Here is a 113,653-nt window from a genome sequence, read left to right as displayed (position 1 = left end):
CAGCGTATTAGGCTTTGGGGCGTGGATGCGCCGGAGACGCGCCAGCCTTGCATCCGGGGCGGCCAAACCTATCGTTGCGGTCAGTCCGCGGCGAATGCGCTTTCTGACTATGTGGGGCAGCGCACGGTCATCTGCAGCCCGGTCGGGCGGCCGGATCGCTATCGACGGATCGTCGCCCGGTGCTCGGTCGCGGGATCGGACCTGGGGCGCTGGATGGTTCGCCAGGGCTGGGCGCTCGACTATCCACGCTATAGCGGCAAGACCTACGAGGCGGTCCAGGCCGAGGCGAAGGACCGACGCAAGGGCCTGTGGGCTGGCGAGTTTCAGGCGCCATGGGAGTGGCGTCGTTCGCGCTGAGCATGCGTCGGCTTGAACGGAGGCGGCTGAGCCGGTGCTTAGTTGAGCGACATATTCGCCGTGGACGTCGAGGCGACGTCTTTGCCAAATGATAGCGGAATTTCGAGCAGAGTCTGACGGATATCTTGCCAGGGCTGGGTCAGGTCGATGGAGCGCACGAGCACTTCGTGGCCCCTGAGATTGTAGCGTAGTGCAAGCTCGCCGCCGACCGCCGGGTAGATCAAGGCGCCGTCGCACGGCAGGTGAGGCGCGCGCAACGCAGCGTGCTCGAGATAGGCGTAGAGCTGGTAAAGGTGACCAGAGCGCACCTTGCCGGGACCGGCGCGCGACGCCAGCACTTCTTTGTAGAACTTGGCGTCCATTACGATGGTCCGCTCTCTGGAGCGTAGGGTGATGTCCGTCTCCATCGCCGGCAGATAGGCGCCGTCGCCGTCGCCGAGCGGATGGGCGTCCCAAACCATGGTCTCGCGCCCCACGCGGAAGAGGCGTTGTTCGTGAGCGTAGAAGTTTCTCAGGAAGTCCTCGAAGACCGCCGCCATCATCTTCTCGTCCTTGAGGATGTCGGCGAAGCGCGAGCCATCGCCGCCTTCCTCGGGAAGCTGGGCGTGGAAGACCAGCTCGCAGAGCTTCATGAGAGGTCCGTACTGTCGATTGTTCCTCGATAGCTGCACGCGCCTGAACGTGTCGGCGTTCAAACGCACATCGGAAACCTGGGCCATTCTTTGGACGAGCAGGCCAAGTTCATGGGCGTGTTCGTCGTCGAGGCCGCGTCGTCGCGTTAATGCCCGGGCGGAGGCCTTGATGATCTGGTTGTGTAGGACGTCGGTCGTCAGCTCGTCGACGGCGCATATGACGGCGCCGCGGCGCAAGGTCTGCTCCTTGACGATGAGGTCTAAAAGCATCCGCCCGCGAGGCGCGCGGGTCTCCTCAATGAAGCTGCGGTAGCTGCGGTCGAGCCCGCGACGCAGCAAACGATTGGCGTCTGTAACGAGAAGGCGCGCGAATAGGTTTGGAAGATCGGGCGAGGAATCCACGCCGACGTCCACCGATCCCCCGTCCGGAAAGCGTCGCCAGGCGTAGCAGAACAGATAGTAGAGGTTGCGGATCGGGATCGTCATGCGTGGGCGAGCAGGCGTGCGCACCAATCGTCAGCCCGCTCCGGCGCGTCGAACCAATATTCCTCCAGAAGCGGTCGGATCTCCGTGTCCACCACGCGACGGAACCAGTTCGCGCCTACCGACTGACCATCGGCTGGGGTGAAGAAGCTGTGGCCGATCTGGAAGCCAGGGCCGAGATTGACCTTGTCGTCGGCGATCGCCGCATTGAGCTCCTGCATGCCTTGAATGACGGCGCTGATAATCGCGGGCGAAGCGCCTCGAGCGCGCAGGTGTTCGCCGAAACCAGGGCTCGTAAAGCCAGGCTTCAGGGGGACAAAGGCGAAACGGCGTCGAAGAGCGTAGTCGACCAGGGACAGCGATCGGTCCGCTGTGTTCATCATGCCGAGCAGGAAGACGTTCTCGGGGACGTAGAACGGATCAGCCTCTTCGTCGGCGTAGGCGAGGCGCGCGGCCCAATCGCTCGAGCGTTTGTCGTGCTCGATCAGCAGCATCAGTTCCCCAAAGACCTTGGAGAGGTTGCCGCGATTGATCTCGTCGATGATGAAGACGTGGGTGCGCCCAGGGTCGCGGCGCGCCTGTTCGCAGAAGCGGTGGAAGACCCCGTCACGTAGCTCGAAACCGCCGTCGCGGGTCGGGCGATAGCCCTGGATGAAGTCCTCATAGCCATAGGACTGGTGGAACTGCACGACGGCGACGCGATCAGCGTCCTTTTGCGCCATCAAGGCATAGGCCAGTCTGCGCGCGATGAAGGACTTGCCGACGCCGGGCGCGCCCTGCAGCACGAGGTTCTTCTTGTCGCGCCAGATCTCCAAAATCCGCTCGAACTCCGCACGATCGAGGAAGAGGCCGCGCATGGCTTCGTCGATAGTGTAGGGAGCCTCGACGGGCATAGGGTGGTCTTCTTCCTCGATGTCCAAGGGCGCGCCTTCGATGATGCGTTGATAGGCGGCTAGGAGCGGCTCGAGCGTCGCATCGAGGGCCTCGTCCGACGGCAGGTCTTCAACCATCAACGGAAGGTGGGCGATGGTGCTGGCCTTGTAGCTTTGGGCCCGCCAGCCTTCAGCGCCCAAGGTGATGTCGTCGTCTAGGCGGAAGCCGTATTCAACGAGTTCCGGCGCTTGGGCGCGGTAAGCTTCGGAGCGAGCCCGCAAAAGCGGCATGCCGCCGGACCGCTTGTGTTCGTTCATAACATCCGTGGTGCCTTGAAGCAGCACGAGGTGAACCACTTCCATGTCGCGGCTGACGAGAAAGACGACGTAGAGACCCCGCTGCGTGCTTGTGGTTTCGCGCTCGTCCATGAGCGCAATCCAGGGGACGGAAGCCCAAACCCCTTTGCCGAGGCTCCAGTCCACTTGAAGATGAGGACGGGCGGCGACGCTCGGAGTGCGTTCGAGCAGCGCCTTCAGCTTGTCCATGACCGCCCATAGGTCGGGCGTCGTCTTGAAGGGCGTTTGGCGGACGTCGCGATATTGTTCGAGGAAAAGCCGAATGAGGTCGGCGAAGCTCTCAGAGGCGTCGACGTTCTTTTGCATGAGGGCGACCCATAGGAAGCTTTGGACATCGATCAGATCGCGCGGCGCCCATCCTGCGTAGGTGAGGGCTTCGCGCAGCTCTTCGCAGAGCGACAGGGCTAGACGAATGCGCGCCGGTTCATCGGCGGAGGAAGGGTATTTTTCGCGCTTGAGTTGGCTCACAGCCCGCTCGAAGAGATCCGTGCGGATGGCGACGAAGCCTTCGGGATTTTGCAGCATGAGAGCGCAGGAGCCGATAAGGCGGGCGATCCCTAAAGGGCCCGAAGCGCCGGCTTGCCGTAAGCTGTCGCCGATCTCGGCGACGAACCGATCTAGACGGTTGGTGGCCACGTCCTCGTGGCTGAGGAGCGCGTTAAGCGCATGGCCGAACTGGGCGGCCCGGGCAGGATCTGACCTTTTAAGGCGGTCGACCGCCTGCCAGCTCACGAGGTTTTGGGCCTTGCCGGAGCTGACAAGCTTACGGGTCAGGAGGCTATGATAGGCCGCTGTCAGGGCGACGGCCTGATTATCCTGCAAAACCTCCTCGGAGAGCTTGGGAGTGATCTCCTCGTGGAAAATCGAGACGAGCTCGTCCTTATAGCGACGCTCTTCCCCGAGGTAGGTTTCGCCTGGATCCGCGAACGTCGTGAAGCCGGGCATAGCCTCGAGGAAGGCCTGCTTGAGACGTTCAAGCGCCTCCAGGTCAAGGCTTTGCGTCTCAAGGCCCGAATACCAGGCCAATAGGCTTGCGAGCGCGGTCTCCGAAGGAACGACGAGGCGCCAGGCCGTATGCGGCAGAGCTAAGCGTTTGGCGTTGGCGGTGAGATAGGTATGGCGTTCGTCGCCTGCGCCGTAGCGCGTCGCGCTCACGCCGTCGATACGCGGCCCTTGCTCGAGCCAGATGCGGACGGATTCCTGTTCCAGCTGCAAGGCGAGTTCTCGCCCATGCGGGGTCGTCCAGACGGCGATGTGCTTGCCGCCGCGTCCTTCAGGGCCCCAAGCTCGGCGGATAGCTTCCAAAGCTTCGGTTGAGCGGAAGGCCTGAACAGCGTCGCTGCGCCAGATTTTGAAGCCGAGGTTTTCGAGCGTCTTCTGGACTGTGGCTTCGCCGCCTGAAAACTCGTCGGGCTTGAGCGGGCCGCGCTCGGGGTGTTGCTTGCCGACGGCAACGCCGGCGATCGCCTTGGATTCATACATCCGGCCGTCGCGGACGACGAAGTAGGAACGGCTGCGGCCGTATCCGTACCGAGAGAGAAAGGCTTCGCCGCCAATCTCGTCGTACTCGTCGAGCGTGGCGTGAACGGCGGAAGAGTCCGTCAGAAGGTCTAAGCTCAAGGAGAGGCCTCGTTCGCCGGCGGTCATGGATCCGCGAAACACTAGTCCATGATTTGCGACGTTTCCGGTCGTGAACCGGAGAGACTAGCCCAATGATCCACAATTTCCTGCTTTTCGAGGATGCGGTGAGGCTTCGAAGCTCGAGAGGCGGTTTCGCGACCGCTTTTGTCATAAATCTTGGCTAACTCTCAAACCTAGGTGTTGAAGCTCATAACGAGTTCAACTCTTTAGAAAGGCCTGCCGAGTTTGGTGAGCTTTGGTATGTGAGGGTGACGCCAGGACGGCGTCGAGCAGTTGGGGGCCTTGGAGGCATGACGGATACGTCGAGTGGCGACGCCAAGATGAAGCGCGTGATTGAACAGATTGTGGAGCTTCAGCGCGAGTTTTTTTACGAAAATAAGGGCCGCGACGCCGATCGTAGGCGCAAGCTGCGCGAGATTATCGAGCGCGCCACGCCGAGCGGTGAGGCCTGATTATGTGGCTAGTTCAAATCACGCTTAAGGATTTCCGTTGCTTCCATGGCGAGCATTCGATTGAGTTCTCCCAGGACCCTGAGCGCAACGTCACCCTCATCCATGCCGAGAACGGCGTCGGCAAGACGACCCTGCTGAACGCACTGCTGTGGTGTTTCTACGGCGAAACCACTGCGAAGTTCGAAAAAAGCAGTGAGCTGGTCAATTTCGACGCAAAGGCGGCGGGCGTGACCCATGCCTATGTCGAAGTTCTTTTTGAGCATAATAAGAGGCTCTACCGAGCGCGTCGCTTCACCAAGGGCGGGCCTAGCGATCGTGAGTTCACGATCATGCGAAACGACAATGGCAGCTGGCTGCCGCTCTCTACCCCAGACGCCTTCATCAATACGGTCGTGCCGAAAAGCATGGCGGGGCATTTCCTGTTCGACGGTGAACATGCCGAAGTCTTCCTCGGCGAAGACAACCGTCGCAGCATTCGCGCCGCGGTTCAGGATATTCTTGGGTGCTCTTTGATTGAGACCGCGATCAAAGACCTAGAAGCGGCTGCCACCCATTACCGTCAGCAGATCCCGAACACGAAAGCTTCGGCTAACATCGCGCAGGAAAGCGCGCGCATCGATAGCATCGGCGCGCAGATCGAAGCCGCCAAGGAGGCGCGAGACGGTTTTCGCGGCGAGATCGAAATCCTCGAACAGCAGGTGGCGGATATTGAGGATAAGCTGCGCAACTCTGCCGCCGCTAAGAGTTTGCAAGCCCGCCGAGATCGCGCCCAAGCGGATCTTATCCGCGCACGCAATCGCGAAACCGAAGCTCAAACGGAAATCCTGCGCTGGATCGGCGAAAGCGGACGCTTTATCGTTTCGACCCGCATCACAGAGTTGGGCGTCGGTCATCTTGACCTGCAAGAGACCAAGGGACGGTTGCCGTCGCCCTACAACGAGGAGTTCGTGCACGACATCCTCGATATGAAGCGCTGCATCTGCGGCGCGGCGCTTGAGGCCGGCACGGAAGCCCATATCAACGTCTCAAGCCTCCTTCAGAAGGCCGCAAACGCCACCTTGCGCAATCGTATCAGCAAGGTGAAGGCTCGCCTGTCCCAGCTTCGCTCTGAACGGACGAGGGCCCCGGGCCAACTCGACGCCGCCAATAAGCGGCTTGCTGCGGCTCGAGAAGACATTGCGCAGTTGGAGCAAGAGTTGAACGATGTGTCGGCTAAGCTTGTTGGTATCGACATTAAGGACATCGCTGAGCGGGAAACTAAGCGAAACGAACTTCAACGCAAGATCAGGCAGCAGTATGAGAAAATAGGGCAGTTTAATGCCAGTATCCTGAACGCTGAGAAGGACAAGGAGAATGCCGAACGCAATCTCAAAAAGCTTGCTGACGAAGATGCGAGCTCGAAGATATTTGTGACGCGTTCTAATCTCTGCCAGACGCTTAAAGGCCAGCTTGAGAAGGAGCTCAAGGAAGAGGAAATGGCGGCGCAGGGCGTGCTCCGTAAATCCATTTCAGCCATTCTAGCCGACACAAGCCGCAAATCTCTTAATTTTAAGATGAGCAGTGACTACGCCATCAGCCTCGTGAATGACGCGGGCACGCAGCTGCCAAAGTCGAGCGGTGAGAACCAACTGCTTGGCCTAGCCTTTACGGCGGCTCTCGTCGAATTCGCCAAGATCCGCCAAAACGCCGACGACTACCGCCTGCTTAAGGGCACAGTCGCCCCCCTGGTGTTGGATTCCCCCTTCGGCCAGCTTGACGAAGATTATCGTCGGACGACGGCTCAATACGTCCCCAAGATGGCCGGACAGGTCGTGCTGATGGTGTCAAAATCCCAAGGTTCGGGGAGCGTCATGGAAGCGCTGCGCGACAGGATCGGCGAGGAATATGTGCTGGTTCGCCACAACCGGGCTGAACGTGGCGAGCGCAAGCCTGAGATCCGTCAGTTTAACGGCCGCGATGTCGAGACGGCCGTCTTCGGCGCCAAGAGCGATGGCAGCGCCTTTGAGAGAGTGACCCGAAATGGCTGAGCATCTTCCAAACATCAATCGTAGCAAGGTCTATGACGATCTAGTTCAACGACTTGTCCATCAGCACGTACCGGGTTCTGAGCGAAAGCTTTTCGCTACGATTCGTGAGTTGCTATGTTTCGCTGCCCTTCTTGGATTTTCGGAGGAGAGGCGGCTGCCTTTGGATCGATCTCAGGGTACCGACGATATAATGTATTCCATTTTTGAAGCCGATACGGCGGCTGAAGATCTTGTTTGGGCGCTCGCTGTTGCTGAAACTCAAGACGTTGAGGTCCTAAGGGAGGGCAATGAGAAGCGGTGTGGTGAAATTTTTGAAGAATACGCAAATGGCGGTTTGGCCATCATCAAGGATTACTTCTTGAGGAATGGCGGCGAGTATCCGGATAGGGCGCTTCTCGGCCTCATGAAGGAGCGAAAATACCTGCCCTCCACCGCTCCAGAGCCTGACTTGGCGGCGATTACGTTTTGACCATGCTGCGCGATCTGCCTTTCAAGGGCGTCTATAAATCCGACCAGGACGACATCCTGCGGGATTTCTATTTCCCGGCCCTCTCGGTCGCGAAAAGGTATGATCGCGCTGTCGGTTATTTTTCGGCGTCTACGCTGAGCGAGGCGGCCCAAGCCCTGACGGCTTTCATCCAGGGGGAGGGCAAGATCCGCCTGATCGTCGGGGCTTTTACGGCCGCCGAGGATATTGCCGCCGTCAGCGAAGGCTTGAGGCTTAGGGAGGTCTCGCAGCGCCTAGGCGAGGATCTTGTCGCCTCCCTCGGCGAGGTTGATGATGAGTTGTTCGAGCACCGCTTCCAGGCTCTCGCCTGGCTTGTTGCGCACGAACGGCTGGAGATCCGCATCGCGCTGCGGCCTCAAGGAATCTACCACGACAAGGTTGGGATCATCACCGACGAGCATGGCGACGCCGTGGTCTTTTCGGGCTCAGCCAATGAAAGCGCTGCGGCGCTTCTGCCCACTCACAACTACGAGTCGATCAATGTCTTTCCCGCGTGGCGGCCCGAACTCGAGCAGTGGCATGCGCCCCATCGAGAGAGCTTCGAGCGCCTATGGGAAAATCGAAGCAGAGGAACGGCTGTCATCGACATGCCGACGGCCTTGAAGGACAAGCTGCTCGAGGTCGCAGCGCGGATGGATCAGGCGCCGAGCCGGGAACGAGAAGCGGCTATCGCCGCCAAGCTCGGCGATCCGGACGAGGGGGTCGTCGAGGCCCAACTTGGACCGTGTGTGCCGGAAACGATCAACGGCTCGCCGTTCAAGATCAGAGATCATCAGCGCGCCGCGCTAAGAGAATGGCAAACGCGAGGGGACTATCTAGGAATATTCGACCTCGCCACTGGCGCGGGCAAGACCATTACAGCCGTCTATGGCGCGGTTCAGATGGCCAAGGGGATTCCCGACCTCACTGTGGTGATCGCCGCCCCGTATCAAAGCCTGGCGGATCAATGGTGCGAGATCCTCGAAACCTTCAATATCCGGCCGCTCAAATGCTACGTCTCAAAGGCCAACTGGTCTGACGAACTGCAGCGGAAGGTTCAAGATTTGCAGACGGACGTGGCGCGCTTTCAAGCGATCGTCGTCGTCAATCGGACCTTGAAGACGCCAGAGTTTCAGGACGCTCTGGCGCGGATCCCTGGGGAGAAGCTCTTGTGGATCGGAGACGAGTGCCACCACCATGGCTCCCAGGCCATGGCGTCAGCCTTGCCGCAGAACGCACGCTATCGGATCGGCCTTTCCGCCACGCCGATGCACTACCTCGATGAAGAGCGGAATGATCGCCTGAAAGCCTATTACGGGGAGGTCGTCTATACCTACAGCCTGAAACAGGCCATCGATGACGAGGTCCTGACGCGCTACAACTACTATCCTAAGGTGGTGACGTTGACGGCTGAAGAAGCGGACGAGTTCATCGCCCTGTCGGATGAGATCGCCAGGCTGTTTGCGCGCGAAGGGCAGGGCGGCGGCAAGCCAAGCCAGAACCTCACGGCGCTCCTTATGAAGCGGTCGCGGCTCATCGGCTCGGCAGCCAATAAGTTGCCCGCTCTCCAAGCGGTTCTGAATGGACGCCCGCCTGAAAGGCACACGCTCTTTTATTGCGGCGATGGGAGAATGGACGTCGAGGGCGATGATGAAGACGAGGCGGATCTCGACGCCCTGCCTGCGCGGCAGATCGAGGTCGTCAGCAAGTTGCTGAACGATATGAAGTGGCGGGTGTCTCGTTTCACAGCGCGGGAAAGTCGCCGTGATCGCGAAGCGATCCTACGCTCGTTCAGGTTCGGCGACATTGATGGCCTGGTCGCTATCAAATGCCTCGATGAAGGCATCGACGTACCCGCCTGTAGTACTGCCTATATCCTGGCGAGCTCGAGGGATCCGCGCCAGTTTATTCAGCGGCGTGGACGGATCCTCCGTCGCTCTCCCGGCAAGACGATCGCCAATATCCATGACTTCGTCGTGGTGTTGCCGGAAGGCGCGCACGATGAAACGGGTGCAGCCCACAAGCTGATCAGTGCGGAGTTGAAGCGGGTGGCGGAGTTCTCGCAGCTGGCTGAGAACAGCACGGAAGCCTACAGCGTGCTCAGGCCGATACTCGTCGCCTACGACTTGGAACACGTTCTGTAGAGGCGGGCGAGGTCGCGTTCGACCTTGGGCTGCTCATGGAGGTTTCAAGCGGCTCGATTTCACGGTGATCATGAAATCGAGCCGCTTTGGTCTGCGCTATTTGTGGCAGGTCATGCAGAGTTTGGCTGCTGAGCCGTAGATCTCGTCGAACTCGATGGGGGCGTCCTGCAGCGGATTGATGCGTCGCTTGGCTTGAATACGCGCTACGCGGCGCTCGTGATCCTCGCGGATTTGAGCGATCCGTTCTGGGCGCGAAAGATCGTCGAGGGACTCGCCTTGGCTCCAGGTGAAGGGCGAGCCATGTTCCAGGGCATTCTTCTCGTAGCCCTTGGCTTCTTCGAAGGCTTCGGGATGCTCCTCCATGAGGCGAACCCATTCGATCTTCTGCTGATAGAAGCAGAAGGTGCAGCCGCTGCGCGACCGCCAGCGATAATACTCCGGCAGCCCCACGCCGGCGGCTTCGAGAATGTCGATAACGCCGGCCTTGTCGATGCCCGCTTCGCGGAACGGCAAATGGGTCTTCAGTGTCTCTTTTCCTGAGACATAGCCTTCCCGGTAGTCTTCGTCGGCGCGGATGGCGACATAGCTGTGCACCGTCACGCCTTGAGCGACCGACGGGTAGACCCATTCCTCGAAGGGCTTAATCTTGAGTTGGCGCGTGCACCAGCGCGTCTGAGGCGAGGGAAGGAAGTTCTTATATTCTCGCAGCCAGTAGTCGAAATCCCGGTCCGGGTTGAGGCGCTCGATGGGCTTGCCGAGAAACCCTTCTAGTCGGCCTAGAAATTCATAAACCTCTGGCAGTTCCTTGCCGGTGTCGGTGTAGAAGTACTCGATGTCCAGTTCAGGATGATGCTGAGCCATATAAACCGCCAAGGCGGCGCTGTCGCGCCCGCCGGATATCCCGAGCACGTGACGCTCAGCCATGCTGGATCTCCAATTTTTTCTTAGTCTTTTGCTCGGGCTCCGGTTCTTGGCTCAATGTCCAGCCGAGATCGGCAAGGGCCGCGAGAGCCACTTCAGGACTGGCGCCATTGGCCTCAACCAGCGCCCGAAGACGTTGGGCCAAGACGCTGGCTTCGGCGCGCTCTGCGGCGGAGACCGTGATCTCCCGGGCCTTGGGTTCGGGGTGATCAGGGTCGCTGATGTAGACCGCCATAGCCACTCGGCCGCCTTCGCGCCCTTTGAGGCGTTGGAAGATCTCGGCCTTGAGGAACTGCTGGGCCAACGCAGCGAGCTCCACCGAGGCCGCATCGATATCGCGATCGACCCAATCTCGCGGAGGCTTGTTCGCCGCTAGGCTGGAGATGCCTTCGAGCTCTTCGAGGGTGCCCTCGTAGGTCGATAGCCTGGTGGCGAGAGCGTCGAGACGGAAGTTTCCGGTCACGCCCTTAACGCTTGCCGCACGACGACGAAGGGCTGCAAGGCCGTCGCTCTTCACGCGGAGCTCTCGCATGAGGTTGTCGCCGATCGCGGCCAGCATGAGACCATAGGCGTTGCGGAGCTCGTCCACAGCTTCGGTGACTTGCCGGGCGAGTGCGGGACCGGAGAAGTCGCCACTCCAGCCGAAAGCCTTGGGCGTGTCGATTGTCAGGAAGCGGTTCGGATCCTCCGCTGTTTTCGCCCGATCGCGGAAGGCTATCGTAGAGGCGTTCAGTCGGCCGGTGCGCTGGCTCCACATCGGCAAGCCGCGAATGAGGCCAACAAGAGCTCGAGCGACGTCGAAGGTCGTCGGCGGAATAGGGACCTCTTCCGTAGAAAGGCGTTCGCTCAGCGTCGAAATGAAGGCGACGTCCACTTCCGACAACTGGACCGCGCGAATGCTGACGGCGCCGGGCTCCTGGACCATGCGGTCGATCAGGAAGGTGTCGAGCGAAGGACGAAACACCCCGTCAAGATAGAAGGCGCAGGTCTCGACGCGCGTCAGCAAATAGGCGGCGCCAAGTATGTTGCACAGGCCGTTGCGCACGCCGAACGGCGGGGCCTGCCAAGCCTTGAAGACCTCAGCCATGGAGACGCCGTCTTTGCTACGCTTGAGGAGGGCGTCGGTGGCTTGCCAAAGGCCGTGAAGGTGGTGAGGGTCGTTAGCGGCAGGCGCGCTGAAACCCCAGGCTTCAGTCGCCTCGTCGTAGCGATGAAGGCCCGTGGTCTCCAGCAGGCTGACGTAGAGGCCCGCTTCCGGCGGGAAACCAGATATGCCGAGCCGCTCTTGCGACTTGCGGTCGATCATGGCCCGAAGGAGCGTGCGCACGGCGCCAGCGGCGTTCGATGAGGGGCGGCTGCGGTTCACCAGCTCGTTCGGCAGGTGAGGGGCCTTGGGGTAGCGCCAGTCCGCTAGGCGGGACGCCAGAATGCTCAAGCCTGCGGGACCGCTATGGCGCAAGGATATGTCCGCCTTCATGCCGGCGGGACGCTCCCATTTGACCCGATGAATGGCGCTCGCCATGCGGTCCTCAAGGTCGGCGCTCAGGCGCGTGATGCGGGCGTCCACTTCCCGTCTTGCGACCGCGTCCCCCGCCAGCTCGGCTCGGTGGGCCCGAACATGCTCGAGCGCGGCCAAGTCGAAGGCCATTTCGCGGATCATGAAGCTCTCGGGCGTCCAGCCGGGCACAACCAGGCGATCTCCTGCCTGGGCCTTGGCTCGTTTCAAAATCGACTGGGCTTCAGAGGCGCTTTCTTCTTCGCCACTGACCGTAAGGAGAAAAAGGCCTGCCGCGCCGGGGGCGGGGTGATAGGTGCGGATACGCTCTTCGGCGTCGGCGACGGCGCAGAGCTCGATTTCGAACCAACGCAAAGCGCCGGTCGTTTCATAGTGGCGCTTGGCCAGGATCGGCTGCAGCGCCGCATACCGCGAGAGCTGGCGCAAATCCATCGAGACGCCGGCTTCACGCGCTTGATCGACCGCGGCGTCGATGTCGAAATCGCTGCCTGCAAAGATCGCATAGCTTCCGGAGTGCTTGCGGAAGATAACGACCGACCAATTTGTGAGTTCTTCCAGCGCGGCTGTGAAGCGCTTGGCGCTCAAGCCCGCGACGACCTCGCTGAGCAGGTCAGGCGTCGCCTGCAACCCCGATCGATCCTTGAACAGGTCGATGAGAGCGATCGCCTTGAGGAGTTCGAAATGCTCTGGGCCGGCTTCTCGGCTCTCGAGGCGGGCCAAGGCCTCCAAAGCGGTCGACCAGCGGTGGCCGTCGGGGGAAGCGAGAATGGCCGGTTCGAGGTTGGCGTGAAGGTAATCCCACAGTCGTCCCACTTGGTAGGCGCGGGCCCCGCCGAGTTCTGTTTCCTCAAGGTAGGACTGGAAGCCGTAGGGCTCCACAGAGTTTAGGAAGCCAAAGAGGCTGCGTTGGTTCTGACCAAAACGGCGCCGCGAAATGGGACCTAGCAAAGCCGCCACCAAGGGGTGTAGCGGCCAGCAGGCTTCTAGACGCGCTTCCAGCACCGAGACGTTGCCGAAGCGTTGGCTGCTCAGGCTCTTCGCCACGGCGTTTGTCGCGGCGCTTTTGTTCTGAATGGGCTGGTTGACCTCGATGGCGCGTCCAATGAGATCGAGTTGTTCTTCGGCGGCCAGATTGATCGGAACGTCGAGGTAACGGCCCTGGATCTTGATCCATTCGTCGCGCGCCTCGCGAGCGAGACGATGAGCATATTCGTCGAAGGCCTGGTGGAGGATCCCAACCACCATAAGCCGCCCCTCAGAGCGAGAAGCGGTTTCGGCGAGATCTTGGAAGAGGTGGACGTCGCCGTCGGCGCGCGCGGCATGCTCGAGGAACTTGCCCATCTCGTCGACGAGCAGAATGAGGCCGGCATGCGACTTGTCCGCAGCAATCCGAAGGGCCCAGGCCGCTAGGGTCTCACGCTCTCCACGGGCGAGCTTGGGCTGATCCTGAACGGCGGCTGCAATGGCCTCGGCGATCGCAGCTTCAGGAGCGTCCCGACGACCAACCGCAGCGACGACCCGCCAAGCCCGTTCAGTCGGGCGGAAGGCTTCGATGAGTTCGTCCCGATCTGCCGCATTGATGTCGCCGAGCAGGCGCTTGCGGCTCTCCTCGGGGCCGGCCGCGAGCGCGGCGAGCGCAATGGCGAGGCTGGATTTGCCGCTCCCGTAAGGGCCTGTCCAGGTGAAGGCGCCATGACCGGAGGCCTTGTGGTGGCGTCCCATAAGCAGCAGGGCTTCGACGGCCGACTGGGAGCAGACGTAACCGTCAAGCGCTCGAGGATCGGTCAGATCGGCGTCTACGCGAACTGCACGACTGAAGCGGCGAGCGACTTTTACGATGGAAGAGAGGCGCTTACTCATGCCGCCATAATCTCCATGTCCCGGGCGTAGAAGGATTTCAGGATCTCGTTCTTGTCGAGGATCGCGAGGCCAGGCGCATAGAGTTGGCGCATCCCGGAGGATTCATCCCAGCGAAGCGCCCCTTTGGTCAGTTCGTCGAGGCGAACCAAGCGCTCGGCGACGGCCTCCTCATCCATTAAGAAGACCTGTCCTGGAGAGCCGCGCTCGAAGGTGAGGAAGTCCACGGAGAAGGATCGCCTGCTGTCGAACAGCCCGTTCCAGAAATCGACGAGGGCGTAGAGGAAGATCTCGTCCGGCAGTGTCGGCTTAGGCCCGCGGCGAAGGCGGTACTGTTCTCCGACGCCGGCCTTTTGAATGAGGCCGAGCTCGGCGAGAGGAGACTCGATGCTGTCTTCCGGCGCGCGTCGGCCGACGGCCGGAGCTGCATGGTAGGTACGCAGAATGCAGTCCACGTCCCGCTTGATGGTGATCTCCGCCACGGGGCGATCGCGATTAAATCGCCCGGCATCCTTCAGGTCCTCGCAGCGCCGAGAGAGCCGGCGCGCCATGAGATGGCGATCAAAGACGGGCTCATGGAATTCATTGAAAGCCCAGTGCCAGGCAGTAGTCCGGCCGGGTTTAGACGCAAGCAGCCAGTGGATCAGCCAAAGCGATCCGGGATGCTCGAGATAGGGATCGGCCGACTCACCAAAGAGAAGGTCGCCGATCGGGCCGCAAGCAATGGGGCTGATCCGCGCGCCTTCTTTCTCATAGGTTTGCAGAACTTGGGTCGCGAGCGCCCAGTGGCGCATAGAAAGAACCATGTTCTTTCCAACGCCGAAGCGCGCGATCGCAGTCTCGTCTAGGAAAACGGCAGCGCCACTTTCAGCATCTTTTTCAATGTTTTCTTTGACGGCGTCGTATGCCTTCTTGAGCCATCCGTAACGCAGCGGAAAGGTCTCGTGACCGGCGAAGTGAAGACGGTAATCGTCGTTGTCTAGAAGGCTGCGGGTCATTTTGTCCTGGAGAGTTCTTCCAGTTGATGACAGCCGGTAAGCTCCGCTATGTCAACGTCCTGGACGAGGTCACCAGGACGAGATTGGGGATTCGCGATCGTGCTCATCGATGGAACGGTCTACCTTGATTATCAAGCCGCAACGCCGGTCGATCCTCGTGTGATCGAAGTGATGACGGCGTCGATGGCGACGGACTTCGCTAACCCGAGCTCGGATGACCACAGTCTTGGGTGGCGAGCCCGGCGCAGCGTAGAACAGGCGCGGGCGACAATCGCGGACGTATGGGGGGCGCTCGCCGAGGAGATCACCTTCACGAGCGGAGCTACGGAGGCGAATAATATCGCGGTGCTCGGGGGAGCGCTTGCGGCGCCGAGCGAGCGCAGGCGCCTTCTTGTCAGCGCTATCGAGCACAAGGCGGTCCTTGAAGCCGCATACGCCGCCGAGCGGCACGGGTGTGCAGTCGAGATCATTCCGGTTGGCGCCGACGGCATTGTCGACTTGGCAGCCTTGCGGCGCAGCCTCGACGACACGGTCGCCGTGGTGTCGGTGATGGCGGTCAACAATGAGACGGGGATCGTGCAGCCGGTTCGACAGGTGGCCGACCTTGCCGCGCAGTTTGGGGCCTTTTTCCACTGCGACGCCACGCAGGCCCCGCTTGCAGGGGAGATTGATCTTTTCGCCTGGGGCGTCGACGCGGCGAGCTTCTCGAGCCACAAGCTCTATGGGCCTAAGGGCGTGGGGGCCCTCTACCTATCACCCGACCGTCCCTGGACGCCCCGGTCCTTGACCTTTGGCGGCGGGCAGGAGGGCGGCGTTCGGCCTGGCACCTTGCCGACGCCGCTGTGCGGTGGGTTCGCTGCGGCGGTCGATATCATGAGAAGGGAAGGCGAGGCGGAGCGCGCCCGCGTCGCTTCGTTGAGAGATGACTTTGTAGCGGCGCTTCAAGCCCTTGATGCTCGCTTCAAGCTGACGGCCGCTGATGCGCCGCGCCATCCGGGCAACGCCCATATGACGCTTTGCGGCGTTGATGCTGCAGATCTGCTGGTCCGGCTACAGCCGGCTGTGGCCGCCTCTCTAGGCTCTGCCTGCACGTCTGGCGTGATTGGGTCGTCCCATGTCCTGTCCGCCATGGGGCTGTCTGATGAGGAGGCGGGCAGCTGCCTTCGGTTCTGCCTGGGACGTTTTTCCGACGCCTCGCAGGTCGCTCAGGCTGTCGAAGCAATCCAAGCGGCGCTTAAGGGCGCCGGCAATCCGACGAAAGCCTCGGCGGCCTAAGCGAATATCGTCTTTCGCGTCCGAAGCTGTCGTGGTTGGGAGGCATATCCGCACTTCAGATTGAAGGAGCGGGTTATGAGCATAGGCGTCGTCATCAAAGGCGGAAACGCGCGACGGATCGATTTGAAAACCGGCGCGGATAAGGGATCGGTTGGCATGAGCGGAGCGGTCGCCGCCGCTAGCGATGGCGACTGGATTGTCGCGGTCTACAAAGATGGCCGAGCGCGTCGCTATGAGACTAGGAACGGCAGCGATCGGGGATCAGTCGGCATGAGTGGCGTGACCGGATGCGCCATATCCAGCGGTGTAATTTTGTTGAACTATGTTAGCCAAAGGGCGCGGCGCTACGATGCTCGGTCGGGAGCGGATCGCGGCAGCGTCTGAATGCGCGGGGGCGCAAAAGGGGGATGGAATGACCGAGTTTCTTACTCGTCGTGCTCTTAGCGAGCGCATCCAGGAGATCATCCGCGGAGGCAATGCGAGATGCGCTGTGGCGTTCCTCGGCAAGGGGGCTGCCGAATTCTTGAGCGGGGGCGGCGGCGTAGCGACGCCGAAGATCATCTGCGACATCTCGATGGGATGCACTTCGCCGCATGAACTCGAGGCTCTAGGCGCGCCAGACGCTCCCAGTCTGAAGCATGTCAAAGGTCTGCACGCCAAGGTCTACATCTCTGACCGTGGTCTAATCGTGGGTTCCGCGAACGTCTCGGACAACGGGATCGGCTTCGAGATCGAGCATGAGGCGCGCTTCGTTGAAGCAGGGGTGTTTCATTCGCCGGAGACCTCGGTCTGGCGTGAGGCTTCCGATTGGTTTGATGAGCTCTACCGCGGCGCCGAACCTCTGTCGGCTGAAGCTTTGGAAAGCGCGCGGGCGTCTTGGCGTGTCGGGCCGCGGGAAGAGGGGCGAGCGCTGAGAGCGGGATCTCTTCTGGACCTAGTCAGGGCTAAGCCGCAGCATTTCGCCAATATAGGCTTTGTGTTCACTGGCATCGCGAGCACAGAAGAACAGCGCAATGCTGCGCGAGAGGCGGCGACGGAACGGCTAGGGGAGGATGCTGGCGCGCCTTTTGCGTCCTGGCCGGCAGACGATATGTTTTGCGGCTGGGGCGCTGAGGATTTGGCTCAATGGCCTAGCCTCTTCTTTGAGTTTTGGATCCCGAGGAACCGCTTGTCCGTCTATGCGCGCGATATGCGTTTCAAAGAGCTGAAAACGGGTTCGGTTTTTACGACGACCAAGCAGCGAGGCTGGCGTTCCAAGCTCGGTGTACGAATGCCGTCTCTCGAAGAGATCGGGATCAAAGATGCAGCGCTTGCCAGGCGGATCGTTGAGGAGCGGGGCAGCGTGGTGTTCCCCTCGGGCTACGCTCTACGTGAGGAGTTAGAGGGGATGGCGAACTGATCTATCTCGACCTCCTTCGGCGAGGTTTTCGGTAGGGCGGCGGGCCGTCATTCTCAGCCGATGCGTCCGCCGAGTTGGTGTAGCGCGCGCTCTTTTAGTTGTCGTTGGCTGCGTCCGGCCGAAGCAGGACTTCTGCTATGGCGAATGCGCCGAGCAAAACACCCGCAATCATCAGCATGACGGCGAACGACGTCGGGGAAGTGCGAGACATGCCGAGCAGCATGCCGAAAACGGCTATCGTCGCGCCGAGGCAGAAGAGGGCGGCCGGCCGCAGATTGGAGCGGGAGCGGAGGGCTCGGATAATGCGGGCAGCGGTGCTGTTGAGCGAGGCTGTGATCATTGCGCTGCGAGACGCCGTAGTTCTTCGACCCGGGCCTCGCAGGCCTCATGCACGACCTCGCGCAGGACGACGATGCGTTCGGTGAGGAAGGCCAATTCTTCGTCGGTGATGCGGTAGTGGCGTGAGTAGCGGGCTTTGACGTAGGCCGCGCGGAGGAGTTCGAAGCAGCGCTTCTGGAACTTGGTGTCGTGGGGCCAGACGTCGCGGAGCTTCGGCTCCAGCGGCTCCGTCATGTTGCGGAGGCGAATGAGGTTGTGGCTCTTGGGGGAGTAGAAGGTCAGGACCTGCAAGAGGCCCTGATAGATGTTTTCGGTCGTCTGATGCAGAAGGAAGGCGGCCTTTTTCGTAAAGCCTCGCTTGCGCGCAGCATCGGCCAGAAAGAAGAACTCTTCGGCATCCTCCTGCCATTCCTCGAAGTATCCCGAGGCCTCTTCCAGAGCTGTTGCCGGGGGCAGGGGCTGCGGCTCGGAAAAGGTCGCGCCGGGCGTGTCCTTCAGGACCACGCCGTCGCGGGCGATGTCGATGAAGAAGCCGCGCCCGTGCTCCAGCTTCCAGTTCACGTCGTCCAGGCTATGGACGATCAGGCTGACGGGCGTGCGCATGGCGCCCGCCGACAGTTCGGCCAGCAGTCGCTTCTCCACATCTTCCCAGAACTCGAAGTCGGTCAGGTCCTCGTGGTCCACGACGACAAGAAGGTCGAAGTCCGAGAAATACCGCCCGACCGGATCGTGGACCCAGTCGCCGCGCGCATAGCTGCCGAACAGGATGATCTTGAGGATGCGGCCGTTCTTCAGCCGGTCGGCGCGCCGCGTGGAGATGGCCTTGGCGAAGCCGTCCTGAATGATCTCGACGGCGGCGTCGAGTTCACGCTGTTTCGCGAGCGGCAATTTCCTCAGCGGACGTTTCATGCCCGGAGTCTCCGAAATGCGGAGCCGACAAGCAAGAGTCGAAACGCCCCGATCAGCGTATATACCTAGGCTGTCGCGCTCATAATCGCTAGGCTAGCCGCTGCGGGCGCCGGTTCCATAGGGCGTCGTCTGTTCGCCGTAGGGCCGGTTCGCCGGAGAATCGTCGCGGCGTCGCCTGAAAGTCCCGGGCCTCCACACAGAGGTTCCAACGCCCGCACCTTTCCCTTTCCTTCAAGACTGGAAGTGACTCCCAGCTGACCTTGAGCGCGTCCGCTGTCGGGCACCCAGATCACCACGCACAAGGCTAATGGCTCAGCCAGACGGGCATTCTTTAAGACGGGCCAGGGTTGAAGGTCGGCCGAGCTTCAATATGATCTTGCCGAAGGGAAGGGGGGCAGCGTTCCGGGCTAGGACTACTACCAAGGCCACCTGACTGAGCGTTCTTGAGCCATTCCAACAAGGCGTTCTCTACCGGTCAGGCCTCGCGCAGCCCATGCCAGGCTCCAACAATGTCGCTCTGCCGACCAAATGGCAACGCCCAGAAATGAAGGCTGCCCCGGCTCGCTCGCGCGCACGTAGTAAACAAGCTAGACTTAACCATATCTGCGGAGGTCCCTATCCCTTGGATAACCTAATGGCTAAGCTCCCCAATTTCAGCCCGACTAACGAGCGGCGTAATCGCTGGGACTTGGTTAACGACAAGACCGACCGCATCGTGAAGTTTTTTGACACGAAGGACGAAGCGACCAAGGCCGACGCGTTGCGAGGCGCGGTCGGCGCCGACGGCAGTTCCGGGAAAATCAAGAAGGAAAACGCCCGCTTCCAAGAGGGGAGCACCTATCCCCGGAGCGCCGACCCGAAGTCGTAGAAGGGATAGAGGCCATGAACTACCTCGACACCGCCGCTCAGGTTTGGAAGATCGTCCGCGCGATCTCCCCGGCTATCGTCGCCGTGACAACCATCGCGGGCATTTGGCTTTGCGTGTCGGGGTTCATTCCCGTGCTCGTTCGTTTGGGAAACGGTCTGAAACGGCGGAGGATCGCTATCTTCGCCAAGGGCGACATGCGCGACAGCCTCCACGCGCTCTTCGCTGACAGCAAACTTTTCAACACCAAGAACATCATCAGCGTGACCCACGAAGGAGACTTCGGCCGCGCCGAGGACGCCAGCGTGTTTCTCGTTCACTGGCCGGACTGGCCAGACGAGATGGCGCGGATTATCGCCTTGAAAAAGGATGCCGCACCGCTCGTCGTATATGCTCCGCAAGGCAAGGGGGTGGTCCCCGCGCAGACAATTGCTCTGCTTGAACAGCAGCGGAACATCGCTCTGGCCAACCTGCGTGGCCGTCTTCTCAACGACGTCATCGCTAGCCTGATCACAAGCTCTTATGAAAAAAAGTAGGCTGAATGACCTGTTTCGCGCCTATGCGCGCGATCACCTCTCGCCGACACCGGGCGAGCGAGATTTCGTGTCCGACGTGTATGCTTCCGTGCAGAACGTCATCGGCGCCGTAAACTCGCTTCAGATCGGCTCCTACCCTCGCTACACGGCGATTACACCGCTGCACGACCTCGACGTCCTCTACATCCTCGGCAACTGGGACCCAGCAAATCACGATCCCGCGCAAGCGCTCGCGGTCCTTGAGGCTCGCCTTGATGCCGAATATGTCAACCCGACGCACTACCGTGTGGAAATCTCACCACAGACGCACTCCGTAACAATCAAGTTTCTGGAAGGTGACAAGCAGGTCTTTGGTGTCGATATCGTGCCGGCCTACCGCCATGGCACCAACGACCGTGGCCAGGACATGTACGTCGTCCCGGAAATCGTTACGCGCGCTCATAGGGAGCGCGCGCGGTTCCGCGAAGCCGTAGTGAGCGGTGCTCGACAGATGACGTGGATCGCATCGGACCCGCGTGGGTACATCGCTGTAGCTGGTGAACTGAACCAGGTGAACGACGATTTCCGCAAGGCGGTGAAGTTCGCGAAGGGGTGGCGAGCGTCATGCAAAGCGGCTGACGACGCCTTCCCGTTGAAGTCGTTTCATCTTGAACAGGCGATCACCCGGTGGGTCGCTGCGAACCCCAGAGGCGAGATCTTCGACATCGTATTCGCGTTTTTTTGCGCGCTCCCCGATTTCATCCGCTATCCCCAAATTCCGGACCGCGCCGACCCTCGCAAGAACATTGACGAGTATGTCGCTGGCTTGAACGAGATGGATCGGCGCAAGGTGATCGAAGCGCGCGACGGCTTCCTCATCAAGCTTGAGAACTTTGAGGAAGGCCAAGATGTCGGTGAACTGCTTGCCGTGTCGCGCCGCAAGCGGCGGAGCGTGACCGAAGCCTACCTATTCGACGAGAGCATCCCGATGTTGACGGAGAGAAACTTCGACATCATCGGCGAAGTCCAACCGCGCGACGGCGGTTTCCGCGCCTTCATACTCGACAAGCTTGGCATCATCCAGGTCAACAGGGCCATCAAGTTCAGGCTTGGGCGCGATGCCCCTCCGGCCGACCTCTACAAGTGGAAGGTCAAGAATGACGACAGCACGCCCCAACCGCGCGGCGAAATCACCGATCATCGCACCATGCAGGATCCTGAACATACCAAATACGATGGGGAGCACTTCGTTGAGTGCTTCGCGATCCGAGAAAATGCTTGCATCGCGCGCAGCCGGCAGAATGTGGTTTTGAAATCTCTGTGGTAGTAGCCACCCGCACATGGACATACTTCGACAGTGAGCTGGCCCTACGCGACAAGTCAGCCATACAACCGTTGTGACACCTTTCAGACCGACAGTCTCGCTTCGGCCGATTAGGACGCGTCTTGGGCGGCGGCCGGAATCGCCTATTAGGATGCCAGCCTACACGCGTGGAGGTTGCTATGGCTTATGACGCTAAGGTGCTGCCAGTGATGATCGCATCGCCGAGTGACGTGAGTGGTGAGCGAAAGATCGTGCGAGATGCGCTGGCGGAATGGAACGTGATTCATTCGCAGGAACGACAAGCTGTGTTCCTGCCGGTGGGGTGGGAAACCCATTCATCACCGGAGATGTCCGGGCGACCACAGCAAATCATCAACGATCGGCTCTTGAAGCATTGCGACCTTCTAGTTGGCATCTTTTGGACGCGCGTCGGTAGCGACACCGGAAAAGAGATCAGCGGTTCGATCGAGGAAATTCGCGAGCACAAGAACGCCGGTAAACCAGTGCTGTTGTATTTTTCGGAGGTCCCTGTCAGGCCAGGTGGGGTCAACGACGATCAGTGGACCAAGCTCTTGGAGTTCAAGGAATGGGCGAAAGCGGAGGGATTGTTCTCGACATATGAGACGATCGATCAGTTTAGGTCCGACTTTCCGCGCCACCTGGCTCTCACACTGAAAGACAACGAGTACCTCCAATCGTGTTTGGCGGCGCCTGATGACGCTCCAGACTTTGTCAGCATTCTCGAGCGTGGTCTGCGCGAAGTTCACGTTAGCGAGCAAGCCGAAGCTCTCCTAAGAGCGGCTGTGGCCGGTGACGGCGACGTCATGCTCAATGAGTATCTTGGCGGCGCATCTGTTCAGGCGGGAAGTGAGACGTTCCCTGCCAACACTCGGAAAGAGTTAGCAAAATTGAAGGCTGGAATCCAAGATTTGACCAGCGCCGGGTTGATCGAGGATCGCAGTTACAAAGGCGAAATCTTCGAGGTGACCCACGCTGGTTATCAGTACGCCGAGGAACGGGGGGGGGGCCGGTCAGCGACGCCGAAGCTGACTGAGCGTGAGGGCTGTTAGCGAGGGGGATTTAAGGGAAGTCACCCTCATTGGATCCTGAGCACTCCGAGACGACGTTGTTCGCCGAAAGGTTTTGCGGTCTCTTTGCTAGTGGAATGTCCGCTTGTCGGTCGGGGGACAATGTCGGCTGCTGACGCAATTCAGATACGCTGCCCACAGACCGTCACTTTGAAACCGGTCGGGGCAGAGTGCGTCGAGATCGATCTTCCATAGGTCGGCGCTAAACGCTTTATGATTCACATTGCAACGGTCTCCAGAGCGCGTAGATTGAGACTGATCGGGGCGGGGAGGCACCGATTTGCGCGTTGGGACAGCGGGGACCGGGTGAGCAAGACGAAACGGACCAACCCGGTCATCCTGAAGTCAGGGATGTCGATCGGTACAGGCAATGCCGAGTCTGACGATGATCTCCTTTTCGAATGTTTCGTCACCTACCCGCCCGTCGATGAGGCGTTGAAAGTCGGGTCAGCGGGAATGATCCTCGCTGGCAGGACGGGTTCTGGCAAAACCGCCATCATCCGATATGTCCAGCAGCAGCAGACGCACACCTCCGAGATCGACCCCGCCGAGATGTCGATGAGCTATGTCGCCAACTCCGATGCGCTGAGATTCCTTCACGCCATCGGGGCCGATCTCGACCTTCTATTCCAAGTGCTCTGGAAGCACGTTCTCTGCTTGGAATTCATCCGATTGCGATGGGGTGTCGATAACGCCGCTAAGTCGATGACGATATTCGACAAGATTGTTTCCAGGTTTACCAAGGACGACCGGAAGAAGCGGGCGGTAGCCTATCTCCAGGAGTGGGGGAACAAATTCTGGATCACCATGGACCAGAACATCAAGGAGATCACGGAAGCCTACGAAAACCGCCTCAACGCCGAGTTCGGCGCGGAGATTTCGAAATTTAAGGCTGGCGGCCAGTACGAGAAACGGCTGAGCACCGAAAAGAAGAGCGAACTGGTCGCGCGCGCTAGAGACATTGTTAGCGCTGATCAGCTTCGCGATCTGCACGGTGTTGTCGAAATGCTCGCATCGACCTCCAATGAAGATATGCAGCAGTGCTTTATCCTCATCGACAAGCTCGATGAGCGTTGGGTCGACGAGTCTATCCGCTTCAGGCTCATCCGAGCCCTCATCGCCTCGCTCAAGTCGTTTAAGGCGGTGCGCAATCTGAAAGTCCTGGTCGCCCTGAGGACGGACATCCTCGAGAGAGTCGTTCAGGAAACGAGCGACATCACCTTCCAGCGCGAGAAGTTCGAAGACCACTTTATCCATATCCGATGGTCGAAAAGTGATCTAAGGCAGCTAGTCGACAAGCGTCTTTCGACGGTGCTTCGACGGCAGTACACGGGCGTGAATATTGCTTTCAAGGACGTGTTTACCAAGAATATAAATGACGTGACCCCCGTTTCTCATCCAGCCATAACGAGAGTCCGAGGTTGATCTGAGTAGAGGTTGGCTGGGTTGGCAATAGGGCGGCCTGCGCAGCCCTCAACCAGCGCAGCAGACCGCCCGACGTTTCCAGCAAGGGTGTGCGCGTAGGCCTGCGGCGTCAGCCAGCCGAGTTTCGAGTGCGGTCGCCTCTCGTTGTAATCGCGCCGCCAAACCTCCAGCACCGCGCGGGCGTGCGGCAGGGAGCGGAACAGCGTCTCGTTCAGCAACTCGTCACGCAGGCGCCCGTTAAAGCTCTCGTTGAAGCCGTTCTGCTGGGGCTTGCCTGGTGCGATGTAGTGCCAGCCGACGCCGGTGTCGTCGGCCCAGGCCAGGACGGCGTTCGAAGTGTATTCCGTGCCGTTGTCGCTGACGATGGTGTCCGGTCGGCCCCGCTGCCGGATGACGGCGTCCAACTCCCGCACCACTCGCGCGCCCGACAGCGAGGTATCGGCCACCAGCGCCAGGCATTCGCGGGTGCAGTTGTCGATCACCGTCAGGATGCGCAAGCGCCGCCCGTCCGTCATCTGGTCGGCGACGAAGTCCAGCGACCAGCGCTGATTGGCGACCAGCGGCAGGTCCAGCGGTCGCCGCGTGCCCATCGCTCGCTTCCGCCCGCCGCGCCGGCGCACCGTCAGCCGTTCCTCGCGATAGATCCGCTGGACCCGCTTCTTGTTGACCGCATGGCCCTCGCGCCGCAGCAGGACGTGCAGGCGGCGATAGCCGAACCGGCGACGCTCCTGGGCGAGGGCTTTCAACCGGTCGCGCAGGGCGCCGTCGTCCGGCCGCGTCGCCTGATAGCGCACGCTCGTCCGATCGACGCCCAGAGCACGGCACGCCCGCCTTTCGCTCAACTCGTAGGCGGCCTGCAGATGACCAGCCGCCTCGCGCCAACCGGCGGGCGTCACCACTTTTTTCCCAGCAGGTCCTTCAGGGCCACGTTGTCCAGCATCGCGTCCGCCAGCATCCGCTTGAGCCGGGCGTTCTCGTCTTCAAGCGTCTTCAGCCGCCGAGCCTCCGACACGTCGAGCCCGCCGAACTTGGCCTTCCATTTGTAAAAGGTCGCCGAGCTGACCCCGTGACGCCGACACACCTCCGCCGTCGTCACACCGGCCTCCTGCTCCCGCAGAATCCCGATGATCTGCTCTTCTGTGAACCTTGATCGCTTCATTCTGTCCGTCCTTCTTTAGGGCGGACTCTAGTTATTCCTGGAGGAGATTCAGGGGGTCACGTCATAAAGAATAAAGATCCGTTCGAATATTTGGTTGAGCGCTCCCATATGCGCCCCCGAGATTTGATCGCCTTCGTGAACGAATGTCTGACGGCGTCGGATGGACAGTACGAAGTGGCGCCAACGCATATCCAGCGCGCTGAAGGGGAATATTCGCGGAAACGACGGGATGCGCTGGTGCAAGAGTGGAAAAGCACCTTTCCGAGCCTTTCTGAGATGTTGTCTTTCGTCACCAGTGAGAAGTCAGTTTCGATCAGCTACGTGACCCTGCTCGACAGCGCCAAGTTGGAGGAGCTGGCGCTCAACGTCGGCAGCGGTAAAAAGGTCTCGTATGATCCGATCTATGACTTGTGCCAGGCGGTCTGCGACACCAAGCACAGTGCAAAAGAAGTGCTTCTGAAAAATGTGTTGTCCATCCTCTATCGGGTCGGTGCGGTATCGCTGAAGACTCGTGAGGAGGATCGCTTTATCGTCTCGCATCTCGACGAGCCGTTGGTCTCGCCCGAACTAATCGCCTCCTCCACTCACGTCCGGGTGCATCCGATGCTGCATGGCGCATATCGGCTCAACGAATATGGTCAGTGGAAACGCTAACGGCGACTTTCAATCCCGTCGAGGCTGTAGAGGCTCGCCGTGGCTTTGACTATTCTGGTTCGGCCGCCCGCCGCTGGATGTCCGCTTACAGGGGGCATGCCAATGTCCGGTGCTGGCGCATTCCGGAAATCCGCATGGGCAGGTCCAGTCTGGACCGACCGTTTTGACCGGCCTGACACAAGCCGGCGCTTCGCAGTATCCGGTTTGATGGCGGCGCTTGAACCAAGTTCCATGCTTACGCAAAGAAGTGCCGAGTCTTGGGGCTGAGGGTTCGTCCGCCGCGTCGATCGAGGGTGACGCGAATAGTGCGACCGAACCTGACGCAGTAGCCTCTTACGTCCGGCGCACGCATTCGTCGTTCCTGCACGCTTGGAGAGGTCATGGACGCGTGCTTGGACAACCCATGTGAACAAGCGTAACTATAAGTAGGTCGATGAGGTCTGTCTGCCGACTGTGCGGGCGCGGCATCGGTCGCGGGGTCAGGTCGATTTCAGGACAGCGGTCATGGCATTTTTCGACGCGGCGGAACTTGACGCCCTCAAAATCAAGCAGATGGTCTTTCATCTAGTCGGTCCCAGCGACGCCGACTTCGTGACCTTGGACACCGTCGACCCGGGCAAGTTCCAAGATTTCTTCATCCAGCGTATCCGCTCGGTCAATTCCGGCGTGCCCTATCTCTTCACGGATGCATCGTCGACGCGGGAGCGCCTCGCGCGCATCTCTGCCGATCCAAACGTTTTCCAGGAGGAGAGCGAGCGTCTCGCCGAGGATTTTCAAAGCGTGCATGGCGGCGGCACGGCACCCGGCGCCTTTCTCGTCTTTCGGCTGGAGGCGGATGGCAAGGAGGTGTTCGCTCTCCTCAAGTACGACGATGAAACCGTCCTGACCTACGATGTTCAAGAGAGTCCTGACGGTCGGCGCCATGTCCAGCTCGAGGAGATCGAGCGCACCTTCGTGCAGAACCCCGACGCCCTGCAGAAGTCGGCGCTGATCCGGTTGACCAACGATGGTGCTGGCGAGCTGACCGTGCTGGATCGGCGCAACCAGCAGAAAGTCGCCCGCTATTTTGAGGGGTTTCTAGCGGCGCGGCGCGTACATGACGACGCCCGCCTGACCGAAATCTTGGCCAATGTCACGCGCGATGTCATTCGCCGAAACCGGGATCTCGTCGATGAACACGTTTATCGCGAAGCCGGTCAGCGCGCCTACAACGCCGCTTCGGCCGGAGGCGAATTGAAGGGCGACGAACAGAGACGTTTCCTCGAGACCGTCCTCGGCAAAGCGTTACCGGACGACCACCCCCTACTAGCCAAGTTCAGGAACGCGTTGCGCAGCGCCCGGATCGAAGCGGCGCCGGTCACGTTGGACGCCACCAGCCTGCGCAAGCCGTCCGTGATGCGTTATGTGACTAAGAACGGAATCCAGATCCGGACACCCAGCGACATGGTCGAACGTGTCGTGGTCGAGGCAAGCCGGATCATCATCAACGACCCGGTCGATCGTAGCTATGACGACACCGCAAAGGATAGCTGAACTCATCGGACGGACGACGGCGCGCGAGGATCGCGACGAACGTCCCGGCCACCTTGTTCTGCGCGCCAGCCTAGACGATCCCGCGTCACGTGCTGAATGGCTGGCGCTTCGAAAGGAGCCTCCGCCCTTCATCGGCAATGTGGCCATCACCGAGATCGACGACGACATCGAACTTGACGAGCATGCCCCACCGGAGCCGGGAGGCGTCTATCGCATCACGATCAAGACGGCGACAGTCGCCGGCCAGCTCAGGCTATTCCTCTCCGCCTCGCTTGCGGCCTGGATTGACCAGACCGCAGAGGTAGACGTGGTCATGATCGCAGATATGGGGCCAGAGGAAACCTTCGCGACCCGGCGCGCACGGTTTCAACTATGGACGACGGAAGAGCCTGAGGCCTTCGCACCGTCGGAGCCTGCGGCGGACCCTCGCGCCTTCTGCTCGGATTTCACCGGTACCCATCAGACTCCGTCAGACATCAGGCCCTGGCTTATCCGAAGCGCGCCGGCGCGTCAGGGCGAGAGTTGGGCGATATGGACGGAGGCTTCATCGCGCAAGCTAATGGCCGCGATCAGCGACGGGGTTTCCAACAGCACCCACGGTCTCCTTTACCATTTTAGCGGCCCGCCCGCCTGCACCCTGTCCTTAACGGACGCCGAGGTCACCGCCCTGAATCCCGAGTTGCAGGCAGCCGCCAAGTGGATTTTCCTTGAGGGGCGGGACGCGGACACGCGTCATATGTTCATGGCTGCAGAATGGGCGAGAACCCATCGCGCCGGCGCGGCGGGTCAGCTCGGCAAGGGGAGCCTCGCCTCGGCCATGGCAGCCTGGTCCGCTTACGCGAAGTCCGGCAGCAAGGAAACGCTTAAGGCCCTCACGGACCTGCGTAAGGCTGTCGTCGACGAAGGTCAGAAGGCCGCGCAACGCGCCCAGGATATGGCCGGTGCCATGTGGAAGGACATCGCCATCGCCAGCGTGCCCTTCCTGCTTAAAATCCTTCCGGATGTCTCCAAGTTGGCAAGTCAGCGTCTAGCCGGGGCGTTCGCCTTGATCGCCGCCGCCTTTCTGGTTTTCTCCTTTGGGATCCAAGTTTATATCAACAGCCGCTACTTCCGAACCCAGGCCACGGCGCGCGGCGTATGGAAGCGCGCCTTGAATACAGCCCTTACACCCGACGAGGTCGAGGAGTTCAGCGAGGTGCCGATTCAGACCGGCATCGCTGACTATGAAAGGGTGCGGCTTGCGATCGGCATCGTCTATGCGGTTCTTGTAATCGCTTTGCTCGTTTACGCCGTGGCGAACCTCTCGGCACGCGTTCCGACGCCCCCTGCGTCGGCGAGCCCTGCTGTGGCCGAAACGAATGTAGAAAACGCGCCGACAACGAACATCCGCCCCTCAACCGCGTCCAAGGCTCCAAGTTCCACGACCAAACATTTTGCTACTGCACTCGACGGACCATTGGCGGATCCGGGGCGAGCTGATCCCACCCCCCGTTCTGGTGACACGTCCAGTTCTGCGCCCGCCGCGCCTGCCGCATCGACGTAGAGCCCAACCGGATCGCGAGCTCGGGGATACCCATGACATGCGTGCAGACCTCGCCTTCGTGAGGCGCCTTCCTCACCCGCCCGTCCAGTTCCATGAAGGTCTCGAACAACATCTGTCGCGCATGGAGCATCGGTAGGAGCGCGCGGCTCAGCGCCGGATCGCTCTCGATGGTGTCGCGGACCGCCACGTCGAAGGCACGCCGGCTTCAAGACTAGGCGGCCGATCATAAGACACGAGCCCTAGGAACCGTTCGCACGCAACGCTAAGATTAAAGTAAGCGCGAGCGAATCTGATCGTGCCCAAGTGGCGTGATGCTCGTGGGTGGGCGGGCACGGAGCGGTATGGCGAGCGACATTCGTAAACTTCTTTGGGCGGACCTCGCGACGGCGCCCTCCTCGCCGGGAATTTACGCCTGGTATTGCCGGCCTCAGATCACCGATTTTGACCTAAAGGCGACGATAAAGGCGATCCACGACACCCGGACGGAAGATCGCGCGAAGGCCGAGGAGACGGCGCGATCGATGTTGGACGATCGGGTATTCAAGCCGTTCCGGGAGGAGCCCTATCACGCGGTGATCGCAGGGCCGCTCAAGGCCAGCTATAACGGTCCGCTGGAACATGAGTTCAAGGTCTCGGAAAGTCTAGTGACGCGAGTGGTGGATGAGCCGGATCGCCTAAATGTAATCAGAGACGTCCTCGAGCGATCCGCTCCGATGTTCGCTAGTCCGCTCTACATCGGCATGTCGGTGAACCTGCGGTCGCGATTGGGCCAGCATAAACGCCTAATTGAGCGGTATCGACAGATGCGGCTGAGGGAGACGCCTCAGTTGCAGAGCAGCGACGCCGGCTTCGCCTGGCAGATCGCGAAGCGCGAGATTTCTCCGGACCGATTGTTTGTGTTCACGTGCGAGATCGGCGATGCCGACGATGGCACCGCCACCGACATCGAAAACATCCTCAATCGCCTCTACTACCCCATTCTCGGACGGAACTGACATGAGCCTGAATCTGAGCGTCACCTCTGCTCTGAACCTCACCCTTGAGGGCTCGACGGGCAGCTTCAGCGTCGGCCGTGACGCGGGGTCGAATCAGACCGTCGAGGTGAAGTATTTCCTGACCCATGTCGGTCTTAACCTGATGTCGGGTTCGAATGAGGAACTTCTGCGTCACCTCGCCCCGGTCCGCGAGGTGTTCCCATCACGGGACCTGGATTTCAACGAGTTGATGCAGCGCGACATCGACGACGCGCGCGTTTCGTCCGAGCTCGTGCCCTATCTGCTCGATCGGAAGTCCCGCGATCTGGTGAAGCTGTTTCCGCCGATCGTGGTGGTGGTTATGCCGGTCGAGGCCAACGCCAACCGTCCCGCGCCGCGGTATGCGAAGGTGACGCATGACCAGCGCGTGGAGGCGGGCCACCCCTCGGAGATCCTACGGTCCGGCGAGGCCGGCCAAGAGATGTTTGAATTTATCCAGCCGTCGGTCGGCGGAAAGGTCTTTCAGCACGACCTCGTCCGCTTGAAGCTGAACACAAATCGGACACGTCTGGTCATCGTTGACGGCCAACACCGAGCCATGGCCTTGCTCGCGCTTTACCGGAACCTGAAGCAGGATTGGGAAGACAAGAACAAGGCGCCTTACCGCGACTATTATGAAGAGTGGACGCCGAACTACATCCTGGGTTTTGAGCTGGCGAACATAAGTCTGCCTGTGATGTTTTGCACGTTCCCGGCTTTGGATGAGACGTTCGAAGGCGACTATGACGTCATACAGGCGGCGCGATCGATCTTCCTAACACTGAACAAGACTGCTCGCCAGGTTTCCGCGTCGCGGAACCGGCTGCTAGATGACAACGACATCATCGCTCTGTTCCTTAGAGACACGCTGTCCGCAATCAAGATGCGAGACGATGTCCACGCGCCGACGCCGTTGCGGATTCATAATATCGAGCTCGATCAAGCGCATGACCGGGTCCGTTTGGAGAGCTCTATCGCCCTCTCTGGCGTCAATCACATCTACTATTTGATTGAGCACATCATGCTCAATCGCTTGGAAGACGTGAGCGGAGCTAAGCCGCGCGCCGGCAGCTATTATCTTCGCTCTGACCTGGGCAACTTCGGCGCCATGCGGCGACTGGACGGTTACAATTTGTTGGGCGCTGACGTGGCCAGCAGCACTAGCCGCTTCATCTACACTGCCGAGGCTGGCGATGTTCTGGGGGCCGCTTTCCAAGAAAAGTACGGATCGGTCATCGTTTCGACCTTCGATCGGTTCGCGCCCTTCGACGCCCATGCGAGCGCCGCGCTGTGGCTGGATGAGCAGCTTCGAGCTCAGGCCAACACCAAGATCCGCCCGATCCTGTTCGAGGGGCAAGGAATCGGCCGGACTTTCGAAAGCCACCGCGCCTATCTCGCGGGCAAGGTGAGGGACAAAGAGTTCGGCGATGAGGCCCCCAAGCTTGAGGAGATTCTGGCGCGGTTGACCGCCACCCAAAAGCTGGTCGTAGAGTTTGAAGCCAAGTTCAAGGAAGAGCGAGCCCAGCGTTTCATAATGGGAGCGTCGGATCGCAAGGTGTTGCGAACCGATGCGGGCGCGCCTCTCCCCAAGGTCGTGGCCTTCGTGACCTGGCTCTACGAAAACGTCTTCACGACTGTGGCCTTCCAGACGGCTTTGGTCGCGGGCTTCTTCGGCGAGTTGGAGCGGGCGAACATCGAGCGCGAGAAGGATGGGGTGCCCGCTCTCGATACGACCGAGGCGTTCAATGTCTTCATCAAGGACATCAACGCCTTCTTCCAGGTCGAGCGGGCGAACGATTTCCGTCGCCTCGTGGAGTTGTTTCAGGGGGCGCTTGGAGAGAACATCGGCGAGTGGAAGATCACGCCGTCTTCGTCGACTTTCACTCGGGTGGTCTCCCGGCAGGAGATGCAGCCGGCCCAATGGCCCAAGTACAAATATCTGCTGCTGGAACTGTGGCGTGCTGCCGATACGCCGTTGGCGGATACGCTCACCGCGCAACGCGACATCGCGCGCCGACAGATTTTCAGCTCGCTGGAGAAGGAATACCAGAAGGAGTTCCTAGAGCGGCATCTGCGTCGCGAAGAGACCTTGACCGCCGCGGAGCGCGCGGAGATCCGCACCGACGCCTATAACGCCTTCAGCAAGTTCCTTCGCAACCTCGGCTGGAAAGCTTTGGAGGTTCCCTCGAAGAAGTCTCTTGTGGAGACACCCCAAGACGAAGATGCGACCGTCGCGCCGGAGATCCCGGCGGAGGAGTGGGAAGGCGTGGAGACAGTGCCGACCACGCTTGATGAGGACGCTTTAGAGATTTGATCGGTGAGCGGGGGCACGGTTCAACGCGCCCCCCGCGTGACTTGTGGCAGGTCACGCACATCTATCCGGCCGGAGCCGTAGACCATCATCGATCTCGATGGCCTCGTCGTGCAGAGCGTTGACCCGTCGCTTCTTCCAAGCGCGCGTGGGCTCTGGCGTAGATCGGCGTCGAAGGGTGGCGCTTAACGAAGGCCGCCGCGTTTCGCGGCGGCCATATGACTAGTTAGGGCAACTGTTTGGCCGCTTCCGTGTCGCGGCTCGGCCGGAAGGCCAAAGTGGTGCCTGGATCAGAACTCAAGCTGAAGCCGGGAAGGTCCGGATCGCCGAACGAACAGAGCCTCGGAGGCCCAGCATGTCCACGCAGAGATGCCACTGACCCGTACGCGGCACTTTGAGGCTGACAGTGGAGCGGGTCGCCAAGCCGCCCACAAAGCGGTAGCGGCGGCCCCTTCGGTAGTTCTCGAAGTTCGGTGAATCCATCAGGCGCACATTGGCTGCGCTGCCCAAAAGGGTGACCTCGACGATGCTGCCGCTTTCCATTTGGCCGAGCGCATAGTGCGTGAAGTTCATGGTGTTCCTGCCAGCGATTTCGCCAAGCTAGGATCCATTTCTGTCAAAATCGGTCGTTGATCAGTGTGCGACGGATCAGGTGTGCAGCCATCAGTTTCCGGGGAAGGGGCCGCGCCCCCTCCGACCGCTGGTGTGATTGTCTGCGCGTCTAGCTGTTCGCCTCGGGATGATCGGATGTCGCTGCGCTAGGTGCGCTCGGACGTTGGTAGAGCACGGGCGGGCGATGGCGGAGCTTTTCGCCGTTCACGGTGGTGAGGCGTTTGCCGATGATGTGGCGGTTGAGAGTAGGGCGGTCTAGCGACCGGCCTGGATCTCGTGGATCGTGTACGCGCTTGTGAAGGTTGGCGCGATCAATCGGCTCGCCCGTCACTGCTTCAAAGAGGGCGTGATAGTCATCAAAGACGAACTCGTCCGGCGCAAGCGCTAGGATGAAGTCGCAGTCGGCTTTCGCTCGTTCCTTAATGTACGTGAGCGCATCTTTGATGATGCGGTCATGGTCGAAGGCGAGAGGGGCAGGGAGTTGGTCCACCGGAAACCACCTAGCGTCTCTGGCGTCGCTCGCGGCTTTCAGCCGGACGTCTGCATGTCGGACTAGGGCGCAAAAACCGATGGTGACGACTCGCCCCCTCGGGTCGCGGCCTTGGTCGCCATAGGCGCCGAACTGCTCCAGGCGCTCCGGCGCGACCCCAGTTTCCTCCTTGGCTTCTCGCGAGGCGCAAGCGGACAGAGAGGCGTCGATGTCATCGTCTGTCTGCTCTGAGCGTCTGGGATCATTGTTCGGATATTCGACCCTGAGAAAGCCTCCCGGCAAAGCCCAGGAGCCTTCGAAGGGGGCTTCATTCCTTTGAATTAACAGCAGGGACAGCGCCCCCTCCTCGACCGTGAAGGCGGCGATGTCCGTCGTCACGGCAGGATGAGGCTGGGCATATATGACAGGCTTAGAGTTCATGTCTTGACTACATTTAGCCTTTATGTTAAGTTGCAATTAACATAGGGCAGTCGAGGTCCGGGCGCAAATGACGAGAGCTGAGGCGAGAACGAGCAGGACGCATCCGCTGCAGATCGACGAGGTGCTGTGCCTTCCAGGCGTCTTGGGTCTGACTTTCTGTCCGGGAAAGAAGGGGCCAAGCGTGTTCGGCGCTGCTTGGGACCGCGATCTGGAAACGGACGTTGATGCGATCCGATCGTGGGCCGCCTCGACCGTTGTCACCTTGGTCGAAACCCATGAACTCGAAATGCTGCAGGCGTCGGGTCTTGGCCGGGCAGTCACCGAGGCCGGCATGAAGTGGATGCATGCGCCGATCGAGGATCTCGGCGTTCCTGATAAAGCCTTTGAGCGGCGCTGGTTGGCGATCGGCCATCTTGTGCGTGAGGATCTTCGCAATGGACGCCGGGTGGTCATCCATTGTCGGGGTGGACGTGGAAGGGCGGGCCTGGTGGCTGCGCGCATTCTTGTTGAGTGCGGCGTTGAGGCCGAAGAGGCCATCGCGCGCGTCAGGCAGGCGCGGCTTGGCGCCATCGAAACCGCGGCGCAGGAAAACCACGTCCGCGCCTGCCGCCGCATTGAACACGATCCGGCTGTAGTGGATCGCATCCTAGGTTGCCTATTCGGCGGCGCCGTTGGCGACGCTTTCGGATATGCCGTGGAGTTCGATCGACTTGCAGAGATTAAGCGCCGGCATGGGCCAGATGGCTTGACCGCGCCGGTGTCGAAGGGCGGCAAGTTCGTCGTTAGCGACGACACCCAGATGACCTTGTTTACGGCCCAAGCCGCGGCAGAGGGCGGCGATGTGGCCGCGTTGGGCGAAGCCTATCGCGACTGGCATCGCACCCAGACCGAAGGACGCCCGTGCGCGGACGAGCAAGGACTGTTGCGCTGGCCGGAGCTTTGGGCGCATCGCGCGCCAGGCAACACCTGCTTGTCGGCGCTGGCGTCTGGACGCCTTGGCACTCCGCAGGAGCGCATCAACCAATCCAAGGGATGCGGCGGCGTCATGCGGGTGGCGCCCATCGGCTTGAACAAGGAATGGAACGAGGAGACGGTTTTCAATCTCGCCGTCCAAGCGGCAGCCATCACCCATGGTCATCCCCGCGGGTTTTTCAGCGCCGGAGCGCTAGCCGTCATGGTGCGCGTCTTGCTCGAAGGCAGCGCGATCACGGCAGCCTTCGTGCGCGCGACCGGGGCTCTGTCCGGCCAGGCTGAAGCGGATGAAACGCTCGACGCGATGCGCAAAGCGTTTCAGCTCGCTGGACTGAGCGACCGCCACAAACGCGACGTCGCGGAGGGTAGACTAGGGGAGGGATGGGTAGGCGAAGAAGCCTTGGCCGTCGCCCTCTATAGCGTGCTGACGACGAGCGACTTCAAAGACGTGATGAGGATCGCGGCCAACCACGACGGCGATAGCGATTCCACGGCGTCGATCGCTGGGCAGCTGTACGGCGCCCGGCATGGCTTGACGCAGATCCCATGGGCGTGGGTCTCTGGCCTGGATGTGTTTGAAGCCTTGTGCGATGCGGCGGCGCCGCTTGTTTGTCGGGCGGCATGAGATTGGGCTCGGGGGAGCAGATGATGCTTATTCAGCGTGCGCTGGAAATCTGGAATGCGGTGGACGCCGTTGAATACGAATGGTCGATCGGCGTGCGGGCGCGAGAGCGTTTTTCGCAGCTGACGGGCTTGCCGATAGATGCGGGGCAAGGCGAGACCTTAATGGCGCTCAATCGGCGGGTGCGCCACCTCGTACATGCCGTCCTGCGGGACGGACGAACCACGCACGAACACGCCGCCGACCTTTACGATTGGATCGTGGCGGAATGGGGCGGCGTGAAAGCGGGGCGGGACGGGGTGCGAGCCTGGGCGTCGCCGGACGTCGGGTGGCATGGCGGCTATCAAGATCATACGCTTTTGGCGTTCGCCGAAGGCCAGGGCGGGAAGCGGATTTCATCGTGGAGCAAGATCTTCGCTTACGCCGCCCCTGATGACCACGCCATCTACGACAGCCGGGTCGCGGTTGCGCTCAACATCGCCCTGTATCGTTGTGGCGAGACGGCGCGTTTCTTCATGCCGGCATCGAAGATCTATCATCCCAAGGGCGGCGCGCCGCGACCAAACGCTGTGGCGAGGGCGCGCCAGGCGCTCGGCCGCGAGCACCACTTGGGCTATCGCGACTACCTGGTCTGGGCCAAGGCCGTGCGCGAGCAACTACAGGCGGGCCCCGACCCCGCTGATCTTCTGGCGATCGAAGCTCGGCTTTTTGCGGCCGCGCCCGCCATGGCTGAAGATTTTCTTCAAGCTGCATAGTGAGGCGCGCTTTTCGCCTGTCTCGATGAGGAGCGGGGCGTCTGCGCATCGCGAGGCATGAAGGCTGATGCCGAGGAACTGCGCGGCGGGATGTGGCGCCGGGCAAGCTTTGCGCCTGTCGAAGCGCGCGCTTTGGCGTCCTCGCGGGCCTATGTCCTCTGAAGACGGCAAAGGCCTTCTGCGTCGGCGTTTCTTCGCCGCCGTCTTTCAGCCGGATGGACTGGTCGTTTGCGCGGCCGACTTAAAGCGGAGCCCTGATAGTTCGTACCCCGTCAGTGGCTGAGCGGGGGGCCGGGTCTCGACCCCTAGTCGCACCAGCCAGCGCGTTCTCTCGAAAGGCGGATCTGACCGGAAGCCGGTCGGCTAGGCGCAACCGCGCGTTCGACTTTCTTCCCCGGCCTGACGGCCTCCTCGCGAAAACAAGAAAGTCTCTCTTCAGGTCCTCCGCTTCGCTGCGGGGGCTCGACTGAGCTCGCCCTGCGCGCCGACCGGCCCCCGGTCTCCCGATCGCCATCGAGGCCGCGACAGGCGTGGCCCGAAGCAAAGGAGAGACTGACATGGCCGCTATTGGAACCTTCACCGTCCAGGGCGACGGCTACTCCGGGTCGATCAAGACCCTCACCCTCGACGTCAAGGCTGCGACCTTCCGGCCGAATAAGAAGGCCGACGACAAGGCTCCAGACTACCGCATCTTCGTGGGCCCGACCGAGTTCGGCGCCGCCTGGAGGAGGACGTCCCGGGAGGAGCGGCAGTACCTCTCGGTCAAGCTGGACGACCCCAGCTTCCCGGCGCCGATCTACGCCTCCCTAGTCGAGGCCGACGGCGGGCACAGTCTGATCTGGTCGCGCTGACCCGGAACCTGCGGCGGCGCGCTAGGCGCGCCGCCGCCCCTTCATTCGAACATCCAATTCTGAGGAGGCCGCCATGAAGCGCCCCGCCGATCCCGCTCGTCTGGACATCTATGCCCGGATCACCAACCAGATCATTGACCAGCTGGAGGCCGGCGTCCGGCCGTGGACCCAGCCATGGGTCGGAGGTCATCCCGTCACCCGTCCGCTTCGCCACGACGGCACGCCCTACACGGGCGTCAACATCTTGCTGCTGTGGTCGGAGGCCTGTAAACGAGGGTTCGCCTCATCGACCTGGATGACCTTCCGCCAGGCGCTGGCTCTGGGCGCCCGTGTCCGCAAAGGCGAGAAGGGCTCCACTGTGGTCTACGCCAACCAGATCGTGCGCTCGGAAAACGTCGATGAGGGCGAGGAGGTCGAGCAGCGCATTCCTTTCCTGAAGGCCTACACCGTCTTCAACGTAGAACAGATAGACGACCTGCCGGCCGCTTGGCGGCCGACGCAGCCGGAGGCGGTCAATCCCGACGAGCGGCTTGAAGCGGTCGAACGCTTCTTCGCCGGCTTGGGCGCCGACATACGTCACGGCGGATCGGCAGCCTATTATGTCCGCGCCTCGGACCGTGTGCAGATGCCGCCGTTCGAGACGTTCTGCGACGCGGTCGCCTACTACGCCACCCTTGGGCATGAGTGCGTCCACTGGACAGGTCATGAAACACGAATGGCCAGGGACTTCAGCCGCTCCGCCCAAGCCTACGCCCGAGAGGAGCTTGTCGCCGAACTGGGCGCCGCCTTTCTCTGCGCTGACCTGGGACTGGAATTGGAGCCGCGCGAGGACCACGCCGCCTATATCGACTACTGGCTCGAGGTGCTGAAGGCCGATAAGCGCTTCCTGTTCTCCGCGGCGGCGCATGCGCAGCGTGCGGTGGCCTGGCTGCATGAAGCGCATCCCTAACGTGCCGGTTTCCTCGTTTTGAGGTTTGAGCCGCGTCCTGATCGGGCGCGGCTTTTCCTTTGTCTGGGCCGCTGCCGTTGGGGACGGTAGGTTCCGCCTCGGGCCGGCGGGCAGGCGGCCGGGGTGGAACGTCGAGGCGGCGGCTGGGCCCTCCCGTAGGCCTACGGGGCGAAGCGGTTGGAGGTCTAGGGCAGGATAGGCTTTGCGCCGGCAATGTCTGACAGAGCCCTTTCCCCATGGACCGCTTCACTGTTCGCCTTCCGCCCGACCTGGCTTGCCGCTTCGATGCGGCCGCGAGCGCGTGCGGCGGGCGGTCGAGGCTGTTGAGGCGGCTGATCGAGGCCTCGGCCGGAGATGAGGATCCGCGTTCCGGACCGGCGTCGGCGGAACCGCTGACCGGAAAACTGACCCTGAGGCTTGGCGCTGCCGATCTCGCCGCCGTAGAGGCTGAGGCGACGAGGGTCGGCCTGTCGCGCACTCAGTGGGTGGTCGCCCTCGTGCGCCGGCGGCTCCACGGCCAGCCGCAGCTTTCGCCGGGGGAGGCCGTCGCCTTCATCGAGATCCAGCGCGACCTGCGCCGTATCGGCGTGAACCTGAACCAGATCGCCCGGACCGTGAATGCGACGGTCCCGGGTGGGCGGGCGCCTGGTGTTGAGCTGGTTCGCGTCCTCGCCTTTGCAGAGGAGGTCAGAGGCGGCCTGTCGGGCCTGCGGCGGGCGTTCGAGGGCAACCTCGACTACTGGTCGGCCGGCTCATGACGGACTTCCGGCCGCCTTCGGGTTTCGAGGAGGCGCTGCGGCCGCCGGTCCAGCCGGCGCGGGCGCGGATCACGCGGTCGGTGCTTGGGCGGGCGGGAGGGGGACGCGGCGAGGGCGCGCGGGCGACGCTCGCCCGCGTGGCGCGGCGGGCGCCGGAGGCCATGGTCAAGATCACCGGCAAGACGCATGACGCCGGTCATCTCGCCCGGCACCTCGACTATATCTCCCGCAATGGACGCCTGTTCCTGGAAGGCCCGGACGGCGAGCGGCTGAAGGGGCGCGCCGACGTGCGGACGCTTGCGGACGATTGGGCGGGAGAGCTGTCCGCCGAGCCTCTAGGGCGGCGAGGCGCGGTCTCCATGTCGATCGTCCTGAGCATGCCGGCAGGCACGGAGCCGTTTCGTGTGGAGGACGCGTCGCGGGCCTTTGCGGAGCATGTGTTTGGCGAGCGCTTCTCTTACGTCTTCGTCCTGCACGACGAGGACCGGCATCCGCACGTCCACCTGACGGTGAGGATGTCAGGCCGTGACGGCGCGCGGCTGAATCCCAGGAAGGCGGATCTCCAGAGGTGGCGGGAGGTCTTCGCTGAAGCCCTGCGAGAGCGCGGCGTCGAAGCGGAGGCGACGCCGCGACGGACGCGGGGCGTGGTGCGCAAGGCGGAGCGGACCTCTGTTCGCAAGGCGCGAGAGCGGTTTGAAGCGGGAGCAGGGCCCCTGCCCAAGGTGCTGGCGGGCGCCTTTCGCGAGGCAGCGCGCGGGGAGGGCGAGGGGGCGGTCTGGGAGCGTCAGGCGATCGAGCGTCAGCGCCTCATCCGGCGGGCCTATGTGGCAGAGGCTCTGGCGCTCGCCCGTTCCGATGATCCGCAGGACCGTGAACTCGGACGTTCGGTCGAAGCCTTCGTCCGCAGTCTGCCGAAGCCTGAGACCCGGCGGATGCGGCTGCGCGACGAGATCGTGGCGGTCCGGGACCGCGCCAGCGGCGGAGCGACAAGGTCGCCTGATCCCGGTCCTCGGGGCCGGTCGCGTTAAGGCGATGTCAGGCGGGGCGGGCCGCCTTAAGTTCAAGGCGGAGGGCGCGCTGGATGCGCACGGCGTCGGCCTCATAGACGCCGGCGTCGTCGGCGTAGGCGCGCCAGGCCGAGACCGGAGTGCTGACTTCCTCGACCAGGGCGAGGGCTCTTCTGCGGCTGAAGCCGCAGTAGCCTCCGAAGGCGACGAGGTCCTCCAGGTCGAAGTCGTCGCGTTTGCCGTTCAGGCTCATCTGATGCTGCCGGGTCCAGGGGCCGGAGGGGTTGTAGGCGTAGGCCACGTCATAGGCGGGGGAGAGCCGCCAGGCGCCGGTGCGGTCCATCAGGAAGGCGATGTTCTTGACGTGGTCGTCCTGGTTGCGGATCAGGATGTTGAAGACCGCGCGGCGGAACTGCTGCTCGATGTCGACCGCCGGCAGGCCGAGCCTGCGGATCGTCTCGACGGCCTGTTCGTAGGCATAGGCGCCGGCGGCGTTGAAATCGAAATGACGGATGGCCGCCAGGGACTGCATGTGCAGCTTGTCGCCCTTGGCCCTTCGGTCGAAACGGCGGGTCATGAAATGGCTGCGGCCGCCCTCCTGGTGGAGGCGGCATTCGGACATGTCGATGCCGGCGTCGGCCGCCATGCGCGAGAAGGCGTATTCGATCAGGCCGAAGCCCTGGGGATCGGCCAGTTCCTTGTCGCGGTTGTTGCTCACCCCGTCGAACTTGATCAGCCAATAGGTGAAGCCCGCATCCGCCGGGAGTTGACCGGAACGGAATTCGCCTGTGGCCTCATTCCAGGCGAGCACCGCCTTGGCGCGGGCTCCGCCGGCCGAGGTGCCGACGCGCAGGATCTCCTCCAGCGTGTCGCGGTCGTCCTCTCCGGACAGGACGCCGTGCAGGTCGGCGCGGGCGTCGAGGACCTGGTTGGCGAGGTCGACGAGGGCGTGGATCTGTATGGGACGCGAGCGGCGCTCGGTCTTGAGGATGGTCGGGTGGAACTCAAGCGCGCCCATGCCGCGCGTGCCGATGTAGCAGAGGCGTTCCACCGGATTGAAGCTGGCGGCGTCGCGGCCTTCGCGTGCGAGCCAGGCGTCGATCAGGGCGTTGCCGTATTTGTCGGGAAGGGAGTCCGCCAGAAGGCCGGGCAGGCCTTTGAAGGCGTCTCGCGGCAGTTCCGGAAAGGCGTAGGGCGCCGCGTTCAGCGGCATGACGAGGGGCGCCAGCTCCACGCCGCTGCCGAGGAAGTCGGGCATGTACTGGAAGACGGCGTGGCCGCGCGCCTCGACCCAGCTGACGGCGCCGATGTCGGTGCCCCACAGGCGGATGACGGCGTCGGTCATGACTGGTCGCCCCAAGCCCAGCGGGAGGCGGGCGGGGGCGAGGCGGCGGGCGCCGCCCGCTTACGCTCCCGGCCGGCCGGGCGCACCCGTTCGACCGGGCGGATGTCCAGGGCGGGCGTCAGGGCGTCGAGGCGGCCGGCGATCTGCAGGGCGTCCATCACGCGGATGAGGTTGTCGAGGGAGATGTTCTTTCCGTCTTCCAGGCGGCGCAGGGTGCTGAGCGACAGCCCCGCCTCCGTCGCGAGTTGCGCTTGGGTGAGGTTCCGGCTGAGGCGTTCAGCCGCCAGTCCACGACCCAGACGCTCGGCCTGGCGATCGATTTCCGCCTCAGCGATCGGCATGCAATCCTCCATATATGAACGATTGTCACTCATGATATATGGTATCGTCTATATATGAATGATTGTGAGGAGTCCAGATAGGGCGGGCTGTTATCGCTCATATATGATCATTAATGTCATGTAAGTCGCATAATGGTTCATATGTAGATGTTTATGGCTCAGCGATCCCTATCCCATATCCGCGTTTGACCAGCCTCGCGTTCGAACCGCCGGCCGGCGTCGAGGTGACGGATGACGCGGGCGACGGCGCGCCGCATCAGGCGGTCCCGGGCGGCGGGGTCCTTGACGAGGGCGCTGACGGCGATGGCGACCTGGGCCATGCGCGTCGTCGCCTGGGTTTCAGCCCGGATCCGGTCTTCGTCCTTCCGGGCTGTCTTGCGGGGCGGGGTCTTTCGTTCCGCCGCCTGGCGGTCGATCTCCCGGGGACGATAGCCCCGCACCTGGAGGTCAAGAGCCTGGGCCTGGACCCAGACCTCCCTGCGGAAGGCCTGATCGCCGCTGACGACGATCTCGCGCCAGCCGCGGTGGTCGGCGATCCGGAGCATGTCCCTGACCACGTCGGGATAGGGCTCTCGCGCGGTGAGGCGCCGGCCGTGATCCCGGAAAAGCGCCTCGCCGCTCCGGTTGTCCCGGTGGAAGCGTTCGGCCCTGCCTCTCCGGTCGTGCTCGACGAGGTATTTCGCCTCCAGCCCCTCGGGCAGGTCGCCCTTGCGGCGCGAGACCGGGGACTGCTTCCGGGCGCGGCCGGGAACGGGGCTGAGCGCGTTCTCCGTGTCGCGAACGGGGGGCGCTGCGGCTTTGTTTCCGACCATCAGCCTCTCCCCTCGGCGCGGTCTCGCGGCGCGGCCGCATGGTCGATGAGGGCGTCCACCCAGGCCGCGACCTGAGCCTCGTCGGCCCCATGGCCGGGAGGCAGGGGCGCGCCCTCCTGCTTGAGCGACCGGACCAGGCCTTCGAAGCTCCAGTCGTCGTTTTCTGGGGCCGGGCCCGGGGAGGGCGGCGCTGGAGAAAGCCGGGGCGCCGGCGACGCAGGAATGGGCGGCACGTCCGGAGGCGCGACGGGCCGGCGTTTCAGCTCGGGGTGGGAGAAGAAGCGAAGCTTGCGGCCGAGAATGGGCGGCAGGCCGGCCTTGAGGACAATGAGGGCGTCGGCGTTCATCTGCATTAGCTCCTGGGGCAGCATCAGAGAGCGCCTCTGGTCGGACTGGGTGATCGAGCGCCTTCCGGCGCCCAGCAGGACCGGGCGGCTGCGGGACAGGGCGGCGTAGGTATAGGCGCCGAGCCGTTCGCTGAGATCCCGGGCCGTTCTCAGCTCCTTGGGCGCGAAGGCAACCTCGACGGCGCAGTTGGACATGATTTCTTCGGCGACGTCCGGGCCGTAGATGGCCCGGAGCTGGGCAGGGCTCTGCAGGACGGGCAGGAGGCGCAGCCCATAGCCGGCCACATAGGCGAAGGCCCGGGCGAGTACGCCGGCGTGGCCGAGGCGGGCGAACTCGTCGAGCAGGACCAGGACCTCCAGAGGCTCGGCCCGGCGATCCGGCAGGCGGCGGGTGTTCAGGTCCACGAGCTGCTGGAAGAAGAGGCTGTAGAGCGGGGCGCAGCGCGCGACATTGTCGGGGGAGACGCCGAGGTAGATGGAGGTCGGGCGGGTTTTCAGGCTTCTCAGATCCATATCCGAGGACGCGGTCGCGGCGTCGACCAGGGGATTCAGCCAGAGCGCCATGCGCGCCGTGATGGTCTGTTTGATGGAGGCGAAGGTGTTCTCGCCGGCCGTGGCGAAGTCGAGGAGGGCGGCGACGCAATAGGATGACAGGGGGCGTTCGGAGCCAGCGCGCGCCTCGACCAGGGCGGGAAGGCGTCGGCGGGGATCGCCGCCGGTGAGCTGGCGGAAGATCTCGCCCAGGGTGAAGGGCAGGTCGGGCGTTTCGGCCACATAGGCGCCGACGCCGATGAAGCCGGTGCGCGCCGCCTCGTTCCAGAAAGGATCGGCGTGCTCCGGCGCCGGGAAGAGCATAGTCGCGATCTTCTGAAGCTCGTCGAGGGTCTCGACCGGATTGCGCCGGTTGATGTGGCCGAGCGGATTGTAGCGCGCGGTGCGCCCCTGCGGATCGAGCGGATCAAAGCGCCAGACCGTCTGGCCGCAGCCGGCGCGGTAACCGGCGGTGGCTACCCAGTTTTCCTGTTTGACGTCGAGCACCACGACCGAACCGGGCCAGGTCAGGAGATTGGGAATGACCACGCCGACGCCCTTGCCGGTCCGGGTCGGGGCGTGCAGGAGGACGTGTTCGGGACCGTCGAAGATCAGGGGGCGGCCTTTCGCCTGGCCGACGACGATGCCGGATCGCGCCCGAAGCCCGGCCCGGGCGATTTCCGCGCCGTTCGCCCAGCGCGCGGCGCCGTGGAGAGGGCGGCGGCGTGAAAGGACGCTTGCCGCGGCTATGACGACGAGCACGAGGGCGCTCGAGCCGGCACCGACGCCCAGCCAGCGCGACAACTCGGGATCATGACGTGATCGCCAGACCCAGGCGGGAAGTCTGACCCAGTCGAGATCCGGCGCGAGTTGTCCCGTGCCGGCCATGGCGATGATCAGGGTCAGCGTCGCGCCGATCCCGGCCAGGGCGAGGCCGGCGACGGCCCAGGCCGCCGCCCTAGCCGCGGGCGAGGCGTTTGCGAGCGGGATCATGCCAGACCTCCGTCATCCGGAAGCGGCCATCGACCTTCTTCATCTGCACCACCACATCCACCATCAGGTGCAGCAGGCTGCGGATGTCCTCGCGCGGCAGGTCGCGGCCGCCCTCGGACTCGCGCACCAGCAGGGTGAGTTGCTCGAAGGCCAGGGCTGCTGAGTCCGCATGTACGGTGGTGATCGAGCCGGGGTGTCCGGAGTTGACGGTGCGAAGGAAGAAGAAGGCGGCGGCGCCGTCGCGCAGTTCCTGCAGCAGGATCCGGTCGGGACGCATGCGCAGGGCGCTTTCCAGCAGGGCCCTGGGACCGGTCCTGGCCAGACCCTGGCCGTCCTTGGCGTAGAGGAGATGGACGGCGTTGCGATGCGGGACTGTCAGTTCGCGGGCATCCTCGATCGTCAGCAGCCGCTCATGGAGCGGGATCAGCTCCACCAGACCCTTGGCGAAGGTGGTCTTGCCCGAGCCGGTGGCGCCGGAGATGAGAATGTTGCGGCGGCTCTCCACCGCCAGCCGGAAGAAGCCGGGCCAGTCCCCGCCCTGCCTCAGGCCGATCAGGGCGGCGTCTGTTTCGTCGATCTCGTGGCCGCTCACGGCCGTCGCCGTCGCGAACAGGCCAGCGGCTTCGAAGTCCTCAAGCCCCATGCGGCGGCTGAAAGGCTTGCGGATCGTCAGGGAGATCATGTCGGCCGGGACGGCGGGGGGAAGAACGATCTGGCATCGCTCGTTTCCGGGCAGGACGGTGGAGCAGATCGGATGTACGGCGTCGACGTCCTGCCGGGTGAAGGCCGCCGCCGCGACCGCAAGCGTATGCAGCCAGGCTTCGGTCAGGGCCGGAACCTCGTGCCAGCCCCACCGGCCGGAGGATTCGACCCCGACCTCGCCCGGGCGGTTGACCACCACCTCCGTGACCGCCTCCGGTTCAAGGAAGGGGCTGAGCGGAGCGAGGTAATGGTCCAGGACGGCGGTGTCTTCCATCAGCGCGGCCGGAGGCGATAGACGTTCGCGAAATTGAGGTCCTGGGCCACGAAGATGGAGACCTCGGACCCCTGGCCCTTGCGCAGTGTGGGCGGGATGGCGATCGAGTTCTGCAGGGCGATGGCGGCGGCGTCGGACGGGACCCGTGCTGAGGACTGGAGGTCCTGCCCCCGGCCGGCCGCCGCATAGACCCCGTCATCGACGATCGACAACAGAAGGGCGCCGCCGAAGCGGTCCCAGAAACGGGTGTCGATCTCGCCGTCGAAGCCGGAGCGGCCAAGAGCGTCGGCCGCGGGCGAGGCGAGCGTCACCGCCACACCTGTCGGCGTGACAGCCCGGGTCCACAGGACGAAGAGCCTGCGACGACCGGTTTCGAGCCCGCCGCGGTATTCGCCCAAAACCCGCGTTCCGCGCTCCATCAGGACCACAGTCCCATTGTCCGAATAGACGTCGCGGGACACCAGGCAGCTGACATAGCCCGGCGTGGCGCTGTCCATGGCGGTCTGCAGCACGCAGGGCAGGCTGGTCCCGGCGGTGATCAGGAGGCTGCGATCGGGAAGGATACCCGCCCTGGCCTCCCCGATCGGGCTGAGGCGGCGAAGCTCGTCGAGCGAGGTGGGGCTCTCTGGGTCAGTCAGCGGCAGGGGGGAGGCGTGTCCGGGGGCGGGGGAGGCCCGGCCGGAGCGGCTATAGGCCAGAAGGGGCGCCCGCCGGGCGCTCTCGGCCAAGGCGCGCCTTTCATCCGCCGGCGAGGTCGAGGGGCTGGTCCGGTCGTGGGAAGGCTCGATCGCCGGCAGGACTTCAGCCTCGTCAGTCAGCGGCGCCGCATGGGGATCCCCGGCGTCGCTGATGAGCGGCGGGGGCTCGGGGCGACGGGCGGGTTCGAACGGCGCGCCCTGGCGGGCCGGCTGGTCGGCGGCGGGTGGTTTCCGATCCCGGGCGTCGCCCCGGTCCCAGGTCGCGAAGAGGAAGACGCCGCAGCCGGCAGCGAGGGCGGCGAGCGTGATTATCCGCCCCTGGCGTCCGCCGAGCCGTCCGGCGATGGGAGATATCCCCCGGTCCTGACCGGTCGGAGGACTGTCGGGGCGGTCCAAAGCCTCGGGCGGCGGGGTGGGATCGGGGGTCATGACCGGCCTCCCGTGAGATCGCGTACGACCGTCGCAGAGGCCGTGCCGGTCGCCGCAGCGAGGCTGCGAGCATCCCAGGCTTCATTGAAGATGCACAGGACCGAGGCGCCGCGGCGCAGTCGCAGGCCGCGCGCGGTGCCATGGATGACCACGAACTCTCCACGGACGTCATAGGGGATGAGCCGTTCGCCTCCGTCCTCGGCCACTTCGAATATGGCCGGAAGGGCCTGGGCGCCAGGGAAGCGAAGGACGGTGAAGCGGCCGTTGTCGCTGACCTCGCTGGGCTGAATCCGGCTGTCGCCCTGGACCGAATAGGCAAGATTGCGCGGCCCCTGGATCGCGCCCTGCTGAAGTTCGAGGCTGACGAGGCGTTCCTCCGCTAGATTGGCGGCCCGCGCCAGGCTGGCGGCCGCGCGGGCCTCATCGTCGTCGGGGTAGAGGAAGCGGATCTGATAGGCGATCGACGAGCGCGCGCCCGGGTCGCGCGCGACCAGTTCGAAGGCGTAGTGACGGGCCTGTCCAGCGCGGTCAGTGACCACCAGGAGATTGGTGGTCTGGTGGCGTTCGCGCGGTTTGAGGAAAAGGACCGAGCCTTCGGCGGCGACCTCCCAGGCCACGCTGTCGCCTATGGCGGCGTGCCGGATCGTCTCCTCGGGCGAAAAGACGATCTGGGTCGCGGTGCGAAAGGCCCCCGCCACGCGATAGACCTCGCCGGGGGCGTAGACGACCTCGCGCATGCGGGCGTCCGGCGTTTCTTGAGCGAGGACGGGGGCGGCGAGCGTCAGGGCGCCCAGGCTGATGGAAAGTACGAGAGCTTTCATCGGATGACCTCCGGGTCGGCGCGATAGGAGACGACCTGGAATCCGAGGGGATTGCGCAGCCGGTCTGCCTCCGTCATCGGCGCGCGGGTCCAGGTGAAGGCTATGGTGGCGATCCAGTCGCTCTCGGCGACCTGCCGGGCGTGTCGGACCGTGCGGCGGAAACGGACATTGGCGACGTCGTCATTGATGAAGCCGATGGCGCGGATGGCGACGACGGCCTCGCCGTCCGGTCCATAGAGGTTCTGCGGGCTCTGAGGGTTGGAGCCGCGATAGAGGTCGGACCAGCGCGCCTGTTCGCCGGGCGCCGAGAGGACGGACACCAGGCGGAAGGCGTCCTCGGCGGCCGGGTCGAGATAGCCCTCCCGGGCGCGCACATATTGGGCGAGGAAGTATTTGCTAACGGCCTCGTCGTAGCGGACCGGATCCTGGTCCGCTGAAAGGCCCCTGACCACGTCCACCGCCCCGGTCGACTGATCGACGCGGATGACGAAGGGTTCGGTCGTCTTCAGCGGCGTCAGGGCGATGACGGCCAGGCTCGAGGCGGCGGCGAGAAGCGTGGTCGCGCCCGCCGCGGTCCAGGCGAAGCGTCGCGAGCGAAGGGCGGAGGACAGACGGTCCTGATCCCAGCGTCGCGCCTCGGCGAAGTAGCGCTTCAGGTCGTCGGAGGGGACGCCGGTCATGTGCAGCCTCCGGGCGGTGGTGTTTGGGCGCTGACAGCGGCGGCCGCCGTCGGGGGCGGTTCAGGCGAGAGAATGGAGCCATGCGGATTGGCCGGGCGTCGGGCGGTTCCGTCGCACGTCGGCAGGTTCGGGCCGGTCAGGGAGGCGCAGCTGCTGAGGACGCAGGCCTCCAGAAGGCAGAGGAAGGGAAGCGGGATGCGAAATGACATGTCAGGCTCCATTCGGTCGGATGGTCCCGCCGCTCCGGGGCGGCTGGCGGCTGGCCTCCTGAGGCCCGCGGGCGGCGCCGGAGCGTCCGGATCCCAGGGCGGCGGCGTTGGCGAAATCAGCCAGACCCGCGCTGGCGCCGCCGGCGACGCCTGCGGCGATGGCCGGGGTCTGCAGGAAGAAGATCGCGCCGAGCAGGCACAGGGCGATGAAGATGAGGCCGCCGATCATCGGGTCGGCGCCCTGGATCGATCCCCACTGGTCCCGCACAAGGGAGAGGACGAGCTGGAAGATGACGATCATCAGGGCGAAGAGGACGAGATAGTTCACCGCCTGGCTCAGCCAGCCGAAGAAGAAGCGGCGGGTGGCGTCGAACAGGGCGCAGGCGATGAAGATCGGACCAAGGGTCACCAGCAGGGCCAGGGCCAGCTTGGCGACCAGGACCACCCCGAAGCCCAGGGCTGCGGCCAGGGCGCCGATGATGAAGACCGCCGCCGAGATGACGTAGGGACCCGGATTGAAGGCCGAGGCGTCGCGGGCGATGTCCTCGCCCAGCCAGGCCGCATAGGCGAAGAACTGGTCGAAGGCGGCGCCGACGCTCGGCGCCTCTGCTCCGCTGACCGCGCGGGTCAGGACATTGGGCAGGCCGGTGAAGAGCGGTTCGGTGACAAAGCTGGAATAGGCTGCCGTGGTCGCCAGGGCGTAGATCAGGGCGAGTTTGATCGAACGGACGGCGAAATCCATCACCGGCTCGCTGATGGCGCCCCGCAGGATGGCGAAGCCGTAGAGGACGACATAGAGGACAAGGGCGATCCTCAGAGGGCCCTCGACTTCGGCGATCACCGCGGACAGGCGGCTGCCGAGGAATTCGTTCAGGCGGCCGTCGATGAAGTCATAGCTTGGCTCGAAGACCCGGAATTCCATGATCAGGGCTCCCGGACGGTCTGGGCGCAGGCGGCCATACGTTCGCGACGCCGGGCCTCGGCCAGACCCTGGCGGGCGAGGACGCAATCGCGGGTCCTCCGGCCTGCGTCGCAGTCCGCCACAACCTTAGCGGCGCGCCCCGGCGTCCGTGCGAAGCCTTCGGCGTCTCGGGACGGTGGCGAGCAGGCCGGTAGAAGGACGCAGGCGAGAACGACGACAGGGCGGGTCATCGGAAGGCGCGCTCATAGACCGCCTGTCGCGCCGTCCTTGCGGCTTCGGCCTGTTCGCGGGCGCGTTGTTCCTCGAGCCGGGCTTCCGCGGCCTGGGTCAGGGCGAGACCCTGAAGGCGGAGCTGTTCGTTCTGGATCAGGGCCTGTTCAGCCGCGAGGCGGGCCTCGAGATCCATGACGGCGCGGGCGTTGGGGGCGGCGTCCAGGGCGCGGCGCAGGCTTTCCAGGCCCTCGAGTCTCTGATCGGACGCCTGGCTGACGGCCTCGCCGATGGCCAGATCCCGGGCCGTCCGAGCTCCCGACCGTTCGAGGCTGTCGCGATAATAGGTCTCCGCGTCCCCTGAGGGCGGGGTGTAGAGGCGGGTCTCGCGGCGGATGGCGGCGGCGCGGTCCGCCAGATCGCCGAGCGCCGTCAGGTCTCCGTCAGCCGCCGCCCGCAGAGCCCTCAGGTCCGGCAGCGGATTGCGGACTTCGGGAAGACCGAGGACGCTCGCCAGGGCGTTGACGTCGGAGATGGCGTTCAGGCTGTCGAACAGGGCCTGACCCTGTTCGACCTGGGCCTGAAGCGCGCGAAGCTGTTGCAGGGCGGTGCGGGCGTCCTCGACCAGCCTCGCGTAGGCTGCCGGGTCATGGACGATGTGCTGGGCCCGGGCGGAAGCGGCTGAGCACAGGAGGGCGGCGCCGACTAAGGCCGCGAACGAACGGGCTTTCATGAGACTCTCCTTCGAGCATGGAAGACGTCGCGCCATTGCGCGTAGTCATCGCCCGCCTCTGCGCGGATGCGATCGAGCAGGGCAACGGTTTCAGTGCGGCCGGAGAGAACCGCCAGGGCGTCGTCCATGCCGCCGAGGTCGAGCTCCACCACCACGCTGTCATGGCCCTGTTTGACCAGGAAGCGACGGGAGGCAGGCGTCAGCTCGTCCCTGACCAGCCGGAACTCGGTCTCGCTCAGGCCGAAGCCGTCGACATAGTCGCGGGCCTGGCCGTGGGCGTTGGGCAGGAAGATCTTGGTCGCGCACTGTTCCAGGATGGCGTGGGCGATCGGCGATCGCAGGACGTCTGCGGGCGACTGGGTGCCGAACACCATCAGGGCGTTCTGCTTGCGCCAGGTCTTCAGGCCGTCCTGGGCCAGGTCGGCGAAGGCGGGATCGCCTAGGACCTTCCAGAACTCATCAATGTCGAGGACCAGCCGGCGACCGTCCGCCCGTTCGGCGATCCGGTGGAAGAGGTAGAGCATGGCCGGGGCCCGGACCTCGTCATGATCCAGCACCTGGGTCATGTCGAAACCGACAAGAGGGGCCTCCAGGCTCAACAGGTCGGCGTCATTGTCGAGGACCCAGCCGAGCGGACCGCCGCGCTGCCAGCGCTCGAGCCGGGCGCCGACGCCGCCGGCGTCGCCCTGGCCCAGCAGGCTCCTCAGGGCCGCGATGGATCGCTGGCTCCGGGGAAGGGCCTCCAGCGCCACGACGCCGTGATCGATCGCCCGGGCCTGGGCGACCGTCAGGGTTTCGTCCGGACGGCTGACCAGGGCCCGGACCAGCCGGATCAGGAAGGCGCGGTTATGGGGCGACGGAGGCAGGGCCTTGAACGGCGCAAAGCCCGTCGGCTCGCCGTTGGCCAGGGCCAGATAGGTCCCGCCGCAGGCGCGCACGAAGATCTCGGCGCCCCGGTCCTTGTCGATGAAGACTTGCTGGGCGCCGAACCGCTCCATCTGGGCCAGCATGAAGTTCTGGACGACCGTCTTGCCCGCCCCTGAAGGCCCGCAGATGAAGGTGTGGCCCAGGTCGTCGACATGGAAGTTGAAATAGAAGGGCGACCCTGCGGTCGTCCTGAGAGCGGCGACGGCGGGGCCCCAATGGTTCCCCGCGGGCCGGCCCACGGGATGGGAATGGAAGGGCGCCAGCGCAGCGAAATTGCGCGAGGTGATGGCGGCCGGGCGGGTGCGCCGGGCGAATGCGCCCGGAAACTGGGACCAGAAGGCGGCTTCGAGCCCGAGGTCCTCTCGCGCCACCACTAGGCCGGAATCCGCCAGGATCGCGCGCGCCCTGGAAAGATGGTCGGCCAGGAGCCTGGGCGTGTCGCCGTAGACCAGCACCGACGCCTGATGTTCGCCCATGACGAAGCGGTTGCTAGTCAGCTCATCCAGGGCCTCCGACAGTCCTTGAATCTGCGATCCGGCCCGATCCCGCGAGGAAACCATCTGGTTCTGCTTGCGCTCCATCACCGCCCGGGCGGCCGGTTTGGACAGGAAGGCGAAGGACTGGGAGACGACGAAGGGGAAACGGGCGTTGAGCAGACCGTCCCACAGACCCGGCCGGGTGGCGGCCGGATATTCCTTGATCGCCAGGATGGCGGCGAAGCGCGTTTCGGCGACGTCGCGCAGCTCCAGGGTCTCACGGCCGAAGATGACGCGTGAGACGTAGGCGGCGTCGCCGAGATGGCCGCAGGTCAGCGGGACCCGTTCGGCGCGGCCGGTGAGGATCAGGCGGATCAGCTCCAGCGGCTCAGAAAACCATAACCCTCTGCGTTCATAGAGGCCGAGCCGGCGCGGGCCGTACCGGGCCAGGAGCTGGGTCAGGTCACGTGCGGACTCGTCCAGCCGGTGAAGCAGCGCCGCATTGATCTCCGCGCCGGCTTTGCGGGCGGCGCGCAGCCGCCGCATCAGGGCTCCGGCGCGATCGCCGCCCTCTCGGCCCGGGTGCAGCACCAGGGTGAGATAGAGGTCGTTGACGAACAGGCGGCTTTGGGCGAGCTGGGCGTCATAGGCGGCGGAAAGCTCGCGCGCGAAGCTCGAGGCGTGCCCTGCGGCGGGCGTGACGGCGATCGGACGGCGCACCAGATGATGCCACACGGCCAGCCGCTCATCGGCGAGATTGCGCCACGCCTGATTGAGCTTCACATGCAGGTCATTCAACTCGCGGGCGTCGGCCGTCTCGAAACTGACCCCGTCGAGTTTCAGGCAGAGCATCAGGGCGCCGCTGTCCAGGCTGACTATTTCGTCCGTGACATGCCGGGCGTAGGGCAGGGCGGGGCGGACCTCCGGTTCGCGCTTCATCATCCGTCGGGTTGCGCTCGGGGATACGGCGACGTCAGCCATGGCGCAGGCCCCCCGGGTTGAAGCGGCGCACCAGGGGCAGGGGTGACGGTGAAGAGCCGCCCCAGGTCGCGCCGTTGCGGGCCCGGCCCTTGGTGTCGACATAGATGAGCAACAGTCGAAAGGCGTTGTGGTCCGCCTTGCAGATGGCGCGAAACACCAGGTGCAGCGCCGGGGCGACCAGCAGATAGAGCAGGCTTCCGCCGACCAGGAAGACGATCCCCGAGAGGATGACGTTGATCCCCATGGCCTCCATAGGCACGCCCATCATCATCGCGGGCCGGGTGCAGGCCAGGAACAGGGGATCTTCGATGAGCCGTTCGTCGGTCATGGTCGCCCCACCAGGGCCTCGGCTAGACCGATGGCGACGACAAGGCCGAGCGCGAGGCCGCCCAGAGCCTGGGCGAAGCGCGCGGGCGAGATGATCCGACGCAGCACGAGGACCGACAGGCCGAGGCTGAGCAGCCCAACGACCAGTGTACAGGCGGCGACCATCAGCCGCCTCCAGTGATGAGATTGACGATCTCGGCGGCGCCGAACACTACAATGATGCCAAGAACCACGATGGCGGCTCGGCGAAGGTCGAACAGGCCGAACATCCACAGCACGCCGACGACCACAACTGCGAGCACCGCCAGCAGCCGGGCGGTGTTGCCGGTCAGCATATCGACCACATTCTGCAGCAGGCCCTCAACATTGGCCGAGGCGAAGGCGGGGGAGGCGGCCGTCAGGCTGACGACGCCGGCGATCGCCGTCGCCGCCGCCCAATGGCGTCGACGCAGAAGAGAAACGGTCATGGCTGAGAACTCCGGGCAGGTTCGAAGGCGAGCGCCGCTTCGCCGCGCGCGCGGGCGAACACGTCCCAGGCAGGCGGGGGCGTTTCGGCCACGAGGCGGATCGGGCGCTGAGAGGGCGCAGGCGGGGATGGTGCGGCGGAGGTGAGGGAGAGGCGCGCGGCGGCCGCCTCGATGCGCGCAACATAGCCGTTGCGAATGCCCCGCTGCGGATGGCCGCTGTTGTATCGCGACAGCGCCACGCGCAGGGCCTCTTGATGGGCGCGCAGGTCCGGGCCCGTCGGTCGATAGCCGGCGCGCAGTACGGTCGCGGCGGCGGCCAAGCTGAGGCAGGGGTCGAAGGCCTCCTCGATGCTCAAGCCCAGCCAGGCCAGATTGTCGCTGTTGATCTGGGTGAGGCCTAGGTCGAGGTTTGCTCCCCGGGCCAGAAGGCGGCGAGCCATGCGTGAGGCCTCGTCGGCGCTCCGCGCCCGCCGGCCGGGGCCAGGTCCTCGGTTCACGCCGATGGCCAGAGAGTCGAAGCGGCTCTCGACATGGGCGATCGCGGCAAGGGTTTCCGGCGCGACGGAGGGGGCGCAGGCCTGGGCGAGACTGAGAACGGCGAAGAGGTCGAGCATGGCGGGCTCCGTGATTGGCCCCTAGCAAACCGCCGGACGGGCCGGCTTGCGACCCGCAGCGGCCCCACGGGGAATCTACTGAGGGAGGTCGACCCGTCGTCCGACCGGGCGGGCCTTCGCGGCCAGCCGGGCCACGGCCTGGATGCGGGTACGCACGCCAAGGAGATCGCAGGCCCGCATCAGATGCTCATCGACAGTGCGAGACGAGATGCCGAGCCGCTCGCCGATGGCGGCGGATGTCAGCCCGCGGGCGGCGAGTTCCAGACAGGCCGTCTGTCGCGCGGTCAGGCGCGGCGTCGACCGGGTCTGGGAGAAGCGATGGGAAGTCGACATGAGGCGGAGCAGAGGGCGTAAGAGCTATCGCCGCCAGTCCGTAAGTCTTACCGGGCGCCCTTACGATGGCGGAAATGCGGGCGGACTCGCCGATCCCGACCTTTGCAACGAGGCTTTCCGTCTCGGAGATGCACCGACCCGGGGCCTCTGCGCCGATGCCTACGTCCGCACGCGCGCCCTCTACTATCAACACCAGCCTTCGCTCGATGAAATCCTCAAGCGGTTGGAGCCGTGGCTCGGCAGGCTTTGAGGCGTCGTGGCCGCGACAGACGGTCTGCTCTGCAGGTGCGCGCGTCATACACTGAGATCGACGGCATCGCGCTCTGACCCATGATCCTAGATCAAAGCTGGACGGTCCTAGGTCATCCGATCTCTTTCAATCCCATCAATAAGTTGAACGCCGCGGTAGAAGCTCCAGATCCGCTCGACACGTCCTTATTTCGAGCTTGCCTCTGAGGTCGGATCGGGCGGCAGGCCGTCGTCGGCCTTGGAGCCCTCCGGCTTCACCAGCTTGCTGGCGCGGTCCTTCAACCAAGCGTTCGCCGCCGCCTCCCGGCGCACCGACTGCAGCGCCAATTCCTTCATGGCCTTGGTGAAGGTGTTGATCAGGGTGCGCCCGTCCAACTCGGTGATGACGTCGCCGAGCTCCTCGTCGAATTCCTGCAGGGCCACCATCAGGATGGTCATCAGCTTGTTGTCGGCGACGCGCAGGGCGAAGTTGGGCGAGCCGAAGGTGATGGCGGCGAGGATGGCGTAGGGATCGGAATCGGTGACCTCCGCAAAGCGGTGGATGCGCTCCAGGTTGATCCGGCCGCCGCCCGCTTCGAAATGTTCATAGGAGCGAAGCGCCATGCCCATAGCCTCGGCCACGTCAATGGCCCTCATGCGGCGGTGGGCCCGGATGAGGCGCAGCGCGGACGACAGGGTTTCGCTCTGAGACTGACGTTGCGCCTGAATCATGGCTCGTCCCCTTCCGGCGCAGGGGCCGCCTTACCCCAGCAGGTTGAAAAATGGCCTTCCTGCAGCGCAAATGGAAGTCTCAATAGGAAATCAGTCATTTAACTTGCGGAGTTGCGCAAAAAACTTGTGAAGGAAGTATAGGTGTCGTCGATCTTCACGGTCTTGTCGGAGGGTTACGGTCGCAGGCGCGCGGCTGCCGCGACCTGTTGCTTATCGTTGACTTCGGAGGTTGCTGCCCCGTTTCGTCAGAGGAGAGAGCGGTGAGAAGCCGGGACCCGTTCGGTCAGGCGCTCGCCGCCCTACGCCAGTCCCTGGCCCAGGGTCTGGCGCCTGGAGAACGGCTGGCGATCGCCGACGTCGCCGCGGCGCTCAAGCTGAGCACTAGCCCGGTCCGCGAGGCCCTGTCGCGTCTGTGCGGCGAAGGGTTGATCGACGACCGGCGAGGCCTCGGCTATTTCGTGCGGACGCTTCCTGCCGAAGACATCGTCGGCCTCCTTCAGCTTGAACGGGGTCATATCGAACTAGCGCTGAGCCTGGCGGATCAGCCTCCGCCGGGGCCGGCGGAACTCGAGCGGTTCGTGGAATGGTCGACCGCCCTTATGGCGCGCTGCGACAGCGAACCGCTCAAGGAAAGCTTCGATCGGGTGTCCGCCCGGCTCGCTCCGGTGCGTCAGCTTGAGCATCGCTTGCAGGACGATCTCGCCATAGGGTCGGACGGCGAAGGCTATACGCTCGCCCAATATTACGAGGACCGGATGCGCCTTGCCCGCAGCCTGGCGAGCGCGATGCGTCGTCTCCCGACCGTGCCCGGCGAATACCTGATCAATACAGTTTGAATCGACGCACGGGTGGCCGTCTCTGGGACAAGACCGACGTCCGTCGGTTGCAACCCAGGAGACCAGCCATGACGACCAAGACCGTTTTTCGCCCCATCCGCCTCGGCAGCGCCAAGGCCCTGACCCGCGCGGTCACCGAAGGCCCGATCAACGAGCCCAACTCGCAGCGCAAATTCCTTATTGGCGGCGAATGAACCCGAGGGCCGCCGTTTCGAGCGGCGGCCCCGACGTTCGAACCCTCTTCATTCATATCCATTAGGAGGACGCCATGGCGATCCGCCACTACCCCCGAATCCTGTTTCGTCTGGGGAGCGCGCGTGCGCTGACCCGCGCCATGGACCACGGCCTGCTCGCCGAGACCAACAGCAGCCGCCGCTGGACCATGTGATTCCCATCGGCGACGGACGGGGGCTTAAGGCGCCTGTCCGTCGCCATCCTGGAGTTTCATCATGTCGTCCCGGAAAATCCATATCCTTCACTTCGGCAGCGCCCGGCGCACCACCCGGGCCTGCCTTTGCGGCCCGTATCCCGAGGTCAACAGTGTGCGGCGCTACATGCTGGACCTGGCGCCGTGACGACCGCCGTCGCTCATCCGGACGACGCCCTGGCGTCCTGCCGGCTACGGCCGGGGGTACATGGCGTCGTCATTCGTCGCGATCTCGTCCTGCTCGATACGCGGAGCGACAGCTATCTGTGTCTGCCGGACATCGGTCCGGCCACGCTGGAGAACGGCGTCTTGCGTAGTCTGCGCGATGTGGCCGCGGCGCTCCAAAGGGACGGCCTAGCAGGCGACGATGCAGGCGGGACGCCCGATCGCGTCCGTCCTCTGCCGACGCTTCCGTCGCGCGCCTGCCGCATCCGGCATCCGCAGCCGATAGCCGTTCGTGAGGCGCTGTCGTTCACGGCCCTGTGGTGCGCCCTGGCGGGCCGGAGACCCGAGATCGGCGATCTGGCGAGGCGGCTGGCGCATCGACCCGCAGAAAGTCCGGATGAAGTCCTTCTGGCCCGGCGCGTCGATACGTTCCGTCGCCTCATGCCCGCCATGCCCTGGACCGGGGCATGTTTGTTCCAGTCCTGGATGCTGCTCGCCTTTCTTAATCGCGGAGGCCTGGACGCCGACTGGGTGTTCGGCGTGCGCACCTGGCCGTTCGCCGCGCACTGCTGGCTGCAGGTCGGCGACCTCTGCCTGACCGACGCGCCCGAGGCCCTGACGGCCTATCACCCCATCCTGGTGATCTGAGATGGCGCCGACCGATTACATCGTCATAACCAGCACGGACCGGCTCACGCTCGCCGGGGCGTCCGCCTGGCTCGCGCCGCGGGCTTTCGCCGCCGGCTGGCGCTGCGCCGTTTCCCATCCCTTCCTGCGCGTCTATGTCGGTTCAAAAAGCCGTCTGGACGTGATCCCGGCCTTCGACGGCCATGGCGTCTTCCTCGGCGAGGCCTTCGATCGCGACAGCTTCCGCCGGCTCCATCCTGAGGAGCTGCAGAGCCTCGCCAGTCGACGCCTAGACGGGGCGTCGGCCCAGGGTCTGATCGAGCGGATATGGGGCCGTTATGTGGTCGTCCGACGCTCCAGAGAGGGCGCCTCGGCGTTGCGCGACCCCTCCGGCGCCCTGGAGTGCGTCGGTTGGACCCGCGGGCCGTTGCAGGTCTTCGCCAGCACCGCCCAGGCGCCGGCCGATCTGCTGTTTCCGGACGAGACGACTGTCCTGATAGACAGGGTCGCGGATATGACGGCGACGCCTGGCGAGTACAGCCATGCGCTAGGCCTCAGCCATCTGCACCCCACGCCGGCTGGCAGCTTGCTGACCCTCGGGGCAGGACGCGCCTCCGTCGTCGAGGTCTGGCGTCCTGCGGACATCTATCGGCTCCGCGCGCGCCGGCCGTCCGACGACGATGTCCGCGATCAGGTCGTTCAGGCTGTCAGGGCGACGGCCGGCGAGCGACGGCTGATCGCCGAACTGTCAGGCGGGCTGGATTCGGCCATTGTGACGGCGGCCCTGACAGACGCCCAGAGGCGCGCTGTCGTCGAATGGGTCAATCACTACACCGCCGAGACTGAAGGGGACGAGCGGCGTTATGCGCGAGCAGTGGCGGGGCGGTTCGGTCTCGAACTGACGGAGGTGCTGCGCGACGGCCTTCCCGTCGATCTGGCGGCCCTGGCCACCACCGCCGCAGCCTTCCGCCCCGCCATCAACGACCTCGATCCCGGATACAACGCTGACATCGAGGCGCGCATCGCCCGCACGGACGCGGATGGGGTTCTGACGGGGCAGGGCGGAGACGGCGTCTTCTTCCAGATGGCCACGCCCCTGATCGGCCTGGACGAGATCGGGGAACGCGGATGGAGGACGCGACCCTCGGTCCTGTTCAGGATCGCGCGCTGGACCCGGCAGTCCGCCTGGCCCTGGACCTGGACGAAAGCGCTTGTCCGGCACAGATGGGATCGAAGGCGCTGGGACCATCCGTGGGTCGCCGACCTTTCCGGCGTTCCGCCCGCCAAGGCCTTCCAGATCAACGCTCTGGCCTATTGCCAGGTGTTCCAGCAGACCGCCCGCCGAAGCCGGCAGGGCGAATGTCTCAACCCTCTCCTGGCCCAGCCGGTGATGGAACTGGGCCTGTCGCTTTCGATCGTCGACCTGACCTGGGGCGGTCGCGATCGGGCGCTGGCCCGGCGCGCCTTCGCCGCCGACCTGCCGCCCTTCCTCATCGAGCGCCGCTCAAAGGGCGACGTCGGCGCCTTCTATGGCCAGGCCATGGCGCGCCGACTCGACGTCCTGAGGCCTTATCTGCTCGACGGAGCCCTGGCGGAGGCGGGGTGTATCGATCGCGACGCCCTTTCCGCCCTCCTGTCGGCGGAACGCCTCCTGTGGCAGGGAGGCCATGGCGAGATTCTTAGCCTGGCCCTTATCGAGGCGTGGCTGCGTCACTGGCGATCCCGGCTGGCGTCGCGGCCGCGTCTTCCCTCAGATATCGGTCAAACCAGCCGATCGCCTGAGCGTACATCTGCCTGATGTTGCCCGGACTGATGAAGCCATGTTCCTCGCCGAAGAAGGTAATCAGCGCGGCGCGCCGGTCCAGCCGGTTCAAGGCGCCAAATAGCAGTTCGCCCTGCGCGACGCCGAAATCCATATCGCCCGACAGGATCAGCACAGGCGCCTCGATCCGGTCCGCCATCACCACGGCGCTGTTGCGCCGATAGCGTTCCGGGTCCTGCCAATAGCTGGCCCCCATGCCGGCCTGTCCGGTCTCCAGCCAGCGGGCGTTGTCGGTGGCGAAGACCTGCATCTGACCGTCCAGTCGGGCGCGGGCGTTGGTTGTGCCCATGACGCTGAAGCGATCATAGGGACCGTTGAGGGCGACGACCGCGCCGAACCGATCGGACTGAGAGGCCGCCATGGCGACCGCCCAGCCGCCGAAGCTCCACCCCATCAGGCCGACCCGCGCCGGATCAATCGGCGCTTCCGCCGCCGCGGCGTCGACGACAGACAGGATCCGCCCCGCCAGGCCCTCCGCCGGGTCGGGGCGCGCCTCGAGATCCGGATAGAGGACGGCGTAGCCGGCCGCAATCAGCGGGTGACCGGTCCACATGGCGCTGCGGGCGCCCGGGCGCATCTCTTCGGGCGGGGCCGTGCGTACCTTGCCGGGATAGGGGATCGCCACCACGGGGAAAGGGCCTTCACCTTCAGGCAGGTATAGCCAGCCCGAACCGAAGTCTCCCTGGATCCGGTGTGGGGCAGGAAAGGCGAGGTCCGCCAGTCTCGAGTTCAAGGTCAGGAGATCGACTGGATCGCGGGACGACGGCGTGTGCGACAGAAGGCGGCCGATGCCGTCCGGGCTGTCGCCGAGAGTCAGCACCTCGCCGTCTTCGCCGACGGCCAATACGGGTTCAGGCGGAGCCTCCCCGCAGCGCCGTTCCGACGCCCGCAGCCAACAGACCCGGTCGCCGATTTGCACGAGGATCGTTTCGGTCTTCATCGGCCCGAACAGGGCGCGTACGGCGGGCGACGTCGAGGCGGCGGTCGTCCGCGGCGCTTCGCCGAGCCTCTCGAGCGCGCCGCCGGGCCTGAGGAGGAAGAGGTCGGGCCCGTCGCTGATCACCAGACCGTCGCCAAGCCATGCGCGTAGCGCGCCGGGTTGACTCAGCGCCGCGGTCAGGTTGACGGGCCCGGCGTCCCCCAGCAGCCACCAATCGGACCGGTCGGCGTCTGCCCTGCGCCCGAAGATGACCGGGTGATCGCCCAACCAGCCGGCGCGGGGAATGTAGCCGATCCCGTCGACCAGAGGGACGCTCGGCGTGATGTCCGCCGTCTCCACCCTTCGGACCTGGCCGTTCGGCGCAATCCGCAGGAAGCCTGGCGTCTCGCCGCGCGCATAGACCAGAAGGTCATCCCCGGTCGGCGACCAGGTCAGCAGCGTCGGCGCGATGTCGTAGACCGCAGGGCGGCGCTCGCCGCTCTGGAGATCGACGAGCACGAGGGTGCGCCGGCGGCGCGGTTCCTCCACCAGACCCGTTGACGGCGGCCGCTCCGCAGGACCATCGAGAACGACCGCCGCCGTCCGGCCGTCGGCGGACAACTCCAGGTCGATCAGATCGCCTTCGGCCAAGGCGGTCGACTTTCCACTCGCGGCGTCGACCGACCACAGGGTGATCGCGGGCGGCCGGGGGCTGGTCGAGGAGTCCGGGCCAGCCTCGTTGATGACGAAACTGGCCTCGCCAAGGGCCATGGCCGCCCAATGCCGACGAAGGCCCGCCTGCACTCGCTGATCCCCGGCGAGCCGCTGGGGCAGGCCGCCATCCGAGACGCCCAGAACGATCAGGGTGTCGTTCGACGTCCACTCCAGCGCGCGCCCCCATTCGGCCGGTCGCGGCGACACTTCGGTCCAGACTACGTCGCCTGTTTCGATCGTGATGACACCTAGCCGCCAGAGGCCGCCCTGCAGCCGGTAGACAGCCAGTCTCCGTCCGTCCGGAGAGAAGCCGCCCACGGTCAGGCCAGCGTCGGGCCCGGTTGGAAGCAGCGGCGTCAGGGGCGCGGACTGCGAAACCTCGCCAATGTAGAGATCGGCGTAGCGCAGCACGCCCTCGAAACCGAAGTCGTAGCGGGGCAGGCTGGCCAGAGGCCGCTGCCGTTCCACGACCATGCGGCGCCCGTCCGCATCCAGGTGAATGGCGCCGAACGCTTCGAGATCGAGCAGGGCGTCCAGCGTGACCGGTCCGGCGGCGGAGAGGGGCGCCGCCGCCAGGCCCAGGGCCGAAAGGGCCCCGACGAACTGAGCCATGGCGTCACCAGCGCCGGGTCAGTTGAAGCGAGACTTGGCGGCCCAGGACATTCGTGTTGGCGGCGTCGAAGCCGATGCCGCGCGAGGCGTCGTAGAATGGCGGTTCTTCGTTGAAGAGATTGAGAACGTTCAGCACCAGTGACAGATCGCGGTCGCTGCGGCGCCCGGAGGAGAAGTCGAGACGCGCCTGGCCGTCAAAGGTCAGCCAGTCCCCCACGGCCTTGCCCGAGATCGGGTCCCGGCTGCCGCCTACGTGGTTGGCGTGCAGCCCCAGGCTGATCCTGTCCCCGCTCCACTGCGCTCCGGCCCGACCGCGCCACGACGTCGGGAAGTGCGGGGTGTCCACGAGCGCTTCGCTGGCCGAGGTCGGGGTGACGCGCCGGTCATAGCGATCCAGGTATGTGGCCGAGCCCGAGAGATCGAGCGCACCGCTGGCCAGGTTGAAGCGGTAAGCGGCCGAGAGATCGACGCCCTCGACCACCAGCGAGGCGGCGTTGACGTAGCGGGCGTCGATGACCGCCCCATAGCTGGCGGCGGGAAAGATGTCCGGCAGGAGGTTGCCGGGCTCGTCCAGCAGCGACTGGATCAGGGTCAGGTCGGCGGCGTTGGTCGCCGGGGTTACGCGCGTGACGAATGGCGCCAGAGCCGGATCGATCAGGGCGGCGCCGATGTTCTCGCTGGCGGGTTGCGAGATGCGGTTGCTGAAGTCGATGCGGAACCAGTTGGCCTCAAACCGGAGGCCCGGGGTACGAGGCGGCGTCCAGGTGAAGCCGAGCGTCGTCGACCGGGAGGTTTCCGGCGCGAGCGCCGGATTGCCGCCGTACTGGACGATGGCGATCACATCGTTCGTCCCGTCGGAGACCACTGTCGGAGCCAATTGATAGCGGCCGTTCAGCTCGGGCAGGGCCGGGGCCCGAAAGGATTCGCCGTAGCTGGTGCGAAACATCAGACCCTCGACGGGTTCGTAGAGGAGGCCGAACTTGGGATTGGCGGTCGAGCCGACGTCCTCGTAGCGCTCGGCGCGACCAGCCACAGAGAGTTCCAGCCGGCGCGCGCCGAGGCGGGCGTTGTCAGGGCCGATCACGGGAAGGCGCGCCTCGACGAAGGCTGCGGCGATGTCGCGTTCGTAGCGACGCGGCGTCGCCGAGGGCGGAGTTGAGCCATAGAAGAAGTTGACGGTGCTGGGCTGGAACACCTCGCGCCGGCCGTCGACGCCGAAGGCCATCTTCAGCGGGCCGCCCGGCAGGTCGAGGACAACGCCGTCCGCCTTGAGGTTGAACGACGCTACGGTGCTGCGGTTATGGGTCTCGGAATAGCCGCTGCTGATGAATTCCAGGGTCGCCCGACTGTTGGCGGCGGGATCGCCATAGGGGTTGAAAAAGCCGTCGACCGCCGTGCTGAAAGCCGTCGACTGGGCGTCCGGCGCGGTGCCGAGCGCCTCGGACAGGAAAGTCTGGTTTACGCGGTTGGAGCTGCGCAGATCGACCGTCTCGCGCGCGCCGCTGACATAGGCCTCGACATTCCAGTCCCGGATCACTGTGCTGACGCCGAAGGCGCCGCCGAGGCTCCGGGTGCGCCCGTCGTCCAGACCTGGGCCGAGATCGCGGGCGAAGGAATAGGCGATGTCGCTGAAGGACGATCCGTCCGGCGACACGAAATAGGGATTGGCGTCAGTGATGGTCAGCAGTGCGACATCGGCGTAGCTGCGCGTCTCGAACCGACGGTCGCTGAAGCGGAGTTCGCCGTCCAGCTGCAGGTTGGATCCGATCGCCTGCCGACCGGCCGCGAACAGGCTGTGTCGGTCCTGTCGGGGCAGGAACCAGCGTCCTTCGTTCTGGTTGGCCAGGTTGGTCTCGCCGGGGAGAAAATCGGAGGAACTCAGCCCGACGCCCGGCTGTCCGGCTGGAATGGCGAAAGCCGGCTCGATGCCGTTCGGTCCGAAGCGGACGATGTTGCCAGGCACGGAATAGAGTTCACGCCAGTCGGAACCGCCGAAGCGGCGCAGGTCCGCGCTGGCGGTTAGACGACGATCCTCCGCGGCCACCTCGCCGCGGTGATAATACTCATAGGAGAGCACGAAGCCGCCGGATGACCAGTCGCGGCCGAGGGTGTGGGAGAACAGGCGCTCCGCCGCCCCGCCTTCCGTCGCCGCGCCTGCACGCAGACGCGTCTCTTGGCCTTCGAAGCGGTCGCGCAAGACCACGTTCACCACCCCGGCCACCGCGTCGGATCCATAAAGGGCGGAGGCTCCGTCCAGCAGCACGTCGACGCGTTGCACCGCGCTGGCTGGAATGCTGGAGATGTCGGCGAAGTCGCCGGCCACGCCCGTCCCAGACAGGCGGCGGCCATTCACCAGCACAAGGGTGGCGTCCGCCCCTAGCCCGCGCAGGTTCAGACCCGTGGCGTAGGCTATGTTGCTGAAGGATCGGTCTGCGCCGGTTCCAGAGGACCCTTCATGGGCCGCGCCAGCGAAGTTCTGCGGCAGAGCCGCCAGCGCCCCGGCGACCGTTCCCATGCCCCGGCGATCCATGTCGTCGCGGGTCAGCACGGTGACGGGAGAGGGGCTGGAGGCCCCGCGGATATAGCTGCCGGTGACGACGATCGCCTCAAGCTCAGTGATCTGAGCCGCCTCGTCCAAAGGGCCTGCGCTTGCCGCGTCGTGAAGAATGAAGACGTTCGGGCGCGAACGGCGATGGACCAGCCCTGTGTCCCGGAGGAGCGCCGCCAGGGCGCTCTCCGGCCCATAGTCGCCGCTCAGTCCCGGCGAGCGGCGTCCCGCGACGAGCGCCGCGGGATAGAGAATCTGCTGACCGCTCTGGCGGGCGAACTCCCGCAATGCCCGGTCGAGCGGCCCCGCCGGGATTTCGTAATGCCGCGTCGCCTCGACCGACTGAGCCGCCGCGGGCGCGGCGGAGGCGAGCAGCAGAGCCGCCAGTCCTGTTGATCCCAATCCCATCCGCATGATGCTTCCCCCGTCTGATTACCCGCCCAAGTGCGGGACAGGGAAGAGACGCGGGGCTAGGCGGGCGACCCTAAGTCCGAGGACGAATATTTTTCAGGCGCGGGGCGCGGTGAGCACGATGGTCCCGTCGCGTCGCGTGTCGGATGTGACTCCATAAAGATCGACAAGGGCGGTGACGAAGCCGTCCACATCGCCGGCGTCGAACGCGCCGCTGACCGGGATGGCTGCGATGTGAGGGGCGTCCAGCTCGATCTTGCGGGTGCTGTAGCGGTTGACCTCCGCCACGGCGCTCCGGACCGGCATGCCCTCGAACACCAGACGGCCCGTGGTCCAGCTCGTCGCACGTACAGTGTCGACCGTTCTCACGGCGGGAAGGGCCGGCGTGGTGAGCAGCTCCTGACCCGGGGCGAGCACGATATCCGGCCGTTGCGACCGCACGTCACTCACCTGGACGCGGCCCTCGACCAGGACGACGCGGGCGTGGCCGTCCTCCAGCCTGCGTACGTCGAACCGGGTGCCGAGCGCAGTCACCACCGTGTCTCCAGCCGTGACCACGAACGGCCGGCCAGGATCGCCCTGGACGTGGAAATAGGCCTCACCCTTCACCAGGGTTACGGCGCGAAGCGCGTCGTCCAGACGAATTTGGACGCGGGTGTCAGTGTCGAGAGTGAGGCGCGACCCATCGGCTAGCTGGACTGTCCGCTGCTCCCCGACGGCCGTGGCGTAGGTCAGGGGCCGGGTCAGGAACCATGCGCCGGCGAAGACCGCGACCATCAGGACGGCCAGGGCCGCCGTCGCGGCGCCGAGCGGCGGCATGAGCCGGGAGATTTTTGAACGCGCCCGGACCGTCGGCGGGGCGTCGCTCAGCGCCTCGGCGGTGATCCGAGAGATGTCCGGGTCGTCCGCTAGGGTCTTGCTCGCCGCCCAGACGGATTCCACCCGCGCATAAGCCTGCGCATTGGCCGGATCGCGTCGCCATGCGCTGAAGGCCCGGACGTCGTCCGTGGACACCCGCCGTTGGCTCAATCGCGTGAACCAGGCGGCGGCCTCGCGCCGCCGGATGTCTAGGTCGCCGTCGACCGTCATCATGGCCTGCCTAATCGTCAAGTCGCGCCACGCAGTGCTCAAGCGCCTTCGACATCCGCCACTCGACGGTCTTGATGTTGAGCCCGCGCGCTGCGGCGATTTCCGCGTAAGTCATACCGCCAAACCGGCTCAACACGAAGACGTCCCGGTAAAGGGCCGGCATTGAGAGCACGATCTGCTTGAGATGAAGCTCATCGACCTGGGGCGCTGCAATGGGCGCGTCGTCCGCGGGATCGAGGGGAACGGCGTCCTGGCGCCGTCGTCGTCGGCTTTCGTCTCGCACGAGATTCATGGCGATCCGCAACAAGAAGGCCTTCGGGTGGCGGATGTCGCGGCTGCGGTAGGGCGCGACGCGCAGATAGGTGGCCTGCACGACGTCGGCTGCCTGGTCGGCATCGACATGAGCCCGAAGGCGTCGGTCGAGCCAGGACGCATAGCGGCGGTAGAGGCCCTCCAGCCCCTCCGCAGCCTCCTGGTCCAACTCCTTCGTGTTGCTCAACACGCCTCTCCGGTCTGCAGGGCAGACCTGGAATCCTCAGGCGCGATTCCACGCCCCGACATCGCTGACACGCAGGAATGGTCGAGCCGCTGCTGGCGACAGGCGCGCCCAGCGCGCGTCGTTGATTTTGAATTCGCACAGGGGATTCCAAGCCCCTGACGGCGCGAACGCCGACGGCTGAGCATGAATCAAACGGAATCCCGATGCAAGGCGGAGAGAGGGGGAGGGGTCGGGCGTTGGAATCCTCGGCGAAATGAGGCCCGCTACTTCAGCCTGCCGCGCCGCCTTCCGCGCAGGGCGCGCCCTGGCTCCAGAGGCAAGCCTATCTCACGGCACCCGACGCTCAAAGCTACTCCGGCCCAAGCGCCATCTTCAACCGCAGGAAACCCGCAAAAAACCTGCGGGAGAGCCGCAAAAGAACGACGTTGTGTAAATGGGGAGTGCGACTGTAGCCGTAGGTGACTGCAACTCACGGGGGTTCTCATGGACATGCATGTAAATGGAATCGCCTCGCCTACGGCGAAACCCCCGCTCAGCCCTCGCGAGCGGGAGTGTCTTCAATGGGTCTGCTGGGGCAAGAGCTCATCCGATATCGGAACGATCCTGAATCTCTCACCGCGCACCATCGACAGCTACCTCGAGAAAACATGCGCCAAGCTGCGAGTCAGGACCCGGATCGAAGCCGTCGCCCTGGCTGTCAGACTAAATCTCATCGATGTGGAAGTCGTAGATGAGGATTAGGGGCTAGCACACCCCGGCAGGGGCGCTCGGCCGGCGAATCTTGACAGGAAACGTCTTGAAGCGCTGCGCTATCCGGCGCGGCGTCACGCCTGCCTCGGTTCAAGATCCTCCTTAAGGCGCATCATTATGACTGACGAGCAAGGCGCTGTCTTTGCTGAGCGTTTTGTCGTTCGTCCAAAACCTTGCAGGTTCCTCTACACGTCGAGAGGAGTAACTCCCCGTGGAGTTTTGGCGGCGCCTTCCCGCCGCGCTCGGCGCTGGTCGGCATCGTGATGTGGCTGAGGCGCTATGACGTTAGAATCCTGCTCTCTATTCCTGTGTTAGCATCCTCGGTTTATTGTGGGGCCTATTCTTAGAGACTGTACGCGTCACTAGGAGCGCGGGGGGTCTTGCTCATTGGCCCTCATGGTTTTCTCCCACAAAACGAGAAGGGGGGTCGAGAAGACTGCCCCTCCTTCCGATCATTAGGTGCCGGTGCCAAAGCCTTTCGGACCACCCGCGCCAGCGGAGCCCACGCCGCCGGTGGCAGGCGTCGAAGTCCGATCCGCTGGGTTGTTGTTTTCCTGCGAATCTTGGTTCGCAGCGGCCTTGCGAGCGGCGCGACCTTGTTCGATGTCGTCACCTTCTAGGCCGGTCTCGTCGTTGCGTTCAGGGTCGTTCGGTTGGACGTCAGTCATGGCAACTTCTCCCTATTGGCTGAGCTAGACCAATCGTCAGGGAGCGCGAGTGTTCCTACCGCAGCGCTACACAAAGATTTTGGGCGCCGCGCGGGAACCTGCTGCCACCGCGCGCTCACTCTGCGGAGGCTGTCAACCGGCCGAGGATGATGGCGCCAAGAGCTTAGCCCGCACCTTCTCCAAGCGAGATTGAAGCCTTTCGCGCTCCGCTTCATAGCTCGCGTGTTGCTCGTCCCGCCGCGCCCTCAGGGCCTGCAGCTCGTCGTCCAGCCGTCGCGCGGCCTCGTCGTGCGTGGCGTCCAGATCGTCCAACGCGCGTTGGACCTCGTCCACCCGCTTCCGGTCGGCGGCGCTGGGCGGTCTCGCCTTTTTCGCCCCTCCCTTGTTGCGAGCGGCCGCTGGCAGCTTCACTTTGATTTTGCGTGCTACCACTGTGCCCGGCGAGGCCCTTGCGGCGGCGGAGTCAGGGCTGTCGTCGACTTCCTTGGCCAGCGCTGTGGCGAAGAGATCCTGGCTGCTGCCCCAAGCGGCTAGAGCTTTTGGACGGGAGCTGGCCGCCACCGTGAAAACGTGGAAGCCGTCCGACCATTCGAACAGCTTGAGCCGTGGTGCCATCCGCTCCTCCTATCCCCCAAGAGAGAAGGCGAGAGGTGAGGGGGCGTTCCCGCCTACCAAAGCCCCGCCTCACCATGGCGAGGTTTAAGGTCAAGAGCTGCCGTCCCTGAAAACTTGCTTCGGAATGCAGCTGGTCATCAAGGTGCCAAAGGAAACTCGATGTGGAACACGCCGTCTCGGTGGACTTTTGACTGGGGTGTGCCCGGTTTGAGGGTGAGCGGCGACAAAGCCGAGCCAGAGAGCGGCCGTAGTTATCTAGAACGCGGTCTGCAAGAGCGGCGGGCCGCCTGGCATGGAGCGGTGATCGAAAATAGGCGTGTGCAGTATCGGATCTCGCCCCCACAACCTCGTGGCGTGATAGAATTCTGGGATACCGGGCACGTACTTTCACGCCTCAATCCGCGAGTTGACCCTATCGCCGAGTCTGGAGCCCAGAGAGCAACCATAAGCGCTGTAGGTCGGCTTCAAGTGAACTGGCGCAATGCGCAATCCAAGGCGCTATTCCGAGTCGCAGGCCAATGGTGCCTGCATGGTTAGGGATGATCGAACCAGAACCGCAGGGTAAGGGAGCCGCAGCCTTAGGTGGACGCAGGTTGCGCTCGTTTCCCGGCAACTTCCGGACATGTCAGCTCCTGCTCGGCCACAGGAAGCTGGAGAGCACCGTCAGGTAACCCGGCATCGAGGTAGACGACGCCCTGGGAATGTCAGAACAGATAGATCTGTGACTCGCGGTCGGGCCCGAAAGCTGGCCCGGTCATTATCGCCCAAGCGTTGATCTGGTCCTGGCAGGGCCCGAAAGCGGACCCCCCCCGCGAGGATCGGAATATCGCCTGTCGCATAGCTGACCTACGGAAGGTCCGATTTTCGAACAGCAATGCAACCGAAATCCACTGCGTTCCCATTCCACTCTTCTTGGGCGTTCAGACCGGTAGGTTCTGGGCATTGCTCGCTTAGCGACGCCCGAAGGTTGATTGCTGTTGCGCGAGCTCAGACCTACCCGCCATCAACCGTGAGCTTCTGCAAATTTATCAAGTCTCCGCAACGCATCAGCCTGTTGCTGCAGCGTAGCTGCGATCCGCTCAGCCTGCTTTCGGAGTTTGAACGGGGTTGTGCGTGCTTCGCCCAATGCCACGCACCAGCCATCGCATGACGCAACGACACGATACTGTCGTGGGGTGATGGGACGAGTCGAACGATTCTCGATGTAGCCATTCATCATTGCGAGCACTTCCATTTGTCATCGGAACGAACGCCGAAGGCCAAGCCTGCCAACACCATCGTCATTCGCCAGACGCTCGGTGTGGAGGCTCTTGTGGGCATGGGGCTTATGGATTGCTTCAGAAGGCTGGATCGGCTCATGGCGAGCTCCTTTCGCAGCCATGAAAGCGTGGCCAGCCCTAAGCGGGCGATAGGGTTCTTGGGGTTGGGCATAAGGTGCGCCTAAGCTCGCCTTTATGCAGGCCTTATACTTAGCCGCGCTTTCCGCATGGCCCGCTTAGGTCCTTAGGGCGTCTCTTCCGGCTCTCACTCGAGCTGGAGGTGTCGGCATGGCCGATGTGATCTTTCTGGCGATTGGCGGCGGGGCTTTTCTGGCCTTCGCCGCCCTCGCTGTTTCGTTGAAGAGGTTGTGACGATGTTGCTGAACGTCCTGTGGGGCGCCGGCGCCCTCGTCATTGCTGGCTACATGGTCGCGGCCCTGCTGCGCCCCGAGCGGTTCTGAGCGGAGCCGCCTTCTCATGAATATTCAAGGATGGGCGGAGATCGCCCTGACCCTCGGCCTCGCCGTCATGCTTGGCTGGCCGATCGGGGTCTATATGTCGCGCGTCTGGAATGGCGAGCGGACCTCTCTGGACCCGGTGCTGAAGCCGGTCGAGGGCCTGTTCTATCGGGCCGCAGGGGTTGATGCGGGACGCAGTCAGGGCTGGCTGGGCTATGTCGGGGCGCTGTTGGCGTTCAACCTGGCGGGCTTCCTGCTGCTTTATGGAATGCTGCGCTTGCAGGGCCTGCTGCCGATGAACCCGCAGGGGTTCGGCGGCTTCAGCCCGCATCTGGCCTTCAACACCGCCGTCAGCTTCGTCACCAACACCAACTGGCAGAGCTATGGCGGGGAAACGACCGTCTCGACCTTCACCCAGATGGTCGGGCTGACGGTGCAGAACTTCGTCTCGGCGGCGACCGGCGCGACCATTGCGGCGGCGCTGGCGCGTGCTTTTCTGGCTGATCGCGGCGAAGGCGTCGGCAATTTCTGGGCCGACCTAACGCGCACCAGCCTCTATGTCCTGCTGCCCATCGCCTTCATCGTGGCGGTAGTTCTGGCCGGGTTGGGCGTGGTGCAGTCGCTGGCGGCCTCGACCGATGCGACCACGCTGGAGGGCGGATCACAGACGATCAGCCTGTTCCCTACCGCCAGTCAACTGGCTATCAAGCAACTGGGCATCAACGGCGGCGGCGTGTTCGGCGTCAACTCGGCGCACCCATTGGAAAATCCGACGCCGCTGACCAATCTGATCACGGCGATCAGCGTGAACGTGATGGGCTGGGCGGCCTTCTTCGCCTTCGGCCGCAGCGTCATGGCGAAGAAGGACGTGCGCGCCCTGGTGGTGGCGGCGGTCCTGTTGCTGGGCGCTGCGGGATCGGCCCTCTATGTCGTCGAGAGCCAGCCGGCGCCCGCCCTGGTCGCGGCCAGCGTGGATACGTCCGCCGGGAACATGGAGGGCAAGGAGGTCCGCTTCGGCGTCCCGGCCTCCGTGGCCTGGGCGGCCCAGACGACCGGCGCCTCGAACGGCTCGGTCAACTCCATGCACGCCAGCTACATGCCGCTGGGCGGGGCGGTGACCATGTTCCTGATGCAGCTGGGCGAGATCCTGCCCGGCGGGATCGGCTCGGGCATCGCCGTCATGGTGCTGATGGCCATGCTGTCGGTGTTCGTGGCGGGCCTGATGGTCGGTCGCACGCCGGAATACCTGGGCAAGAAGATCGAGGCGCGCGAAATCCAGTTCGCCATGCTGTCGGTTCTGGTCGTGCCGCTGTCGGTGCTGGGCTTCTCGGCCGTGGCTGCGGTCCTGCCCGAAGCCCTGGCCGGTCTGTTGAACAAGGGGCCGCACGGCCTGTCTGAGGTCCTCTATGCCTATACCTCGGCGACCGGCAACAACGGTTCGGCCTTTGCGGGTCTGACCGCCAACGCCCCCTGGTGGAACACCACCCTGGGTCTGGCCATGCTGCTGGGCCGGTTCGTGCCGGCTGTCGCAGTGCTGGCTGTCGCCGGCGCCCTGGTCGCCAAGCCCAAACTGGCCCCCTCGACCGGGACCCTGCCGACCCATGGCCCGCTGTTCATCGGCCTGTTGATCGGGGTGATCCTGATCCTCGGCGGCCTGCAGTTCTTCCCCGCCCTCTCGCTGGGTCCGATCGGGGAGCATTTCGACATGCTCCAGGTCGTGGCCCGGTTCTGATCGGATAATCCTATGACCCAAGTCACGCTCGATCCGTCGAGCTCCCGGTCGTCGCCGTCCATCGCGGGCGGGCTGTCCGGGGCCATGCTCGGGCGGGCGCTCGGCGACGCTGTCGCCAAGCTGAACCCGACGAAACTGCTCAACAACCCGGTGATCTTCGCCACCTGGATCGTCGCCCTGCTGGCGACCGCTTCGGCGGTCGTGGCGGCGGTAAGCGGCCAGGCGGCGGGCTTCGCCATCCAGCTGGCGCTGTGGCTGTGGGCCACGGTCCTGTTCGCCAACGTCGCCGAAAGCATCGCCGAAGGGCGCGGCAAGGCGGCGGCGGACTCCTTGAGGGCTACCCGCGTCACCACCAAGGCCAAGCTGATCGTCGATCCGAAGACCGGCACGGTGGTCCCGACCCCGGCCGGGGAGCTTGAGATCGGCTCCATCGTCCTGGTCGAGGCCGGCGACGTCATCCCGTCGGACGGCGAGATCATCGAAGGCGTCGCCTCGGTCAACGAGGCCGCCATCACCGGCGAAAGCGCCCCTGTGATCCGCGAAAGCGGCGGCGACCGCTCGGCCGTCACCGGCGGCACCACGGTGGTGTCGGACTGGATCAAGGTGCGCATCACCTCGGCCCCCGGCGCGACCTTCCTCGACCGCATGATCGCCATGGTCGAGGGCGCGGACCGTCGCAAGACGCCGAACGAGCTGGCGCTGTCGGTGCTGCTGGCCGGGCTGACCCTGGTCTTCCTGATCGCGGTGGCCAGCCTGCTGGGCCTCGGCGCCTATTCCGGGATCAAGCTGGACCCCATGGTCCTGGGCGCCCTTTTCATCACCCTGATCCCGACGACGATCGGGGGACTGCTGTCCGCGGTCGGCATCGCCGGCATGGACAGGTTGCTGAAGGTGAACGTGCTGGCGACCTCGGGCCGTGCGGTGGAGGCGGCAGGCGATGTCGACACCCTGCTGCTCGACAAGACCGGCACCATCACCTTCGGCAACCGCATGGCTGTCGAGGTCATCACCGCGCCGGGCGTGCGTCCCGACGCAGCGATGCGGGCGGCGGTCATGGCTTCGCTGGCCGATGAGACGCCGGAAGGCCGCTCGATCGTCGAGCTGGGCCGCAACGCCGGGGTGACGGGTGATCTGCCTGTCGGGGCGAAGACCATTCCGTTCAGCGCCGTGACCCGCCAGTCGGGTCTTGAAGCGGACGGCCAGTCGTGGCGCAAGGGCGCGGTCGACGCCGTGCTGAAATCCCTGGGCATGGCCGAGAACGCCGCGCCCGCCGAGTTCCGCGCCGCCGTGGACCGCATCGCCCGCTCGGGCGGCACGCCTCTGGCCGTGACCGAGAACGACGCCCTGGTCGGGGTCATCCACCTGAAGGACGTGGTCAAGCCGGGCGTGAAGGCGCGCTTCGCCGACCTGCGCCGCATGGGTCTGCGCACCGTCATGATCACCGGCGACAACCCGGTGACGGCGGCGGCTATCGCGTCCGAGGCCGGGGTCGACGACTTCCTGGCCGAGGCGACGCCCGAGGACAAGATGCGCCTGATCAAGGCGGAACAGGCCAAGGGACGCATGGTCGCCATGTGCGGCGACGGGGCCAATGACGCTCCGGCTCTGGCGCAGGCCGACGTCGGCGTGGCCATGCAGACCGGGGCCCAGGCCGCCCGTGAGGCCGGGAACATGGTCGATCTCGACAGCGACCCGACCAAGGTCATCGAGATCGTCGAGGTCGGCAAGCAACTGCTGATCACGCGCGGCGCCCTGACCACCTTCTCCATCGCCAACGACATGGCCAAGTATTTCGCCATCATCCCGGCCATGTTCGTGGTCGGCCTGCCGTCGTTGGCGGCGCTGAACGTGATGAAGCTGTCCAGCCCGGAAAGCGCCATCCTGTCGGCGGTGATCTTCAACGCCTTGGTCATCGTCGCCCTGATCCCGCTGGCGCTGCGCGGGGTGAAGTACCGCGCCGTGGGGGCGGGCAAGCTGCTGGGCCGCAACCTGCTGATCTACGGCCTGGGCGGTCTGATCGCGCCCTTCGTCGGCATCAAGCTCATCGACATCGTCATCTCCGCACTCGGCCTGGCCTGAAGCCCGCCCTGAGCGATCAAGGAAACCACCATGCGTAAACGCAAGAAACTCGACGGCTCGGACCTGAACAACGCCCTTGTGGGCGGGGCCTGCCTGGTCGCCGTCATCACCCTGGGCCTGTGCACGGCGCCCACGGACGCCAAGGCCCAGGATTTTGCGAAGGGCGCCCGTCCCGAGGTCGCCTTCAACGCCGCCATTGGATCTGACTACGTCTTCCGGGGCGTTAGCCAGAATGAAGGCGATCCGGCGATCTCGGCCGGGGTAGATGTGACGCAAGGCGTCTTCTACGCCGGGGCCTGGGCCGGGAACGTCTCCTTCGCCGGAGACGCCGACACCGACGCCGAGATCGACCTCTACGCCGGCGTCCGGCCCGAGTTCGGCGGCTTCAACTGGGACTTCGGCGTGGTCAGCTATGTCTACGCCGGTCAGCCGGACGGGGCCGACTACGACTATGTGGAGGTGAAGGCCGCGACCTCGCGCGCGGTCGGCCCGGCCACCCTGGGGGCGGCGATCTATTACTCGCCGGACTTCTTCGGCGCGTCCGAGGACCAGGCGACCTATGCCGAGATCAACGGCGCGATCAGCCCGGCCGCCAAGTGGACGCTCTCGGCGGCGGTGGGGCGCCAGTGGGTCTCGTCGGACTTTGACTACACCACCTGGAACCTGGGCGCGGCCTATCAGCTGACCGACCACCTGGCGCTGGACCTCCGCTATTTCGACACCGACGAACACGACTTTGGCGCCGCCTATGACGGTCGCGTCGCAGCCAGCCTGAAGGCGACCTTCTGATGCTGAACCACATCCGTCCGGCGGTCGTGATGATCGCCCTGTTCACCGGCGTTCTGGGCGTCGCCTATCCGTTCGCGGTGACGGGCGTGGCCCAGACAGTCTTCCCCAAGCAGGCCGACGGCAGCCTGGTCCGGGACAAGGCCGGCGAGGTGGTCGGCTCGGCCCTGGTCGGCCAGACCTTCGCCGCGCCGGTCTATCTGCATCCGCGCCCTTCGGCGGCGGGCGACGGCTATGACGCCTCGTCGTCTTCCGGCGCCAATCTCGGCCCGCTGAACCCGGATCTGATCGCACGGGTCAAGACAGGCGCCGATGCCTTGCGCGCCGAAACGGGCGCGGCTGTTATCCCCGCCGACGCCGTGACCGCCTCTGCCTCGGGCCTCGACCCGCATATCTCTCCGGCTTACGCTGAGCTGCAAATCGCCCGCATCGCCAGCGCGCGCGGGGTAGGGGAGGCGCAGGTGCGCGAGGTGATCGAACAGCATGTCGAAGGCCAAACATTCGGCGTGCTGGGCCAGCCGCGCGTCAATGTGCTGCTGACCAATATGGCGCTGGACGCCCGCTTCCCGCGTCCTGCGGAGGGCTGATGGCGACGCCCATCCTCCCGACGAGCAAGGCCCCGGCCGCCCCGCGAAAGCGTGGGCGGCTGAAGGTTTTTCTGGGCATGTCGCCTGGCGTCGGCAAGACCTATGAGATGCTGCGCGCCGCGCGCCGCCGCAAAGCCGAGGGCGACGACGTGGTCGTCGGCGTGGTCGAGCCCCACGGCCGCAAGGAGACCATGAGCCTGTTGCGCGGGCTGGAGGTCATGGCCCGCAACCCCATCGCCTATCGCGAGCGGACCCTGCTGGAGTTCGACATCGACGGGGCCATCGCGCGTCGCCCGGCCCTGCTGCTGGTCGATGAATACGCTCACTCCAACGCGCCCGGTTCGCGCCATCCCAAGCGCTGGCAGGACGTGGAGGAAATCCTTGAGGCCGGGATCGACGTCTGGACCACGCTGAACGTTCAGCATCTGGAGAGCCTGTCGGACGTGGTGCTGCGCATCACTGGCGTGCGCCAGCGCGAGAGCGTGCCCGACAGCGCCCTGTCGCGCGCCGACGACATCGAACTGGTGGACATCACGCCGGAGGAACTGCGCAAGCGGCTGGCCGATGGCAAGGTCTATGTGCCCGAGACGGCGCGGCTGGCCTCGGACAACTTCTTCAAGGTCGAGAACCTGACAGCCCTGCGCGAACTGGCCCTGCGCCGGGCGGCCCAGACGGTGGACGATCAGCTAGTGGCCCGACTGCGCGAGCAGGGGGTGCCGGGGCCGTGGGCGGCGGGCGAGCGGATTCTGGTGCTGATCGCCGGCGACGCCATGGCCGCGCCCCTGGTCCGCGCCGGTCGAAGGCTGTCCGACATGATGATGGACGCGCCCTGGACCGTGACCCACGTCGACCGACCCTCGGGCGCGCGGCACGGCGTGGGCTCGGCGGGCAAGCTGTCGGACGCGCTGAAGCTGGCAGAACAGCTTGGCGGCCGCACGGTGGTCCTCAGCGGCGACGACGTGGTGCGCGCCGTCATGGATCACGCCCATCAGAACAACGTCACCCAGATCGTCCTAGCCAAGGGGCGCGACAGCCGCCTGTCGGAATGGCTGGGGCGGTCGCTGGCGGCGGAACTGCTGCGCCAGGCCCGGGGCGTCGCCATCCACGTCATCACCGACGGGGTCGATCTGGAGGAGAAGACGCTGCGGGAGCCGCGTCTGCGTCTGACCGGCGGCTGGCGCGGCTATGCGGTCGGCGCCGCCTGCGTTGTGGCGGCGACAGGCCTGGCCCTGCTGCTGGACCGAACCTTCGAGCGTGTGGATCTGGGCGTCATCTATCTGTCGGCGGTGCTGGCGGCGGGGGTGCTCTACGGCCTGAAACCGGCCCTGGCGGCGGCGACGGTCGCCTTCCTGACCTACAACTTCTTGTTTCTTCAGCCAAAATATAGTTTCGCCATTGGTTCGCCGACCGATTTCCTGACCCTCATCGTCTTCTGGGCCGTGGCCTTGACAACAGGCTTCCTGGCCGGACGGGTGCGAGAGCAGGCGAAGACAGCGCAGCGCCGCGCCTCGGCGGTCTCGGCGTTGCTGGCCGCCAGCCAGAGGCTGACTGGCGTGGGCGACCGGACCACCGCCGCGCGCATCCTGGCCGAGCAGACGGCGGCGGCGGCGGGGGCGGGGGCCGTGGTGCTTTTGCCCGTCAACGACGAACTGACCCTGGTCGCCGGCGCGCCGACCAAGACCGCGCTGGACGCCGAGGCCATGGCCGCCGCGCGCTGGGCCTGGGAGAAGGGCGAACCGGCGGGGCAGGGCACCGGCACCCTGCCGCAGGCGCGCTGGACCTTCCGCCCGCTGCAAGGCGTGCGGGACCGCGCGGGCGTCGCCGGGATCGAGGCGGCGGCCCTGTCGCCCGGCTCGGACGAGGAGAAACTGGCTCTGGCCCTGCTGGATCAGGGGGCGGTCGCGGTCGAGCGCGCCGATCTGGCCGGTCAGGCGGTCGAGACCGAGACCCTGCGCCGCACCGACCGTTTCCGGGGCGCGCTGATGAACTCGGTCAGCCATGATCTCAGGACACCCCTGTCCACCGTGCTGGGCGCCTCCACCACGCTGATTGATCTTGGCGACAAGCTGAAGCCCGAGGTCCGCGCCGACCTGCTGCTGTCGATCCGCGAAGAGGCCGAGCGGCTCAGCCGCTACGTCGGCGACCTGCTGGACATGACCCGGCTGGAGGGCGGCGGGCTGAACATCCGCGCCGACTGGGTCGACGTGCGCGACGTGCTGAACGCGGCGGGCAAACGGGTGGCGCGGCGTCTAGGCGCGCGCAAGATGACGCGCGACTTCCCGGCTCAGCTCAGCCTGGTCATGGTCGATCAGGGGCTGCTGGAACAGGCCCTGGTCAACATCCTGGAAAACGCCATCGTCTACAGCCCCGACGGCTCGACGGTCGAGCTGGCCGCCTATGAGGACCGGGGCGCGGTGGTCATCTCCATCGAGGACGAGGGCAAGGGCATCCCGACCGCCGAATTGGAGCGGGTTTTCGATAAATTCCGTCGCATGGAGGAGCCGTCGGACCGCACGAAGGGCGCCGGCCTGGGTCTGGCCATCGCCAAGGGCTTCGTCGAGGCCATGAACGGCCGCATCGCCGCCGCCAGCCCGATCATGGACGGACCCGACGGCGCCAAGAAAGGAACCCGTATCCTGATCAGCCTGCCGAAGGCCGTCGTCACCCGCCCGAGCCTGCTCTAAGGTTTGCCACATGGCCGCCGTTCGTCCCCAGATTCTCGTCATCGACGACGAGCCCCAGATCCATCGCTTTCTGTCGCCGGCGCTGGACGCCGCCGGCTATGAGCCGCGCCGGGCCGACAGCGGGCAGGAGGGTCTGCGCGGCATCGCCCTGTGGAGCCCCGACGCCGTGGTGCTGGACCTCGGCCTGCCCGACATGGACGGCAAGGACGTGCTGGCGCGCGCCCGCGAATTCTACGCCGGGCCGATCATCATCCTGTCGGCGCGGGACAAGGAGGCTGAGAAGATCGCGGCCCTGGACCTGGGGGCCAACGACTATGTCGAAAAGCCCTTCGGCGTCGGCGAACTCCTGGCCCGCGTGCGCGCCAACCTGCGCCAGACCGCGCCGCGCGCCGAGGCGACGGGGCCGCTGACGGCGGGGGAGGTGGTCATCGATCTGGAACGCCGCCTGGTCACGCGCGCGGGCGAGGCGGTGCGCCTCACACCCAAGGAATACGACGTCCTGGCCCATCTGGCGCGCAATTCGGGTAAGGTCGTGGGCCACCGCGACCTGCTGACCGCCGTCTGGGGCAAAGCCCACGCCGACGACACCCAGTACCTGCGCGTGGTCGTCGGCCAGTTGCGTCAGAAGCTGGAAGCCGACCCGGCCCAGCCGCGTCTGATACTGACTGAGCCTGGCGTGGGCTACCGGCTGGCGGGTTGATCATGGCGAGCGGCTTGACCCTGTAGCCGCTACAGCGTGCATGAGGCCGCGTCGGTTCGGAGCCAACCGTCCCGCATCCTTTCTTTGGAGCTTGTTCGTTCGTATCGTCTGGTCGTCGTCAGGCTATGCTGATGGCGGCCGTCGCCCTGTTTTCAGACGCCGTGTCTCCGGTCTCGGCATAGAGTGCTAACCGTCAGGAAAACATCATCGTTCAGGCCACCGGCTCGGGCCGCCGCTTCTAGGACGAGCCGATCCCTTCGAGTCATCAACACGCTAGGCCAGCTTTATTTTTGCGAGGGTCTGCTTTCTACTTAGGTGTCAATCTGGCGCTTCGACGCCCGTGCTGCTGAAAGGAGGCGACAATTTCGCCAGTATTTCGCGAGAGCATTTAGGGGCTGCGGCCTGCCGGGGCGTCTTTCCACTGGTTGCCTGAAAGGCAATGTTTCCAGTGGAGTTTTTGTGAGCAGTTCGAAGCTTGTCGTTTCCCCTACAAATCGCGAGATGCAGTAGGGCGAGGCTCGGGAGGCCACTCAAATGCGGCTTTGGCGCTTCTGCGACTCCTAACGGCCACCGCCGCCCGACTTCGGATACGTCGCCGAACTGCCTTGGGTCGGGGGGCTGCCGGTCAACGCGCCTCGAAGCCCTGGTGGTAGGCGACTTCCCCCTTCGCTGGGGCGCCAGACAAGGCAAGGGATTGGAAATAGATCGGCGGCGCGCCGTCGTATCGGAGATCGTGATCGCTGGTGAAGCCGAAGCGGGCGTAATAGCCGGGATCGCCCAGAACGACGCAGCCCTCGGCATCCAGCCGCTTCAGCTGCGCCAGGCCCTCGTTGATCAGGGCTGAGCCGACGCCGTGTCCCTGGCGTTGCGGCAGGACGGAGACGGGCCCCAATCCGAACCAATGCGATGCGCGGCCGTCGATCCGGACAGGGGAGAAGGCCGCGTGCCCGACGATCCGGCCGTCCTGTTCGGCGACCAGGGACAGGGTCAGCGCGCCGGCGTTTCTGAGCGCATCGACGATGGCGGCCTCGGTCTGGCTGCTGTGCTCCACGCCGATGAAGGCGGATCGGGTGACGGCGTGGATGGCGGGGAGGTCTTCGGGCTGCTCGGGACGAATGATCATCAGGTTTGTTTCGACCGAAGACGAGGCGACGGCAAGACGGCGATCACCCGCCCCCGGCGTTGCGGCCAGGAGCGGGCGCGGGTCGTTAGGGGGATCAGGCGCTCAGTTTGGCCATGAAGAAGGGTGCCAGGACGGAGACAGCCTCGGCGACGTATTTCTCGCCGTCGTAGAGGTCCATGTGGTTGGCGCCTTCGACGACGTGCAGGCTCTTGTCCGTGCTGGCGGCGCGGGCGATCAGGTCGTCGCTCATCCACTTGCTGCCCGCGACCGAGCCGGCGACGGCCAGGATCGGCTGGGTCAGGAAGGCTTCGGCCTTGTGATAGGCGTCATAGGTGATGATCTGGTTCAGGCTGCGTGCCGTGGCGAAGCCGGGCGCGGTCGGATACTGGGCGCGAGGCGTGTGGTAGTATTCCCAGGCCTGACGCAGTTCCTCGTTAGGGGCGTCGCTCTCCTTTTCCGGGGCCAGGGGCATGCGGGCCTTGTCGGCGCTGGCGGCGTCGGCGGTGCGGGCGTTCGATCCGGCGAGGATGTAGGGCGAGGCGTCGGCGTCCTTGACCGTGTTCTCCCAGCCGTTGCGGAACATGGAGCCGATGTTGACGGCGCTGACCGTGCCGATGGCCTTGATGCGCGGGTCCTGCAGGGCGGCGTTGGCGGTGTAGCCGGCGCCGGCGCAGATGCCCATGGCCGCGATCCGGTCGTTGTCGACGTAGGGCAGGGTGGTCAGGTAGTCGACCACGGCGCTGACGTCCTCGGTGCGGATGTAGGGGTTCTCAAGCTGGCGCGGTTCGCCGCCGCTCTCGCCTTGGTAGGAGGCGTCATAGGCGATGGCGACGAAACCCGCCTTGGCCAGTTCGCGGGCGTAGGTTCCCGCCGTCTGCTCCTTCACCCCGCCGCCGGGGTGGGAGACGACGACGGCGGGCCAGGTCTTGGCCTCGTCGAAGCCGTCCGGGAAGTTGATGACGGCCGACATGAGGATGGTCGGGTTGTTGCTGTTGGGGAAGCTGATCTTGCTCATTTTCACTCGTCCTCTGGGTCTGAAACAGGCTGGAAGGGGCGGTCAGCCCTGCAGGTCGGGGGCGTCGCCGTCGGTGTTCGGCTTGTTGACGCCCAGGTTCAGGGCCGTGATGCGTTCGGGGTTCAGGATCAGGTCGACGGCCAGGGCGGCGACGCTCTTGCGCGAGACGATGGTGCCCTTGAACGGTTCGTCGCGGGTCGTGGTCTCAAAGGCGACTTCGTCGGCGTCGGTCAGCCAGGCGGGGCGCAGGACGGCGTAGTCCAGGCCGGACGCCTCGACGATGTCGGCGGCCCGTCGGTAGGGCGGCAGATAGGCGCCGATCTCGCGCCGGTTCCATTCGCCGAACTGGGCCGGAACCTCGTCATAGACGCCGAGGGAGGCGACGAAGATCAGCTTTTTAACGCCTGTCGCCTTCATCGCCGCGACAACGGCCTCGGCCTGGGCGTCCATGTCGCCGGACAGGTTGGCGTAGACGACGTCCTGGCCCGCCATGGCGGCCTTCAGGGTCTCGGCGTCCATCACGTCGCCCTGGACGAGGCGGGCGTTGGCGGGCGGGGTGCGGCCTAGCTTGGCCGGGGTGCGCATGTAGAGGGTCTGGGCCACGTCGTCGCGGTCGCCCAGCATGTCGACGGCCCAGCGTGCGATCTGGCCGCCCGCGCCCAGGATGAGCGCCTTCTTGGTCTGAATGGTCATGGTTCGTGTGTCCGTTCTGGATGGGAGGGCCGGGACGCGGACGCGCCCCGGCGTCGCGGTCACAGGTGGGTCTGGAAGAAGGGAACCAGCTCGGCCATCGCCAGGGCGACGGGCTCGGGCTTGTCGTAGAGGTCGTAGTGCGACCAGTCCGCCAGCGAGACCAGGCGGCGGTCCTTGGAGGCGACGGCGCGGCCGTAGATCTCCTGCCCGTCGCGATAGGCGCCGAAGGCCCCGACCTTTTCACCCACGACCGCCATGACCGGCTGGGTCAGCAGGGTTTCGGCGAAGGCGAAGGCGTCCCAGGCCAGGGTCTTCTGGGCGTGCGAGAAGAGCATGCGGGTGGCGCCGCTTTCCTCTTGGCCGCGCGGGGTCTTGTAGTAGTCGGTGGCCTCGAACACGTCGCGCTCGGTCAGGCCGGCCGCCTTGGCGGCGTCCGGGCCGGCGGGCAGCAGTTCATTGACCTGAAGCTCGCCGCCGCGCGCCTCGGCCGTGCGTTGCGCGGCCATGGCGTTCAGGGCGCCGAGCGGGTCGTAGTTGCTGAAGCCCTCGCGGAACAGGCGGCCGATGTTGACGCCGGTGATGCTGACCACGGCCTTGATGCGCTTTTCGGTCAGGGTGGCGTTGACGGCGTAACCGCCGCCGCCGCAGACCCCCAGCACGCCGATCCGGTCGGCGTCGACGTAGGGCAGGGCGACAGCGTAGTCGATGACCCGGCTGATGTCCTCGACCCGCTGGGTCGGGTCCTCGATCCAGCGCGGAGAGCCGCCCGACGCGCCCTGGAAGCTGGCGTCATAGGCGATGACGACGAAGCCCTGCTCGGCCAGGCCCTGGCCGTAGACATTGCCCGAGGTCTGTTCCTTGCAGCTGCCGAAGGGGTGGACGCTGACGATGGTCGGATAGATCTTGCTCTCGTCGAAGCCCGGCGGGAAGCGGATGTCGGCCGCGATGGACCAGGCCATGTCGGGGTTCTGGATGGTGACGCTCTGCATGGGGAGGCTCCTGCGCTCGGCCCGTCAAAGCGGCGGGCGTTTCGATGAAGCGAACCTATTCCCGACCCCTGGGCGGAAAAATCGGGCTCCTCTTCAATCAGCTTGAAGTTTGCCTTCATAATGGGCGGATGGACCGCACCCTGCTTCCGGCGCTCGCCGCCTTCGCCGAGGTCGCCCGCGAGGGCGGATTCACAGCCGCCGCCCGGCGGCTGAACGTCTCGCCCTCGGCCCTGTCCCAGACCCTGCGGACGCTGGAGGAGCGTCTGGAGGTGCGCCTGTTGAACCGCTCGACCCGATCGGTGTCGGTGACGGAGGAGGGGCGGTTGCTGTTGTCGCGGATCGAGCCGGCCCTGGCCGTCATCTCCCAGGCGGTGATCGGCCTCGACGACGACCGGGAGCAGCCGGCGGGGGAAATCCGCATCTCCACCTCGCGTCTGGCGGCACGGCAGTTCATCGAGCCGCATCTGGGGGAGTTCCACCGGCGCTATTCCAAGGTCCGGCTGGAGCTGGTGATCGACGACGGCCTGGGCGACATCATCCGCGAGGGCTGCGACGCGGGCGTCCGCCTGCGCGAGGCGGTGGCGGACAGCATGATCGCCGTGCCGATCAGTCCGCCCATGCGCCTGGTGGTGGTCGGCTCGCCCGCCTATCTGGCCGGTCGGCCGGCGCCGCGAACGCCCGCCGACCTGGAGGCGCATGATCGCGTCGCCTTCCGACCCGGCGTCCAGGGGCCGATCATGAAGTGGGAATTTAGCGACCCCGACACGGGGCAGGACTTCACCATCGAGCCGCACGGTCCCTTCGTCACCAATGCGGACGAGACCATGCTGAGCGCCGGACTTCAGGGCCTGGGCCTGGTCCAGCACATGGAATGCGTGGTCCGTGAGCATGTCGCCGCCGGCGCCCTGATCCGCGTGCTGGACGACTGGTGCCCGCCCTTCGATGGCTTCGACCTCTATCTGCCGTCGCGCGAGCAGATGGCGCCCAAGCTGCGGGCCCTGGTGGACTTCCTGGTCGAGAAGCGGCGCGCGCTCGAATAGGGGGAGGATTGGCGGCCTGACTGTCGTGTCCGAGGCATGGCGCTTACGATCGCTGTCGGCGCTTAGTGGAAATCCCGCGATCCCGGCAGGATGCGCACGTCGCGCGGGTGCCGGTGCGGCGGGTGGCGCGGCGGTTGCGGGTGGGCGATGATGTCGGCGCGGGCCAGTTGGATGTCGGTTTCGTGGTCCTCTGACAGGCGGGACAGTTCGGCGCTGCGGTCGATGACGCGGCGGGCGACGACGTGGACGACGCCTTCGGGGCTTTTCTCGACCATGCCTTCGACCTGCATCAGGCGGGCGCCCATGATCTCTCGTCGGTACTGGTCGAGCATCCGCGCCCAGAGGACGACGTTGGTGATGCCGGTCTCGTCTTCCAGGGTGACGAAGACGGCGTTGCCCTTGCCCGGCCGCTGACGCACCAGAACCACGCCCGCGACCTGCACCAGGGAGCCGCCGCGTTTGGATTCGGTTTCGGCGCAGGTCAGGACGCGGTCGGCGGCGAAGGCGGGGCGCAGGATGGCCATGGGGTGGGCCTTCAGCGACAGGCGGGCGGTCTGGTAGTCGGCGGCGACGTGCTCGCCCAGCGGCATCAGGGGCAGGCGGGCGTCGGGCTCCGCGCCCAGTTCACGGGCGCCGCGCTCGCGCGCCTCGGCGGCGGCGAACAGGGGCAGGGGATCGTCGTCGGGCAAGCGGCGCACCGCCCACAGGGCCTGGCGACGGTCCTGGCCCAGGGAACGGAAGGCGTCGGCGTCGGCCAGCTTGCGCATGGCGGCGGCGGGCAGTTCAGCGCGCCGGGCCAGGGTTTCGACATCGGCGAAGGGCGCCTCGGCCCGCGCCGCCGACAGGGTCTTGGCCCAGTCCTCCTTGAAGCCGTCGATCTGGCGCAGGCCCAGACGCAGGATGGGCGCGCTCGCCGGCCCTTCCAGACTGTTGTCCCAGTCGCTGTGGGAGACGTCGATGGGGCGCACCTCGACCCCGCCGACCTCCTGCGCCTCGCGCACGATCTGGGCGGGGGCGTAGAAGCCCATGGGCTGGCTGTTCAGCAGGGCGCAGGCGAAGGCCGCCGGGTGGCGGTGCTTGATCCAGGAAGAGACATAGACCAGCCGCGCGAAACTGGCGGCGTGGCTTTCAGGAAAGCCGTAGGAGCCGAAACCCTTGATCTGCTCGAAGCAGCGCTGCGCGAAACCGGGGTCGTAGCCGCGTGCGATCATCCGCCCGACCATGCGGTCTTCGTAGGTGTGCAGGGTCCCGTCGCCCCGGAACGTGCCCATGGCCTTGCGCAGGCCGTTGGCCTCGGCGTCCGAGAACCGGGCGGCGACCATGGCGACCTTCATGGCCTGTTCCTGGAACAGGGGCACGCCCAGGGTCTTGTGCAGCACCTGCTTCAGTTCGTCAGGCGGACCATAGAGGCGACCAGGCGGAGGATAGTGAACCTCTTCCACGCCGTTGCGACGGCGCAGGTAGGGATGGACCATGTCCCCCTGGATCGGGCCGGGACGCACGATGGCGACCTGAATCACCAGATCGTAGAACTCGCGCGGCTTCAGGCGCGGCAGCATGTTGATCTGGGCGCGGCTCTCGACCTGGAAGACGCCGATGGACTGGCCCCGACACAGCATGTCGTAGACCTCGGGTTCCTCCGGCGGGACGGAGGCGAGGTCGTGCTCGACGCCCGAGTGAGCCTTCATAAGGTCGAAGGCCTTACGGATGCAGGTCAGCATCCCCAGGGCCAGGACGTCGACCTTCATCAGGCCCAGGGCGTCGATGTCGTCCTTGTCCCATTCGATGAAGGTGCGGTCCGGCATGGCGGCGTTGCCGATGGGGACGGTCTCGTCCAGCCGTCCCTGGGTCAGGACGAAGCCGCCGACATGCTGGGACAGGTGGCGCGGAAAGCCGAGCAGGCGCGTCGCCATGCGCACGGCGCGATCGACCATGGGATTGGCGGCGTCCAGACCGGCCTGTTCGATCTGGCGGCCGCTGATCTCCGATCCCCAACTGCCCCACTGGGTCGAGGCCAGGCGCGCGGTGACGTCCTCGGTCAGGCCCAGGACCTTGCCGACCTCGCGGATGGCGCTGCGGGGACGATAACGGATGACGGTGGCGGCGATGCCGGCGCGATGCCGGCCATAGCGGTCATAGACGTACTGGATGATCTCCTCGCGCCGCTCGTGTTCGAAGTCCACGTCGATGTCGGGCGGCTCGTCGCGGCTGGAGGACAGGAAGCGCTCGAACAACAGGTCGTGGCAGGCCGGATCGACGCTGGTGATCCCCAGGACGTAGCAGACGGCCGAGTTGGCGGCCGATCCGCGCCCCTGGCACAGGATGCCCTTGTTCTCGGCCGTGCGGACGATGTCGTGGATGGTCAGGAAGTAGGGGGCCAGGCTGCGCTCGGCGATGAAGGCCAGCTCTTTCTCAAGCAGGGCCGCGACCTTGGGCGGCGCGCCATCTGGATAGCGGACCAGGGTGCGGCTCCGCACCAGCTTCTCCAGCCAGCCCTGGAGCGTTTCGTCGGGCGGAACGGGCTCCTCAGGATATTCATACTTGAGGTCGCTCAGATCGAACGTGGCCCGTGACAGAAAAGCAGTCGTCTCGGCCACAGCCTCGGGCGCGTCGCGGAACAGGCGCGTCATCTCGGGGGCGGGCTTCAGCCAGCGTTCGGCGTTGGCCTCCAGTCGATGGCCGGCGGTCTCGATGGTTGCGCCTTCGCGGATGCAGGTCAGGACGTCCTGCAGGTCGCGGTCATCGGGAGCGGCGTAGAGGACGTCGTTGAGCGCCAGCAGGGGAACCTCCACCCGCTCCGCCATGGCTTTGAGCCGGGCCAGCCGGCGCCGGTCGTCGCCGCGCCTGTGCAGGACGGCGCCCAGCCAGACCGCGCCCGGAGCCGCCGCGTTCATGCGGGCCAGCATCTCTTCCAGCCCTGTCAGCCGGTCCGGTGGGACGAGGATCAGCAGCAGGCCTTCGGGATCGGCCAGCAGATCGCGCAGGCCGATCTCGCACTCGCCCTTCATGGCCCGGCGGTTGCCCAGGGTCAGCAGGCGCGTCAGTCGGCCCCAACCCGCCCTCGTCTCCGGATAGGCGATGACGTCCGGCGTCCCGTCGTTGAAGACCAGCCGCGCCCCGGTCAGCAGGCGGAAGTCCGCCGCGCGGCGCTTCACCTCTTCGGACAGGGCTGGATCGTTCAGCGGGTCCTCGATGAAGGCGATCTCGCCGGGACTGCCGCCGTCGCGCATCCTGTCCGGCGGGGCCAGACCCTCAACGCGAATCTCTTTCAGCGCGCTCCAAGCTCGCACCACGCCCGCGACGGTGTTGCGATCGGCCAGCCCCAGTCCGGCGTGGCCGTGCTGGATCGCCGTCAACACCAGATCCTTGGGATGCGAGGCGCCGCGCAGGAAGGAGAAGTTACTGGCCGTCGCCAGCTCGGCGTAGTCGCCGCAAGGGTCGAGCCTCTTCATGCGAACAGACCGTGGATGAACCAGCGCGGTTCGGGCGTCTCGCCATAGAGGCCCTGGCGGAACAGCCAGAAGCGACGGCCGTCCCGGTCCTCGACCCGGTAATAGTCGCGGGTGCGCTGGTTCGGGGCGCGCCACCATTCGCCGCTGATCCGCTCGGGCCCTTCGGCGCGGGTCACCTCGTGCAGGACGCGGCGCCAGCGGAACTTCAGGGGATAGCCGTCGGGCACCTCGGCCAGGGTTTCGACCGGCTGGGGCGGGTCGAACATCTGCAGCGGCCGCAAGGGCGGGTCGTCGGGATCGAGGTCGGGCCAGGTCTCGTCGCCATGACGGACGGCGGCCGGGACCAGTCGCGCCGCACGTTCGGGAATGTGCGAGGCGAAGGGCTCGAAGCGCAGCACCGCCTCCGGCCCCAGGCGCGCGGTCAACCGGTCGATCAGGCGGCTGAAGGCTTCTTCGCCGGGCGTCTCGCGTTCCAGCCCCTGCTGGGTCGGCGCCAAAGCCTGGGTCCAGAGCACGGACATCCGCATCTGGTCGAAGCCGAATCCGGGGTCCAGCGGGGCGGCCAGGGCCGCCATCCGCTCGCGGAACAGCCGCAGGGTCGCGGGGGCGTCGCGGGTCGGACGGCCGGTGCGGACGACGATCCGGCGCGTCTCGCCGTCCACGCGATAGAAGCCGGCCTCGAAGGCGCGGCCGCCCAGGCCCGTCTGATCCAGCCGGTCCATGGTCTCGACCAGCAGATCGGACATGACCCGCTCCACGTTCTCGGGCGCGGAGATGGGCTCGAAGAAGACGCGGTCGACCACCACGGGCGCGGGCGGACGATGCGGGGTGATGCGCATGTCCTCGTCGCCCAGAACCCGCGCCAGTCGGCTCGGGAAGTCGGCGCCGAAACGGGCAGCCAGGGGCGCGCGAGGCCGGTCGTCCAGATCGCCCAGCCGCTTCAACCCGGCGCGGCGCAGGGCCTGCTCCTCCTTGTCCACCAGTTCCAGTGCGGCGACGGGCAGGTGGCGTGCAGCGGCCCGGTCCTCGCCTCCAACGAAAATTCCGCCGGGACCGAAGCGCGCCAGCGCCCGCGCGACCTGAGGTGTTCCAGCCAAGGCGCCGCGGACCTGCAGGCCGATACGGCTCGCCCGTGTCTGCACCGTCTGCATCAACTCCGCCTCACCGCCGAACAGGTGAGCGCAGCCGGTCACGTCCAGCATCAGACCATGCGGCGCATCCTCGGCGATCATCGGCGTGAAGCGGCCGAAATCTTCCAGCACCCGCGCCAACAGGGCGGCGTCGGCGTCGGGGCGATGAGCGACCGAGCGCAGGGCCGGGGTACGCGCCCGCGCATCGGCCAGGGTCAGGCCGGGCGTCAGTCCCGCTCGCGCCGCCGCCGGATCGACGGCGGCCAGCCGGAGCCCGCCCTTGACCTTCTCGACCAGGACGACGGGCGGCGCTTCAGGCGGCGCGTCTTGTGCCTGACGCCGCAGCCGGTCGCTGGGCAGCCAGGGGAACCAGACCGCCAGATAGCGGCGCGGGCGGGCGGAAGGTTCGCTGTTCACGATCCCACTCCATGATCCAGGTTCCGGTCGCCCCGCCGCCGCGCCGCCGCAGCAGGGTCGCCGAAAAAGACGGCCGCCCCGGCGCCCCGCCTTCCAGGGGTTCCGAAGCGCAGGACGCCACCGACCAGCGGGTCTCGGCCGCGCTGGGGCAGGGCAGGGCGCCCGCCCGCGCCAGGAACAGGGTCGCGCCGCCCGTCTCGGCCGCCAGGGCCAGTCGTCGGCTGGCCGTCAGGCTGAAGGCCCTGGCCTCGCCCCAGGCGCTCAACAGCACGGCGCCCACGGCGGGACTGCGCAGGGCTTCTTCGCCCACGGCCAACAGGGTCTGCACGTCGCGCATCCGCACCAGCAACAGGTCGCGCGGCGACAAGCCCATCTCATGCAGGCCCGGCCCGTGCGGCCGGCCCGCCTCCTGGGTCATCATCTCATGCAGACCCCAGACGATGGGACGCCCGGCCGCCGCCCGCAGCGCCATGCCCAGCCCGAAAGCGTTGACCGCCACCGCGTCGGCGGGCGCGGCGGCATAGAGGTCATGCAGGACGCCGGCGGCCAGCGGCGCAAAGGCGTCGTCGCTTCCTGCGCGCACGCCCGCGCCGACGCGACGACCGCCGGCCCGATCCAGGGCCTCCAGGCGAGTCTTCAGCGCCGCCAGAGCGTCAGGCTGAGAATGAATGTTCTGCATATGTTCTTATATGCGCCCGGCGCCCCGGGGGGAGTCAAGCGGGGCTGTCGGCAAGGCCCGCTGTCGTCATGTCCGGACGCATGATCAAATCGACATTTAGGGGGAAGCCTCTTCTGAAACGTCTCTCCACCGTCGTCCAAAGACGATGTTTCCAGTGGAGTTTTTGTGCGTAGTTCAAAGCTTGTCGTGCCTTCGCCAGTTGACGCATCTGTTCCGAGAAAAAGAGGCCGTCCGCCGCTGCCCGTCGTCGTCCATCCCGCTGCATTGTGGGAGGTTCATGATGACCCCCGGGACTTCCATGCCGCGCTGGATCTCCAGATCCGCCGGCATGGCGAGAACTCTCATCGCCTGCACCGGGCCATTGTGGTCGCCGGCGGTTTGACGGACCGAACAACCCTCGCGGCCTGGCGGCGCGGGTTGAAGGTCCCGCAGACGCCTGCCAGCCTGAAGATTCTCGACATCATCGAGCATCGCTATCAGTTGGAGAGCGGCTATCTGCGGTCGCGTCTGCAGCGACGGCGTGCGCTCTCAGGGCTGGTTCCGCCCGAGGTGCAGCATGCGGAATCGCGTCGTCTCGCCTGGCACCTGCCGGATGACTTCGATGAGCGGTCGGCCCAAGAACGGGAGGAAATCCTGGCCTGGGTGCGCTCGACCATCCTGTCCGGCGGCACGGCCTATCATCGCTATCATTCGACCGTATCGAAACATCGGTTCGCGCTTCGCTTTGACGGAAGCGGGCCGCCCGAACTCGCCGCCCCAGCACAACTCCGGGCCGAGATGGACGCCCTTCTGCGGTTCAAGTCGGCGACGCTCACGGACATCGGCTATCAGCGCTCCGGCGTATGGGGCGCGGAGACAGCGGCGCAGCGCGAGGAGCATCTGGCCCTGCTGTTCGGCGCCCTGGCCGCCCTGCCTGACGACGAGGTCAGCGGGCTGGGCGTGCCCCGGGAGGACCTGACCTTCGGGCTGCTCGTGCTGCCGTCGGTCTGGGACTGGTACGTGCAGTGGCGCGAGCGACGCCGGGGTTTCTTCACCGGCTGGGAGAGCGAGATGCTCCTGCTGGGCGCCGCCTTCTCGCGGAGCCAGACGGGGTGGCTCAGGCAAAGCCCGTGGCTGGCGGATCGGCTCAGACCCATTTCAGGCCTTGTCGGGCAGGAGGAGATCGATCGCATCTGTGGGGATTGGGACGGCGCCTGCGAGCAGGTGCATCGCCATGCCCTGGCCCGATCCAAGGAGATCGAGCGGGTCGCCAGGGTCCATCGGGATCCGTTCGAGCCCATCCTGCCCATTCTCGAAGCGGCGAGCCCTGTCGGGGAGTATCGCAAGATCACGGAAGAGATCCTGCGCTGCATGCCCGAAGAGAGGCGCTATCCCCGGGCCGCCGCGGAGGCGGTCCGGTCCTTCCTGATGCTGAGGCTGGGTCTGCATCTGGGCGTCCGGCAGAAGAACCTGCGGCAACTCCAACTGCGTCCGCGCGGGAGCCCGCCGACGCCCGAGAGGGAACTGGAGGTCCGGCGGTGCGGCGAACTGCGCTGGAGCGAGAGGGAAGGCGGCTGGGAGGTCTTCATCCCCTGCGTGGCCTTCAAGAACTCCGGCTCGGCCTATTTTTCCAAACGCCCGTTCCGGCTTCTGTTGCCGGACCTCGGCGGATTGTATCGCTGGATCGACGCCTATGTGGGACGCCATCGACCGGCCTTGCTGAACGGCTCGCGCGATCCAGGCACCTTCTTCGTCAAGACCGTGAAGACCTCGAGCCGCGACGCCGCCTACAACCAACAGACCTTTTACAGCGCCTGGCGCCAGGTGATCCAGCGGTATGGAATCTACAACCCTTACACGGGGAGGGGGGCGATCCCGGGCCTGCTTCCCCACGGGCCGCACAATGTGAGGGACGTCCTGGCGACCCACGTGCTTAAGCTGACCGGTTCCTACGAGCAGGCCAGCTACGCCATCCAGGATACGCCGGCCACGGTCGCCGACCACTACGGCCGCTTTCTCCCGCAGGACAAGGCGGCGTTGGCCGCCCAGGTCCTGAACCGGGTCTGGGAGGCGGCCTAGATGAGCGGAGGGAGCCGGACGCGGACGACGTTTTCAAAGGCCAGCCTCAAAAGGGGAATACTCTCCGTGGAGGAGGCCGGGCACACGGTTCATGCGGTTGAGTTTCCGCCAGGGGGCGGCTTCACGCTGATCCTTGCTGCTGGAACTGAGCAGGCCGAGGTCAACGAATGGGATGTCGCCTTGGGGATTACCGACGAGAAAGGACGTCCCTTGCCCCGATGAGGAATGAGATTCCCGATCAGCCGCGCTGCCGCCTCTGGCGGAAACCTGTTCCTGTTTTGTTCAGGTGCTGCTAGGTGACGCATGTCATGGGAACGGAAACACCTCGCAAGATCATCCATGTGGACATGGACGCCTTCTTCGCCTCGGTGGAGCAGAGGGACGATCCCGCCCTGCGCGGTCGTCCCGTCGCCGTAGGCCACGCCGCTTCGCGCGGCGTGGTCGCTGCCGCCAGCTATGAGGCGCGCAGGTTCGGCGTGCGGTCGGCCATGCCCTCGAGCACGGCCTTGCGGAAATGCCCGGACCTGATCTTCACGCCGCCCCGGTTCGAGGTCTATCGCACCGTCTCGGCGCAGATCCACGCCATCTTCGCCGACTATACGACCCTGATCGAACCCCTGTCTCTCGACGAAGCCTATCTCGACGTGACCGCCAATATCCGGGGGCTGCCGACGGCCTCGGCGACGGCGGAGGAGATACGCGCGCGCATCCTTAAGGAGACCGGCCTGACGGCGTCGGCCGGGGTTTCCTACAACAAGTTCCTGGCCAAGCTGGCCTCGGACCAGCGCAAGCCGAACGGCCAGTTCGTGGTCCCGCCCGGGCGAGGGGAGGTCTTTGTCGAAGCCCTGCCTGTGAAGCGATTCCATGGCGTCGGGCCGGTGACGGCGGAGAAGATGAATCGCCTGGGCATCGAGACCGGCGCGGACCTGAAGCGTCAGTCCCTGGCCTTCCTGCAGCATCATTTCGGCAAGTCCGGCGCCTGGTACCATAACGTGGCGCGCGGAGAGGATCATCGCCCGGTCAATCCGGATCGCGAGCGCAAGTCGAGCGGGTCGGAGACGACCTTCGCCAGCGACCTGGTCGATCCGGCCGCGATCGAGGCCGGGCTGGACGAGATGGCGGGCGATGTCTGGGCCTGGTGCGAAAAGGCCGGGTCGCTGGGGCGGACCGTGACGGTGAAGGTCAAATGGGCAGACTTTCAGCAATCGACCCGGAGCCGCTCCTTCAATGAGCCGGTCGCCTCAAAGGCGCGCTTGCGCGAGATCGCCCGCCTGCTGGTGCGATCCCTCTATCCGCCGACCAGGGGCGTGCGCCTCGTAGGGGTGACCCTGTCCAATCTGGAAAAGGCCTCGCCGAAACCTGCGTCCGGCGAACTGGCGCTGTGACGGGCAGGCTTCAGGGCGATCTGTTCGGCCACGTCTGCGCGCCTGCCGTTCCGCAGGGCTTCGACTATTGGCCGGAGGTCCTGACCGGGGCGGAGCAGGCGGCGGCGGTCGAGCAACTGCAGCGGCTGGACTTCAGGCCATATGAGCACATGGGCTACCAGGGCTTCCGGCGGATCGCCGCCTTCGGACGGCGCTACGACCTCGACCGGGGCAGGCTGGAAGCGGCCGATCCCTGGCCAGGGTTCCTGCAAGACCTGCTGCGACGCCTGGCGGTGCGGCTTGGTCTGGACGAGACGGCTTTCGTTCAAGTCCTCGTCAACGAGTATGCGCCGGGGGCGGGGATCGGCTGGCATCATGACCGGCCCGTCTATGGGGAGATTGTCGGCGTCTCGCTGCTGGCGCCCTGCGTCATGCGGCTGCGGCGCAAGGCGGGCGCGCAATGGCGTCGCGCCGGGGCGGCGCTGGAACCGGGCTCTGTCTATCGGCTGTCAGGCGAGGCGCGGCAGGATTGGGAGCATTCGATCTCGCCTATGACGGTCCTGCGTTACTCCATTACTTTCAGGACCCTGGCCTGACAGGCGAAACTAACCGTTCAGGATTTCGGCGGCCTCGGGAAAGCGCTGGGCCAGACGAGAGGCCCAGTCCGGAGTCCTGCCGCCAGCATGACGCGCTTCGCGGGGTCGCGCCAGGACGAGGGCGGCCGCTTCCCTGTGAGCCGGCCAGTCCATCAGGAGACGCATGGCGGCCTCGAAGTCCGGGTGACGGGAGGCGTGGGCGAAGGCCCGGTCCAGGGCCTCGACGTCGTCGAAGTCGGGCAGGCGCGAGACGTAGTCCCGAAGGACCGGCGCCGACAGGTCGCGTTCGAACAGGCTCCAGCGCAGGTCCTGGGCCTCCTGACGGCCGCCTTCCGCCTCGAGGACGTCGATGGAGGCGGCCTCCCAGGTCGGGGTCAGGCGGGGGGCGCCGTCCTTCGGGCTGTGGCCGAAGGTCCAGCGGCGGTTGAGTGGGGAGGGGCTCAAGGCGCCCTCCAGGGCGGCGCGGGCTTCGGCGACGCGGCCAGCGTCCAGGAGGCGGCGAGCGATGTCAGCGGCGACGTCGGGCGAACCCGCCTGTTCGGGGGTGACAAGCGACAGCCAGAGGTCGAGGTCCCCGGCCTTGTCCGCCAGGCGGCGCAGCAGGTTGCGGCCTGCCGGGGTCTTTCTGGCTGATGCGTCTAGACTGTCGAGCAGCCGGCGCGCCGTGCGCGGGCCCAGGGTCTCGCCGGCGGCGGAGATCCAGCGAGCGTAATCCTGCGGATGCCGGCGCAGGGCGTCGACCAGGTCGCGCAAGGCCGCGTCGTCGGCGGTCTCGGCGAGGGTGAAGAGATCGTGGGCTGCGGCCTCGAAGGCGGCAGGCAGTTCGCCCTTGGTGTCTTTCACGCGGACGGCCAGGCCGGGATAGAGGTCGAACCAGCGAATGAGGACGGCGAGCGCCTCGCCGGGAGCCTCGGGCGCCAGGCGACCGACGATCATCTCGCGGTGGGTGTTCAGGTCGTCGAGAAGGTCGCCGCGTCGGCGCCAGGAAACGCGGGTGCGGGCAGCGGCGAGCGCGGTGAGGCGTTTGTCGATCTCCAGGGCCAGGATGTCAGGGCTGATCTCAGCCGCGAGCTCGAGGCGGAGGCGGCGTTTGAGATTGGCGTTCCCGGCGCCCGCCTCTATCAGCAGGTCCGCCAGGCGCGGCGCGCCGAGATGGACTAGGCTGGCTGCGGATAGCCGGGTCGAAATCCGAGATTGTCGCGCCATGAGGTCCCTGGGGCAGGAAGGGTGTTCGCAACCCGGGCGTCTATAGCATCATCCCGACGCTGGCCCAGGCTTGGCCGGAGGCGCCGTTCTTCTGGCCGTGTAAAAGGCGCCGCAGGAAGGCCGCTGCCCGGCTGAAAGGAAGGCTCGCATGCCAAAGGTCAACGACACGGTCCACATCCGTTTTTCCATGCGCGGCATGTCGGGGCCCTTCTGGCAAACCAACGCCACGGTGGCCGCGGTCAGCGGGACGTCGCTGCTTCTGGACGGGCTGGACCGTCAGGTTCCCGCGGCGACTTCAGAACTCAAGCCGGCCGGGGAGGGGCGGTGGACGCTGGACTGGGAGGTGCGGCGTCGGCCTTGAGGCGTTGTTCCGCTGCGATCCCGTCATAGGCGTCGCGCAAGCTTTGCTTTAAATGGGACTGGCGGAAGCGACCGACCTCGCTTTCGTAGACGGCCCGGCGCGTCTCTCGCCGAGCGGGTCGGGCCGTCGATCTTTTCCGGCTGAGGCGAACGGATCCGCTTTTGTTGGCGTCCCGCATTCGAAGGGACCAGACTGACCCAATGGAATCAGGCATCAAGATTGAAGCAGGATGGTCGGGTCGCGGGCGTGGCGGCTTCGAGGTCTATCGCGGCAAGGGGCGACATGCCCGTCGCTTACAGCCGCCTGCTTCCGGCGGTTTTGTTTTCCGGGTCTTCATGGCCTGGCTGAGCGGTAAATCCTGACCCGCGGACACCGCAGTTAGGGCGAATCCGGGCGCCCGGCCCAGGCCCCTGAAAGCCGCCCCGCTGGTTGAATTCAAAATTGTAAACAGAAGAGCCCGCCTGCTGCGCGAGTCTGCTGGACGACTCGTGGCTGTGACGCATTACTTCCCGTCTGTACGGGGGAGCGGTCTATGCCTGAAAGGCTGTCTCATAGGCAGGTGGAGTGCCTGAAGCTCTCCGCTTTCATGAGCGATAAGGAGATCGGCCGGAAGCTCGGCCTGTCGCCGCATACTGTTGAAAATCATATCCGGGAAGCCAAGCGAAAGTTCGGCGTATCCAGTCGCAAAAAGGCCCTGGAGTTACTGACGGAGTTTCCGTCAGACGGATCTGGAGGCATGGCGGGCCCTGGCGAAAACGGTCCCGCTCCGGGTGTCAGCGAGGCGTCCGTCGCCTTCGATCACAACATTGGCGCTCTTGATCCAAAAACGCCGTTCGGCGTGTATTCAGGGCTGGGGCGATGGCGTACGACGGCCGGGTGGCGAGGACCGAAGCTGGTCCTCATCGTTCTCCTGGCCCTGGGGATGGCATTGGCGATCGGCGCCATCCTAGCCATAGGTCTGATGGTGTTCGGGGTGATCGAGACGCTTTTGAGCTGGCGATGAAAAAGGGGCTCTCGCCATGCGTAAACAGAACGACAAGGTCATGACGATCGGAACTGTCGTCGCTCATGATCTCATCGACTTCGAACATGCTCTTGATCAGGCTTTCCTGAAGGCCAATCAGCTTTCGATCAGCATGATAGAAGGTCGTCGCGCCGCGGCTCTTTCCGCGGGGTACGGCCATACGGCCCTGCTGAGCCTGCACGGCGCCATGGGGGCCGTTCTGGACGCCAGGGGGCAGGCGATCCGGACACATGACCGGTTGCACAAGGCGGCCGAGGGCCTCGGGCTTGCGCCGGCGCGCCTGGGTCCGTCCGAAACCAAACCGGCCGAGAACGGTCCGGAAACCCCGATCCGGAAAGTTCTGCAGGGGGAGCCGGAGAGAGAGACGATGGTTTGATCGGATACCTTCTATGGTCACTCAATCTTGCAGGCCTTGCCCTGCTCGTCTGGAAGGGCGCCCGCGTCGAGCGGTACGCCGCGGCCATGATCGCCGCCTATATGCTTCTGGAGCCATGGCTTCAGCCCCTCCAGCTCTCGAGCTGGAGGGTGGGCTTGGCGGGTCTCAACCTCGTGCTTTTTGTGGGACTATTGAGACTCAGCGCGAGTTCGACGCGCTGGTGGCTGGTTCTCGCGGCGGCGCTTCAGCTCCTGATCGTCTGCACTCATCTTCTGCCCTTCCTGTCCTCCGACCTGACCATATGGACGGGCGTGGCGGTGCGACTGACGCTGTGGACGCTCATCAGCCTCACGATCTTCGGAGGGGTCTGGGAAGCCATGGCCGACCGTCGCTTCAGGGAGACCGCTGATGGACGGGGGCATGATGCAAATCATCGCGCCGGACCTGAACACGGTCTGGACTGAAGGAGACCTGTCGCTTCTGCAGGCCTTCATCGCAGCGGTCGAGCCGCTCGGGGCCGAGAGGCTGGCGGCGAGGCTGTCGGGCGAATTCGACACGCTCGGCGCTCTCTTTTCGGCCTCGCCGGAGCGGCTGTCCCGCGCCGTGGTCGAAGGGCGGGATGGTCAGGGCGTTGTCCGGCACGTCAGCATATGCTCGGCGATCGCCGCCCGATCACTGCAACAGCGCGTGGACGGCAGAAGGATCCTGTCCTCCTGGCCAGCCTTGATCTCCTACCTGAGGGCCAGTCTTCAGTACGAGATCAAGGAGCAAACGCGGATCCTGTTCCTCGACAAGAAGAACGCCCTCATCAAGGATGAAGTGGCGGGCCGGGGAACCGTGGATCACGCGCCGATGTACGTCCGGGAGGTGATCCATCGAGCCCTGGACGTCGGGGCGTCCGCCATCGTGCTGGCCCACAATCATCCGTCAGGCGACGTCAAGCCGTCCCTCGCGGACAGGAGCCTGACGAAGGACATAGCGGAGGCTTGCAGGGTGATTGGCATCACGCTGCACGACCACATCATCATCGGGGCCAGAGGCGACTTTACCTCGTTCAAGCAACAGGGTTTGTTGTTTGGCTGACATCGCTCAGAGGGGGCTGACTTGTCGATTTGCATCGTGCCGCACCAGACCATCAGCCGCATCGTCGGCTTTGCCGCCGGTCACGCGGATCTCCTGCCAGTAGGCTGGTCTTCCAGCGACCTCTACCGGAAGTTAAAGGAAATCAACGATCGAACCTTCCTGGCCCGCTACCCGCAGGCGGAGCTCGAGGCCGGTTCCAGCGAGCCGCACATTCCCGAGGACGCCGCTGACTTCACGAAGCTGGTCCGGGCGCTTGGCGAGTATGAGTACAATTCCGACCTGTCGGGCGAGGGCCAAATGGCGGCGCTGCTGGCTTCGCTCATGTCGCGGGACGACCGATAATATTTATGAAGTACCATTTCCTATCCTGCGCACACTTGGTGTGCCCTGCTAATGCGATTGCAGATTTGGGTCTTGGCGTTGTCAATACATCTTGAAAGATGTCTCTATCACGCACTTTTTACATAAGTAAATTTTCGCAATGTTTTCAAAATACTCGAAATCTGCCGGTCTTCGGGCCGGTCGCGGCTGGCGGAAAATGTAAAAAATGATGTAAAAACAAATGTATAGATAGTTTTGTGTCATCGAGTGGGAATGATTCCCCAACTATTGATGATTTTCAAAGGCCCTCTGGAGCGTTCTGGAGGGCTTTTTTGTGTGCGTTTGCGACCTTTGCGGTGTCCGAGCGCGCAAACCAAATCGTCCGGACGGGGAAGTTGTGGCGCAGGATTGTCGTCCAAGCTTGGCCGGACTGTAGCCTGGATGTGAGGCGAGCATCATAAATTGGGCCTAGACGCCGGTCCGTCGCAGACGGGGGCCGGCAGGGATGAGTTTCAGTGTTTCGCGGTGGGGCAGCGTGCCTGCGTGCGCGGCTGGTCTGGTCTTCGCGATGGCGATGATCGGCTTGGCCGGGGCAGTTGACGCCAAGCCTCCGACGGCCGGGATGACGCGGGCTGTAGGGCGTGACGCTCTGGCGCGTCTGCCGCTGAAACAGAATGGCGGGACGTGGAATTCGGGCCATGTGCAGGGGGTCGCCGTCGATGTCGAAGGCGGCTTCATCTATTATTCCTTCACCAACCTGCTGGCCAAATATGACCTTGAGGGGCGGCTAGTCGGGACGCTGGTTGGATGGACCGGCCATCTGGGCGACCTGGCGTTCAACCCGGCCGACGGCAAGCTGTACGGTTCGCTGGAGTATAAGGCGGATGAGGCCTTCTACATCGCGGTGATCGATGTCGCGGGCCTGAATGAGGTCGGGGTCGAGGCCAGTCGCAGCGATCTGTTCAAGACGGTCCATCTGGCCGAGGTCGGACGCGATTACGCTGCCGACATGGACGGGGACGGACGGTTTGACGGCGATACGGCGGACACGCGCGATCATCGCTACGGCGCGTCAGGCATTGATGGCGTGGCGTTTGGGCCGCGCTTCGGGCGCACGGATGGGGCGACGCTGCTGACCGTCGCCTATGGCGTCTATGGCGATGTGACGCGGACCGACAACGACCATCAGGTCCTGCTGCAATACGACATCAGCGACTGGGACCTTTACGCCCGTCCGCTGTCAGAGGCGGCGCCGCACCGTGAAGGCCCCGCCGCCGTCGACGGCAAGTATTTCGTCCGCACCGGCAATACGACCTATGGGGTGCAGAACCTCGCCTATGACGCCGAAGCCGGACGCTGGTTCATGGGCGTTTATCAGGGACGCAAGCCTGCGTTCCCCAACTACTTGCTGTTCGCCGTCGATGCCGAGGCCAGGCCTGTGCGCGGTGATCTGATCGGCGTGCCTGCTGCGTCGGGCGAGGGGTGGGAGCAGGGACTGCTGCTGCCGCTGGCGTCGGACGGCCTGGAAGATCCGGCCACCGGGCTGCGCGGCTGGCGCTGGAAGGCGGACGTCGGGTTTCAACCGCTGGGACGCGGCCTCTTCTATGTGGCCGTGAATTCCGGCGGCAAGGGCGCGCAGACGGCTGACATCACCCTGATGCGGTGGACTGGCGATCCACAGACGCCGTTCGCTCCCGTTGACGCTGATGAGCGCCTGCGACTGACCTCCGCTCCCTGAGCCGCGCCTGACGGCTGCGTTCGCCCCATCGGGCCGCTGTCACCGCGGCCTGCACCCCCTCGCTTTTTCCTCTCCTCCCCAGTTGTTCGAGTAGATTTCCATGAAGATCCGTTCCTGCCATCTCGCCAGCGCCAGCCCGCGAGCCCTGTTGCTGTATCCGCTGATGGCTGCGGCCTTCGCCGCCGTCGCGCCGCAGGCCGCAGCAGCGCAGACCGCAGGCGAGGCGGCGGTTCAGTCGCCCGCGGCGTCCGGCGCCCTGCGCGGCCGGGTGTTCGACACCGCCAGCGGCGAATATCTCCGCAACGCCGAGGTGCGGGTCGAGGGGACCAGCCTGATCGCCTATTCGGGCGACGGCGGCGTCTTCCGTCTGAGCGGGGTGCCGAGCGGCGAGGTCGTGGTGATCGTGCGCTACGCCGGTCTGCAGGAAGCGCGCGTGGTCGCCAGCGTCAGCGCGGGGCAGACGGCGGTCGTCGATGTCGAACTGCAGGCGCCGTCCTATGGCGTCGCGGCCGATGTGGCCTCTGTCTCGGATGTCGTGGTGACGGCTGCGCGCGGCGGTCAGGCCAAGGCGCTGATGGAGCGTCGCGTGGCGATGAACGCCAAAAACGTGGTCCCGGCCGACAACTTCGGCGCCCTGACCATGGGCGACGTGGGCGAGTTCATGAAGTCCATGCCGGGCCTGTCGATCGACTATACGGAAGTCGATGCGACGGCCGTGCGCATCGGCGGCCTGCCGCCCAAATATTCGACCTTCACCATGGACGGGGCCCGCATGGCCACCGCCACCTCGAACAACAACTCCGGCCGTCAGAACTCGTTCGAGCAGATGTCGATCACCGGCATCGAGACGATCGAGCTGAACCACACCCTGCTGGCCAGCATGGATGCGGACTCGCCCGGCGGCAGCATCAACCTGCGCAGCAAATACGCTTTCCAGCTGCCTGAGCGTCAGCTGCGCTTCCAACTGGGCGGGGTGGCGACCTCGGACTCGGCCCTGTCGCGCCACTACATGCCCGACGACAAGAAGCACGCCAGCCTCTATCCCTCGGCCCAGTTCTCCTATGCCGACGTCTTCATGGACGGCCGTCTGGGCGTGGCCTTCAGCGCCAGCCACAACGCCAACTATGTGCAGCAGGATCGCATCCAGACCGACTGGTCCTATCTGGCCGACGGCCGGGTGCTGCCCTATCAGGTCATGTGGCGTCCGGGGCCGAAGCTGACCAGCCGCACGGCCGCCAACCTGTCTGTCGATTACAAGATCACCGAAGACCTGATCTTCTCGCTGCGCAGCAACTACTCCTTCTATGACGTGGAGTATTTCAACCAGTACACCTATCTGACGTTCGGCACGGCGACGCAGTCCTATGCTGCGCCGGGGTCGACCGGCACGCACATCGTGGTCAATCCGGACGGCAAGAACACCCGTCTGCACACCGGCTATTCGCATCGCTACGCCGGGACGCCGACCTATCTGATCGCGCCGAAGCTGGAATATAAGGGCGAGACCTGGGAAGCGGCCCTGCGCGCCAGCTATTCCTCGGCCGAGTTCAACTTCCGCGACACCAGCAAGGGCTTCTTCCAGCGCACCGACAACCACCTGACGGGGATCGGCTTCGAGATGGAGCGCGACTCTACGGACTCCAACGCCTGGTATCTGCGCCAGACGGCGGGCCGTTCGTGGAGCGACCCGATGAACTTCAACCGCGACATCTCCATCGGCAACAATATCCGCACGGCGGAGTCGGACGCCATCAACGACATGTACTCGTTGAACCTGGACGTGAAGAAGCGGCTGAGCCTGGGCGACGTCCACTTCACCCTGATGAGCGGGCTGGGCGCACGCAGCAATGACTGGCGCACCGATGAGGGTTCGTTCCAGCAGTTCAGATACGTCGGCGCGACCGGCGACCTGACGCAGACGTCGGCTGAGGCGGTCATCCCCTGGACCCAGAAGTATCGCTTCGAGATGATCGGTTTCGATGCGGGCAATATGAACGCCCAGGGTTGGCGGGCCGACAGCCACTACGGGATGTACGACATCTATCGAGAGCACCCTGAGTATTTCGTGGCGGATGAGGTCGGCAACCTGAAGCGCCGGCTCGACAACAACAAGCGCGTCAAGGAAGACATCACCTCGGCCTATTTCGAAGCTCAGGCCGACGCCGGTCGCGCCCGTTTCGACCTGGGTCTGCGTTATGAGAAGACCGAGACGGCCTCACGCGTGGCGATGATACGCCCGCTGAAGGAGGTCACCGACGCCGGCTATTCGGTGAACACCATCGAGGGCCTGCTCTATCAGTACAACGACGGGACCTATCAGGACCGCAAGGGCGACTATGACGACTGGTTCTGGAGCGGCGGGGTCAAATACGACTTCACCGACAAGCTGGTCGGCCAGTTGTCCTTCAGCCAGGCGATTCTGCGCCCCGACTACGGCAACCTCGGCGGGGTGGTGTCGGTCAACGACGACACCATGATCGTCACCGTGCCGAACCCGGCGCTGCGTCCCGAGCATTCGACGAAGTATTACGCCAGCCTGCAATACTATCTGGAGCCGTCGGGCATCATCGGCCTGTCGGCCTATCAGCTGGACATGGACGACATGCAGGTCACCGGCATGACGGTGAACCCTGAGGATGTGGGCTTCGATCCGGCTGAGTATGCGGGCTACACCTTCCGCAGCGCCCAGAATCTGGACGGAACCAGCACCAATCGCGGCGTGGTGCTGGAATATAACCAGCAGCTGACCTTCCTGCCGGGCGCCTGGCGCGGTCTGGGCCTGCACGGCTCCGTCACCTATCTGGACCCGGATGGCGAGCGTCAGGGTACGCCGAAACAGGCCGCCAACTGGGGCGTCCGCTACAACATCGGCCGTTTCGACTTCCAGCTGAACGGCAACTGGCAGTCGAAGTATCGGATCAGCGGTCTGAACAACACATCGACCACAGCGAACAACGGCGTCCTGTATCACTCGCCGCGCGAACTGTGGAACGTCAGCGTCAACTACAAGATCAATGACCGCTTCGATCTGATGCTGGCGGGTCGCAACATCTTCAACGCGCCGGACATCATCTATTCCAACGAGCGCGATCGGGTGCAGCAGTACACGGTCTACGGCTCGATGTGGAATATCGGCATCAAGGGCGTCTTCTGATCCGCCTGAACGTCTGAAGACCGGGCGGCCGCGTCGTCATGCGACGGCGCGGCCGCCATGCACTTTTATTTCAGGGGACATTCGATGGCTTTGAAGCTTGACCGGCGGCGGCTGGTGATGGGCGGCGGCCTGGGGCTGGCGGCTCTGGCCCTGCCGGGTGGGGCGACGCTGGCGCGCCAGTTGCTGTCGGCTTCGGGGTTCACGCATGGGGTGGCCAGCGGCGAGCCGGGGCCGGATTCCATGCTGTTATGGAGCCGCTATGCGCCTTCGGGCGGCGGCGACGAAGTGCGGCTGGACGCCGAGATCGCCCTTGATCCGGACTTCCGTCAGGTTGCGGCGCGCGGTGTGGTGCGCACCGGCGCATATCGCGACTGGACCGCCAAGATCACCCTGGACGGCTTGGAGCCCGGCACGACCTATTGGTATCGCTTCATCGGCCCGGATGGGTCGATGTCGCAGACGGGCAGGGCGCGGACCCTGCCGGTGGGCCATACCGCAGGCTTCCGTATCGGGCTGTTTTCCTGCTCCAACCTGCCGATGGGGTGGTTCAACGCCTATGCCCATGCGGCGGCGCGCGATGACGTGGACCTGTGGCTGCACGTCGGCGACTATGTCTATGAATACGGCATCGGTTCCTATGCCGTGGATGACCGTATCGCCGAGCGCGCGGTCCTGCCCGCCCACGACCATGAGATGGTGGCGCTGGCCGATTATCGCCTCCGCTTCGCCTGCTATCGCGCCGACCCGGACCTGCAGGCCCTGCACGCGGCGGCGCCGATGGTCTGCGTCTGGGACGATCATGAATCCGCCAACGACAGCTGGGAAGGCGGCGCCCAGAACCATCAACCGGCGACCGAAGGCGACTGGGGCACGCGCCGCGCCGCCGCCGTCCAGGCCTATCTGGAATGGATGCCGATTTCCGAAGAGCCGTGGAAATCCTATCCGGTCGGCGATCTGGCGACGCTCTACCGCACGGAATCACGCCTGATCGGACGCACGCGTCAGGCCGATATCGGCGCCGCCTATCGCGAGGGGACTGAGGTCGCCCTGACCGCCTTCCGCGATGGCGTATGGCAGGACGCATCAGCCTCCATGCTCGGCTCGACACAGGAGGCCTGGCTTGCGCGCGAACTGCGGATCAACGCCCGCAGTACCGCCTGGCAGGTAGTGGGTATGGGCACCATCATGGGGCGCACGGTCATGCCGCAGGACGCGGTCAGCTGGCTGAGAGCCGACCTGAGCGAGGGCGCCGTCCGCTCCTTCACCAACGCCGCGCGCGCGGGCCGGGTCGGTCTGCCGATGTGGATGGACCGCTGGGACGGCTATCCGGCGGCGCGCTCTCGCTTTCTGAAAGCGGCGCAGGCGGCGGACGCCGATCTGGTCATGCTGTCCGGCGACAGTCACAACGCCTGGGCCTATTCCCTGTCCGAGGACGGCCGCCCGGCCGGGGTTGAGTTCGCCGGTCAGGCCGTGACCTCTAACGGCATCGAGAAGCAGCTGGGCGTCGCCCCTTCGGTCGCGGCCCGTTCCTTCATCGCCGCCAATCCGGAGATGGCGTGGTCCCAGACCAGCGGGCGCGGCTACATGATGATCGACATCAGGCCAGAGCGCGTCAGCGGCGAATGGATATTCATGGACACGATCAAGGCGCGCAGTACGGCCGTCGCGGGAACGCACCGCATGGGCGTCTGGAAGGGGCGGCGGCGCTTTATGGCCTAGCTGGCGATGCGGCGCGCTGATGGATGCTGATAGTTTTTCTGAGGTCTGTCAGAGTAAAACTGCGTTGCGCCGAAAGGGCCTGAGCCTATCAGGTCACCCCCTGATTTCGGGGGTTATGATGTTTGGCAAGGGTTATGAGGGTCGTGTTCGGGGCACGATCCTGACAGGCGTGGCGTTCACCGCCTTCAGTCTTTCTATAGCTGGCGGCGTGCAGGCCGAGGAGGCGGACGAGGCCCGGCCGGATCAGGTCGCAGATGTGATCGTGACGGGCACGCGCTCGACCGGCCGGACCGTGCAGAACAGCGCCGCGCCTGTTGATGTGATCAGCGCAACGGCCCTGGCCAACACCGGCGCGGGCACGACGCTGGAGGCGCTGAACCGGCTGTTGCCTTCTTTCAACGTGCCGGCGCTGGTGCAGCCGGATCTAGGCTCGATCGTGCGGGGCGGCCAACTGCGGGGGCTGGATCCGGCCTATACGCTGGTGCTGGTCAATGGAAAGCGACGTCACACCACCTCAGTCGTGAATGAGGACGGTTTCGCCGGGTCGGTGGCGGCGGATCTGGCCCTGATACCGGCCGGGGCGATCCAGCGGATCGAGGTGCTGCGCGATGGCGCATCGGCGGTCTATGGATCGGACGCCATTGCGGGCGTGATCAACATCATCCTGAAGGATGAGACCAGTCCCAGCACTCTGTCGGTCCAGACAGGTCAGACCTATGATGGCGATGGCGCGATCAATATCCTCCGCGGCAATCATGCGTTCGCTCTGGGCGACCGGGGTCATCTGGCTGTGGCGGGCGAGTTCACGGCCCAGAGCCGTGCGATCCGCAATTTTCCGCTGAAATCGTCCTATCTGATCTATCCGGCGTTGAACGCGGCGGGGCAGCCCGTTCGATTGGGCGTCAACAACAGCCTGCCGGTCGGCGCCTCGCCCGATCCGCGCGAGGCGACGCGCGACAACACGCCGTGGAAGAACGCAGGCCAGCACCGTTTCAATACCGGCGCCGCCAGTTTCGACTTCGGCTATGTGCTGACGCCGCAGACAGAGCTTTACGCCTTCGGCTCCTATGCACAGCGCAAGGCGTGGGCGACGCAGAACTATCGCCCGGCCAATACGGTCTTCATCAACAATCCGGGGCTGCTGTCGGTCTATCCGGACGGCTTCACGCCGTTCGAGGTTCTTGAGGAGAAGGACTTCGGCGTGACCGGCGGCGTGCGCGGCGAGCGCGCGGGCTGGAACTGGGATCTGTCGACCACCTATGGTCAGGACAGGATCGACGTCTACACCGCTAATACGGCCAACTATTCGCTGACCTATCCGGAGGCGCCGACGGGATTTTACATCGGCCAGCGGTTCTATTCCAATCTGACGACCAATCTGGATCTGAGCCGAGCGGTGTCTCTGGGCGGTCATGATTTCGAGTGGTCGGCAGGCGCTCAGCACCAGCATGAGCGGGCTGAACTTAAGGCGGGCGAGCCTCTGTCTTACTTCGGCAGCGGGTCTTCGGCGTTGACAGGCTATAATCCGCTGGATGCGGTGAACCAGACGCGCGACTCTCATGCGGTCTATACGGCGCTGTCGACCTATGTGACGCCGCAATGGTTCGTCGACGGCGCTGTGCGGTATGAACATTACGGCGACTTCGGCGACAGTACGACCGGCCGGTTGAGCAGCCGTTATGACTTTTCGCCGGTCTTCGCCGTGCGCGGCACGGTGTCGAACGGCTTCCACGCGCCCAGCCTTGTCACCGCCTCCTATTCCAACACTTCGGACCATGCGGGCGTGCCCTATCGTCTGGCCCAGCCGGACTCTGCGGCAGCCAGGGCGCTGGGCGCGCAGCCGTTGCAGCCGGAAACATCCGTCAACTATTCTCTGGGCTTCACCGTCACGCCCCGGCCGGGAGTGCGACTGGCGTTGGACGCCTATCAGATCGAGGTGAAGCATCAGATCGGCGCTTCATCCAACATCGGCATCGACCGAACGTCGGGGGTCGCGGTGGACGGCAGCGGGCGGCCGCTGACGCCGGAACAGGTCGATCATATCGAAAGCCTGCTGCAGGGCGCGGGCTTTGCGCCGGGCACGGATCTGGTGGTGCATTACTTTGCCGACGTCGGCGACACCCGCACACGCGGGGTCGACTTTACGGCCGAGGCGGACAGCCGGTTCGACTGGGGTCATGTGCGCTGGTCGTTCGCCGCCAACTTCAACAGCATCGACGTCACGCGCATTTCGCCTGTTCCGGTCGCATTGCAGGACCTGCCCAACATTGGCGTCCTGTCGACGGCGGCGCAGTACAATCTGAGACACCGGGCGCCGCACGATAAACAGGTGCTGGGCGTGGTGGTGGATCGCGGCCTCTGGACCATCGACCTGCGGGAAGTCCGGTATGGGCGCCTGACCCGATACTCTTCCGTTCTGGGCGGGGAGTACAAGCTGGACGCCTCCTTCGTGACGGATCTGAGCGTGGCCTATCAGGTCAATGACCATCTGCGTGTCACGGCGGTCGCCAGCAATCTGTTCGACGTGAAGCCGCAGCGGGTTCCACAGAACACCCGCACCGCCGCCAGCCTGGCTCAATACGAATACGCCTGGGACAATTCCGGCCCGGTGGGTCTGCTGGGCGGCTCTTACGCCCTTCGTCTCGATTACAGCTTCTGAAGCAGGGGAAACCTCATGATGAAATCTCGCAAATCCAATGCTGTCGAGGCGGCGCAGACAGATCAGGACTGGGCGGATCTGTTGTCGCCGGGGCGGCGCAATCTGTTGGTCGGCTCAGGTCTGGCTGCGGCGGCCGGACTGGTCGGCGGCGTCGGTGCGGCGCAGGCCCAAAGTGCAACTGGAAGAGGGGCTGCGGCTGCGCCCTTGCGGGCGGCTGCGCCTGCTCGTGAGGGGCGCAGTCCGTGGGGCTATGAAACCTATAAGGAGCCCGCGGCGCAGCCGGTCAGCCTGCGGCCCGGCGAGCAGACCCTGCCGTCGCTGCCGCGCGCCTATACGGACATCAAGAGCTATCACGCCCACATCTATTTCGACGAAGACACCTATGAGAAGGCGGCCCTGCTGAGGAAGTGGGCGATCGAGCGCTTCCCGGTCGAACTGGGCAACTGGAACCTGGAGCCGCGCGGTCCGCACGTCACGCCGTCCTTCTATTTCGGGTTCAGCAACGACCTGTTGCCGACCTTGGTGCCGTGGCTGCAACTGAACAGTCTGGGCCTGACGATCCTGCTGCACCCGAACACGAACGATCCGCGCGCCGATCACCTGTATTATGCGCTGTGGGTGAACCGGGCCCAGCCGGTGAACGCCTATGGCATGGCCTCGAATGTCAGTGACGACGAGGTAGAGGTCATCTTCCCGAACGTGACGCCCACGGTCCCGTTGGAAAAGGCCTGAGAACAGGCAGAAGCGGCCCCGCGGCTCAGGCGGCGGGGTCGTTCGGGGCGGCGGCGCCCAGCATCCGCAGGCAACTGTCGGCCACGGCGGCCGCGAAGGCAGTGCAGTCGGCCGTCTGGGCGGCAATGACGTCGTCCGTCGCCCCGTGGACGCCCGAATAGATCAGCAGCGCCAGCACACGCGGCTGGTCCGCTGTCCAGGCGCCTGCACGTCGGCCGCCCTCTATGATGCCCAGCAACTGGTCGAGCATGGCGTTGCGGTTCCTGTTGGCGCGGTCGTGGTGATGATGGTGGCTGGGATAGACGATGTCGTGCAGGCGATAGGTCTCGACATAGGTCTGGACGTTCACATGGACCCAGCACCGCAGGCGGGCCTCCCATGCATCGGCCGGGCAGGCGTCCACGGCCTGCTGTAACCGGTCCAGGAACATGGCCGTATAGCGCGCGCCCAGCGCCTCCAGCATTTCGGCCTTGGATGAGAAGTAGTGGTAGAAGGTGCCCTTGGCGACGCGGGCCTCCTGAACGATCTCGCTGATCGTGGTCGCCTCGACTCCCTTGGCCAGAAACAGCGTTTCAGCCGCCGCCATCAGCTCATCCAGACGGACTTCAGCAGGCTTGGTGCGCGGCTCTCGGGCAGGCGCGCTGTCCGGCTGTGCAGGGGGCTGGGCCGTTTTCTGGGTCATCGGGCCTTTCCTGTTCTGTCGGGCGGCGTGGGCGAAGGGAAGGGAACTCTCTAGGCCAGATCGGGCGCGCAGCCATAGTTAATCCATTGACCGACGGTCAGTCGATATCTATTTCGACGCCTTCAGGCAGGCTGCTCGTCCTGCCGCATGGAGCCGCCCATGGATATTCATCGCCGCCGCGCCGCCGCCTGCGCCGCCTTTCTGGGCACGTTTCTGGCGACGCTGGACATCAGCATCGTCAACGTCGCCCTGCCGACCATTCAGGGCGCGCTGAAGACCGATATCGCAGGGTTGCAGTGGGTGGTGAACGCCTATGCCGTCTGCCTGTCGGCCTTCATGCTGTCGGCAGGACCGGCGGCCGACCGTTATGGGCACAGACGATGCTGGCTGGCGGGGGCGGCGCTGTTCACGGCGGCCTCTGCGCTGTGCGGTCTGGCGCCGACCCTGCCTGTCCTGCTGGCGGGGAGGGCGATGCAGGGGGTGTCCGCCGCCTTTCTGATTGCGGGGGCGATGCCGATCCTGACCCATCTGTTTTCAGACCCGAAAGAGCGCGCCCATGTCATCGGCGGATGGTCGGCGTTCACGGCGCTGGCGTTGATCATGGGACCGTTGCTGGGCGGTCTGTTGCTGAGCCGTTTCGGCTGGCAGAGCATCTTCCTGATCAATCTGCCGCTGGGCGCGGCGGCGGTCGCCCTGGGGATGTGGGGCATGTCCGAGCGCAGATATCCGGACCATGCGGCGATGGACCCGATGGGTCAGATATTGAGCATCCTGTCGCTGGGCGCGCTTGCCTACGGCATGATCGACGCCGGGGAGCGCGGTTTTGCGGCCGCCGCGCCGCTGATCGGACTGGCGGTTGCGGGCTTCATCTTTTTTGCGGCGGTCGAGACGCGGACCCGTCGCCCGCTTGTGCCGGTGGCCCTATTCCGGCGCCGGTCCTTCGCTATCGTCAACGGCGCGTCGTTCATTCTGGGCTTCGCCTATTACAGCAGCCTGTTCTTTGTCTCGATCTACCTACAGCAGATACAGGGGTGGTCGCCGGCCGAAACCGGGTGGCGGATGATGCCCCAGTTCGTCGCCACCGGCCTGTTCTCTGTTCTGTTCGGGCGATTCAGCGCGGTGGTTCCGGTGCGCTGGCTGATGATCGCCGGCTATGGCCTGATCGCCGTGTCGATGACAGGCATGGTCATGCTGGAGGCCGGGAGCTCATATGTAATGGCGGCGCTGTTGTTCAGCCTGCTGGGAATGGGCGCCGGACTGGCGGTGCCGGGCACGGGCATTGTGGTGATGGGGATGGCGCCGCCCGAACTGGCAGGCTCGGTCTCGGCGACAATGAACGCCCTGCGTCAGGCGGGCATGACGATGGGCATCGCCCTGCTGGGCGCGCTGATGAGCAGCCGCGCAACGACTGTTTTGTCGAGCGCTGTCGAGGGGCAGGGCGCCGCCGATGCGCAGGCCATCGCGCACCGGGCCGTGGCGAAGCATGTTCTGTCGGATGGTGTTCCACGCCTGGCGCACCTCTATACCGCCGCGATGGAGAGCGGCTTCCATCTGGCCATGCTGTGCGCCGGTCTGGCCAGCGCTCTGGCCATGACCGGTCTGATTGTTCTTGAAGCCGCTCAGCTGAAAAGCCGGGAAGGGTCTAATAAGTGAAAGTCAGGTCCACGCCCCACATCCGCGGTTCGGTGATGTTGACGAAGGGCGTGCCCATGGTGGTGGCGGTGATGTTGTTGACGCCGGTCACATACTGGTTGTCGAACAGATTGTTGACGTAGACGCCGAACTGATAGCGCTCATTGGGCGTGCGCCAGTAGAGACGCGCATCCGTCCGGTTCTGCGCTTCGGACGGGTCGAACCACGGTGTTTTCAGGCACGAACCCTGACCGGTCGAGGTGGTGTTGCAGCGCCCCTTGCCGCGATAGGCGTGGATCAACTGCATGTCGAGCGAGCCAATGCCCCCGATTGAGCGAACCCACGACGCCCCCACGGCGCCGGACCACAGAGGTTCGCCGGTGGCCTGACCGGCCAGATCGCCGTCGTCGGTCATTTTCCGCTTGTAGGTGGCGTCGATATACTGGGCGTTGGCGAACAGGTTCAGCCCCTCCAGCGGATTGACGTCCAATTGCATGTCCAGGCCCCAGGCCTTGTCGTCGCTGGTTTCGACCAGATACTGCGGCACGGTCGAACCGGCATGGGTGACAAGGCGGATCGACTGCTTGCCGTCGTAGTCATAGCGGAAGGCCGAGACGTTGAAGCGCGCGGCGCGGCCGATGCTGCTCTTCAGGCCGATCTCGAAATTCTGGACGTCTTCATTATCGAAGCGTGAAGCGACCTCAACACTGTTGAAGCCGCCCGCCTTATAGCCCTTTGCGTAGGAAAAGAAGACCATGGCGTCGTCGGTCAGGTGGTAGTCCGCGACGAAGCGGGGGCTGAGGTCCGACCATGAATCCTTCAGTTCACACGTCACGCCTTCCTGCACGGTGACGCCGTTGTCGCAGGCGACGCCGGCCAGACCGGACAGGTCGAAAACATAATCGGAATGAAGGTATCCGAGCGCCGGACCCATGTAGGCGTCCAGAACATAGTTGACGGTCGGATCGTTCAGAACGGCGTCCAGTTCCGGGGCGAAACGACGATCATTCAGCCATTTGAATGTCTTTTCATCGCGGGTGTAGCGCAGGCCGAAGGTCAGGTTCAGTCGATCGCTGGCGGACCAGATGACATCGGCGAACAGGGCGGCGGCGCTGAAGTCGCCCTCATTGATCATGTCTTCCTGCCAGCGATGGCCCAGCGTGCCGGCCGGAACGCCCGCCATGTCCAGGATCATGTCCGCCATCGAGAACAGCGGCGCGCCCGCCGCATTGGTCAGGATGGTGTTGATGCTGTCGGTGGTGGCGTAGGTGTCGCTGCGCTGCTTGGCGTTTTCGGAGTAATAACTGGCGCCCGCGATCCAGTTCAGGGAGCCCCTTTCTCCGGCGAGGCGGAATTCCTGATACCAGGAACGGTTCTTTTCGCGGTTGTTGGTGTCGAAATACAGTTCAGGACGATTGGTGCCGTCTTCGTCCTCACGGTTTTCGGTCTTGAAGGCGCGGGCCGAAGTCAGTGAGGTGAAGTCGATGTCGCCGAAGGCGTGTGTGATGGTCAGCACGGCCTCGTCCAGACGGCGCGTTTCATGGTTGTCGATGACGTCGTTGCGGATCCCGGCCTTGAACGGATCGAGGTAGTTCGCCGGGTCGGGCGGAAAGGCCGGCAGGCCGGGCGACGCAGGCAGGGCGGCGACCCCGATCGCCGGGCGGGCGTCCTGGTCGATCTCGTCATGGGTCCAGCTCAGGATCATCTGTGTGCGCGGGCCGATGTCCCAGCGCAGGGCGGCGCGCGCCGCCCAGTTTTCCTCGCGGGCGTAATCCTGACCTGTGACCTCATCGATCAGCCAGCCGTCGCGGCGGTTGACCACTGCATTGACCCGCAGGGCCATGGCGTCGTTGATGGGCAGATTGATCAGGCCCTCAAGGCGGCGCTTGTCGTATTCGCCCAGCCGGACGCCCACGCGCGCCTCGAAGTCGTCGCCGGGCTTGTTGGTCGTGATGGAGACGGCCCCGGCGGCGCTGTTGCGACCGAACAGGGTGCCCTGAGGGCCTTTCAGCACCTCGATGCGGGCGACGTCGCTGAGCGCCAGCAGGCCCGCGCCTGACCGGGCTGCATAGACGCCGTCGACATAGACGCCGACCGCTGGATCAGTGCCGACCCCGAAGTCCGAGGTCGATACGCCGCGGATGCTGTAGCTGGCCTGGGTCGGGCTGGTGTTCGACACAGTCAGGCCGGGAACAAAGGCCGAGATGTCGCCCATGTCGTCAGCGGCCAGGGATTCCAGCGCCTTGCCCGTGACGACGCTGACGGTGATCGGCACTTCCTGAAGGGCCTGTTCACGACGCTGGGCGGTGACGATTACATCGTCCAGCGCCGTCGCCTCCTGTGCGCGGGCCAATGCGGGCGTGGCAAGGGCGGCCAAGGCCACGCTGCCGGCGAGCGATGCTTTCAGACAGCAGTCCAGTTTGAACATGACGGCCCTCCCAGACCCCCGTTATGCAAATTTAACGAAACAGAATAATATTCCGTTTGGCAAGGGGGTGTATGGCTGTGCAGCTTACAGGCGCGTGGAGACGTGTTAGACGCCCTACAGGTTGTGAATGAAGAGGAACGACATCCGTGGCCCCGCGCGTGCTGCAAGAGACCACCCCCGCGCTGGAGCGCAGAACGGCCCCGATGCAGCAACGGGCGCGCGACCGGATTGATCGTGTGTTGACTGCGACGGAAGCCCTGCTTGCGTCACGCCCCGTGGACGCCATCACGACAAGCTCCATCGCGGCGGAAGCGGGCGTGCCGGTCAGTTCGATCTATCGCTACTTTCCGAATGTGTTCTCTATTTACAAAGAGTTGTTCGAAACTCTTGTGGCGCAACTTCATGGTCGCATCGCAGAGATCATGGAGGATCCGCAGTTTACGACCTGGCGTGAGCGTCATCTGGAAGTGATGCTGGCTCTGCGTAAAACGCTGAATGAAGATCCAGCCTATCGCCCGCTGTTTCACCTGATGCTGACGACGCGGGAGCTGCGGGTGGTCAAGGAACAGGCCAATGCGCAGATCGCGGCCTATCTGGCGGCGCGCTGGGAACAGGGTTTGGATGGATTTCGCGGCGAGGCGCCCCTGGCTGTGGCGCGGATGGCCACGGAAATCTTCACCTCGTTCGAGACTCTGACCAGCGGCGACGCGCGGTCTGAATGGATCGAGCGCATGTTCGCCGAAGCTTCCATTGCCATGGAGCGCTATCTCTCGGCCTATCTGAACGACGACACGGGGACTTAAAGGCTCCGCCTCACATCAGGCGGCGCAGCATGGCCAGGCCGCGCTTGCTGAACGGCGGGTAGCGGATGCTGGCGTCCAGAGCGAAGTTGCGTTTGAGAACTGCGCGCTGGTGGCTGAAGGCCTCGAAACTGTACCGCCCGTGATAGGCGCCCATGCCGCTAGCGCCGACGCCGCCGAAGGGCAGATTCGGATTGGTCATAAAGACCACAGCGTCATTGATCGTGGCTGATCCTGAGCGAGTGGAGGCGATGATCCGATCCGCCGTCGCCTGTTTTCGGGTGAAGGCGTAAAGGGCCAGCGCCGGAGGCCGGGCGTTGATGGCGGCCAGCGGCGCATCCAGCGTCTGATAGGGCAGGACCGGCAGAATGGGGCCGAAGATCTCTTCGGCCAGAATGGCGGCGTCGGCCGGCACATCGGTCAGAATGGTGGGCGCCACATAGCAGGCGTCGACGTCGGCCTGACCGCCCGTGACGGCGCGACCGTCGCCCAACAGGGCCTTCAGGCGCGCGGCGTGACGCGGATTGATGATGCGGCCGAAGTCCGCGCTCTGGCTTGGATCCTCGCCGAACATGTCGGTGACGGCGCGTTTAAGTTCTTCCAGAAAGCGGGCCTCGACGGAGGCTGAGACATAGACGTGGTCCGGCGCCACGCAGATCTGTCCGGCATTGAGGAAACGTCCCCAGACGATCCGTCTGGCTGCGACCTTCAGATCCGCCGTCTCATCGACGATGCAGGGGTTCTGGCCGCCCAGTTCCAGAACGACCGGTGTCAGGCGCCTGGCCGCCGCCGCCATGACGATGCGGCCGACCCTTTCGCCACCGGTATAGAAGATCAGGTCGAAATGCTGCTCAAGCAGGGCGGTAGAGACGTCGGCGTCGCCTTCGATCACCGCAAAGGCCTGTGGGTCGAGATAACGCTCGACCAGTTGTTTCAGCAGAGCCGATGAGCGCGGCGCCAGCTCTGAGGGCTTGATAACGGCGCAGTTGCCTGCCGCGATCGCTCCGACCAGAGGGGCCAGCACCAACTGGAAGGGATAGTTCCAGGCGCCGATGATCAGCGCGACGCCATAGGGGACGGCGTGGACGAAGCTCTTGCCGGGCTGAGCGGCCAGCGGCGTCGCCACGCGCTGCGGCCGCGTCCAGCGGCGAAGGCGTTTGCGGGCGTAGGCCGCATCCTTTGCGACCAGGTCGATCTCGGCGGTGCAGGCTTCGGCGAAGGGTTTGCCCAGGTCGTCTTTCAGGGCGGCGGCGATGTCTGCTTCGTTCTCGACCATCATCCGCTGGACGGCGCTCAACTGGTCCAGCCGCCAGGACAGGTCGCGGGTCAGGCCGCCTTCGAAAGATGCGCGCAGGGCGTTTACAGCCATCGTGACGCCGGCCGGGGGCCCGATGTCCGGGTCCTTCAGGGTCGATGCGGGCGCGGCGGTCGTCACTGACAGTTTCCTTCCATGGCGTCGATCCAGAAGCGGATCAGGGCGACGCCTTCATCGTGGCGGGTGGAGCGGCCGATCTCGGGCATCATGACGGCC

The 113,653-nt window shown here is 65.0% G+C and carries 98 protein-coding genes (2 of these 98 cut by a window edge); 53 read left to right on the top strand and 45 right to left on the bottom strand.

Annotated features, from left to right (window positions below):
* Window positions 1-357, top strand: partial view of a thermonuclease family protein gene (locus ACORJG_RS08430; protein WP_427788525.1) — the 3' portion only. It extends 102 nt beyond the left edge of the window; only the last 357 of its 459 coding nucleotides appear in the window; the start codon falls outside the window, past its left edge; its stop codon occupies window positions 355-357.
* Window positions 358-395: 38 nt separating this feature from the next.
* Here ACORJG_RS08430 and ACORJG_RS08425 read toward each other — a convergent pair whose 3' ends face one another.
* Together ACORJG_RS08425 and ACORJG_RS08420 are read right to left on the bottom strand one after the other, a co-directional pair.
* Window positions 396-1,475 carry a 5-methylcytosine restriction system specificity protein McrC gene (locus ACORJG_RS08425; protein ID WP_427788524.1) on the bottom strand — a complete coding sequence of 360 codons (1,080 nt, stop codon included), beginning with the start codon at window positions 1,473-1,475 and terminating at the stop codon, window positions 396-398.
* Window positions 1,472-4,348, bottom strand: coding sequence for an MrcB family domain-containing protein (locus ACORJG_RS08420; protein ID WP_427788522.1), 2,877 nt, complete (start codon window positions 4,346-4,348; stop codon window positions 1,472-1,474). Before ACORJG_RS08420 ends, ACORJG_RS08425 begins: the two co-directional genes overlap by 4 nt.
* Before the next feature lie 284 nt (window positions 4,349-4,632).
* Between ACORJG_RS08420 and ACORJG_RS08415 the strand changes: the two genes are divergently transcribed.
* Genes ACORJG_RS08415 through ACORJG_RS08400 form a run of 4 tightly spaced genes read left to right on the top strand, consistent with a single transcriptional unit; the run spans window position 4,633 to window position 9,452 of the window.
* Window positions 4,633-4,794: a hypothetical protein gene (locus ACORJG_RS08415; protein WP_374559573.1), complete on the top strand. Its 162-nt coding sequence runs from the start codon at window positions 4,633-4,635 to the stop codon at window positions 4,792-4,794.
* Between the two features lie 2 nt (window positions 4,795-4,796).
* Window positions 4,797-6,821 carry an AAA family ATPase gene (locus tag ACORJG_RS08410; protein ID WP_427788520.1) on the top strand — a complete coding sequence of 675 codons (2,025 nt, stop codon included), beginning with the start codon at window positions 4,797-4,799 and terminating at the stop codon, window positions 6,819-6,821.
* Window positions 6,814-7,290, top strand: coding sequence for a DNA phosphorothioation-associated protein 4 (locus tag ACORJG_RS08405; protein ID WP_427788519.1), 477 nt, complete (start codon window positions 6,814-6,816; stop codon window positions 7,288-7,290). Before ACORJG_RS08410 ends, ACORJG_RS08405 begins: the two co-directional genes overlap by 8 nt.
* 2 nt (window positions 7,291-7,292) lie before the next feature.
* Window positions 7,293-9,452, top strand: coding sequence for a DEAD/DEAH box helicase family protein (locus ACORJG_RS08400; RefSeq protein ID WP_427788518.1), 2,160 nt, complete (start codon window positions 7,293-7,295; stop codon window positions 9,450-9,452).
* Between the two features lie 96 nt (window positions 9,453-9,548).
* Here ACORJG_RS08400 and ACORJG_RS08395 read toward each other — a convergent pair whose 3' ends face one another.
* The 3 genes from ACORJG_RS08395 to ACORJG_RS08385 are packed head-to-tail and all read right to left on the bottom strand — an operon-like array spanning window position 9,549 to window position 14,744.
* Window positions 9,549-10,376, bottom strand: a complete 828-nt coding sequence (locus tag ACORJG_RS08395) for a phosphoadenosine phosphosulfate reductase family protein (protein ID WP_427788517.1) — start codon at window positions 10,374-10,376, stop codon at window positions 9,549-9,551.
* Window positions 10,369-13,749, bottom strand: coding sequence for a hypothetical protein (locus ACORJG_RS08390; protein WP_427788515.1), 3,381 nt, complete (start codon window positions 13,747-13,749; stop codon window positions 10,369-10,371). The genes ACORJG_RS08395 and ACORJG_RS08390 overlap by 8 nt, the downstream gene beginning before the upstream one ends.
* Window positions 13,746-14,744 (bottom strand): DUF4007 family protein, encoded by a 999-nt coding sequence (locus ACORJG_RS08385; protein ID WP_427788513.1) that lies wholly within the window; start codon window positions 14,742-14,744, stop codon window positions 13,746-13,748. Before ACORJG_RS08385 ends, ACORJG_RS08390 begins: the two co-directional genes overlap by 4 nt.
* A gap of 99 nt (window positions 14,745-14,843) precedes the next feature.
* On the opposite strand from ACORJG_RS08385, the gene ACORJG_RS08380 reads away from it, so the two are divergent.
* The 3 genes from ACORJG_RS08380 to ACORJG_RS08370 all read left to right on the top strand — a co-directional run bounded on the left by ACORJG_RS08380 (window position 14,844) and on the right by ACORJG_RS08370 (window position 17,418).
* The gene (locus ACORJG_RS08380) at window positions 14,844-16,019 is read left to right on the top strand and encodes a cysteine desulfurase family protein (protein WP_427788512.1); all 1,176 of its coding nucleotides are present in this window, start codon (window positions 14,844-14,846) and stop codon (window positions 16,017-16,019) included.
* Window positions 16,020-16,094: 75 nt separating this feature from the next.
* Window positions 16,095-16,403 carry a hypothetical protein gene (locus tag ACORJG_RS08375; RefSeq protein WP_427788511.1) on the top strand — a complete coding sequence of 103 codons (309 nt, stop codon included), beginning with the start codon at window positions 16,095-16,097 and terminating at the stop codon, window positions 16,401-16,403.
* A 28-nt stretch (window positions 16,404-16,431) separates the two neighbouring features.
* Window positions 16,432-17,418 (top strand): phospholipase D family protein, encoded by a 987-nt coding sequence (locus tag ACORJG_RS08370; protein WP_427788509.1) that lies wholly within the window; start codon window positions 16,432-16,434, stop codon window positions 17,416-17,418.
* Window positions 17,419-17,512: 94 nt separating this feature from the next.
* Here the strand turns inward: ACORJG_RS08370 and ACORJG_RS08365 are convergent, their stop codons facing one another.
* Window positions 17,513-17,758 (bottom strand): hypothetical protein, encoded by a 246-nt coding sequence (locus ACORJG_RS08365; protein WP_427788507.1) that lies wholly within the window; start codon window positions 17,756-17,758, stop codon window positions 17,513-17,515.
* On the bottom strand, window positions 17,755-18,666 hold the full coding sequence (locus ACORJG_RS08360; RefSeq protein ID WP_427788505.1) for a HEPN domain-containing protein: 912 nt from the start codon (window positions 18,664-18,666) through the stop codon (window positions 17,755-17,757). Before ACORJG_RS08360 ends, ACORJG_RS08365 begins: the two co-directional genes overlap by 4 nt.
* A gap of 634 nt (window positions 18,667-19,300) precedes the next feature.
* Here ACORJG_RS08360 and ACORJG_RS08355 point away from each other — a divergent pair.
* The 5 genes from ACORJG_RS08355 (at window position 19,301) to ACORJG_RS08335 (ending at window position 23,883) form a co-directional block, all read left to right on the top strand.
* Entirely contained in the window at window positions 19,301-19,534 is a 234-nt protein-coding gene (locus ACORJG_RS08355) for a hypothetical protein (protein ID WP_427788503.1), read from the top strand.
* Between the two features lie 14 nt (window positions 19,535-19,548).
* Complete coding sequence (locus ACORJG_RS08350; RefSeq protein WP_427788501.1) at window positions 19,549-20,067, top strand: hypothetical protein; 519 nt, start codon at window positions 19,549-19,551, stop codon at window positions 20,065-20,067.
* Window positions 20,054-21,373 carry a nucleotide-binding domain-containing protein gene (locus ACORJG_RS08345; protein WP_427788499.1) on the top strand — a complete coding sequence of 440 codons (1,320 nt, stop codon included), beginning with the start codon at window positions 20,054-20,056 and terminating at the stop codon, window positions 21,371-21,373. Before ACORJG_RS08350 ends, ACORJG_RS08345 begins: the two co-directional genes overlap by 14 nt.
* Before the next feature lie 176 nt (window positions 21,374-21,549).
* Window positions 21,550-22,440, top strand: coding sequence for a hypothetical protein (locus ACORJG_RS08340; RefSeq protein ID WP_427788497.1), 891 nt, complete (start codon window positions 21,550-21,552; stop codon window positions 22,438-22,440).
* Between the two features lie 324 nt (window positions 22,441-22,764).
* Window positions 22,765-23,883, top strand: coding sequence for a P-loop ATPase, Sll1717 family (locus tag ACORJG_RS08335; RefSeq protein WP_427788496.1), 1,119 nt, complete (start codon window positions 22,765-22,767; stop codon window positions 23,881-23,883).
* On the opposite strand, the gene ACORJG_RS08330 is transcribed toward ACORJG_RS08335, so the two are convergent.
* Window positions 23,853-25,042, bottom strand: a protein-coding gene (locus ACORJG_RS08330; protein WP_427788494.1) for an IS3 family transposase whose coding sequence is annotated in 2 segments (ribosomal slippage) — window positions 23,853-24,790 and window positions 24,790-25,042 — 1,191 coding nt in all. Because the reading frame shifts where the segments join, the coding sequence is not laid out codon by codon here. The genes ACORJG_RS08335 and ACORJG_RS08330 overlap by 31 nt on opposite strands.
* Before the next feature lie 123 nt (window positions 25,043-25,165).
* Here ACORJG_RS08330 and ACORJG_RS08325 point away from each other — a divergent pair.
* From ACORJG_RS08325 to ACORJG_RS08305, 5 genes are all read left to right on the top strand, one after another.
* Window positions 25,166-25,696, top strand: coding sequence for a hypothetical protein (locus tag ACORJG_RS08325; protein ID WP_427788492.1), 531 nt, complete (start codon window positions 25,166-25,168; stop codon window positions 25,694-25,696).
* A 504-nt stretch (window positions 25,697-26,200) separates the two neighbouring features.
* The gene (locus ACORJG_RS08320; protein WP_427788491.1) at window positions 26,201-27,229 is read left to right on the top strand and encodes a nucleoid-associated protein; all 1,029 of its coding nucleotides are present in this window, start codon (window positions 26,201-26,203) and stop codon (window positions 27,227-27,229) included.
* A complete protein-coding gene (locus ACORJG_RS08315; protein WP_427788489.1) occupies window positions 27,204-28,772 on the top strand; it encodes a hypothetical protein in 1,569 nt (522 codons plus the stop codon). The genes ACORJG_RS08320 and ACORJG_RS08315 overlap by 26 nt, the downstream gene beginning before the upstream one ends.
* A gap of 341 nt (window positions 28,773-29,113) precedes the next feature.
* The gene (locus ACORJG_RS08310) at window positions 29,114-29,767 is read left to right on the top strand and encodes a hypothetical protein (protein ID WP_427788488.1); all 654 of its coding nucleotides are present in this window, start codon (window positions 29,114-29,116) and stop codon (window positions 29,765-29,767) included.
* Window position 29,768: 1 nt separating this feature from the next.
* On the top strand, window positions 29,769-32,099 hold the full coding sequence (locus ACORJG_RS08305) for a hypothetical protein (protein ID WP_427788486.1): 2,331 nt from the start codon (window positions 29,769-29,771) through the stop codon (window positions 32,097-32,099).
* A 294-nt stretch (window positions 32,100-32,393) separates the two neighbouring features.
* Here the strand turns inward: ACORJG_RS08305 and ACORJG_RS08300 are convergent, their stop codons facing one another.
* A complete protein-coding gene (locus ACORJG_RS08300; RefSeq protein WP_427788484.1) occupies window positions 32,394-32,669 on the bottom strand; it encodes a DUF1883 domain-containing protein in 276 nt (91 codons plus the stop codon).
* Between the two features lie 148 nt (window positions 32,670-32,817).
* A complete protein-coding gene (locus tag ACORJG_RS08295; protein WP_427788482.1) occupies window positions 32,818-33,576 on the bottom strand; it encodes an NUDIX domain-containing protein in 759 nt (252 codons plus the stop codon).
* 109 nt (window positions 33,577-33,685) lie between these two features.
* Between ACORJG_RS08295 and ACORJG_RS08290 the strand changes: the two genes are divergently transcribed.
* The 6 genes from ACORJG_RS08290 to ACORJG_RS08265 all read left to right on the top strand — a co-directional run bounded on the left by ACORJG_RS08290 (window position 33,686) and on the right by ACORJG_RS08265 (window position 39,553).
* Window positions 33,686-35,215 (top strand): ADP-ribosylglycohydrolase family protein, encoded by a 1,530-nt coding sequence (locus ACORJG_RS08290; protein WP_427788480.1) that lies wholly within the window; start codon window positions 33,686-33,688, stop codon window positions 35,213-35,215.
* A 20-nt stretch (window positions 35,216-35,235) separates the two neighbouring features.
* Window positions 35,236-35,967 carry a hypothetical protein gene (locus tag ACORJG_RS08285; RefSeq protein ID WP_427788478.1) on the top strand — a complete coding sequence of 244 codons (732 nt, stop codon included), beginning with the start codon at window positions 35,236-35,238 and terminating at the stop codon, window positions 35,965-35,967.
* A 557-nt stretch (window positions 35,968-36,524) separates the two neighbouring features.
* On the top strand, window positions 36,525-36,818 hold the full coding sequence (locus ACORJG_RS08280; protein ID WP_427788477.1) for a DUF736 domain-containing protein: 294 nt from the start codon (window positions 36,525-36,527) through the stop codon (window positions 36,816-36,818).
* Window positions 36,819-36,891: 73 nt separating this feature from the next.
* Entirely contained in the window at window positions 36,892-37,767 is an 876-nt protein-coding gene (locus tag ACORJG_RS08275) for an ArdC family protein (protein WP_427788475.1), read from the top strand.
* Between the two features lie 236 nt (window positions 37,768-38,003).
* Complete coding sequence (mobC, locus tag ACORJG_RS08270) at window positions 38,004-38,525, top strand: plasmid mobilization relaxosome protein MobC (RefSeq protein WP_427788473.1); 522 nt, start codon at window positions 38,004-38,006, stop codon at window positions 38,523-38,525.
* On the top strand, window positions 38,522-39,553 hold the full coding sequence (locus ACORJG_RS08265; RefSeq protein ID WP_427788471.1) for a relaxase/mobilization nuclease domain-containing protein: 1,032 nt from the start codon (window positions 38,522-38,524) through the stop codon (window positions 39,551-39,553). The genes mobC and ACORJG_RS08265 overlap by 4 nt, the downstream gene beginning before the upstream one ends.
* Window positions 39,554-39,560: 7 nt before the next feature.
* Here the strand turns inward: ACORJG_RS08265 and ACORJG_RS08260 are convergent, their stop codons facing one another.
* The 17 genes from ACORJG_RS08260 to ACORJG_RS08180 all read right to left on the bottom strand — a co-directional run bounded on the left by ACORJG_RS08260 (window position 39,561) and on the right by ACORJG_RS08180 (window position 54,664).
* Window positions 39,561-40,877, bottom strand: coding sequence for a type II toxin-antitoxin system HipA family toxin (locus ACORJG_RS08260; RefSeq protein WP_427788469.1), 1,317 nt, complete (start codon window positions 40,875-40,877; stop codon window positions 39,561-39,563).
* Window positions 40,874-41,218 (bottom strand): helix-turn-helix domain-containing protein, encoded by a 345-nt coding sequence (locus ACORJG_RS08255; RefSeq protein ID WP_278069516.1) that lies wholly within the window; start codon window positions 41,216-41,218, stop codon window positions 40,874-40,876. The genes ACORJG_RS08260 and ACORJG_RS08255 overlap by 4 nt, the downstream gene beginning before the upstream one ends.
* 158 nt (window positions 41,219-41,376) lie before the next feature.
* Window positions 41,377-42,030 (bottom strand): LPD7 domain-containing protein, encoded by a 654-nt coding sequence (locus ACORJG_RS08250; RefSeq protein WP_427788467.1) that lies wholly within the window; start codon window positions 42,028-42,030, stop codon window positions 41,377-41,379.
* Entirely contained in the window at window positions 42,030-43,901 is a 1,872-nt protein-coding gene (locus ACORJG_RS08245) for a type IV secretory system conjugative DNA transfer family protein (RefSeq protein WP_427788466.1), read from the bottom strand. Before ACORJG_RS08245 ends, ACORJG_RS08250 begins: the two co-directional genes overlap by 1 nt.
* Entirely contained in the window at window positions 43,867-44,877 is a 1,011-nt protein-coding gene (gene virB11 / locus ACORJG_RS08240) for a P-type DNA transfer ATPase VirB11 (RefSeq protein WP_427788465.1), read from the bottom strand. The genes ACORJG_RS08245 and virB11 overlap by 35 nt, the downstream gene beginning before the upstream one ends.
* Entirely contained in the window at window positions 44,877-46,004 is a 1,128-nt protein-coding gene (virB10, locus tag ACORJG_RS08235) for a type IV secretion system protein VirB10 (protein WP_427788464.1), read from the bottom strand. The genes virB11 and virB10 overlap by 1 nt, the downstream gene beginning before the upstream one ends.
* Complete coding sequence (locus ACORJG_RS08230) at window positions 46,001-46,825, bottom strand: TrbG/VirB9 family P-type conjugative transfer protein (protein WP_427788462.1); 825 nt, start codon at window positions 46,823-46,825, stop codon at window positions 46,001-46,003. The genes virB10 and ACORJG_RS08230 overlap by 4 nt, the downstream gene beginning before the upstream one ends.
* Entirely contained in the window at window positions 46,822-47,505 is a 684-nt protein-coding gene (locus ACORJG_RS08225; RefSeq protein ID WP_427788460.1) for a virB8 family protein, read from the bottom strand. The genes ACORJG_RS08230 and ACORJG_RS08225 overlap by 4 nt, the downstream gene beginning before the upstream one ends.
* Window positions 47,506-47,715: 210 nt before the next feature.
* Window positions 47,716-48,636 carry a type IV secretion system protein gene (locus ACORJG_RS08220; protein ID WP_427788458.1) on the bottom strand — a complete coding sequence of 307 codons (921 nt, stop codon included), beginning with the start codon at window positions 48,634-48,636 and terminating at the stop codon, window positions 47,716-47,718.
* A gap of 226 nt (window positions 48,637-48,862) precedes the next feature.
* On the bottom strand, window positions 48,863-49,579 hold the full coding sequence (locus tag ACORJG_RS08215; RefSeq protein WP_427788456.1) for a type IV secretion system protein: 717 nt from the start codon (window positions 49,577-49,579) through the stop codon (window positions 48,863-48,865).
* Window positions 49,576-51,963, bottom strand: coding sequence for a VirB4 family type IV secretion/conjugal transfer ATPase (locus tag ACORJG_RS08210; protein ID WP_427788455.1), 2,388 nt, complete (start codon window positions 51,961-51,963; stop codon window positions 49,576-49,578). Before ACORJG_RS08210 ends, ACORJG_RS08215 begins: the two co-directional genes overlap by 4 nt.
* Entirely contained in the window at window positions 51,956-52,291 is a 336-nt protein-coding gene (locus tag ACORJG_RS08205) for a type IV secretion system protein VirB3 (protein WP_427788453.1), read from the bottom strand. Before ACORJG_RS08205 ends, ACORJG_RS08210 begins: the two co-directional genes overlap by 8 nt.
* Window positions 52,288-52,455 carry a hypothetical protein gene (locus ACORJG_RS08200; protein ID WP_427788451.1) on the bottom strand — a complete coding sequence of 56 codons (168 nt, stop codon included), beginning with the start codon at window positions 52,453-52,455 and terminating at the stop codon, window positions 52,288-52,290. The genes ACORJG_RS08205 and ACORJG_RS08200 overlap by 4 nt, the downstream gene beginning before the upstream one ends.
* On the bottom strand, window positions 52,455-52,757 hold the full coding sequence (locus tag ACORJG_RS08195) for a TrbC/VirB2 family protein (protein WP_427788449.1): 303 nt from the start codon (window positions 52,755-52,757) through the stop codon (window positions 52,455-52,457). Before ACORJG_RS08195 ends, ACORJG_RS08200 begins: the two co-directional genes overlap by 1 nt.
* A complete protein-coding gene (locus tag ACORJG_RS08190) occupies window positions 52,754-53,371 on the bottom strand; it encodes a lytic transglycosylase domain-containing protein (RefSeq protein WP_427788447.1) in 618 nt (205 codons plus the stop codon). Before ACORJG_RS08190 ends, ACORJG_RS08195 begins: the two co-directional genes overlap by 4 nt.
* Window positions 53,372-53,446: 75 nt before the next feature.
* Window positions 53,447-53,704 carry a helix-turn-helix domain-containing protein gene (locus ACORJG_RS08185; protein WP_427788445.1) on the bottom strand — a complete coding sequence of 86 codons (258 nt, stop codon included), beginning with the start codon at window positions 53,702-53,704 and terminating at the stop codon, window positions 53,447-53,449.
* Between the two features lie 435 nt (window positions 53,705-54,139).
* Complete coding sequence (locus tag ACORJG_RS08180; protein WP_427788444.1) at window positions 54,140-54,664, bottom strand: helix-turn-helix domain-containing protein; 525 nt, start codon at window positions 54,662-54,664, stop codon at window positions 54,140-54,142.
* Window positions 54,665-54,924: 260 nt separating this feature from the next.
* Here ACORJG_RS08180 and ACORJG_RS08175 point away from each other — a divergent pair, with 260 nt between their 5' ends.
* The 4 genes from ACORJG_RS08175 (at window position 54,925) to ACORJG_RS08160 (ending at window position 58,517) form a co-directional block, all read left to right on the top strand.
* Window positions 54,925-55,500 carry a GntR family transcriptional regulator gene (locus ACORJG_RS08175; protein ID WP_427788442.1) on the top strand — a complete coding sequence of 192 codons (576 nt, stop codon included), beginning with the start codon at window positions 54,925-54,927 and terminating at the stop codon, window positions 55,498-55,500.
* A gap of 68 nt (window positions 55,501-55,568) precedes the next feature.
* Window positions 55,569-55,694 carry a hypothetical protein gene (locus tag ACORJG_RS08170; protein ID WP_427788440.1) on the top strand — a complete coding sequence of 42 codons (126 nt, stop codon included), beginning with the start codon at window positions 55,569-55,571 and terminating at the stop codon, window positions 55,692-55,694.
* A 377-nt stretch (window positions 55,695-56,071) separates the two neighbouring features.
* Window positions 56,072-56,740, top strand: a complete 669-nt coding sequence (locus ACORJG_RS08165; RefSeq protein WP_427788438.1) for a lasso peptide biosynthesis B2 protein — start codon at window positions 56,072-56,074, stop codon at window positions 56,738-56,740.
* Window position 56,741: 1 nt separating this feature from the next.
* A complete protein-coding gene (locus ACORJG_RS08160) occupies window positions 56,742-58,517 on the top strand; it encodes an asparagine synthase-related protein (protein ID WP_427788436.1) in 1,776 nt (591 codons plus the stop codon).
* Here the strand turns inward: ACORJG_RS08160 and ACORJG_RS08155 are convergent.
* The 4 genes from ACORJG_RS08155 to ACORJG_RS08140 form a co-directional block, all read right to left on the bottom strand.
* Window positions 58,411-60,786: an alpha/beta hydrolase family protein gene (locus tag ACORJG_RS08155; RefSeq protein ID WP_427788434.1), complete on the bottom strand. Its 2,376-nt coding sequence runs from the start codon at window positions 60,784-60,786 to the stop codon at window positions 58,411-58,413. The genes ACORJG_RS08160 and ACORJG_RS08155 overlap by 107 nt on opposite strands.
* A 4-nt stretch (window positions 60,787-60,790) precedes the next feature.
* Entirely contained in the window at window positions 60,791-63,748 is a 2,958-nt protein-coding gene (locus ACORJG_RS08150) for a TonB-dependent receptor domain-containing protein (protein ID WP_427788433.1), read from the bottom strand.
* 93 nt (window positions 63,749-63,841) lie between these two features.
* Window positions 63,842-64,837, bottom strand: coding sequence for a FecR family protein (locus ACORJG_RS08145; RefSeq protein ID WP_427788431.1), 996 nt, complete (start codon window positions 64,835-64,837; stop codon window positions 63,842-63,844).
* A 7-nt stretch (window positions 64,838-64,844) separates the two neighbouring features.
* Complete coding sequence (locus tag ACORJG_RS08140; RefSeq protein ID WP_427788429.1) at window positions 64,845-65,336, bottom strand: RNA polymerase sigma factor; 492 nt, start codon at window positions 65,334-65,336, stop codon at window positions 64,845-64,847.
* A 480-nt stretch (window positions 65,337-65,816) separates the two neighbouring features.
* On the opposite strand from ACORJG_RS08140, the gene ACORJG_RS08135 reads away from it, so the two are divergent.
* A complete protein-coding gene (locus ACORJG_RS08135; RefSeq protein WP_427788427.1) occupies window positions 65,817-66,074 on the top strand; it encodes a LuxR C-terminal-related transcriptional regulator in 258 nt (85 codons plus the stop codon).
* 464 nt (window positions 66,075-66,538) lie between these two features.
* On the opposite strand, the gene ACORJG_RS08130 is transcribed toward ACORJG_RS08135, so the two are convergent.
* Together ACORJG_RS08130 and ACORJG_RS08125 are read right to left on the bottom strand one after the other, a co-directional pair.
* On the bottom strand, window positions 66,539-66,751 hold the full coding sequence (locus tag ACORJG_RS08130; protein ID WP_427788425.1) for a hypothetical protein: 213 nt from the start codon (window positions 66,749-66,751) through the stop codon (window positions 66,539-66,541).
* 132 nt (window positions 66,752-66,883) lie between these two features.
* Window positions 66,884-67,366: a hypothetical protein gene (locus ACORJG_RS08125; protein WP_427788423.1), complete on the bottom strand. Its 483-nt coding sequence runs from the start codon at window positions 67,364-67,366 to the stop codon at window positions 66,884-66,886.
* A 1,633-nt stretch (window positions 67,367-68,999) separates the two neighbouring features.
* On the opposite strand from ACORJG_RS08125, the gene ACORJG_RS08120 reads away from it, so the two are divergent.
* Genes ACORJG_RS08120 through ACORJG_RS08090 form a run of 7 tightly spaced genes read left to right on the top strand, consistent with a single transcriptional unit; the run spans window position 69,000 to window position 77,651 of the window.
* Complete coding sequence (locus ACORJG_RS08120) at window positions 69,000-69,086, top strand: potassium-transporting ATPase subunit F (RefSeq protein WP_327020087.1); 87 nt, start codon at window positions 69,000-69,002, stop codon at window positions 69,084-69,086.
* Window positions 69,087-69,102: 16 nt separating this feature from the next.
* Entirely contained in the window at window positions 69,103-70,815 is a 1,713-nt protein-coding gene (kdpA, locus tag ACORJG_RS08115; RefSeq protein ID WP_427788421.1) for a potassium-transporting ATPase subunit KdpA, read from the top strand.
* A gap of 12 nt (window positions 70,816-70,827) precedes the next feature.
* The gene (gene kdpB, locus ACORJG_RS08110) at window positions 70,828-72,894 is read left to right on the top strand and encodes a potassium-transporting ATPase subunit KdpB (protein ID WP_427788420.1); all 2,067 of its coding nucleotides are present in this window, start codon (window positions 70,828-70,830) and stop codon (window positions 72,892-72,894) included.
* A 30-nt stretch (window positions 72,895-72,924) separates the two neighbouring features.
* Entirely contained in the window at window positions 72,925-73,683 is a 759-nt protein-coding gene (locus ACORJG_RS08105; RefSeq protein WP_427788418.1) for a TorF family putative porin, read from the top strand.
* Entirely contained in the window at window positions 73,683-74,267 is a 585-nt protein-coding gene (kdpC, locus tag ACORJG_RS08100) for a potassium-transporting ATPase subunit KdpC (RefSeq protein WP_427788416.1), read from the top strand. Before ACORJG_RS08105 ends, kdpC begins: the two co-directional genes overlap by 1 nt.
* Complete coding sequence (locus ACORJG_RS08095) at window positions 74,267-76,951, top strand: DUF4118 domain-containing protein (protein WP_427788414.1); 2,685 nt, start codon at window positions 74,267-74,269, stop codon at window positions 76,949-76,951. The genes kdpC and ACORJG_RS08095 overlap by 1 nt, the downstream gene beginning before the upstream one ends.
* A gap of 10 nt (window positions 76,952-76,961) precedes the next feature.
* Window positions 76,962-77,651, top strand: a complete 690-nt coding sequence (locus ACORJG_RS08090) for a winged helix-turn-helix domain-containing protein (RefSeq protein WP_427788412.1) — start codon at window positions 76,962-76,964, stop codon at window positions 77,649-77,651.
* A gap of 625 nt (window positions 77,652-78,276) precedes the next feature.
* Here the strand turns inward: ACORJG_RS08090 and ACORJG_RS08085 are convergent.
* The 4 genes from ACORJG_RS08085 to ACORJG_RS08070 all read right to left on the bottom strand — a co-directional run bounded on the left by ACORJG_RS08085 (window position 78,277) and on the right by ACORJG_RS08070 (window position 81,471).
* Window positions 78,277-78,774, bottom strand: a complete 498-nt coding sequence (locus tag ACORJG_RS08085; RefSeq protein WP_427788410.1) for a GNAT family N-acetyltransferase — start codon at window positions 78,772-78,774, stop codon at window positions 78,277-78,279.
* Window positions 78,775-78,868: 94 nt separating this feature from the next.
* Window positions 78,869-79,789 (bottom strand): alpha/beta hydrolase, encoded by a 921-nt coding sequence (locus ACORJG_RS08080; protein ID WP_427788408.1) that lies wholly within the window; start codon window positions 79,787-79,789, stop codon window positions 78,869-78,871.
* A 42-nt stretch (window positions 79,790-79,831) separates the two neighbouring features.
* Entirely contained in the window at window positions 79,832-80,482 is a 651-nt protein-coding gene (locus ACORJG_RS08075; RefSeq protein ID WP_427788406.1) for an SDR family oxidoreductase, read from the bottom strand.
* A gap of 59 nt (window positions 80,483-80,541) precedes the next feature.
* Complete coding sequence (locus ACORJG_RS08070; protein ID WP_427788404.1) at window positions 80,542-81,471, bottom strand: alpha/beta hydrolase; 930 nt, start codon at window positions 81,469-81,471, stop codon at window positions 80,542-80,544.
* A 128-nt stretch (window positions 81,472-81,599) separates the two neighbouring features.
* Here ACORJG_RS08070 and ACORJG_RS08065 point away from each other — a divergent pair, with 128 nt between their 5' ends.
* The gene (locus ACORJG_RS08065; protein WP_427788403.1) at window positions 81,600-82,511 is read left to right on the top strand and encodes a LysR family transcriptional regulator; all 912 of its coding nucleotides are present in this window, start codon (window positions 81,600-81,602) and stop codon (window positions 82,509-82,511) included.
* Window positions 82,512-82,573: 62 nt separating this feature from the next.
* Here ACORJG_RS08065 and ACORJG_RS08060 read toward each other — a convergent pair whose 3' ends face one another.
* The 3 genes from ACORJG_RS08060 to ACORJG_RS08050 are packed head-to-tail and all read right to left on the bottom strand — an operon-like array spanning window position 82,574 to window position 88,189.
* Window positions 82,574-85,963 carry an error-prone DNA polymerase gene (locus ACORJG_RS08060; RefSeq protein ID WP_427788401.1) on the bottom strand — a complete coding sequence of 1,130 codons (3,390 nt, stop codon included), beginning with the start codon at window positions 85,961-85,963 and terminating at the stop codon, window positions 82,574-82,576.
* Window positions 85,960-87,510, bottom strand: coding sequence for a Y-family DNA polymerase (locus ACORJG_RS08055; protein WP_427788399.1), 1,551 nt, complete (start codon window positions 87,508-87,510; stop codon window positions 85,960-85,962). The genes ACORJG_RS08060 and ACORJG_RS08055 overlap by 4 nt, the downstream gene beginning before the upstream one ends.
* Entirely contained in the window at window positions 87,407-88,189 is a 783-nt protein-coding gene (locus tag ACORJG_RS08050) for an ImuA family protein (protein WP_427788397.1), read from the bottom strand. The genes ACORJG_RS08055 and ACORJG_RS08050 overlap by 104 nt, the downstream gene beginning before the upstream one ends.
* A gap of 186 nt (window positions 88,190-88,375) precedes the next feature.
* On the opposite strand from ACORJG_RS08050, the gene ACORJG_RS08045 reads away from it, so the two are divergent.
* From ACORJG_RS08045 to ACORJG_RS08035, 3 genes are all read left to right on the top strand, one after another.
* Entirely contained in the window at window positions 88,376-90,247 is a 1,872-nt protein-coding gene (locus ACORJG_RS08045) for a hypothetical protein (protein ID WP_427788396.1), read from the top strand.
* A 308-nt stretch (window positions 90,248-90,555) separates the two neighbouring features.
* Entirely contained in the window at window positions 90,556-91,632 is a 1,077-nt protein-coding gene (dinB, locus tag ACORJG_RS08040) for a DNA polymerase IV (protein WP_427788394.1), read from the top strand.
* A complete protein-coding gene (locus ACORJG_RS08035; protein WP_427788392.1) occupies window positions 91,629-92,207 on the top strand; it encodes an alpha-ketoglutarate-dependent dioxygenase AlkB in 579 nt (192 codons plus the stop codon). The genes dinB and ACORJG_RS08035 overlap by 4 nt, the downstream gene beginning before the upstream one ends.
* Window positions 92,208-92,216: 9 nt before the next feature.
* Here the strand turns inward: ACORJG_RS08035 and ACORJG_RS08030 are convergent, their stop codons facing one another.
* On the bottom strand, window positions 92,217-93,413 hold the full coding sequence (locus ACORJG_RS08030) for a DUF6880 family protein (RefSeq protein WP_427788391.1): 1,197 nt from the start codon (window positions 93,411-93,413) through the stop codon (window positions 92,217-92,219).
* Between the two features lie 148 nt (window positions 93,414-93,561).
* On the opposite strand from ACORJG_RS08030, the gene ACORJG_RS08025 reads away from it, so the two are divergent.
* The 11 genes from ACORJG_RS08025 (at window position 93,562) to ACORJG_RS07975 (ending at window position 106,580) form a co-directional block, all read left to right on the top strand.
* On the top strand, window positions 93,562-93,774 hold the full coding sequence (locus ACORJG_RS08025; protein ID WP_427788389.1) for a hypothetical protein: 213 nt from the start codon (window positions 93,562-93,564) through the stop codon (window positions 93,772-93,774).
* A gap of 532 nt (window positions 93,775-94,306) precedes the next feature.
* Window positions 94,307-94,777 carry a helix-turn-helix domain-containing protein gene (locus ACORJG_RS08020; RefSeq protein ID WP_427788387.1) on the top strand — a complete coding sequence of 157 codons (471 nt, stop codon included), beginning with the start codon at window positions 94,307-94,309 and terminating at the stop codon, window positions 94,775-94,777.
* Window positions 94,778-94,793: 16 nt separating this feature from the next.
* Complete coding sequence (locus ACORJG_RS08015; RefSeq protein ID WP_427788385.1) at window positions 94,794-95,174, top strand: hypothetical protein; 381 nt, start codon at window positions 94,794-94,796, stop codon at window positions 95,172-95,174.
* The gene (locus ACORJG_RS08010; protein ID WP_427788383.1) at window positions 95,171-95,638 is read left to right on the top strand and encodes a hypothetical protein; all 468 of its coding nucleotides are present in this window, start codon (window positions 95,171-95,173) and stop codon (window positions 95,636-95,638) included. The genes ACORJG_RS08015 and ACORJG_RS08010 overlap by 4 nt, the downstream gene beginning before the upstream one ends.
* Window positions 95,595-96,257, top strand: a complete 663-nt coding sequence (locus ACORJG_RS08005; RefSeq protein WP_427788381.1) for a JAB domain-containing protein — start codon at window positions 95,595-95,597, stop codon at window positions 96,255-96,257. The genes ACORJG_RS08010 and ACORJG_RS08005 overlap by 44 nt, the downstream gene beginning before the upstream one ends.
* Window positions 96,258-96,278: 21 nt before the next feature.
* Complete coding sequence (locus tag ACORJG_RS08000) at window positions 96,279-96,599, top strand: hypothetical protein (protein WP_427788379.1); 321 nt, start codon at window positions 96,279-96,281, stop codon at window positions 96,597-96,599.
* 562 nt (window positions 96,600-97,161) lie between these two features.
* A complete protein-coding gene (locus ACORJG_RS07995; protein ID WP_427788377.1) occupies window positions 97,162-98,316 on the top strand; it encodes a hypothetical protein in 1,155 nt (384 codons plus the stop codon).
* A 100-nt stretch (window positions 98,317-98,416) separates the two neighbouring features.
* Complete coding sequence (locus tag ACORJG_RS07990; RefSeq protein ID WP_427788375.1) at window positions 98,417-101,470, top strand: TonB-dependent receptor; 3,054 nt, start codon at window positions 98,417-98,419, stop codon at window positions 101,468-101,470.
* 84 nt (window positions 101,471-101,554) lie between these two features.
* Window positions 101,555-103,189 (top strand): alkaline phosphatase D family protein, encoded by a 1,635-nt coding sequence (locus ACORJG_RS07985; RefSeq protein WP_427788373.1) that lies wholly within the window; start codon window positions 101,555-101,557, stop codon window positions 103,187-103,189.
* 115 nt (window positions 103,190-103,304) lie between these two features.
* Complete coding sequence (locus tag ACORJG_RS07980; RefSeq protein WP_427788371.1) at window positions 103,305-105,848, top strand: TonB-dependent receptor plug domain-containing protein; 2,544 nt, start codon at window positions 103,305-103,307, stop codon at window positions 105,846-105,848.
* Between the two features lie 15 nt (window positions 105,849-105,863).
* Entirely contained in the window at window positions 105,864-106,580 is a 717-nt protein-coding gene (locus tag ACORJG_RS07975; RefSeq protein WP_427788369.1) for a DOPA 4,5-dioxygenase family protein, read from the top strand.
* A 25-nt stretch (window positions 106,581-106,605) separates the two neighbouring features.
* On the opposite strand, the gene ACORJG_RS07970 is transcribed toward ACORJG_RS07975, so the two are convergent.
* Window positions 106,606-107,262, bottom strand: coding sequence for a TetR/AcrR family transcriptional regulator (locus ACORJG_RS07970; protein WP_427788367.1), 657 nt, complete (start codon window positions 107,260-107,262; stop codon window positions 106,606-106,608).
* A 159-nt stretch (window positions 107,263-107,421) separates the two neighbouring features.
* On the opposite strand from ACORJG_RS07970, the gene ACORJG_RS07965 reads away from it, so the two are divergent.
* Window positions 107,422-108,915, top strand: coding sequence for an MFS transporter (locus ACORJG_RS07965; protein WP_427788365.1), 1,494 nt, complete (start codon window positions 107,422-107,424; stop codon window positions 108,913-108,915).
* On the opposite strand, the gene ACORJG_RS07960 is transcribed toward ACORJG_RS07965, so the two are convergent.
* Window positions 108,905-111,322, bottom strand: coding sequence for a TonB-dependent receptor (locus ACORJG_RS07960; RefSeq protein WP_427788363.1), 2,418 nt, complete (start codon window positions 111,320-111,322; stop codon window positions 108,905-108,907). The two genes, ACORJG_RS07965 and ACORJG_RS07960, sit on opposite strands and share 11 nt — an antisense overlap.
* A gap of 146 nt (window positions 111,323-111,468) precedes the next feature.
* Here ACORJG_RS07960 and ACORJG_RS07955 point away from each other — a divergent pair, with 146 nt between their 5' ends.
* The gene (locus tag ACORJG_RS07955) at window positions 111,469-112,125 is read left to right on the top strand and encodes a TetR/AcrR family transcriptional regulator (protein WP_427788361.1); all 657 of its coding nucleotides are present in this window, start codon (window positions 111,469-111,471) and stop codon (window positions 112,123-112,125) included.
* 10 nt (window positions 112,126-112,135) lie between these two features.
* Here ACORJG_RS07955 and ACORJG_RS07950 read toward each other — a convergent pair whose 3' ends face one another.
* Both ACORJG_RS07950 and ACORJG_RS07945 read right to left on the bottom strand, forming a co-directional pair.
* On the bottom strand, window positions 112,136-113,557 hold the full coding sequence (locus tag ACORJG_RS07950; protein WP_427788359.1) for an aldehyde dehydrogenase family protein: 1,422 nt from the start codon (window positions 113,555-113,557) through the stop codon (window positions 112,136-112,138).
* Window positions 113,554-113,653: the final stretch of an SO2930 family diheme c-type cytochrome gene (locus ACORJG_RS07945; protein WP_427788357.1), read on the bottom strand. The gene runs 1,040 nt beyond the window's last position; the window shows 100 of its 1,140 coding nt (coding positions 1,041-1,140); its start codon lies beyond the right edge, outside the window; it ends in the stop codon at window positions 113,554-113,556. The genes ACORJG_RS07950 and ACORJG_RS07945 overlap by 4 nt, the downstream gene beginning before the upstream one ends.

This window comes from Brevundimonas diminuta, assembly GCF_050310045.1.
GTDB lineage: Bacteria > Pseudomonadota > Alphaproteobacteria > Caulobacterales > Caulobacteraceae > Brevundimonas > Brevundimonas diminuta_F.
Note: the sequence above shows the minus strand (reverse complement) of the source record. Positions and strands in the feature narration are given on the sequence as shown.

What these genes read in the sequence shown, in the direction of transcription:
- ACORJG_RS08050 (WP_427788397.1), bottom strand. Translation starts at nt 88,189, where the DNA reads ATGCAGAACATTCATTCTCAGCCTGACGCTCTGGCGGCGCTGAAGACT.
- ACORJG_RS08390 (WP_427788515.1), bottom strand. Translation starts at nt 13,749, where the DNA reads ATGAGTAAGCGCCTCTCTTCCATCGTAAAAGTCGCTCGCCGCTTCAGT.
- ACORJG_RS08345 (WP_427788499.1), top strand. Translation starts at nt 20,054, where the DNA reads ATGAAAAAAAGTAGGCTGAATGACCTGTTTCGCGCCTATGCGCGCGAT.
- ACORJG_RS08215 (WP_427788456.1), bottom strand. Translation starts at nt 49,579, where the DNA reads ATGAAAGCCCGTTCGTTCGCGGCCTTAGTCGGCGCCGCCCTCCTGTGC.
- ACORJG_RS08085 (WP_427788410.1), bottom strand. Translation starts at nt 78,774, where the DNA reads ATGATCATTCGTCCCGAGCAGCCCGAAGACCTCCCCGCCATCCACGCC.
- virB10 (WP_427788464.1), bottom strand. Translation starts at nt 46,004, where the DNA reads ATGACCCCCGATCCCACCCCGCCGCCCGAGGCTTTGGACCGCCCCGAC.
- kdpA (WP_427788421.1), top strand. Translation starts at nt 69,103, where the DNA reads ATGAATATTCAAGGATGGGCGGAGATCGCCCTGACCCTCGGCCTCGCC.
- ACORJG_RS08160 (WP_427788436.1), top strand. Translation starts at nt 56,742, where the DNA reads ATGGCGCCGACCGATTACATCGTCATAACCAGCACGGACCGGCTCACG.
- ACORJG_RS07975 (WP_427788369.1), top strand. Translation starts at nt 105,864, where the DNA reads ATGATGAAATCTCGCAAATCCAATGCTGTCGAGGCGGCGCAGACAGAT.
- ACORJG_RS08155 (WP_427788434.1), bottom strand. Translation starts at nt 60,786, where the DNA reads ATGGCTCAGTTCGTCGGGGCCCTTTCGGCCCTGGGCCTGGCGGCGGCG.
- ACORJG_RS08300 (WP_427788484.1), bottom strand. Translation starts at nt 32,669, where the DNA reads ATGAACTTCACGCACTATGCGCTCGGCCAAATGGAAAGCGGCAGCATC.
- ACORJG_RS08005 (WP_427788381.1), top strand. Translation starts at nt 95,595, where the DNA reads ATGATGCAAATCATCGCGCCGGACCTGAACACGGTCTGGACTGAAGGA.
- ACORJG_RS08015 (WP_427788385.1), top strand. Translation starts at nt 94,794, where the DNA reads ATGCGTAAACAGAACGACAAGGTCATGACGATCGGAACTGTCGTCGCT.
- ACORJG_RS08280 (WP_427788477.1), top strand. Translation starts at nt 36,525, where the DNA reads ATGGCCGCTATTGGAACCTTCACCGTCCAGGGCGACGGCTACTCCGGG.
- ACORJG_RS08070 (WP_427788404.1), bottom strand. Translation starts at nt 81,471, where the DNA reads ATGCAGAGCGTCACCATCCAGAACCCCGACATGGCCTGGTCCATCGCG.
- ACORJG_RS08365 (WP_427788507.1), bottom strand. Translation starts at nt 17,758, where the DNA reads ATGATCACAGCCTCGCTCAACAGCACCGCTGCCCGCATTATCCGAGCC.
- ACORJG_RS08410 (WP_427788520.1), top strand. Translation starts at nt 4,797, where the DNA reads ATGTGGCTAGTTCAAATCACGCTTAAGGATTTCCGTTGCTTCCATGGC.
- ACORJG_RS07990 (WP_427788375.1), top strand. Translation starts at nt 98,417, where the DNA reads ATGAAGATCCGTTCCTGCCATCTCGCCAGCGCCAGCCCGCGAGCCCTG.
- ACORJG_RS08150 (WP_427788433.1), bottom strand. Translation starts at nt 63,748, where the DNA reads ATGCGGATGGGATTGGGATCAACAGGACTGGCGGCTCTGCTGCTCGCC.
- ACORJG_RS07980 (WP_427788371.1), top strand. Translation starts at nt 103,305, where the DNA reads ATGATGTTTGGCAAGGGTTATGAGGGTCGTGTTCGGGGCACGATCCTG.
- ACORJG_RS08400 (WP_427788518.1), top strand. Translation starts at nt 7,293, where the DNA reads ATGCTGCGCGATCTGCCTTTCAAGGGCGTCTATAAATCCGACCAGGAC.
- ACORJG_RS08320 (WP_427788491.1), top strand. Translation starts at nt 26,201, where the DNA reads ATGGCATTTTTCGACGCGGCGGAACTTGACGCCCTCAAAATCAAGCAG.
- ACORJG_RS08355 (WP_427788503.1), top strand. Translation starts at nt 19,301, where the DNA reads ATGGCTAAGCTCCCCAATTTCAGCCCGACTAACGAGCGGCGTAATCGC.
- ACORJG_RS08190 (WP_427788447.1), bottom strand. Translation starts at nt 53,371, where the DNA reads ATGCTCGACCTCTTCGCCGTTCTCAGTCTCGCCCAGGCCTGCGCCCCC.
- ACORJG_RS08185 (WP_427788445.1), bottom strand. Translation starts at nt 53,704, where the DNA reads ATGTCGACTTCCCATCGCTTCTCCCAGACCCGGTCGACGCCGCGCCTG.
- ACORJG_RS08255 (WP_278069516.1), bottom strand. Translation starts at nt 41,218, where the DNA reads ATGCCGATCGCTGAGGCGGAAATCGATCGCCAGGCCGAGCGTCTGGGT.
- ACORJG_RS08145 (WP_427788431.1), bottom strand. Translation starts at nt 64,837, where the DNA reads ATGATGACGGTCGACGGCGACCTAGACATCCGGCGGCGCGAGGCCGCC.
- ACORJG_RS08200 (WP_427788451.1), bottom strand. Translation starts at nt 52,455, where the DNA reads ATGGTCGCCGCCTGTACACTGGTCGTTGGGCTGCTCAGCCTCGGCCTG.
- ACORJG_RS08065 (WP_427788403.1), top strand. Translation starts at nt 81,600, where the DNA reads ATGGACCGCACCCTGCTTCCGGCGCTCGCCGCCTTCGCCGAGGTCGCC.
- ACORJG_RS08290 (WP_427788480.1), top strand. Translation starts at nt 33,686, where the DNA reads ATGACGAGAGCTGAGGCGAGAACGAGCAGGACGCATCCGCTGCAGATC.
- ACORJG_RS08420 (WP_427788522.1), bottom strand. Translation starts at nt 4,348, where the DNA reads ATGACCGCCGGCGAACGAGGCCTCTCCTTGAGCTTAGACCTTCTGACG.
- ACORJG_RS07970 (WP_427788367.1), bottom strand. Translation starts at nt 107,262, where the DNA reads ATGACCCAGAAAACGGCCCAGCCCCCTGCACAGCCGGACAGCGCGCCT.
- ACORJG_RS08405 (WP_427788519.1), top strand. Translation starts at nt 6,814, where the DNA reads ATGGCTGAGCATCTTCCAAACATCAATCGTAGCAAGGTCTATGACGAT.
- ACORJG_RS08210 (WP_427788455.1), bottom strand. Translation starts at nt 51,963, where the DNA reads ATGGCTGACGTCGCCGTATCCCCGAGCGCAACCCGACGGATGATGAAG.
- ACORJG_RS08360 (WP_427788505.1), bottom strand. Translation starts at nt 18,666, where the DNA reads ATGAAACGTCCGCTGAGGAAATTGCCGCTCGCGAAACAGCGTGAACTC.
- ACORJG_RS08245 (WP_427788466.1), bottom strand. Translation starts at nt 43,901, where the DNA reads ATGATCCCGCTCGCAAACGCCTCGCCCGCGGCTAGGGCGGCGGCCTGG.
- ACORJG_RS08250 (WP_427788467.1), bottom strand. Translation starts at nt 42,030, where the DNA reads ATGGTCGGAAACAAAGCCGCAGCGCCCCCCGTTCGCGACACGGAGAAC.
- ACORJG_RS08020 (WP_427788387.1), top strand. Translation starts at nt 94,307, where the DNA reads ATGCCTGAAAGGCTGTCTCATAGGCAGGTGGAGTGCCTGAAGCTCTCC.
- ACORJG_RS08105 (WP_427788418.1), top strand. Translation starts at nt 72,925, where the DNA reads ATGCGTAAACGCAAGAAACTCGACGGCTCGGACCTGAACAACGCCCTT.
- ACORJG_RS08170 (WP_427788440.1), top strand. Translation starts at nt 55,569, where the DNA reads ATGACGACCAAGACCGTTTTTCGCCCCATCCGCCTCGGCAGCGCCAAG.
- ACORJG_RS08025 (WP_427788389.1), top strand. Translation starts at nt 93,562, where the DNA reads ATGCCAAAGGTCAACGACACGGTCCACATCCGTTTTTCCATGCGCGGC.
- kdpB (WP_427788420.1), top strand. Translation starts at nt 70,828, where the DNA reads ATGACCCAAGTCACGCTCGATCCGTCGAGCTCCCGGTCGTCGCCGTCC.
- ACORJG_RS08260 (WP_427788469.1), bottom strand. Translation starts at nt 40,877, where the DNA reads ATGACCGACGCCGTCATCCGCCTGTGGGGCACCGACATCGGCGCCGTC.
- kdpC (WP_427788416.1), top strand. Translation starts at nt 73,683, where the DNA reads ATGCTGAACCACATCCGTCCGGCGGTCGTGATGATCGCCCTGTTCACC.
- ACORJG_RS07960 (WP_427788363.1), bottom strand. Translation starts at nt 111,322, where the DNA reads ATGTTCAAACTGGACTGCTGTCTGAAAGCATCGCTCGCCGGCAGCGTG.
- ACORJG_RS08095 (WP_427788414.1), top strand. Translation starts at nt 74,267, where the DNA reads ATGGCGACGCCCATCCTCCCGACGAGCAAGGCCCCGGCCGCCCCGCGA.
- ACORJG_RS08225 (WP_427788460.1), bottom strand. Translation starts at nt 47,505, where the DNA reads ATGACCGGCGTCCCCTCCGACGACCTGAAGCGCTACTTCGCCGAGGCG.
- ACORJG_RS08120 (WP_327020087.1), top strand. Translation starts at nt 69,000, where the DNA reads ATGTTGCTGAACGTCCTGTGGGGCGCCGGCGCCCTCGTCATTGCTGGC.
- ACORJG_RS08265 (WP_427788471.1), top strand. Translation starts at nt 38,522, where the DNA reads ATGACGGACTTCCGGCCGCCTTCGGGTTTCGAGGAGGCGCTGCGGCCG.
- ACORJG_RS08340 (WP_427788497.1), top strand. Translation starts at nt 21,550, where the DNA reads ATGGCTTATGACGCTAAGGTGCTGCCAGTGATGATCGCATCGCCGAGT.
- ACORJG_RS08205 (WP_427788453.1), bottom strand. Translation starts at nt 52,291, where the DNA reads ATGACCGACGAACGGCTCATCGAAGATCCCCTGTTCCTGGCCTGCACC.
- ACORJG_RS08350 (WP_427788501.1), top strand. Translation starts at nt 19,549, where the DNA reads ATGAACTACCTCGACACCGCCGCTCAGGTTTGGAAGATCGTCCGCGCG.
- ACORJG_RS08130 (WP_427788425.1), bottom strand. Translation starts at nt 66,751, where the DNA reads ATGACTGACGTCCAACCGAACGACCCTGAACGCAACGACGAGACCGGC.
- ACORJG_RS08180 (WP_427788444.1), bottom strand. Translation starts at nt 54,664, where the DNA reads ATGATTCAGGCGCAACGTCAGTCTCAGAGCGAAACCCTGTCGTCCGCG.
- ACORJG_RS08075 (WP_427788406.1), bottom strand. Translation starts at nt 80,482, where the DNA reads ATGACCATTCAGACCAAGAAGGCGCTCATCCTGGGCGCGGGCGGCCAG.
- ACORJG_RS08395 (WP_427788517.1), bottom strand. Translation starts at nt 10,376, where the DNA reads ATGGCTGAGCGTCACGTGCTCGGGATATCCGGCGGGCGCGACAGCGCC.
- ACORJG_RS08090 (WP_427788412.1), top strand. Translation starts at nt 76,962, where the DNA reads ATGGCCGCCGTTCGTCCCCAGATTCTCGTCATCGACGACGAGCCCCAG.
- ACORJG_RS08310 (WP_427788488.1), top strand. Translation starts at nt 29,114, where the DNA reads ATGGCGAGCGACATTCGTAAACTTCTTTGGGCGGACCTCGCGACGGCG.
- mobC (WP_427788473.1), top strand. Translation starts at nt 38,004, where the DNA reads ATGGACCGCTTCACTGTTCGCCTTCCGCCCGACCTGGCTTGCCGCTTC.
- ACORJG_RS08230 (WP_427788462.1), bottom strand. Translation starts at nt 46,825, where the DNA reads ATGAAAGCTCTCGTACTTTCCATCAGCCTGGGCGCCCTGACGCTCGCC.
- ACORJG_RS08080 (WP_427788408.1), bottom strand. Translation starts at nt 79,789, where the DNA reads ATGAGCAAGATCAGCTTCCCCAACAGCAACAACCCGACCATCCTCATG.
- dinB (WP_427788394.1), top strand. Translation starts at nt 90,556, where the DNA reads ATGGGAACGGAAACACCTCGCAAGATCATCCATGTGGACATGGACGCC.
- ACORJG_RS08285 (WP_427788478.1), top strand. Translation starts at nt 35,236, where the DNA reads ATGATGCTTATTCAGCGTGCGCTGGAAATCTGGAATGCGGTGGACGCC.
- virB11 (WP_427788465.1), bottom strand. Translation starts at nt 44,877, where the DNA reads ATGGAAGACACCGCCGTCCTGGACCATTACCTCGCTCCGCTCAGCCCC.
- ACORJG_RS08425 (WP_427788524.1), bottom strand. Translation starts at nt 1,475, where the DNA reads ATGACGATCCCGATCCGCAACCTCTACTATCTGTTCTGCTACGCCTGG.
- ACORJG_RS07985 (WP_427788373.1), top strand. Translation starts at nt 101,555, where the DNA reads ATGGCTTTGAAGCTTGACCGGCGGCGGCTGGTGATGGGCGGCGGCCTG.
- ACORJG_RS08375 (WP_427788511.1), top strand. Translation starts at nt 16,095, where the DNA reads ATGAGCATAGGCGTCGTCATCAAAGGCGGAAACGCGCGACGGATCGAT.
- ACORJG_RS08060 (WP_427788401.1), bottom strand. Translation starts at nt 85,963, where the DNA reads ATGAAGAGGCTCGACCCTTGCGGCGACTACGCCGAGCTGGCGACGGCC.
- ACORJG_RS08135 (WP_427788427.1), top strand. Translation starts at nt 65,817, where the DNA reads ATGGACATGCATGTAAATGGAATCGCCTCGCCTACGGCGAAACCCCCG.
- ACORJG_RS08220 (WP_427788458.1), bottom strand. Translation starts at nt 48,636, where the DNA reads ATGGAATTCCGGGTCTTCGAGCCAAGCTATGACTTCATCGACGGCCGC.
- ACORJG_RS08385 (WP_427788513.1), bottom strand. Translation starts at nt 14,744, where the DNA reads ATGACCCGCAGCCTTCTAGACAACGACGATTACCGTCTTCACTTCGCC.
- ACORJG_RS08125 (WP_427788423.1), bottom strand. Translation starts at nt 67,366, where the DNA reads ATGGCACCACGGCTCAAGCTGTTCGAATGGTCGGACGGCTTCCACGTT.
- ACORJG_RS08370 (WP_427788509.1), top strand. Translation starts at nt 16,432, where the DNA reads ATGACCGAGTTTCTTACTCGTCGTGCTCTTAGCGAGCGCATCCAGGAG.
- ACORJG_RS07965 (WP_427788365.1), top strand. Translation starts at nt 107,422, where the DNA reads ATGGATATTCATCGCCGCCGCGCCGCCGCCTGCGCCGCCTTTCTGGGC.
- ACORJG_RS08030 (WP_427788391.1), bottom strand. Translation starts at nt 93,413, where the DNA reads ATGGCGCGACAATCTCGGATTTCGACCCGGCTATCCGCAGCCAGCCTA.
- ACORJG_RS08305 (WP_427788486.1), top strand. Translation starts at nt 29,769, where the DNA reads ATGAGCCTGAATCTGAGCGTCACCTCTGCTCTGAACCTCACCCTTGAG.
- ACORJG_RS08195 (WP_427788449.1), bottom strand. Translation starts at nt 52,757, where the DNA reads ATGACCGTTTCTCTTCTGCGTCGACGCCATTGGGCGGCGGCGACGGCG.
- ACORJG_RS08275 (WP_427788475.1), top strand. Translation starts at nt 36,892, where the DNA reads ATGAAGCGCCCCGCCGATCCCGCTCGTCTGGACATCTATGCCCGGATC.
- ACORJG_RS08415 (WP_374559573.1), top strand. Translation starts at nt 4,633, where the DNA reads ATGACGGATACGTCGAGTGGCGACGCCAAGATGAAGCGCGTGATTGAA.
- ACORJG_RS08315 (WP_427788489.1), top strand. Translation starts at nt 27,204, where the DNA reads ATGACGACACCGCAAAGGATAGCTGAACTCATCGGACGGACGACGGCG.